Raw genomic sequence first — 114,289 nt, forward strand, 5'->3', positions numbered from 1 at the left:
TAAAGAAATGATTGAATTTGTAATAAATAGCCAGGATCCTGAAATGGCTGAAAAATATAATTTACGCCCCGGAATCGGATTAGCGGCTCCGCAAATCGGTATTTCAAAGAAAATGATTGCGGTTCATGTAACTGATACGAACGGTACGTTATATAGCTACGCATTATTTAACCCAAAAATCATTAGTCATTCTGTTGAACGTACATATTTACAAAATGGTGAAGGCTGTCTATCTGTAGACCGTGAAGTACCTGGTTATGTCCCTCGTTACACAAGAATTACAGTAAAGGCAACAACTATTAACGGTGAAGACGTAAAACTGCGATTAAAAGGTTTACCAGCAATTGTATTCCAACATGAAATCGACCATTTAAACGGTGTTATGTTCTATGACCATATTAATAAAGACAATCCATTTGTGGCTCCCGATGATTCAAAACCTCTAGAGCGATAATAATAAAGTGAAACTTTAATCAGAGGGGATTTTGTCCACCCCTCTGATTATTAGCCCTCACCAATCGGGCTTTTACGGGCAGTTAATGCGGGATAAAAAGGCGGAAGTTAACCTTCCGCCTTTTTATTATATGAAATGGGTTCCACACTTACTTATAACAAGCCAGCCCACTTTAATCCGTGATAAATACCGTCTTCATTAACATCTTTTGTCACATAATTAGCAAGTTTTTTCAAATCCTCATGACCATTCCCCATCACAATGCCTGTTCCAACTGCTTCAATCATTTCTAAATCGTTTAATCCATCTCCAAATGCATACACTTGTTCACGGTTAAATCCTATTTTCTCAATAAACTTCTCAATCCCTTTTGCCTTAGAACCACCATTAGGAATAATATCCATTGAATACGCATGCCAACGAATAAAATGAAAATCTGGGTACTGATTAATAAATTTTTCCTCTTCATTTACTTCACAGAAAAGAAGCGTTTGATAAATATCACGTTTCTCATAAAAATCAGGTTCATATGCCGGATGCTCGAACTGTAAGCTTCCAAAACCTTCTTTTACATAATCATGATATTCCACTGTCGCTCTCATTTCTTGATGGTCAAGATATACAAGTGGATACCCTTCTTGTTTTGCAAACTGAGTAAACTTATGTAGAGCATCCGGATGTAATGGATTATTAAATATTACCTCATCCTCAAACACAACGTACTGCCCGTTAAAACTAACATAGTTATGAATATTAAGTTCCTTTCGAATATCTTCAAACATAAATGGAGCACGTCCTGTAGCGATTGCTACATGTACACCTTTTTCTTGTAAGTGTCGTACTGCATCTCTTGTAGATTGCGGAATTTTTTTATCATGATCTAATAATGTTCCATCAATATCAAAAAAGACAATTTTATCATTCATTTGTCAAAATCCTTTCTGGCACTCTATATTCCTATTTTGATTATCACTTTTCAAATTTCAAAAAAAAGTATAACATATTAAACATCTGTGAAGAAAGCGTTCACTTTCTGACCTTATTTATGAAATATGCATATAATATTAGGAAAAAAATGTGGATACTTGTTCGGATGAATTTTCTTTTCTATTCTTCCTCATACTATATCTATAACTAACGGCTACTAATCGTTACTACAGGATAACTTACACTATACTAAAAGGAACAAGATTCACTATTCACTTCTAATCTTCTTTCTTGTACGGGAGACGGAGTTATCATTAGTAATATGCATGTTTAAAATAAGGAAAGGAAGGAGTAATCATGCTGAAGAAGCTGAAGAAAAAGCTCAAGCGTTATTTAAACGATTTAGTCCGCAAGAAGACAATCGCTTAAATCATGCCCATTTCGGGCTTTTTCTTCATTCTCATTCGAAAAAACATGAAAATCGTGACTGTTTGCTTTATAATAAGTAACAGATAATGCAAAACATAGACAAGGAGAGGTTTTCCCAATGATTTTTAAAGTATTTTATCAAGAAAAATTAACTGAGGTCCCAGTACGTGAAAATACAAAAGTTTTATATTTAGAGGCTACGTCTCAAAAGGATGTTCGTAAAAAATTACAAAAGTTCGCATATAATATCGAGTTCGTTCAGTCTGTTACTGGAGCTCATCTTGAATATGAAAAACAAAACGCTGATTTAATATTAGCGGAGATCGTATAGTCATATGAAATTCCTAAAAAATGATCAAGTTGCCGTTTTTGCTCTTGGTGGTCTTGGTGAAATCGGTAAAAATACATATGCTGTTCAATTTCAAGATGAAATTATTATAATTGACGCTGGAATTAAATTTCCAGAAGACGAACTCCTCGGGATCGATTATGTAATACCAGATTACACTTATTTTGTGCGAAACGAAGATAAAATTAAAGGGTTATTCATTACACATGGTCACGAAGATCATATCGGTGGAATTCCTTATCTATTACGTCAAGTAAACATTCCAATTTACGGCGGGAAATTAGCAATTGCCCTAATAAAAAACAAATTAGAAGAGCACGGATTACTTCGTAAAGCAAAACTTTATGAAATTCAAGAAGATGATGTTATTAAATTTAAAAAGACATCTGTTTCCTTCTTCCGTACAACTCACAGTATTCCGGATTCATACGGAGTTGTTGTGAAAACACCTCAAGGACAAGTCGTTCATACAGGTGATTTCAAATTTGATTTCACACCAGTCGGCGAGCCAGCAGATTTAACAAAAATGGCCGAAATCGGAAAAGACGGTGTACTTTGTCTCTTATCTGATAGTACAAACAGTGAAGTGCCAAACTTTACGATGTCTGAGCGCCGCGTTGGTGATAGTATTCAAGATATATTCCGCAAAGTAGAAGGTCGTATTATATTCGCAACCTTTGCATCGAATATCCATCGCTTACAACAAGTTGTTGAGGCTGCTGTTGAAAACAATCGTAAAGTAGCTGTATTCGGTCGAAGTATGGAAGCAGCTATTGAAATCGGAAAAAACCTTGGTTACATCCGATGTCCAAAGGATACATTCATAGACACATCTCAGCTAAACCGCCTACCAGCTAATAAAGTTGTTATTTTATGTACAGGTAGTCAAGGCGAGCCGATGGCAGCACTTTCACGTATTGCCAATGGTACACATCGTCAAATTCAAATTATCCCTGGCGATACAGTTGTTTTCTCTTCTTCACCAATCCCAGGCAATACAATTAGTGTAAGTCGTACAATTAACATGTTGTACCGCGCTGGCGCTGATGTAATCCATGGTAAACTCTCAAATATTCATACGAGTGGACACGGTGGACAAGAAGAACAAAAGTTAATGCTACGTCTTATTAAGCCGAAATATTTCATGCCAATTCATGGTGAATATCGTATGCAACGTATGCATATGAATATAGCTAATGATTGTGGTATTCCAGAAGAAAATTGTTTCATTATGGATAACGGAGATGTTCTCGCTTTACGTTCTGATGAAGCAAGCGTAGCTGGGAAAATCCCATCTGGCTCTGTCTATATCGATGGAAATGGTATTGGAGATATCGGTAATATCGTATTACGTGATCGTCGCATTCTTTCTGAAGAAGGACTTGTTATTGTAGTTGTAAGCATTGATATGAAAGAATTTAAAGTTGCAGCAGGACCTGATATCATCTCGCGTGGTTTCGTTTATATGCGCGAAAGCAGCGATTTAATCAACGATGCTCAAACATTAATTACAACACATTTAGAAAAAGTAATGGAGCGCAAAACAACACAATGGTCTGAAATTAAAAATGAGATTACAGACACATTAGCACCATTCCTATACGAAAAAACGAAACGTCGTCCAATGATTTTACCAATCATTATGGAAATATAAGAAAAAGGACAATGCCTCCTCGGCATTGTCCTTTTCTCTTATCTTAAAAAATGCTTAAAACGATCTACTTCATCGTCATGGCCAATTACAATTAATATATCTCCCGCCTGAATGTTTTCTGTAGCTCGAGGAGATACGATAACTTCTTTCCCACGTTTAATTGCTACAATGTTCAAACCAAACTTCGCACGAATATCTAATTCAATTAAAGAGTGTCCATCAATTTTTTTATTTGCGATAATCTCTACAATACTATGCTCATCTGAAAGCTCTAGGTAATCTAACACATTACTTGATGCGATATTATTAGCAATCCTTTTTCCCATATCACGCTCTGGATGCACAATGTGATCTGCCCCTATTTTACTTAACACTTTTTCATGATAGTCATTTTGAGCTTTCACAGTAATATTTTTTACACCTAATTCTTTCAAAATTAACGTTGTTAAAATACTTGAATTTAAATTATCTCCAATAGCAACGACTACATGATCAAAATTACGAATACCAAGACTTTTTAATACCATCTCATCTGTTGAATCTGCAATTACAGCATGCGAAGCTATATTTGCAAACTCATTAATTTTATCCTCATCTGAATCAATTGCCATTACTTCCATACCTAATTGAGCTAATTCACGGCAAATACTTCCGCCAAAACGGCCAAGCCCAATAACAGCAAATTCTTTCTCTTTTTCGCCCACAGGAATTCCTCCAATAACATCAAGTACTATGTACTTTTATTGTAACATACTTTAGATTCGCTACAAAAACCTGTATATAATTCTTATTTTTGTTTTTGCATATAAAAATACTGTTGTAAATAAAACGCGATACCGAAAATTAACATACCAAATACAAATATATTTCCAAATGAACTAAATGTTTCAAAAACGAACAATAGCGTTTCTTGTCCGAAAAAAGCAAATAAAAGTTGCGTAAATGCAAATAACAGTGCCCATATGTAATGATGTTGATGGAATAAATAATGTGTTGCGCCTAAAAAAGCTATAAGCGAAACAATGAAGATCCACCAAGTTTCTAAAAACAGTTGCCAATTGGTAAATTGATATCCATTTACTAATAACGCAATAATCCCTATAACTGCCATCGTCGGCACACTCCATAATAATGCACGCCCTCTAAAGAAGCGCGTACCTTTTGCATCTCCTTTTTCATTTGCAATGTATGTTAGCACGACAGTACTTATATACAAAACAGAGAGGATTGTTAAAACAATGATAAGCCAAAAATGTAATTGATAATATTCATGTTCTATATTCGTCACGATCGCAGCTAACATACATGGAATAAACATCCCTGTCCAACCATCTATTTTTCTTTCGTTCCAAAACACCGTATTACCAATACGAATTCCTAATAGCATAAAAATAATGATACCTAGTACAAATAATGTAGTCTTATTCCCTACTAAACTCGTTGAGAAAGCAATTAATCCAATAAATAAAAAAAGAACAAATCCATTCATAATTTCTAGTACAGGTGACAAATATCTTTTCACCCATTTGTATGTTTCTTCATATTCACTATTATTCGCTAAACGATAGGCGTAAAAACTTATCCCAAAATAAACCGCCGCAATAATAACATATGCATATAAGACGAAACATAAAATCGCACTGCTAATTTGCACGTAATTCCCCACCCTTTTTTCTATGTATCACATTGATTTTACACACTTTTCATACTAAAAGTAAACATGTATAAGGTAGTTAAATAATTATCTTACCTATTAGTACTAATTAATAATGAGCAGTGGCTAAAAACCCCTGCTCATTATTAAGACGTCAAATTTAACTCTACTCATTTGTATGAAGATGTCTAACACTAACAAATACGAAAGATGTTTTCGTCTCGGAACTAAGAAGATCCCACTCTAAACTGTTGCACAATTGCCGAGTAAGTTCACTTTCTATTTCCCTTCCACTTCACATATTGATTTAAAAATACAATCGCTTTCTCAATAACCTCTTCGTCTGGTTTTAATTTCGCATGATGTAAACCATATTCTGAATTTACTCCCAGCCAAAACATAAATCCAGGTATCTCTCGAAGCATATAACCAAAATCTTCACCTGTCATTGCCTCCGTACATGTAATTACGTCCATATTCGTTTGTTCACGTGTAAATTGCATAAACTCCCTCGTTAACTCTTCATGGTTATACACTTGATGATACATCGCTCCGTAGTCAATAACAGCTTCACATTGAAAAGAAGCTTCTATTCCCGAAACAATTGCCTCAATTCGGCTTTTAACACGTTTCATTGATTCCACTGATAGTGTTCGAATTGTTCCTTCTAAACGAGACTTTTCTGCGATGATGTTTTGAACTGTACCACCTGTAATTTTCCCTATTGTAATTACCGCACTGTCAAGAGGATTCACATTACGACTAATAACTGATTGAAGTTGTGTAACGAGATGACTCGCTGCAACAATCATATCATTTGCTGTATGCGGATATGCAGCATGTCCACCTTTTCCTTTTAAATCAATGTATAACTCTGATGTATTCGCAAATAATAAACCTTCTTTTGTAGCAATTGTTCCCACAGAGTATTCAGGCGCAATATGAAGTCCAAGAATCATATTAGGCTTCCATTCTTTTAACTCATCGCTTTCTAACATAGGAAGTGCACCACCTGGACCTTCTTCAGCTGGTTGGAATATAAACACAAGATCATCATCTATTCTTTCGCTTACAGCCGCTGTTAGAAGGCCTAAACCGATTGTTGTATGCAAATCATGTCCACATGCATGCATCATTCCTTCATGGACAGAAGAGAATTCATATCCAGTTTCCTCTGTAATTGGTAGACCGTCTATATCTGCACGATAACCTATTATTTTTTCTGGATTTTTTCCATTCACTTTAACAATTACACCTGTTTTCCATGTTTTCACTTCCAAATATTCATTAGGAAGCGTTCCTATATAATCTAAAATATACCGTTGTGTTTTCCACTCTTTAAATCCGATTTCCGGAATTTTATGTAAATCTCTACGAACTTGGACAAATTTGCTTACTGTCATTTTTGCACCTCTATCTATAAAAAGCGTAAGAGCACATTCATGCTCTTACGCTTTTTGTTTTTTATTTCTCTGGGTTTAATTGACGAAGCTCTTGTTTAATTTCAGTTTTTGCCTTTGTCTTCTCATCAATTTCTTTAATTACACGTGCCGGAGTTCCCGCAACAACCGTATATGGAGGCACATCTTCTGTTACAACAGCTCCTGCTGCTACAACTGCACCTTTACCTACTGTAACGCCTTCTAGAACAACTACATTTGCACCAATTACAACATCATCTTCAACGATAACTGGTTTTGCAGAAGGTGGCTCAATAACACCTGCAAGTACAGCACCTGCACCTACGTGACAGTTTTTACCAACCGTTGCACGTCCACCAAGTACTGCGTTCATGTCGATCATAGTACCTTCACCAATTACAGCACCGATGTTAATTGTTGCATTCATCATGATAACAGCGTTGTCACCAATTTCTACATGGTCACGAATAATCGCGCCTGGCTCAATACGAGCTTTAATACCTTTTAAATCAAGCATTGGAATTGCAGAATTACGACGGTCATTCTCAACTACGTAGTCAGCAATGTGCTTATTATTTTCATCAAGAATTGTCTTAATTTCAGACCATTCTCCGAATAATACACCAGATTTTTTATTTACAAATGCTTGTACTGTTTCAGGGAATGTTACTTCTTTTAAATCCCCTTTTATGTATACCTTTACAGGAGTTTTCTTTTCACTGTTTTGAATAAACGAAATAATTTCGTTAGCGTCCATCATTTTCATTCTTGTTGCCTCCTAAATCCATTTATAATGTTACTCTACCAAACGATAGAGCGAGTAGCAAGACAATAATCTTATTTTTCCATTTGAATTTCTTCTATAATTTCTAAAAATGCTTGAACTTGCTTCAACTGCCTTGCCGCTTCACTCGTCAATAACCATGTTTCTCTCGTTAATTGAACAGGTGTTTTATACATATTTTCCTGCACTTCTTTTAAAACAGTCGAGGGTAAAAGAGCATAACCTATTCCATTTAAAACAAGCTGTTTGCACGTTTCAATTTGGTCAACTACAATCGTTCGCTTAGGTGGATTTGAAAATAATCCATACCACCAATTTTGTATTTGTCCATAGTAGGTCGAATCACTTTTAAATTGAATAAATGGTCTATTTGTCTCTTTTAACATCGAAATATCTTTTATTTCTTTATCAACTAAGTATAATTCATCTTCAAATAATTGTTGTTTCTGACCTTTATATTCTTGTGTTCCTCTTAATATGGCGACATGAACGTCTCCTTCATAAAATTGCTTTTGCACTTCACTACTCCAGCCAGTAAACAGAGATATCTTCACAGAAGGATACTTATGCACAAATTTTTTCAAAACAGGTGGAAGCCAATATTGACCAATGACTGATGCAACAGCTATTTTTAGCGTACCATATGTTTCCGTTCTAAAAAGAGCCAGTTCACTTTTAATATCCTCTTCCCGTTGTAATATTTCTTTTGCATAATTTGCAACTTTTTCCCCTTCAGGTGTAATTGTCAATCCTTTTTGTGAGCGAATAAAAAACTTCATTCCCCATTGTTTCTCCATAGATTGTAATCGTTGACTAAGCGCAGGTTGGGAAACAAATAAACGTTCCGCCGCTTTTCTCATATTTGATTCCTGAGCTAACACAACCATCATTTGAAAATCATCAATTTGCAACTTTCTCCCTCTTTCCTTAGCTTCCATACACCTTATTTCAATACGATTTTCATTCCTAATTTAATTAAATGCTTTTATAAAGAAAACACGATTTTTTGTTCAATCTTTTCTTATGCTTTTTATCTTTTTAAATATAATACATACACAACTGATATGCACGAAAAAAAAGTGACTTCTCCGTTTCTATGAAGCCACTTTTTTCATATTATCGATTATGTTGTCTTACTTTTTTATTCAACAATTTTAAAATAGCTCGGCGCGTTAAAATACCCTCAAAATAGCCATCCTCATTGACAGCGCAAATAAAGGGGTGATCAATTGTCATTTCTAAAGCTTTTGCAAATGAATCCTCTAACTTAAGAACCGGAATATCTTCCTTCATCACTTGTTCTACTTTCATATCATCAAGTCTTTCAAACTCAATGCGCTCTAACCCTAACATACCGTCTAAAATCATAGCAGTACTAATCAACCCATGCAATTTATACATTGGGTCTAAAACAGGTATTGCCGAATATCCAGATTTCACAAGAACGAGTAAAGCATGCTCTAAACCATTCCCGATTTGGACATGTGCTACTTTTTCTGATGAAATCATTAAATCCTTCACAAGAATTTGTTGAAACTCATCTTTCGGAATACTTATCATATTACATCCCCCATTCTCCCTTTTTCCTGCTTATATTCACCGACTCTATCCATATTTTATGACAGCGTTTTCATATTATTATTTTGTCCTAACTTTTTTTCACCAAAAATACAATTACACAGCTATTTTAGCATATAACACAAAAAAAAGACTACCATTCCGGTAGCGCTTAATACCCTTTATTTTTTAATCTGTAAAATAATCTTGTGATTTTTTTATATTGCGTCGCATCTGTCTTTTTCAAACCATTCTCGATATCTGTAAGTTCCACAGCTAAAATTTCACTCGCATAATTTTGCTGAAATAAAATATCTAGCAACAAATTTTCTTCTTCTTTCGTTAAAACAAACTCCTTTTGCATATGCCCCTCTCCTTATACTCGCATCGTTACTCTCATTATATAAAATTTCCAGCCCATTTAATAGATGTAATATTCAGTTTTTAATAAAAGACATATAAAAATCGAAAATACAGAGTAATTATTTCGTATATCGATTTGCATAACTAAACGCCGCATAGGCATCCGGCTTAATTTTTGCAGTTAATCCCATCGCTTGAATTTTCGCTGTCATATCTAAAATAAATTCTTTTGTTAAACCATCATTCCCGATGTCTAAATGAATTTCCATTATGAATCCCGCCCCATCTTGAGCATGTGGATGCAATAAATCCCATATCGTTTGTATGTGATTAGGAGTAAATAGGCATGCGATTTCTTGACTAAACTGCGTTTCTAAATATATTTTCTCACGTAAAGTTGCTGGTTTATCTTTTACTGATTTATGGTGCAAGCACCCCCAGGCTCCTTTTCCAACGCGATGAATATGAATTGCCGTAATAAATCTCGTATCCTTTTGATGTGCTTGTGAGTCTGTCCCAATGGATAATCGATATAAATTTCGTGGATCCCTTTCAATGAAACTACAAATACGGTTGAAGACCATATCAAAATTCAAATGTCTCTCTGAAACATTATAAAATGTATGCTCACCGTCCACATAGTCACGTCCTTTCAATTAGACAGACTTTTCGTATTCTCATTGTATGGGACAAAAACAAAAATTATAACTTACTACCCTTTATTCGTTTCAATATTTCGAATTACATAATTACAAAACCTACATGTATAAATTACATTTTGATTAGACTGGGCGGTTAATACATGATTAATTTCAGCATGACTGTGACAATTAGGACAAATAACAATCGGCAAGCGTTCCATCCTTTTCACCTCCTATTAATATTTACTATCATTGTAGGAAAAATGAAAAATTCCTATACATATACATTTGTAAAAACTCTTTTATTTAATCGCGACTTAAATTGCAACTTCTACTACCTGTATAGCCCATTAATTAATATAAGTAAAAAAGGTACTGCCATTTGGCAGTACCTTTTTTATATGTATCAAGAAATGATATCGTAAATCTCAATTGCAACCATATCGATGTTATCGAATTGATACACTTGAGGTTTTTCACCTTGTTGATACACTTCTAACTCATACATTTCACTTTTATCGAAAAATTTCACGCTACATTTGCGCTCACCGTTCACTTCAAAATAGCGTTGTGCTACTTCACCGCTTTCAGCTTGTTCTTGTAGACTAACAAGTCGAGTTAAAATTCCTTGGAGTAGAGACATGAAATCTCTCCTTTCTCTGATCTTCCTACCAATAGGTTTTACAGCTATACTCATTCTATCCGTCATAACAGAAAAAATGTTCCACAGTCTAGGATAAAGGTTCTTGGCCAGAAACTCAACTAAAATTTGTCGAAATACGAAGTAAAAAGATGAAAGAGCATCTTTTTACTTCTTTATTGCGCTTTTTATACTGGCAGAATATAATAAAAAACAGAAAAAGGGAGGAATTACAATGAAAAAAATTGAGGTTTATACACAACCTGATTGTCCGCCTTGTACCATTGTGAAAGAATTTTTAAAACATAATAATGTTGTATATGAAGAATTTGACGTAAAAAAAGACGCTGCCGCTCGCAATCGCCTTTTACATGACTATGACTCCTATTCAACTCCAACAGTTGTAATTGACGGAGAAGTTGTCGCAGGTTTTCAAATCGAAAAATTACAGCAATTATTAAATATAGAATAGGAATAGGGAGACACCTATTCCTATTTTTATAATTGTTGCAGCCTTTTTATTTCAGTTAAAAGTTCCTGACTTTCATGATACCCTGCTAATTTCCATTTCCCGTTATCCTTTTGCAATGTCACAATTTGATATTGTCCACTTTTCGCCCGCTCATATACGTATAAATTTTTATGTTCTTCGTCATAAGACATTTTTGTTTCTGAATTAAAGGAAAAAGGAGCTTCTTTTGCTGGAAGTAAATATTCACCACTTTGTTTTTCATTTCTACTGTTTTCATCTGTAAAAACTTGAAGGAAATTATCTGTAAAATACGGTGCTAACGACTCTATCATTTTATTCATCGTCATATGCTTCCCACGAATTGAAAATTGCGTCTCATACCCTTTTTGTATCGTTGTAAATACTTCTTTCCGATCAACTTTCACTTCCTCTTTTCCTAAAACAGTTGTGACACTATAACCAACTAGAAAGGCAACACATACAAATAGAACAAACCATATTCCATATTTCTTCATTTTTTCACCTTCCCTTTAAAGAGCTTGTCTTTGTAGTATTCATTGTAACAATGATTATGCAAAGAAAGGGATGATTTCGTTCGTAAAATCTTTACAACGATAGACAGCATTTTCATCATCATTTTCACTATTACCAATTTATGATAAAAACAAACAAAAAAAATGCGCGAATCTCTTCGCGCATTAAAATAAAACATCTTCTTCATATAAATACTCATAAGATAAATCTATAAATAAAAAGTTTTCATCATCAATCGGGAAAGAAAATGTTCGTACCATTTCACCAGTTTCGATATCAGCGTATAAATCTGAAAGTCTTGCCTTATTCTCAAAACGCATTTTCATTATATTCTCTAGAAAATAAGGGCGCCAGCTCCAGTTCTTCATATAATACTCTGGCATAACAATCCATTCACCATCTTTTTTCATAATATTACCAGATTGTTGAAAACCATCTTCATTACAAATAAATATCCGAAAACTATATTGTGATATGCTTTGGCTAAATTGTAATAACCAATCATTTATATCTTCATTCTTTTTTTGTTTTGACAGAACATCACCAATTCGATCACGTAACATCTCTGTTAAATTATAAATTTTTTGCAGTTTTTTCTTTTCATGTTGAATAAATTGATGACATTCATTACCAAGTCGCTCTTTTAAAACATTCGTTTCAATAAAATCAGGTAAACATTCTTTCAAATAATTGCCTTGATAATATCTACCACCGTTTTTCCAAGCATATTGTAGTTGATAAAAAGCATCAATTTCTTCATATAACAATGTCGCACCAATTCTTCTAGCAAGTAAAGATAAGGAATATAAAATATCTTGATAAGATTGTAAAAGTGCAGTTTGCCTTAAATTTGTTAAATCTACTTTTAAAATATCTGGTGCTAACACGCTAATACGCTCTAAATTACTTGTACCCGTTCCAACTTTATTAATCGAAATTTGAATACCATATGTACGATAATACATGAGTAAATGATTAAATTGTTCTATATCTTCTTTACATTCATGTTCTGTTATTTCCAGAACAATGCGTTGTAAGTTCAAACCTTGTTCTTCATACATCAGCAAAAGTTGAAGTAAACTTTCATCTTCATCATTCATTAATACATTAGCATTGCGATGTATAAATAATAATAATTTTTGATCCGTTTCTAAATACCTATTTAACGCTTTTTCTACAATGATGTTATCCGCTTCAAGTTGGAATTCACTCGGAATAGAATCATCATGGAAGAAAGATGCTAAACTTTGTATACCCTCTTCTGTTTGAATACGTCCTACAACTTCATATCCAATTACTGTATGCTCATCAGCACTAAAAATAGCTTGATAATAAGGAAGGACTTTATCCAAGTTACTCATTACATCTAATGCGTCTATCAACGTGCTTCCCTCCCTTTACTTTTCAAAAATTATAACACGATATTTACGGAAAAATAATAAAAAATCCCTTCAGTTCTCCTGAAGGGATTAGAGGGGTAAAATGCTAAGGGGAATTAGCAATTCTACTATGAAGAAAAAAGAGGTCTTAAATATAACGTATATATGACCTCTTGTAAATACTTTTCTTTCACATGTCACAATTCCGTCACATTTTACCGTGAAAAATGAATCAAATATTCATTTGGTCATCCCTTTTAAAATGGATATTGATGCAAGTGTTGTCCTCCATCCATTGTCATGCAAGTTCCATTTATATACGCAGCTTCATCTGAACATAAATAATAAGCTAGACCCGCGATTTCTTCTGGCGTACCTAGTCTTCCAAGTGGAACACTTTGTAGTGTACGCTTAGCCATTTCTTCTGAAATCCATAATTTATCGGCACCACCTGTACGTTCAATTGGTCCTGGTGCGATAGCGTTAACTCGTATTCCATATTTACGTCCCCACTCAACAGCAAGAGTTTTTGTCATCGCTAATACACCGGCTTTAGCTGCTGCCGAATGGATAACCCCTGGGCCTGCATCCCATGCATATGTTGCTACCATGTTAATGATATTCCCTTTTATACCTTTTTCAATCCAATATTTTCCGACAGCATGGCTACAGTAAAATGTACCGTTTAACACAATATTAATGACTGAATTCCAGCCATTCACGGATAAATCTTCTGCTGGACAAATAAAGTTTCCAGCTGCATTATTTATTAAAACATCAATTCGACCAAACTTCTCATCAATCTGTTCAATCATTTTTTGAATGTCATCCGTATTTCTTACATCCATTTGTACAGGTAATACTTGCCCTGGAAATTGTTCAATTTCCAACTTTGTTTCTTCTAGTTTTTCCTTTGTACGTCCTGTAATAACAACTCGTGCCCCTTCTTTTGCAAAACGAGTCGCCATCCCTTTTCCCATTCCACTTGATCCACCTGTTATAATAACTACCTTCTCTTTCACATACATCCCCTCCAAAAAATGAATACACATTCATTTTATCACTTTATTTGATAGAAATCTTTATATTTTTCAATTTTTCTGATATTTTAACGTAAAGAGGTTTCTTTTCTTTCATTTTTTTTCGTAATCTATACTACTTTTTTAGTGTGTAAAATATATTTTAAAAAAACTGAAGGGGGATTCGAGTAACCTGTATATGAAGAAAATTACAAGGAGAAATTTTTTAAAGACTGGAATACGTACTTGTCTATATTCATTTATAACCGCTAGCATCGGCTATTATTACGCTAAATATATAGAACCACATTGTCTTTCTTTTACAAAGCACACACTTAAATCATCACTCATACCAGAAAGTTTTCACGGTGTGAAGATCCTTCAATTTAGCGACTTGCACCTAGGATACTATTTCTCACTCCAACACCTATCTCAAATCATTTCCAAAATCAATGCCGAAAAGCCAGATATTGTCTTTTTCACTGGTGATCTCATTGATAATTACCAAACATATACTGAGGCCCCTTTTGTTGCATCCATTTTAAAAAATATACAAGCGCCATTCGGTAAATTTTCTATTTATGGAAATCACGACCACGGCGGATACGGAACTGAGTACTATGATCACATCATGCGTGAATCTGGATTTGAACTTTTACAAAATAGCGAAAAACGAATTCGTTTATTGGACAATAGTGAAATTGCTATTTTTGGAATCGATGACATACTACTAGGCAAACCAAAAATAGAGGAGACATTACAACATGCGAAACAACATATTTATACAATAGTTCTTGTTCACGAACCAGATATCGCGCCACAAATCGCTACATATCCAATCAACCTTCAACTTTCTGGTCACAGCCACGGTGGACAAGTACAACTTCCTTTTTTAGGTGCTATTATTACCCCATCTCTTGCAAAACAATATATTGAAGGTTTCTATAACATTCAAGGTTTGACTCTCTATGTCAATCGAGGTATTGGGAGAACACGTGTCCCATTCCGCTTTATGTCAAAGCCTGAAATTACACTCTTCATCCTACAACATTCGTAATAATTCGCCTATTTTCTTACATATCCTTTCTTGTACGCGCTCATCCACGCTTGGTCCACCATATGATAAGAATGAGTCCAGTAAAGGAGGTTTGTTCATGTATCCATATTATCAACCGATCCCAGTTCGTTCAGCACCTATTGGTCCAGCAGGCGACTCACGCTTCTTTCCATTTTTCGGTGTTCCATTTCTAGCTGGAATTGCTGGAGGATTGCTCGGTGGAGCATTAGCTTTCGGCCCTAGACCGTTTTATCCGCCTTATCCACCACCAGCACCTTATCCTTGTTACGGTGGGCCTTGTCAACAACCATACTATTACTAATTTAAAACAACGATTCTTCCAAATATTATTCTCTCAACGAACCGACGCATCACACGCTTATAATAAAGTGAAACTTTATTCAGTGGGGGCATCCTCACTGATTATTAGCCCTCACCACTCGGGCTTTTACGGGCAGTTGATTTCCCACCTAATCACCTCACATTCGCCGAATTTTGAGGTGAGAGTCTTACTGCCAGTAAATAGCGGGATAAAAACTATTCTCTTTACTCATTCTTCCATTTACGGAACATGTGATTAGGGAAAAAAGTAAAAACCTCTTAATTTCGATTAAGAGGTTTTTACTTTTTCTCTATTATTCAGCGTCTGTATTTTGATACGCCATCTTAAATAAATTCACTTGGCTATCAATTTCTTCTATACTACTATTAATTATATAATAATAGTCACCATCTTTATTTTGTTCACGTGTTTTCACATTATCAGCTAAAATAAGCTGTAAAATGGCCTTTATTCTCGCTTTCATTTCAATGTCTAAAATTGGGAAGGATATTTCTACTCGTTTTTCCATATTTCGCGTCATCAAATCAGCTGAAGATAAGTATATTTTCTCATCTCCATTATGATGGAAATAATAAATACGGCTATGTTCTAAATATCTTCCAACAACACTAACTACACGAATATTTTCACTTACATTCGGAATCCCTGGCCTTAAACAACATGTCCCTCTAACAATGAGCTCTACCCTTACCCCAGCTTGTGATGCTTCATACATTTTTTTTATTAACGGTTTATCTGTTAACGAATTCATTTTAGCGATAATATATCCATTTCCATACTGTCTATGATAACGGATTTCCTCATCTATTAACTCCATAAACTGCTCTCTTATATCAAACGGGGCAACAGACAAATGATGAAAATGCGGTTTTTTTGTATAACCACTCAAATAATTAAAGAAATTTGTTGCATCTACACCAAAGTCTTTTCGCGATGTAATATATCCAAAATCGGTATACAATTTCGCTGTTGCGTCATTATAATTTCCGGTTCCCAGATGTACAAATCTTTCAATTTTTCCGTTTCTTCTTCTTACAACTAACGTAATTTTACTATGCGTTTTCAAGTGACTTACTCCGTAAATAACGTGACATCCGGCCTGTTCCAATTCTTTAGCCCAATGAACATTATTCTCTTCATCAAACCTCGCCTTTAACTCAACCAATACCGTCACTTGTTTCCCTTTTTCAGCAGCTACCTTCAACGCCTGAATTATTGGAGAATCTCCACTTACACGATATAATGTTTGTTTAATCGCAAGTACATTTGAGTCATCTGCCGCATCACGGACAAAATCAACGACTGGCTGAAACGACTCAAAGGGATGGTGTAATAAAATATCATGTTCTATCGCTTTTTCAAATACATCTTCCTCATCACCTAAATCTTGAGGAGGTTGAGGAATAAGAGCTGGATATACAAGATGTTCATATAAAGGCGCTAATTTTTTATATAAGGAGAATAAACATGTTAAATCTAACGGTCCATCCATCATGTACACATCTTCATCTTTTACTTCCAACACCTCATACAATAACGCTAACACTCTTTCATCAATGTGTTCTTTACCAACTTCTAAACGAACGGCAGCTCCCCACTTACGCTTTTTCAATTCTTTTTCAATTACTTTTAATAAATCGCGTGCACCTTCTTCATGAATTGTTAAATCCGCATTACGTGTAATACGGAAACGAGTAACAGGTGATACGTTATATCCTGTGAATAATTTATGAGTAAAACCACTAATTACATCTTCTAATAAAATAAATTTGTGTTTTTGCCCTTCACTCGGTAAAAATATGAACCGCTCCAGTAAAGAAGGTACTTGGACAATTCCTAACTTCGTGCGATTTTCTTCCTCTGCCTGCTTCTCATCGTATAAAATAGTAGCTAAATTCAAGCTTTTATTTAATAACATTGGAAATGGACGATACGCATCAATAGCTACAGGAGTTAACACTGGAAAGATTTGTTCATCAAAATACTCTTCGATAAATCCCCTCTGCTCTTTCGTCAAATCATGGAATGTTAGACGCTCAATCCCCTCTAGTTCAAGCGCTGGCAATACGTAACCTTTAAACGTATCATACTGTACAGTCATTAAGTCATGAGCTTTTATCGCAATCTTATTTAACTGTTTCTTCGGTGTTAAACCTGCTTTATTTTCTGGCTGATTAAATCCGGCACTTACTTGATCTTTCAAACCTGCTACGCGCACCATAAAAAATTCATCTAAATTTGAACTAAAAATACTAATAAACTTTAATCTTTCTAAAAGTGGATTATTTTCATCTTGCGCTTCTTGTAGTACACGTTCATTAAAGGCTAGCCAGCTCAACTCGCGGTTATTATAATACGCTGTATCATTTAAATTTACTAAATTCCCCTTTAGCAATTCCATTCTCTTCACACTTCCCTTTGAAACTTTTTCACTATAATTTAGTTACTTTTATTTTATCAAATTACAATATTCCAAAGTGTTAATTTTTCGTAAAGACATCCGTACAACTTAACATTTTGATTCGAATGATAAGTTAATATTCGTTTTCAATACTCTTTCTAGCTGCTTTTTTTGTTTTTCAGCTTGCACTTTTTCCGCTAATGCCGATTGCTCACATACAATTCTAAATGCTAATCCTTCTTTACTTTCTGTTATAGATATCGTTTCAACAAGCGCTCTTTGTCTCACATTTAAAGCAGCTGAAAATTGCAAAACAGCTCCTAATAACCGGACTTTTTTTTGTTCACTTTTATCAAACCATCCTTCAAATGGGGCTAAATGTTGTTTAAATAACATTTTTGATTTGTACGAAGCAATAAGTGCTAATCTAACTCGATCTTTATGCATCATACCATCAATCGTTTTATTCGCTAGTAAATAAAACGTGTGTAAGCGGCTCGCTTCTTCATCAATGTACTTCCCTATATTAAATACTTTCGCCGCTTGATGGAATATTTCCCAGTCTTTTTCCGACATAGAAATAAGTCCTGCTCCTTCAAGTTGTTTACAGATCAATGTTCCTTGTTTAATAAGTTGAATTACAAATTCCATATCCATTTCGTATTCATATGATAATAAATACAAACTTTCTTCTACTACGTTCGGATAGTACGAAATCCCCAAATCTTTCGTTAATTCTTCATAAAAAACACCTTCTCTTAATCCTTTTTTACTCAATACAAATGCCGGTGCCTCTATAACGTTAACAAGTATATGAAAGACTTCGATCGCTGGAATAATTGTATCTGCTCGATCTTTTGCTAATCCCTCCATCTTTTGAAGCTCTATGAACGACAATTCTTTTAATTCCTCTTTTACATGTTTAATATCTTCTTCTTTCATTTTGTATAAATGTAATCCAGCTATAGGATAACAAATTAAATTTTGATGAATTTTCACCATATTCCTCGCACTCCCCCCAATTGCGATAAGGGGTAATTTTTTATCGATTAACCATGGTAGCGTTCGAAATTGATACCATAAATAGTTTTTCATTTCCTCTAGCTCTTCTGTAGTAGGAATATCACCTTGAATAAATTGTTGCTTTAAAGAAAGTGCTCCAAAAGGAAAGCTATGATATTCTAAAATTTCTCTATTTCGAAAGTATGTAACTTCTGTACTCCCCCCACCTATATCAACTGTAATTCCTTCTGAAAATGAAGTGGAATTCATAACTGCTAAATAACCGTAACGCGCTTCTTCATATTCTGATAAAACTCTAAGAGTAAAATCTGTTTGCCCTTCAACAAGTTTTTTAATTTCATCTTGATTCTCAGCCTGTCTAATTGTTGCCGTTGCAACACAAAGTACATGATGCAGCTTATGGAATCGTGTACTTTCTTGAAATTGAAATAATGTTTGTAATAATACTTCTATTCCTTCTTCACTTAATACACCATTTACTAAATAATTTCTTAACCTAGCGACCACTTTCGTATTTTCAATCTCTTTATAAAAACCCCCGCTTTGTTTTTCATAAATAACTAAGCGCATTGTATTAGAACCAATGTCTATAATGGCATATTGTAGTTTTAATATTTCTTTCAAACTTCTCACTCTTTCATTATTAAATTTCTGAAACATATTCTATCACTATTATACAAAACAGTTGTTTTTTGTAACAATATTGCTTTAATATTGAAAATATATACAATTACTTTTTGCATATAATAAAAACCCATTTTATTTATGCTATAATAAGGAAAACTTGAAAGGAGATTCAATATGAAACCTTCACAACCACAATCTCAATTACATAATCAACATTCTATTAATAGACTAGCTCAATCTATTTTCGTTGTGAATCGTCATGCTAAAGCTGCAACTAACCCTAAGTACTTATATTGGTTAAAAAAGACTGCTTTAGAACGCTTAATTACTGAAAAAAAGGCTATCAAAGAAGGATTACATTTTTCTAGAAATCCACGTTTTAGTCAGCAACAATCCGATGTTCTTATACGTTTGGGTGATTATTTTTTCCATATCCCTCCTACGAAAGATGATTTTCGCACCCTACCGCATCTTGGTCACCTTGAATCCTCCTATCGAAATCCGAAAACAACCTTATCTTTAACAATAGCAAAAAAAACACTTCAAGATTATATTGGTCCTGAAGCATTAAAACAAGAAAAAAAATTAAGCGAACCAGTTCCATGGTATAGCCGCACCTATACAAAAAAATAAAACAGTTTGGCCATATTAGGCCAAACTGTTTTATTTTTTATCTTCCTTAATTTTAATATTCGCTTGTTTATAGAATGCAACTTTTTCTGTATTATATGATTTCGTATATTCATTAAACTTATCTTTCTCTGTCTCAATATCTTTATATGCTTGGTTTACTAACTTTACTTTCTCGCTAATATCTTTTAATTTTGTACCTTTATCTTGTAGCATTGTATATAATTCTTTTTCTTGCTTTAAAGATTTATTATAGCTATCGTACATCTTTTGGAATGAATCATGTCGTTTCTCATAAGTACTCTTTACTTTATCCGCCTGGTCTTTTAATTTATTATCTTCAATTTTCTTCACATGCTTATCAGCTGACTTCACTTCTTCTTGCGCTTTATTTAACGCCTCTTTTTCTTTAATAAGAACTTTTTCTCGTTCATCTGTATTTTTCACCGCTTGGTCAAGCTTATCCTTAACAGCCTGATTATTATCTTTTCCTTCTTGGACAATTTGATTATATAATACTTGACCCTCTTTCTCTAATGACTCTAATTTTTTCGCATCTTCAAACATTGTTTTTTCTTGCTTGGCAGCATTTTCAAATGCAACATACAGCTCCTCTTCTGGTTTCGGGCCGAAACAACCAGCTAGTAAAGTCATTGATAATGCAGTTACAATTGCTAATTTATTATATTTCAACATCTTTTCCTCCTATTAATAAACGATCATCGTGCCAAAAATCCCATGAAAAACATGTAACTTCTATATCTATTTCACGCTCGCATCTTTTTTACGAAGATCATCAATAATTATTTATACTGCTTGTACAATTTTCGTGCTTGAAATTATGTAATGTCTTAAAATATAAAGGTATTCACCTTAATCTTACCTACTGCAAGAAACACTATAATGTTTCACCTGATAAAAGATGATCGTTGACCTCTCACGTCTATCATTCCCTTTCTCACTTTCTATCAAATAACCTCTTTGTCCATTTTACATAGTGCAAAGGTGACCTCGCAACTCTTACAAAGATTCTTTTAATTTCTTAAAAAGGAAAAGTGTAGAGTATGTTTTCCTCTACACTTTTAAACTGAAAACATTGTGCAAAATGCATTGACACATCCACACACAATTATATGCTGATTTCATATATTTTTAAAGACTTTTGTTACAAAAAAAAGTTTTCTTGTAACAAAAGTCAAAAAAATGTTACAAAAAATCTTTATATCATACTTCTTCAAATCAGAGTTTCATTCATGACTTTGCAAGTTTCTATAATTATACAATTGATTTTGTGCCTTTCTAAACAAATCTTCAAAAGTTTTCCCTTCTATCGGATAACTTGCAGCCCCAAATAATAGTGTGACACTTAATAAATCATTCGCTATTTCATTTTGAATATTTTTGATTAATCGATTTGTTATTGTTGATTTTTCATAGCCATTATCAACAGCTACGATAACATATTTATTTTCATCCCACCTCGTAACTACATCTCCTTTTCGAACTGTCTTGACAATTGTACGTTCTACTCTTTGAACTAACTCATCTAACTTTTTTTCTTGCACTGTGTCTTTTAATACATCCCATTCTTTTACGGAAAGAATATACACTGTAATATTACGAGAATCTCTTTCTGATAAAGCAGCTACTTTCCCAAAAAAATCAACAATAAAATCGTTATTCGTCATTCCTCCTACTTCAATATTTACACGCGTATTCGCTCTTTTATCATACCAATGTCCAAAATAATAGCTTAGTATCATTTGCAATATATAAATAATAAAGACGGTAAAAAATGATCGCGAATCTAGCTTAGCAATCACATCCTGAAGTGCAATCCATTCTGTAACCGCAACTGTGTTCCCAAGTAATAATCCACTAATTTTCCCTTTATGTTTCATACTCTCCCCCCTTTTTATACTAATATATGCTTCTATAACAATAATGTTTTTCTACAAAATAAAAAATGTACATATTTAATGTACATTTCTACCTAAGCTTGTATACCTTTTCTATTTTATTTCATATATATACTATATATCGTTTTTAGAAAGGAGTGACCTATATGCCTCAAAAAGAAAATCTATCAGATATTATACGTTTACTAGCTGGCTTTTTGTTATCATTAAAATTATTATTTACCTCTTTCGGAATAAACTTCATTACAAACGATCAAATTGACGCTATAGTAAATGTTATTTCATTTCTATTCATTCTATATTTTGGATACAAAAATAACTATGTTGGAAAAAAAGGAATTGAACAAAAGAAATTACTCAAGAAGCACAATATTCATTAAAGAAGGAACCTTTCGCATGGGTTCCTTCTTATCATTTTCTGACAACCACTTCATTTGTTTGTAGTGGTCCATATGATACTCCTTTATATTGAAATGTATATGTAGCCTGAAATACTGAATTGGGAGGAGCTTTATCTTTATTTGCTTTTATTTTACAAATTAATTCTACCTTTTCACTCGGCGATAAATTATCGATTCGCCACCTTACAAGCTGAAATAAAAACTCACTTATTCCCTTATCTGCTTTTAAAGAGTTTGGGATATACGCGAAATAATCACGAATCATATGACTTACAACTACTCGCGAAATCATTTCAACGCCTTTATTTTCAACTTCAAGTCGAATAATTAGTATGTCATTAACATCATAGATCATCTCATATGAAAATTTTTCTTTATACATACTACGGATTTGTAATGTGACTGCTACATTGGATGCTTCCGTTTCCTTTTTAGAACCATCAATCCACAAAACCGGCTGTAACGGTATAGAATACCTTCCTTGATCCGAAATTTGTTTCCATATTTTCATAATATATTCACCTCATTCCAGATGTATCATCTATACAACTTTATTCTGCCTCTCGATGTAATACACTACACTTAGAAAAAATATTGAGCTTGTTACAAACCATCGTGAATTTTTCTTTTCCTTTTATCCTATTCGACAATATAAAGAAAAAACCATTTTTAATACGTTGACACAGGTTATTCTTTATTAAATATTTTTTTACAATTTCCTTCCTCGACTACATAACAAAATAAATTCTTACTCTCTCTTTTGGTCAATATAATAAAGTGAAACTTTAATCAGTGGGGTTTTGTCCATCCCCCACTGATTATTAGCCTTCACCAATCGGGATAAAATACTTTGGCTTAAGAAAACATTTACCTTTTAGTCAAATTTGACTATAATATAATCTATGATTTCCATTCTTTATATCATGCAGGATCAATTTTTATAAATAAAGAGAGAACGAAACAAACTGTACACAAAGGTTTTTATTCACTACATCTAAAAACTTAAGTTAGTTTAGTTTTTATTAAAGGAGGGCTACTCTTGGAAGCACAACTATCAAAAAACGACTCAAGTAAAACAAAATTTGTTGTTGCCGGTTTACTACTTGGTATTCTAATGGCAGCAATGGATAACACAATCGTCGCAACTGCGATGGCAACGATTGTCGGAGACTTAGGAGGGTTCGACAAGTTCGTTTGGGTCACATCTGCCTACATGGTAGCAACAATGGCCGGAATGCCTATTTTCGGTAAGCTGTCTGATATGTACGGACGGAAACGCTTTTATATTGGCGGATTAATTCTCTTCTTATTTGGTTCTGCACTTTGCGGGACAGCATCAAGTATTGAACAACTAAGTATTTATAGAGCCATTCAAGGAATTGGTGGCGGCGCTCTTATGCCTATCGCATTTACAATTATGTATGATATATTCCCACCTGAAAAACGTGGAAAAATGACCGGACTATTTGGTGCTGTTTTCGGAACATCTAGTGTTTTCGGACCTTTATTAGGTGCTTACATTACAGATTATATAAGTTGGCACTGGGTCTTCTATATTAATATCCCATTAGGACTTATTTCCTTCTTCTTCATTACTAAATACTATAACGAGTCTCTAGAATATCGAAAACAAAAAATTGACTGGGCTGGTGCCATTACACTTGTCATTAGTATCATTTGCTTAATGTTTGCCCTAGAACTTGGCGGTAAGGAATATGCATGGGACTCTAATGTGATTATTGGTTTATTTTCAACTGTTATTATTATGCTTATTATTTTCTTCTTCATAGAAAGAAACGCAACCGAGCCTATTATTTCTTTCCATTTATTTAAAAAACCTTTATTTGCAGCTAGCCAAGGTGTTGCCTTTTTCTATGGCGCAGCTTTTATCATCTGTACAGTTTATATTCCAATCTTCGTTCAAGGTGTTCTCGGTGGTTCAGCCTCAAATGCTGGATTAATTTTGACACCTATGATGGTAGGATCTGTAATTGGAAGTCAAACTGGTGGACAATTAGCTTCACGAACAAGTTATCGTAACATCATGATAGTATCTGGAGTTTTCTTCGTTCTTGGTATTTATTTACTAAGTACTTTAACAATGGAAACACCTCGCACACTCGTAACAATGTTTATGGTGCTTGCTGGACTCGGAGTTGGATTCTCCTTCTCAGTTTTAAGTATGGCATCTATTCACAAACTAGAAATGAGAGATCGCGGTTCTGCTACATCAACGAACTCATTCTTCCGTTCACTTGGAATGACCCTTGGCGTCACGATTTTCGGTACGATTCAAAATCATGTTTTCACTGATAAATTAAAAGCAGTCTTCCCTCCTGAACTAGCAAAAATGGCTCCAAAAGGTGGAGACGCAAGCTTTTTATTATCACCAAATGCTACTGAAAAGCTACCTCCTCAAGTACTGAGCGGAATTAAGGAGGCTCTTGCAACATCTATTGCTAATACATTTTTCTGGGCACTTATCCCAGCTACGCTAAGTATAATTTGTATTTTACTTATGGGAAATGAACGTCTTTTAACAGGACCGAAAACAAAGCAAAAACAAAAACAAGTAAGCTAATATAGAAAAACGAAACGGTATATCCCTTTATGAAAGAGGATATACCGTTTATAATATATATAAAGTTTCTATATACAGGAGTTGAGACAGCATGAGCATGAAGTTAGTCATTCTCGGCTTGTTACTCGAAGGAGATAAACATCCATATGAAGTTCAACATATAATGAAAGAAAGACAAATGGATTGTTATATTAAATATGCCAAAGGATCGCTATACTACGCCTTCGAGCAATTAGAAAAACAAGGTGCGATTAGCGTTACCAATATTGTTCGAGATACAAATAGACCAGATAAGACAATCTTCCATATAACTGAAGAAGGCAAAGAGCTTTTTCACACTTTATTATTAAAACAATTTGAAGCAAAAAATCAAATATATAAACCAATTTATTCAGCACTCTCTTTCGCTCACTTTAGTGACGAACAAGCGTTAGTTCCTATTTTGGAAAAAAAGAGAGATGATACAATGCTATATTTACATACAATGCAAACGATATACGATCATAATAAACAACTAGTTCCTCGTGCTCAACTATATATTTTACAAAGCGTCATTGAGCATATTAATGTTGAATTACGTTGGCTAAACACACTCTTACAAGATGCAACTGCAGGTCGTCTTTCAGAAATAGGTGTAGATAATGATTAAGTTTTTCTAAAAGAGGTGCCTCCTCTTTTAGAAAAACTTAACACTATAATTATTCCTCGCAACTCAAAACACCCTCATTTTAATAATAAATAACCATTAAAAATTCTTAATTTTCTGAATAAAAATAAATAAAAAACTTTAGAATTTTCTTATTTTAAAACAGTGGACAAAATTCCGAAAATTGTGTTAGAATTTGTTTCAATATCATATCGCTTGTTAAATTCCTTTCAAAAGGAAAATAGGTACACGAATATTTCACTTCGTGTTTAAAAGGGAAGTTTGGTGAAACTCCAACACGGTCCCGCCACTGTAAATGCTGAGATTTCTTTTTTGTGCCACTGTGAAAACGGGAAGGTGAAAGAAATTATATGAAGCATAAGTCAGGAGACCTGCCTATTTTAACAACACTGATAGACTCACGGATGATGATGAGGTGTTAAGAACAAAAAGGAAGGCTTATTTTTCTATGCCTTTATGCTTTTTGTTATAGGTATTTCCGAGTAAACGGAAATGCTTACTTTCAATTAGGGAGGAATTTAAAATGGCAATTCAAACAAGTAACTTAGGTTATCCACGTATCGGACTACAACGAGAGTGGAAAAAAACATTGGAAGCTTTTTGGTCCAATAAAATTAATGAAGAACAATTTTTAACGACAATGAAAGAAATTCGCCTTCAACACGTCAAAGTACAGCAAGAAAAAGGAATTGAATTAATTCCAGTTGGCGATTTTACATATTATGACCACGTTCTGGATACGGCTTACATGTTAGGATTCATCCCGTCACGTTTTTCAAAATTTACATCTTACCTTGATGCATATTTTGCAATGGCACGCGGCTCTAAAGATCACGTTGCTTCTGAAATGACAAAATGGTTTAACACAAACTATCATTATATTGTTCCTGAATATGAAGAAGGATTACAAATCTCTTTAAAGGACAACCGTCCTCTTCGTTTATATGAAGAAGCGAAAAAAGAGTTAGGCGTTGATGGAAAACCAGTTATTTTAGGACCTTATACATTCCTAAAACTAGCAAAAGGTTATAACGAAGAGCAATTTGCCACTATTTTAAAAGAGCTAGTTGCACCTTATGTACAATTATTCTCTGAATTACACGCAGCTGGAGCACAAATTATTCAAGTTGACGAACCAATCTTTGCATCTTTAACAAAAGATGAAATGAATCAGGCTAAAGAACTTTACGAAGCTATTCATAAAGAGGTTCCGAATGCTAATCTTCTTCTACAAACATATTTTGATAGTGTAGAAGAGAACTATGAAGAAATCATTACATTCCCTGTTTCTGGTATTGGATTAGACTTTGTTCATGGCAAAGAAGGTAATGTAAATGCTATTTCAAAATATGGATTCCCAGCTGATAAAATTTTAGCTATCGGTTGTATAGATGGCCGTAACATTTGGAGAGCTGATCTTGATGATGTACTTTCTTTATTTACAACATTACAAAATCAAATCACAGCAAAAGGTTTAATTGTTCAACCTTCTTGTAGCTTATTGCATACTCCAATTGATAAAATGGAAGAAACGCACTTAGCAACTGAATTATTTGATGCACTTGCATTTGCTAATCAAAAATTAGAAGAACTAGTCCTTATCCATTCTGCTCTTACTAAAGGTGTAGAAAGCATCAGTAGCGATCTGACAACATATCGTAATGCACATCATGCAATCCGCTCATCAGCTGCACGTAATCGTGAAGATGTAAAAGTGGCACGTACATCACTTAAAGAAGATGATTTCTCACGTCCTCTTCCATTTGAAAAACGATATGAACTACAGCAAGTAGCTTTACAATTACCGTTGTTACCAACAACAACTATCGGTAGCTTCCCGCAAACGTCTGAAGTTCGTCAAACACGTAAACAGTGGCGTAACGGCGATATTACAAATGAACAATATAATCAATTCATTGAACAAGAAACTGCTAAATGGATTCGTTACCAAGAAGATATTGGTCTTGATGTACTAGTACATGGTGAATTCGAAAGAACTGACATGGTGGAATATTTTGGAGAAAGACTTGCTGGTTTCTCCTTTACTAAAAACGGCTGGGTACAATCATACGGTTCTCGCTGCGTAAAACCACCTGTTATTTATGGTGATGTTGCCTTTATAAGTGGAATGACTATTAAAGAAACTGTATATGCACAAAGCTTAACAGAGAAAGTAGTAAAAGGTATGCTAACTGGACCTGTCACTATTTTAAATTGGTCATTCGTTCGAAATGATATTTCAAGAAAAGAAGTTTCATATCAAATTGCATTAGCACTTCGTCATGAAATTGAATTGCTTGAATCTTCCGGAATTAGAGTAATCCAAGTCGATGAGCCTGCACTTCGTGAAGGTATGCCGTTAAAAGAAAAAGATTGGGATGCATACATTACATGGGCAGTTCAATCATTCCTATTAGCAACATCTTCTGTAGAAAATGAAACACAAATTCATACTCATATGTGTTACAGTAACTTCGAAGATATTGTAGATGCAATTCGTGCGTTAGATGCAGATGTTATTTCTATCGAAACATCAAGAAGTCATGGAGAATTTATTCATACATTAAAACATACAACATATGAAAAAGGAATCGGTCTAGGTGTATATGATATTCATAGCCCACGTGTCCCAAGTAAAGATGAAATGTTTGCAATCGTAGAACAATCTTTACAAGTATGTGATCCTAAATACTTCTGGATTAATCCAGACTGTGGTTTAAAAACACGAAGAACTGAGGAAGTTATACCTGCTTTAGAGCACATGGTTCTGGCAGCAAAAGACGCTCGTTCTCTCTTAAAGACAAATGCATAATAAAAAACGTGTTATCCTTCAAAACGGATAACACGTTTTTTTATTATACACTCTCAAAATAGAAGTCGTATTGTACTTTATACAATTCATCGTCTGTTGGCTCTTCAAGAGGAGTTGCCTGCAAGACTATCATATATTCCCCATTCGGAATAGGAATATGCAATTTATTAGAAAGAATACTTGTTATATATACTTCTTCATTCTTGACTGTGAAAGGAACTGATATCGTTCTAACCACTTCTTCTTTCTCAATATGATTTCCGCAAGTAACTTCCACTTCACAAGTATAGTCAGAGATTGCTTCAAAAATAATAGCTCCATCCACCTCAGCATAGCCTCTCTCAAAATCTTCAGGAGTCCAATCTACATAAGGCTGCTGACCATCATAATTCATTATCATTAATTGCGAATATGAAATTGTTAGTTCCATAACTATCCCTCTCCTCCACTATGAAATGTATGCTAGTTACTATTTCACTTCAAATTTCACACGCGTACCATCTGGGTATTTGTCTAGCTTATTCCCTACCCAAGAACCTGCACCGCGGTTATCTGCTGGACTTATATATTCAATATGAGCTCCTTTTCCGCCTTCCTTACACATCGCCATCGGCCATTCATCACGATCATAGCCCTTCTTCGTCGGATATGGCGCTAACGATAATTTCCTTCTATCCGCTGCACCATTACGATCAATTGTACACATTTCTGAATGCCCTTCTTTTATAGCATTCGTAATATGTTTCCCCGTCTCTGGATAACGTTCTTTCGGAAATTCTAGAATTTGATCATATGTAGTTGTTTTTTTAGTACTTGTCTCCTCTGGCACAAGTACTTCATATACCGCTACCAAAAGAGAAAGAATTGCAATAATTGAAATGATAATACCTTTAAATTGCTTCATGTGTACCTCCGCGTTCCTACCAATTTCTTTTCCTCAGCTATTATAACAAACTTCTCCTGTATATGTTTTCAGACATTATTTTAGCGTAGCCCTGCTATTTCGCCAAAAACACTCATTTTTCCTCATCATTTCTCTAATGCTGTAGAAAACTAATAACCTTCCGACATTCTTTTTCAAAGGAAGTCCTCATAAAAGATTGAAATGATATATACGATACTTTTTGGGGAGGAAATCTCATGGAAGCTATTTATAAAACGAAAGATGTTACAAATAAAACAGGCATCCCAAAACATATAGTTCGAAAATATAGCCAACTATTAGAGGAACACGGTTATATCATTTCAAAAACAGCTGACGCTCGTATTTATAAACTGGATGATTTAAAACTATTGAAATCTATACATGAAAGAGCTGCTACATTACAAGAAGATATTTCAGAAACAATACCTATTATTTTAAAAGAAAAAGAAGCTCCACCTGTGCCTATTATTCAAGATAAACAAGAAGTGCAACCTAAAGAAGATGGGCGTAACTTTGAAGAATTCATGTTAAAACTTGAGATGCTCGCCCAATTAAATGAAGCAATTATTCATCAAAATTCTACCCTTATTACACAAAATCGTTTAAAAGACGAGAAGTTAGATGAGCTAATGCAACAAGTTTATGTAAAAGAAGGTTCACAAGAAAAAATGCTACAAGAGCTTGTTGATCATGCCGCTCAAACAGATGCACTCCAAAAAGAAAAGATGGACTTATTAATGAATCATATGTATAAACGTGAATCCAAACAAGAAGAAAAAATGAATAAACTTGTAAGTCAAATTTATAATAAAGACAGCAACCGTGATGCACAACTTATGCAAGTTATTCGCGAAATTCAAGAAACAAAAAGATTAGTCGCCGCCTCAAAAGAGCAAAGCTTCTTTCAATCTTTTAGAAGTTTATTTATTCGAACAAAGCAAGAAAAAACAAATGAATAAAACTCCATATCTTTCTAATACAATATAAAATAAAAAGTTACCTTCTGCCGGTAACTTTTATTCCCTATTCCTTACAGCTGGCAATATAATAATCGCTTCAGTTCCCTTTCCACTTTCACTTTTATATTCCAGTGTACCATTATGCGCTTGTAAAATACTAAATGTTACCATAAGACCTAACCCTGTCCCTTTTTCTTTTAAAGAATAATATGGTTGCCCAAGCCTTGTTAACTGTTCTTTTGTCATTCCAACACCGCTATCTTTAACTTTTATTACGATTATTTCATCTTTTTGAACAGCTGTTACTTTTAAATATCCTTTGTTTCCTTGAATTGCTTCAATACCGTTTTTAACAACATTCATAATAGCTTGCTTCAACTTCGTCTTATCACCGATTGTATAAAGACTCTCGGAAATCTCAACTTGCAAATATACACCTTGCATCGCTGCAAATGATGACATAAGAGTTGTCATTTCAATCAATTGCGCTGATAAACAAATATGTTCTTTTTTTTCAATTTGAGGCCGTGCTAAATTCAAATAATCTGAAATAATTTGTTCAGCACGATCTAATTCAGCTAATACGAGACGCATATAATCTTTATTTTTCACGTCTTCCGTACTCTCTAGTAATTGGATAAACCCCCGTACAACAGTGAGAGGATTTCGAACTTCATGTGCTACACTTGCAGCTAACTCACTTACAATATTAAGTTTTTCTGATTTTTGCATTTCTGTACGTAGTATCGCATTTTCATTTAAATACTCCGTCAAATATACTTGAAATACCATTGTCATAACCATAATAAGCGAAGCAAATATATATCCACTATATAGATAAGATATATACGGTGTAAAACCTGTCTCCAAGAGGACATTAAACATAGCAAATACTAATGAAACAAGAACATAAAATGATGAAATCATAAAAGCTAATATTAGCTTTTTATCTCTTAAAAAAAGAGACCATTTCTTTGACAAGAACAATGGAATTATCGAAAGAAATATTACTTCTACTATAGGAAGCCAACTGATTCCCTTTAAAAACCATTCATATGTAACGAAAATAATGGCAGGGATGAGCCCAACGATCCCACCATATAAAAAACCACTAACAATCGGGATTGGATGGAAATTGTATCCGCAAACGGTATCAAAACAAATAGAGTATGTCATGGAGAGAACAAGTGTAACGCTAGATAAAAACATAATAAAGTAGCGATTAGGCTTCGGAAGCATTTCTTGATAACGATTTAAACGAATCGCTTCATATAAAAATAGCGGCAAAATAATGATGGCAATTTGGATCATTAAATCACGGATAAGCTCCATAGCCTCTCATCCCCTATATGTATTTTGATATGATTATATCATTTTATAGGTCTATTTGTTTTAAAATTTTGATTTTTCTTAACATTTTTGTTAATTATTTGTTAACAACTCATAATAAATGTTACAGATTTCCGAAATGATTGTAAACCCTGTACCAAATTTCCTTCGTGCAGTATACAATGAATACGGATTACAAAGAAAATAAAAAACACTTCATCAGACGGACAACTATCGCAAACTACAGCATATAATCCATACTATCTATGTTTACAAATAAGTGATCATTACTTTAGTAGGAGGAAGATAAATATGGCGGGTACTACGCTTGTTTTAAAAGAAGAGAATTTGGTTGTGCTAGAAAACGTTGAAAAATCAGTATACGAAGAATTGCAACATAAGACGGGAAAAGAAAACTGTACATGTGCTGTAAATGAATCCGTTGTCCATCTTGGCAAAGTATCTTCAGTACTTTGGAACGAAGATGAAATAGATTGGGAATATGGTTATTAAAAAGTCGCTTTCAGCGGCTTTTTTTGTGCACTATACACAACTTTTCTTCTTAAATACAGCGAAACTTAAATCAGTAGGATTTCCCTGCGTAATACTAAAAAATATGATAAAATGAACTTAATTTTCAAACGGAAGAAAGGGAGATACAATGGAACAATTCATTAACCCTAGAGTGAAGGATATCCAAATTTCTGGAATCCGTCAATTCTCTAACATGATTCAAAATTATGATAATCTCATCTCTTTAACAATTGGGCAACCCGATTTCCCTACACCTTCTCTAGTAAAAGAAGCTGCTAAACGGGCCATTACAGAAAATTATACAAGCTATACACATAACGCTGGTTTACTAAAATTACGCGAGGCGGCTTGTAACTTTGTAAAAGATAATTACGATTTACACTATTCACCTGAAAACGAAACCATCGTTACAATCGGTGCTAGTGAAGCGATTGATGTTGCATTCCGAACAATTTTAGAGCCAGGAACGGAAGTGATTTTACCTGCTCCTATTTATCCAGGTTATGAGCCTATTATTCGACAATGCGGTGCAACACCTATCTTTATAGATGTTCGTGAAACTGGATTTCGTTTAACAGCTGAAGCTCTGCAAAATGCAATTTCAGAACGAACAAGATGCGTCGTTTTACCGTATCCATCTAATCCGACTGGCGTTACATTGCCAAAAGAAGAATTAGAAACGATTGTATCTGTTTTAAAAGATAAAAATATTTTCGTTCTTTCTGACGAAATATATAGCGAGCTAGTATATGAAGGACAACATACATCTATCGCTCAATTCCCAGAAATGCGTGACAAAACGATTGTCATTAATGGCTTAGCTAAATCACATTCTATGACAGGGTGGCGAATCGGCTTTTTATTTGCTCCGGATTATTTAGCAAAGCATATTTTAAAAGTTCATCAATATAATGTGACATGTGCGAATTCAATCGCACAACATGCTGCAATTGAAGCATTAACAGCTGCTAAAGATGCACCGAAGATGATGCGCTATCAATACAAAAAACGCCGTGATTATGTATATAATAGACTCATTCAAATGGGCTTAACCGTTGAGAAGCCAACAGGTGCGTTTTACTTATTCCCATATGTCGGAAACTTAACCTCTTCATCATTTGATTTTGCACTTGATCTTGTAAAAGAAGCTGGGCTGGCCGTGGTTCCTGGAACCGCATTTTCCGAATACGGTGAAGGCTACCTTCGCCTTTCCTATGCTTACAGTATAGAAACTTTAAAAGAAGGTTGTGACCGTTTAGAAGCCTTTTTAAAGCAAAAAGCTAAGAGTTAAACTCTTAGCTTTTTTATCCCGCTATTTGCGGACAGTAAAACCCCCACCTCAAAATTCGGCTGGAGCAAAGAAGTTAGGTGGGAGTCGGGCTGCCCGTGGACGCCCGATTGGTGAAGGCTAATAATCAGTGGGGATGAACCCCCCACTGATTAAAGTTTCACTTTATGCGTAATGATCACAAGTTTGACGCTTCAATAATTTATGCGGAATAATAATGCATTTTGAAGTAGATTCAGAATGCTCTACCTTATCGACTAATGCTTTTGCTGCTTCATACCCTAATTGATAAATATTCACATCAACTGTCGAAAGTGGTGGACTAGCTATTTCTGATAATAAGGCATTGTTAAAGCTTACAATAGAAACATCCTTCGGTACAACGAACCCTTTTTTAGAAAGAGCACTTAACACACCAAGTCCAATTAAATCGTCCGTTGCCATAATTGCCGTCGGCGGTTGTTTCAGCCCCATTAATTCCTCAACGGCTTGTTGACCACTTTCCCTTGAAAAATCAAAATGTAAAATATACTCTTTTGGTAATACAATATCTGCTAATTTTAAAGCGTCACTCATACCAGCTAAACGCTCTCTCGTTACAAGTAAATCTGAGCCCCCACCAATGAACGCAATTTGTTTATGGCCTAATGAAATCAAATATTCCGCTACTTCTCTTGCTGCTGTATAATTGTCATTATCTACATATGTAATTTCATCTTTTCGATCATATGGTTTTCCAATCAATACAAACGGGAATTTTTGATTATGCAAATACTGAATAATCCGGTCATTTTCTCTTGAATATAAAAGAATAATTCCACCAATTTGACGCCCTTGTACCATCTTTACAACACCATTAAAAATTTCTTCTTCCGTTTCACCTGTCGACATATAGAGCGCATACCCTTCCATATGTGCAAATGAGCTAATTCCTCTTATAACTTCTGGAAAGAATGGATTTTGAAAAGCTTTACTTGCTGAGCTCGGCATAACGAGCCCAAGCGTTTTCGTTGTTTGATTTGCAAGGTTTCTTGCATTTAAATTTGGGTGATAGCCTAGTTCACTCATCACTTTTCGAACACGGCGTTTTGTCTTTTCACTTATACTTGGATTATCAGCAATTACACGGGAAACTGTCGATGGTGCAACATTTGCCTTCTTCGCCACATCTTTAATTGTAACTGTCATAAAAATCCCCCCTCTCACTTCTCTGTCATATTTCATATATTGTTATCTTGCAATCGGTGCAAGTAATAGGAGAAGTCATAAACTTTCATTTATTTATTCTATCTTTCAAAACTTATCATATTCTCCCTCTTCATGTATTGTAAGGGATATAGCTCTTTTTTCCTATACTATAATATACTATTTATTGCACTTCTTTTCACATGTGATGTCAAATCCCTTTTCATCTCCCTATAAAGCTTTTTATAGGGAGATGAAAAGAAAAATGGGACGCAGTGTCCCATTTTTCATCCTTTCGTACCTCCAGCTGTTAAACCAGAAATAAAGTATTTTTGTAGTGATAGGAATAAAATTGAAATCGGGATTGCAATTAATACAGAACCCGCTGCAAACGTCGTAAATTCATTACCAAATTTCTTCGCTACCATTTCATATAATCCAACTGCTAAAGTGTAATTTTCTGGTGTACGCAAAATAATACTTGCTAAAATGAAATCTGTAAATGGACCGATGAAAGTGAATAATGCTACAACCGCTACGATTGGCTTTGCAAGCGGCATAATGATTTGCCAAAAAATACGGAAATGTCCTGCTCCGTCCATGCGGGCTGACTCATCCAACTCTTTCGGAATCGTATCAAAATACCCTTTCATAAGCCAAGTATTCATCGGGATTGCCCCGCCCACATAAATTAAAATTAATGCAAGATGTGTATCAATTAATCCTGTTAACTGCGCTAATACGTATAGTGCGATTAACGCTGCAAAGTTCGGAATCATTTGTAGAATTAAAAATGTTAATAAACCATTTTTTCTTCCGACAAAACGATATCTCGAAAATGCATAAGCAGTAAAGCTAATTGCTAACACCGAAAAAATCATCGTCATAACACTAACTTTTAATGTATTTTTATACCAAAGTAAGTACTTACTTGAATCAAGATCAAGTAGCTTACGATAATGATCTAACGTTGCATTTTTCGGAATAATGCTAGAACCAGACAAACTATCTCCTGGATTAAACGATGAACCAATAATCCATAGTAATGGATAGAAAATAATCGCACACATTATGAAGATAACCAAATAACTTAATGAAAGACGTAACATCTTTTGTCGTTTAATATTCATTTACATCATATCCTCTTCTTGGAATGATTTTGTTCTCTTAAATTGCCATAACGCAACTGTAATAACGATTAACGATAAAATCATTGTAAGAGCTGCTGCTTTTCCGTACTGCGCTGAAGTCATCGTTAACTTATAAATCCATGAAATTAAAATATCCGTTCCACCTGCATCTTGCCCCGCTACAGCAGGACCTCCGCCGTTAAATAGATAAATGATACTAAAGTTATTAAAGTTAAACGTATATTGTGTAATTAAAATTGGTGCTGTTGCGTATAAAACAAGTGGCAATGTAATTTTGCGGAACTGTTGCCAAGCAGTTGCTCCATCTACTGTAGCCGCTTCATATAATTCTCCTGGAATCGATTGCAATATACCTGTTGTCATTGCAAAGACGAATGGGAAACCGAGCCACGTTTGGATCATAATTAAAGCAATCTTCGCCCAAAACGGATCTGTCATCCAAGCAATCTTTTCAATCCCGAATAAAGCTAATACTTGATTATTAATTGCTCCAAATGTTTCATTAAACATACCCGAGAAAACAAGAATAGATACGAATGCTGGAACAGCCCACGGTAAAATGAAGATTGTTCGAATAATTGCCTTACCTTTAATACCAGGCTGATTTACGATAATCGCTAAGAAAATACCAAGTGCAACTTGTAATGTTGTTGCAACAAATGTCCAAATGACAGTCCAAGAAAATACACTTAAAAATGTCTCTCTCCACATTGGTAATGTGAAAATATCAATAAAGTTTTTAAAGCCCACCCAGTCTACTAATTTAGCTGGAGGAGAGTGATATAAGTCATAGTTCGTAAATCCAATTAAAATTACAAAAATGATTGGAAATACAACTACAAAGATAAGTAATAGAAATCCTGGTGAAACCATTAAATATGGAAAACCTTGATCTAATAAGTTACGGTATTGCTCTTTTACTGAATTTAATGGTGTTCCTATATCACGTTTCTTCCCATTTTGGTATGCATCATATAAGTTAAATCCATATATTCCAAGTCCAAACACTATGACGATAAGTGCCAAAATCCCTTCTACTAATAGAAAGACAGAATGGTCACGTGGAACTTCTGTACCGAGCGTTACAATTCCCCATAATCCCATATTTAACAAATCAGCAAATGCTACAATAAATGAACCTGTTAATACTAGAAAAATAAGACCTTTTACATATTGTTTATTATATAGTTGACCAATACCTGGAATAATAGATAACATGGTCGCCATTTTCCTATGTTTCGAACCGTTCATATCTTTCATTGGTTCCATAGATGTTTGCATGTTCCTTCCCCCTTTTTTCTTCCTACTTGGAAGGGAGAGAATTCGTGCCTCTAATATGAGAGGCACGAATTTCACCTTATTTTTTCTTACTATGATTTGCCTCAATATTTCCTTTAATTTGTTTCACTGCACTATCAAGCGCGGATTTTGGTGCCTCTTTATCTGTAACAACTAACTGAAGAGCGTCTCCAGCTGGTTTCCATACTTCTTGCATTTCCGGAATATTCGGCATTGGAATTCCATTTTCTGATTGAGTTGCAACTGCTTTTGCAGCTTCATTATCTTTAATAATTGGATCTTCCATTACTGATTTTACTGGAGGAATTTCTTTTGTCTTCTCAAATCGAATTTTTGCGTTTTCTTCATTTGTTACCCACTCAGTGAATTTTGTAGCTAAATCATTTTGTTTAGAGAAGCTTGTTACATGCCATCCTTTTACCCCAACAAATGTTTTCATCGGTTGACCATTTGGTAATTTCGGCATTGGAGCAACACCATAATCAATTCCGTTCTTTTCCATCGCTTGGAACGCCCACGGTCCGTTCATAATAGATGCTGCTTTTCCTTCATTGAATAATCCATCAGCAGCAGGTCCACCAGATTCACCGATAATACCTTTCGGGAATAGCTTTTCTTTATACCATTTTTGAAGATATTCAGCGCCTTGTACTGCTCCGCTATTATTTAGCCCAACATCACTTGCATTTGGCTTTCCATCTTTATCACCAAATACATAACCGCCCATACCTGCCATGAATGCATTCGCAAAGTAGAAGTTATCTCCTAATGTTAAAAATCCGTACTTGCCATCCTTCGTAAAGTCTTTAGAGAAGTTAAATAGCTCGTCCATTGTTTCTGGTGCTTTTTGCATAAACTTTTTATTGTAAATAAAGACCGGTGTTTCAATCGCTTTTGGTAACCCATATAACTTACCGTTATATGTTTGTGCTTCTATTGATAAGTCAGTAAATTTACTCTTCACTGCATCATCTGCTTTCACTTCAGAAAGTAAGCCTTCAGTTACTGCGTTTCCGATTTGATCATGTGGCAATGTTACAACATCCGGTCCAGTCCCCGCTGGTCCATCAAGACGTAACTTTTTCACTTGATCTGTCATTTGCATTTCAACAACTTTAACTTTCACTTTATATTTTTCTTCAAAGCTTTTCACTGCTGGTTCTAAACCAACACCTTTTTTATCATCTTCCCAAACGAGAAGATCATAGTCTTTCTTCGCTTTACTTTCCTCTTTTTTTCCTGAATCTTTCGGTCCACATGCAGATAACATGCCGATTGACAATGCTGAAATCGTTAATAGTGATAATGCTTTCTTCATCCCAAAAACCTCCCTAAATTGTCTATGTACCTCTTTAATTGAAAACGTTTGCATTTAATGGTTTAATAGAAGCGCAAACAATATCTAAATCTATGAAAACGTTTGCGCTATTTGTCTATCATTATACATCCTTTTATTCATTTTGCAAATATTAATTTTCAAAATAATCTTATCATACTCTTTATTCATTGACTTTACATAAAATGAATACTACTCTTATAAGCAATATTAAAGTTATGTGGAAGGCAATCGTTTGCAACATAATCTTTATTATTTCGTTTAAGGGAACTATATGTATAGAGATATTAAAGGGGGATTTTCTATATGCTTAAAGAAGCGATTTATCATAGGCCAAAAGATAATTATGCATACGCTTACGACGAAAAAACAATTCACATCCGTATACACACCAAAAGAAATGATGTTCACAGCGCGGCTCTCATCTACGGTGATCCATACGAATGGCAAGATGGGAAATGGATTACAGCGAGTACACCGATGAAAAAAACCGGATCTACTGAGTTATTTGATTATTGGTCGGTTTCAATCAAACCAAAATTTAAACGCTTACGTTATGGATTCGAATTAAAAAACGACGTAGAAACTCTTATTTATACAGAACGAGGATTTTTTTCTAATATTCCAAATGACGATGTCGGTAACTTTTTCTGCTTTCCATTCATTCATGCAAAAGACGTTTTCAGGGCACCATCCTGGATTAAAGACACAGTATGGTATCAAATTTTCCCGGAACGATTCGCTAACGGGGATAGCACATTAAATCCGGCGAACACCCTTCCTTGGGGAAGCGCTGAGCCAACTCCAACTAATTTTTTCGGTGGAGATTTTGCTGGTATTATTCAAAACCTTGATTACCTTGTTAAGCTTGGAATTTCCGGAATATATTTCACTCCTATTTTCAAAGCTCATTCAAACCATAAATATGACACAATTGACTACATGGAAATTGATCCACAATTCGGAACGAAAGAAACTTTTAAAGAACTCGTTGGGGCATGTCATAAACACGGTATAAAAGTAATGCTTGATGCAGTGTTTAATCATAGTGGATACTTTTTCGATAAATTCCAAGACGTACTAGAAAATGGAGAGAAGTCAGCATATAAAGAATGGTTCCATATTCATGAATTTCCGATTATAACTGAGCCACTTCCTAATTATGATACTTTCGCATTTACACCGTATATGCCTAAATTAAATACGGCCCACCCAGATGTAAAAGAATATTTACTCGAAGTAGGGCGTTATTGGGTAAGAGAATTCAATATAGATGGTTGGCGCCTTGATGTAGCAAATGAAGTTGACCACAGCTTTTGGAGAGAATTCCGAAGTGAGATAAAGGCGTTAAATCCGGAAGTATATATTTTAGGCGAAATTTGGCACGATGCACTCCCATGGCTACAAGGAGATCAATTTGATGCTGTAATGAGCTATCCTGTTACAAACGCTCTACTTTCTTACTTTGCTAACGAGTCCATTAATGCAAGTGAATTTATGAAACAAATTACCGATTCTCTACATTCCTACTCTATGAATGTAAATGAAGCGGCATTTCATTTATTAGACAGTCATGACACACCTAGAATTTTAGCAACATGTAACGGGGATAAAAATAAGTTACAGTTACTCTATGTATTTCACCTTTCTTTCATCGGTTCTCCTTGTATTTATTACGGAGATGAAATCGGTATGGATGGTGGCATGGACCCTGGTTGCCGCAAATGTATGATTTGGGATACAAAAGAACAAGACCGTGCATTATTTACACATATACAAACATTACTTTCATTGCGGAAACAACATAAAGCATTTGGAGGAAACGGTACTTTTCAATTCATTGAGGCAAATGATGAACATAATTATATTTCTTATACAAAAACATATGAAGATGAAACTATCTTTTTCGTTTTAAATCCTACTAACAGTGAAGTTACAACTTCACTCCCACTTCATATTACTGGGAAGAAAATAATTAACATTTATACAAACGAAGAATTTTCAGCAGAAGCAAGTGTATTACAACTTACACTTCCTCCATATGGATTCTCAATATTAAAGTGGTAATCGAAAAAGCCTTATGCCAAGGTCGCATAAGGCTTTTTCTTATTTTAATTTAAATACCATTGCTTCATACGGACGTAATGTAATGTTATCTATCGATCCGACTTCCACGTCATAATTGTGTATTAATAACTCTAAGTCACTGTAACTAATATCCTCAGGTAATTCAAATACACATTTATCCGCAGTAAAGTTTGCAATAATAAGAAGTTTTTCTTCCCCATATGTTCTTACATAAGCAAAAATAGACGGATTGTTATCTAGAATCAAATCATACGATCCATACACAACAATCTCATTATTTTTACGTAGCTCAATTAATTTTTTATAGTAATAAAAAATGGAGTTTTCATCTTGGATTGCACGTTCCACATTAATCTCTTTGTAATTAGGGTTTACCGCAATCCATGGCTCACCTGCTGTAAATCCAGCATGTTCTCTATCATCCCACTGCATCGGAGTTCTAGCATTGTCTCGGCCTTTTATATAAATAGATTCCATTACTTTTTCTTTATCTTCACCACGGTCTACTACTTTTTCATTGTACATATTTAAAGTTTCAATATCTCGATATTCATCAATTGATTCGAATCGAACGTTAGTCATTCCGATTTCTTCCCCTTGATAAATATACGGTGTTCCCTTCATCATATGAAGAACTGTTGCTAACATTTTTGCAGATTCAGTACGATACATTCCATCATTACCGAAACGAGATACAACGCGAGGCTGATCATGGTTATTCCAATACAGACTATTCCATCCTGTATGTTCTAATGCTTTTTGCCACTTTGTTAAATTCTCTTTTAAAGTAAGAAGTGAACATGGTTTTACATCCCATTTCCCACCTTCTCCTGAATCTAAATCCATATGTTCAAATTGGAATACCATTTGTAATTCTTTTCTAGCTTCTCCCGTATACATTTTAGCCTCTTCTGTTGTTACACCAGGCATCTCACCAACCGTCATAATATCATAATGAGATAATACTTCTTCATTCATTTCATGTAAGTATTTATGAATGTTTGGGCCATTCATAAAATGCTTATGCCCTGAAACATATCCCTCTTCAGCCGTTTCAACAGTTGGTAAACCTTCTTCTTTAGAAATAAAATTGATTACATCCATACGGAATCCATCAATTCCTTTTTCTAACCAAAACTTCATCATTTCATAAACATCATTTCTTACCTTTTCATTATCCCAGTTTAAATCTGGCTGTTTTTTAGAAAACAGATGTAAATAATATTCATCTGTCATTTCATCATACTGCCATGCAGATCCACTAAAAGCTGCTCCCCAATTATTCGGCTCTTTCCCTTCTTTTCCAGGACGCCATATATAGTAATCTCTATATTTATTATCTTTTGATTTACGTGATTCAATAAACCAATTATGTTCATCAGAAGTATGATTAACAACTAAGTCCATCATAAGTTTCATATTACGTTCATGCATTTCATGTAATAGCTCATCCCAATCTTCCATCGTTCCGAACTCATTCATAATTTTACAATAATCACTTATATCATAACCATTATCATCATTTGGAGATTCATAGACTGGCGATAACCAAATTACATTAATTCCTAATTCTTTTAAGTAATCTAGCTTTGAAATAATACCACGAAGATCTCCTATACCATCACCATTACTATCCATAAAGCTACGAGGATAAATTTGATATACTACACTTTCTTTCCACCATTGTTTTTCCATTATGCTACCCCATTTCATTAATAATTCGATTTCCTCTATTTTTTAAGGCGCAAACGTTTTCATTAATGAATGATAACAGATTCTATCTTAATTTAAAATAGCGCTTACAATTATTATTCTTCTTTTTCTAATAAAATATACGAAAATCACTAGTATTCCTCTAATAAATGAAAACGTTTTATATTTTTATTTATTTTTTGAATCTATTAGTTTATAATGAATTCAAAGAAAACGTTTGCATAATTTTTTCTAGGGGGAAATACCATGGCAGAACTGAAATTAGAAAATATTTATAAAATATATGATAATAACGTAACAGCTGTAACAGATTTTAATTTACACATTCAAGATAAAGAATTTATCGTATTTGTTGGTCCTTCTGGATGCGGAAAATCTACAACATTACGAATGGTAGCTGGACTTGAAGATATTTCAAAAGGAGAATTTTCAATTGATGGTAAGCTAATGAATGATGTTCCTCCAAAAGATCGAGATATCGCAATGGTCTTCCAAAACTATGCTCTTTATCCACATATGAGTGTGTATGATAATATGGCATTTGGATTAAAACTTCGAAAGATAGCAAAAGATGAAATCGATCGTCGTGTGAAAGATGCAGCGCGAATTTTAGGACTTGAACAATATTTAGATAGAAAACCAAAAGCGTTATCAGGTGGACAACGCCAACGTGTTGCGTTAGGTAGAGCAATCGTTCGAGACGCGAAAGTTTTCTTAATGGATGAACCTTTGTCAAACTTAGATGCAAAACTCCGTGTTGCAATGCGCTCAGAAATTTCTAAGTTACACCACCGCCTTGGAACGACAACAATTTATGTAACACATGATCAAACAGAAGCAATGACAATGGCTTCTCGTCTTGTTGTTATGAAAGACGGAAAGATTCAACAAATCGGAACTCCAAAAGAAGTATATGAAACACCTGAAAATATTTTCGTCGGTGGGTTTATCGGCTCCCCAGCGATGAATTTCTTCCGTGGTAAATTAACTGAAACCGATTTCGTTATAGACAGTTCACTAAAGATTAAAGTATCTGAAGGAAAAATGAAGTTATTACGCGAACAAGGCTATGTAAATAAGGAAGTTGTTTTAGGTATTCGTCCAGAAGATATTCATGATGAACTATTATTTTTAGAAGCTTCACAATCTACTAATTTCACAACAAAAATCGAAGTTGCAGAGTTGTTAGGGGCTGAATCCATTTTATATATGAAACTCGGAGATCAAGATTTTGCAGCACGTGTTGATGCAAGACATACCTTTTCACCTGGTGATCAAATTAATCTTGCTTTTGATATGAATAAAGTACATTTCTTTGATAGCCAAACCGAACAACGTATTCGTTAAAAAATAAAGTTTTATTATAGAACATACAAAAAAACCGTCCACATATATACTGAGGGCGGTTTTCCATTATTATACTAGGGCTTCTATTGTATGAAATGATTGTCCTCTCGTGCTAATAATACCGAAAACTGGTAAATCACTGAGCACCACTTCTTCTTGCTGTTTCATAAAAGATGACGTTAATTGTTTTATCTCTATCCAAACGTCATTAATACAAAGTACATTGGAATCGTTCTCTTGTTGGCGAGAAAAAATAGAATCTATTTTATATAAACCAGCATTTTGAAAAAGCATATCAATACGACTATATGCCTCCATAGCAAAACTGATAACACGTTGCCAATCTCCTTGTTTCCCCATATCGTAGGATACAAAAAGTGCCTCTCCGCCTAGATTCGTAATTTCCTCCACTGTTGCTTGTCCACTTTCTTGATCAATGTCCGTCACAATTACTTTTGCGCCTTGCTTAGCCAACAAAAGAGCTGTACTACGTCCAATACCGATGCCACCACCAGTTACAATGGCAACCATTCCTGCAAGCTTCATTTTCATTACCCCTTCTATAAGTCTTACCGTCATTCAGTATACTCTTTTATTAGATTAGTCCGCAAGCAGGAAAAGTTAACTCTACAAATTGTAAGCGATTACTTTTTTACTCCTTCTTTTTTCTTACTATTACGCTGATCAAACACTAAACCAATAAATATTAATATCCCCCAAAAGATTATGCTACCTCCTGTCATTTCAACTTCCCCCTTATTATATAAAGATATTATTTTTAATTATTATATCATTTTCTTAATTTTCAATCTATTAAAATTAAGAAAATGAACTTTTACCTCCCTCCTAACTTCCTCGCATTCATTGAATTTCGAGGTAAGAGTCTTACCGCCCACAAATGACGGGATAAAAAAAGACCTTTTTATTTAGGAATAAAAAGGTCACTGTGTATTATACAAGACTGATCACTTTCGTCTTTGCAATTAAATCATGAAAACCACAATTATCTTTGCGGAACAACATCATGTATACGTTACATAATAATGGAATTCCAAGTAGCAACATGTTCGGTAATAACAATGCAAAAAACCGTATCATTAATGTTTGTAACGTTAGCTTTTCACTCGTCAATGAAATTAATTTTGTTCTCGTTATTTTTTTACCAAGTGTTGTACCGTTCCAAATAAAAGGTAACAATATAAAATATAGGGCCATTAATATGAAAACTACTGTGAGATCATATCTATAGTCTCCAAAACTTATATTAAAACGATTAAAAATAGCACTATAGTTTCCAGTTATCACAGCTACTACTGCACCATACATAACCGAGATTAAAAACATATCAATTAGGGAAGCACCTATGCGATTCATTACAAGCGCCGGACGATGCATCTTTAACTTCATTTTATGTCGACTCCTTCATATCCTTCTTTACCCGTATCATCGTACCACTTCTAAAAAACATTGTAAACTAGCGTTTCTCTTACTTTTCTTGTACAATGTGTTACAACAGCATTGTAAAGGAGGTCCCCATATTGAAAAAATGGATAATCCTATTCATCGCCTTCCTACTATTAACTGCTTGTGCAGGAAATACAAACCATATAACTTATACAATTAACGATGAATACGAACTCATACGTACTTCTGGAAATGCATTTGAACTTTTCCCCTCACAAGATGCTGTATATGCCACACAATACATCCCTGCAAAAATAACAGAAATTGCTTGGGATGATAAATACATTATTGCAAAACAAACTGAGGAAAAGTCAGATCCGAATAATCCTGATGGAGCAATTGCAAATAAAAAAAGTGAACAATATTGGATTATTGACGTAAAGCACAATAAACGTTTTGGTCCCTATAATGAAAAGCAATTTAACGAGCAAAAAGATGCGTTTAAAATTAAGGTACCTTTTCAAAATGTAGATTCATACATAAAAGAAATGAAAAAACAGTCAGCATAATATTTTGAGCGCTGACTGTTTTTTCATTTTTTTACAAACACCTTACTCAGAAAGTGAGATGTTAAAAGTTTGTGACTCTTTAACAACATCTTGTGCCTCTGTATCTCCTGCAACTAAATCATCTGTTGTAAACTTAATATCCTTGATTTTTTCTTTCCCATCATCAAGTATTAAACCAATAATACCATCTCTTGTTTCACCGGGCTTATAGTCTTCTCTTGATACATTTTTTGTACCAACGAGCGTATCTTCATCATATAAAAAGTTTTGAGTCGCTACTTTAAAATGTTGTTTGTCATTAATTGCAATATCATTCATAGAGAAAAATTGCATATTTTTATTTCCGGTATTTTCCACTTTGTATGTAATCTCAACGTAACGAATCGTATCACTAATCTCTGTTCCACTTAGCGATGCATATAATTCTGCATCTTCTTGACTTACTTTATCACCTAATCTACGCTTTACTTCTTCAGGAGTTAATGCTGTATATACTTTCAATGTATTTTTTGCATCTTCACTCATCTGTGATAAAGAGATTACTTTCACATCTTGCACATGAATTTTCATTGGCGCTACTTCAAATGTTTGATTCACAGAATGCATCTGCTCCAACTTGAAAGTACCCCATCCCGTTTCTTTCACTTTTTGCCCTACTTTTTTCAGCTCACGTCCACCATATTCTTTCGTTTCCGGAATAGATTCTTTCTTCTTTGGCTCAGCTTTCTTTTCTTCTTGATGGAAGCAACCACTTAACATAAGAAGAAAACTACATAACACAAAAATACTTTTCCATGCTTTCATCATTTAATTTCTCCTAACACTATCATTCATTAATATAAATTAGTCCCTTGCTTTGTAAACTATAGAGACAATAAGAAGTCCACAAAACAAACTTGTCAATCCAGATACTATTATACCTCCTATTTGGAAAATATGAAAATAGGGATCTACTAACGCATGCACGATAAATATAATAACTGAAGCAACAAGTACTAAAACCCAATATTTCCTTTTTTCCGAAACTACAATACCATCTTTACCCATTTCATCTCTATAGTTCCATAGTACGTATAGTAATAATAGTAAACCAAAGCATGTACTCCCATGCTGCATATATTTATAAGCTGGAATACTATGTAATTCTCGTTGCAACAGCGATATTTTCATAACAAAATAGCCTGTCTTATGAGTAAACGCATCCCAAACAACATGCGTGAGCATACCAAATAATGCAGAATAGCAAAATATAAAGAAATCCTTCCATGTATGAAGCCCCCACCGCTCATCCACTGCATATGTATAGTAGCCTGCAATCGGTTTAGGTAAATGCGTTATAAAAGGCTTTTTTAAAATGTAATGATATATGTATGCTAACAGAAAGACAAGAGGTAAATTTAAATATAAGAAACCAAGCCATGTATGCCCAATAACACCATACGGTCTAAAGTGTAAAAAATATTCAAAGTCAGGCGCCATACTACCTAATATAAGAGCCGTTACTGAAATATAACGAGCCTGCTTCTTAGCAAAAGGAAGAACAGCTGCTGGATGCGCGAATGTAAACGGCATGTATTAACTCCTTTTCATAATTTCAATAGAATACATACTATCATAACGACATGAATAATCTCCATGCAATATTTATTTTCACATTGGAATATGATAGTTTACATGTTATAATCCACCTGGAATATTCAGAAAACAAGGGGAGCACGTGTCATTAACACTTTTCTTTTTTCTTGTTCTGTTTATCTTGTTTTTAAGTACATACATCGTTTTTTTCTTTGGAAACATTTTAAAGTCGCAAAATACATTTCCGCTTTTATCGGTTTCAGTATCACCCTTGTCATCTTCTTATTAAAACGAATAACTTTTAGCTGGGAAGGACTTGGTTTTAGTGCATTACAACATACGATACTATTTGCAAGTCTCCTCACCCTCGTATTCGCTACGTTATTAGAAACAAAATCTTCTATGAATTGAGGTTTATATATTGATTGACGTACCCTTTTTAAAAAATGTCACATTAAAAAAAGAAAATATCCCTAGTTTTTCCGCATATCCTTACTGCTTACCCGCAATTCGAACTTTACAATCACTAGCTTTCCACCCAAATGTAACATTCATTATAGGAGAAAATGGGACAGGTAAATCAACATTACTTGAAGGAATTGCAATTGCTTTAGGTTTTAATGCAGAAGGTGGAACGAAGAATTTCCATTTTAGCACAAACGATTCACACTCATCTTTACATGAATATCTTCGGATTTCCAAAAGTTTCAATACACCAAAAGATGGATTCTTTCTTCGCGCTGAATCATTTTATAACGTTGCTTCTTATATCGATGAAATAGATGCTGATCTGGAAGCACGCGGAAATCCAGTTATTGATTCCTATGGTGGTATCTCATTACACAAACAATCACACGGTGAATCATTCTTCTCATTATTTATGAATCGTTTTTCAGGACAAGGTTTATACATTTTAGATGAGCCTGAGGCCGCTCTATCACCGATGAGACAACTTTCCATGCTCATTCGAATGCATGAACTAGCTAAGCAAGGTTCACAATTTGTTATTGCGACGCATTCTCCTATTTTAATGGCTTATCCTGAATCCACTATATACTCTTTAACACAAGAGGGGATTCACGAATCCACATTAGAAGAAACCGAGCATTACCAAACGACGAAACTTTTCTTTGAAAATCGCGATCGATTATTTCACCACTTATTTGAGTCATAAAAAAAAGGCAGCAATCGCTGCCTCTTTTTTATAATGCTTCTATAAATAAAGCTACTCCAATACCGCCTCCAACGCATAGAGAGGCAATACCTTTCTCTAATCCACGTCTTTTTAATTCGTGAATTAAACTTACCGTAATACGAGCTCCTGTACAACCAATTGGATGTCCAAGTCCTACACCACTACCGTTTACATTCACTTTCTCACGGTCTAAACCTAATTCTTTCTCTACAGCTAGGTATTGTGCAGCGAAAGCTTCATTAATTTCAAGTAAATCTGCATCTTCTAATGACCAATCTACTTTTTCTAATCCTTTGCGAATTGCTGGTGCTGGTCCAATACCCATAATTTTCGGATCCACACCCGCTACTGAATATCCAACAATTCGAGCTAACGGTTGTAAACCTTTTTCTTTCGCCTTTTCTTCACTCATTAATACTAAAACGGCACTTCCGTCATTAAGACCAGATGAATTCCCTGCAGTTACTGATCCATCTTTACGGAAAGCTGGTTTTAATCCAGCTAATTTTTCCGCTGTAATATCTGCACGCGGATGTTCATCCTTCGAAAATACAACTTCTTTTCTACGCTCTTTTATTGTAATAGGAACAATTTGATCGTCAAAATGTCCAGACTCAATCGCTTGTAGTGCTAGTGTGTGACTACGAAGCGCAACTTCATCTTGTTCCTCTCTTGTAATTTCATATTGATCAACTAAATTTTCCGCTGTTTCACCCATCATAATATGATGCAATGGATCTTCTAATATTTCCCACACTGTATCACGGATTTCTCCATGTTGTAGACGTTGTCCCCAGCGGTGTTGTTTTAATGCATAAGGGCTTGAACTCATTGCTTCTACTCCACCTGCAACAACAATATCACTTACACCTAATTGGATTTGCATTGCAGCTGACATAATTGCTTGCATACCTGAAGAACATTGACGTTGAATTGTATAACCAGTAACTGTGTCAGGAAATCCTGCCGCTAATGCAGCTGTTCTTGCAGTATTTGCTTCATCAGTTCTTTGAATACAGTGACCTAAAATTACTTCATCAACTTCATGTGGTTCTACTCCGCCTCGTTTTACAGCTTCCTGAAGTACAGGAACAGCTAATTCTACTGGCGTTACATTTTTTAGTGCTCCCCCAAAAGTCCCAATTGGTGAACGAACTGCAGCTGTAATAACAACATTATGCATTTTGTACTTGCCCCTCTCTTATGTACACTAGTAAGTTTTTAGGTGAAATTCCATAAGATGTATGTCTACAACTATCATACTATAAAGATAGCAAAAAATCAAAATATTTAATATAATAAAAATAGAAGGAATTAACCTTCTATTCTGTCAATGCATATAAAAACTTTTGTAAAATTTTCTCTGTCGTTTCATTTAATTTTGGTAACTTATCTACTGGAAAGTATTGAAGTTGTAACCCTTCATGATCGAGCTTTAATTCTCCGCTTACATGATGCCCCTGATACAGATGAATGACATTAAAGATTTCATCTCCATTTGGATAACGGAAATATACTTCCTTTCCTGATAAGACACCAAGAAATTGCATGATTTTTGCAGTTAGTCCCGTCTCCTCGAATAATTCTCTACGAGCAGTTTCTTCTGTCGTTTCTCCCAGTTCCATTGCCCCGCCAGGCACACCCCAATCATATGTATCTGAACGATATTGAAGCAATACTTCTTGATTATCATTTAATATAATAATTGCTGATCCTACTAAAATAAGCGGTCTCGTACCAACTACTTTGCGTAACTCTTCAATATACCCCAATATGTAAACTCTCCTTTCCTCACCCTCCCTTATCATAACAAAATTTTTCTCATTTTGTTGATGTAAATTTCAAGAAAAAAAGGAAGCTTTCGCTCCCTTTTTTCACTTTATCCCGCATTAACGGGCAGTAAGACCCCTACCTCAAAGTTCAGCGAAAGTAAAGAAATTAGGTGGGGGATCAACTACCCGTAAAAGCCCGATTGGTGCGGGCTAATAATCAGTGGGGGATGGACAAAACCCCCACTGATTAAAGTTTCACTTTATTTCTTAAAACTTTCATATTTTACAGCTTCAAAAGCTTCTTCAATTTCCTCATTGCTATAATGGACATATGTAAAACGCCCTAATTCTACTAATCTAGCTATTTCTTGTAACGCTTTATGCTGATCATATGTTTCTTCAATTGTAATATGTACATAAAACTTCATTAATGGATGTTCATATAAAGGTTCTCCCACCTCTACATATACATCTTCAACCCCTTGCACAACTCTTACATAGCTCGCAAATTGATAAAGAGCTTCTCTGTCTGAAACGATTTTTAATGTATACATATATTCTCCCCCTTTTCTTTACTATATCAAAAAGATGACCATACTACGTTATAGAACTATGAAATTTTTTCGACTTGTAGTCTATATATTCGTGTAACAAACAAGGCGTTTATCCATACATAGGACCTTTTTCCCACATATATTATAGAAAGAATTTTTTCATTTGAGGTGTTCCTTATGGATTCATACGTTAATATATGTGTTTGCATTACTCCAGGCGCCGATATTTCTGACGACCGTATTGCAAAAGATTTAGCAGTTGCAGAATCAATTTGGCATCCCATTACATTTCAAATTAAAGAAGTAATTGTACTAAACGAACTTTTCCGTTTTTCTAATCGGGAAATTAGTTATAAAAACTCCATTCAAAGTCAGGAAAAATTATCATCCTTTTTTCAAACTTGTGTTAACGAAGCTCCTGAATGTGACCTTTATATTTGTTATATTGGCAGTGATTATTTCAAAGAAACCGCAGTAATCGCTTGCGCTTACTCTCTAGTGAAACAACAACAACTTACTGGTTACATCGTTTTAACAAATTCAGCTGCTCCAATGAAAAATATATACACCCTCGCTCACGAAATTGGTCATATTTTATTTACAAGACGTGTTCATGGAAAACTTACTCATGCAGATCCTCATTCTCCAACTGGATCGGAGCACCACCCTTCTCCAACAAATCTTATGTATCCTATAGTCCCTCGCCCTGAAAACGTCCATATTCAGTCCCTAGTAACAAACGAACAAAAAGCCCTTTCTTTACAAAGTCCTTTATTACAAAGAAAAAAACAGTAACAACCTTGTTACTGTTTAAAACAACATATTCCAATCTACAAACCAAATATCGGCTGCAAAGGATAAAAATATACTACTAACCGTAAAGATAATCCCTCTAAAAATCACAATATAATATTTCTTTGGAAATAATTTTTTTCATATCCAGAGCAGCCGCTTTCCAATTAAACCAAAGAACAAAATATAACCTGTTGTGCCATCTATTAAAGTATCGAAGTAGTCATCATGTACCTTTTTCGAAAAGGTAGTATATAGCCCAAAAATCGTTAAACCTAAAAACATAATAGACAATATATCTAGAAATATACTTTGCACATTTATTCCCCTCTTAATAAAAAATTCAGTTCGCTCACTATTAGCATAAAACTAGTTTACAGTTTTTTGCTCTTCATTTTTTAAAGACCATCGCATTAATACATATAAACTTCCATACAGAAGTAAAGGCTCTAGTATTATCAAATATGGGTTCTGCTTTCCTAATTCTTTAAATACAAACATAATTAATAGCGGTATGATAACAACTAAAATTCCAATCCATCCAAGTATATATGCTTCAGCAACTAACAGTACAATTAAGATAATTCCAGCTAATATATAACTTTGCATAGTAGAAAGGTGCAACATAGGTGTCCCATACCATTTATTCATAAACATTAATAATACTAGTAATAAAATTGGTATCATCGAAGCTAAGTAAAGAATACTAAATTCTTTTAGTTTACTTTTAAATGATGACATTTTAAACGCAAAAATTGTTCCTGCAACAGTAATCATTAATACAATCGGATATCCAATCAACTGCACATTCGTTAATATAAATTCATGATCGGGACTTTCAAATAAAATATTTGTAAGTAACCAATATCCACCAATACCAATAATCATTCCTAAAATACTTTTTATACTCCCACTTTTATCCTTCTCCATCTCCTTCGCCAATTCTTCAGCATATGCTTTTGGCGAATCACCAAATATATCACTTACCGTCTTTCCTTTTTTCTCACCTTCTATTAAATGCAGCTCTGCATCTTCTAGAAAAGCGTCCACATCTTCTTCTTTAATCCCTTTTGTTATTAAATATACTTTCGTATCTATTAAAAACTTTTCGCCTTCTTTAGAAACCTTCATTATAACCCCTCCCTTATTTAACCGTTTCTCTTCTATTCGTCTTCATCATAATTTCAAGGAAGATTAAAATAAATAAAATTCCGTATAAACATATAACTTGAAATAACATTGGGACGATATCTTCCGATGTAAATGTTTTAAACACTAACATAATAGAAAGCGGAATGATTAAATATAAATTTTTAAACCATCCTTCAAAATACATATTTATAGCTACTGTGATAATAAAAACCTCACCAGCTAATATATAACTTTGGACTAGAGTCAATGTAAACATCTTTGTAGGATATACTACATCTAATATCGTAACAGCTCCTAATAAAAACATTGGCGCTATCATGACTAAAGACCACATAGAAAACCACGTTTTTGTAAAGCTCGTGACAAAGGTCATTTTACGAAGTAGAAAATTAGGACTCATAACAGATAAAACCAATGTAAAACTATAACCAATACACTGAATAAGTGAAATTTGTAACATCCCATTATTCACTATTAAAATAGAAGCAATAATCCAAAACGAAACGATATTCATTACTGTAAAACCGATTTGCTTCCACGTTTCCTGCCTATCTCTTTCCATCACTTTTACAAGTTCATTGGCATATTCTTTCGGTGAGCTTCCGAAAATTTCTTCTACACTTTTCCCATCACTCTCACCTTCTATTAAATGCAACTCTGCATCTTCTATAAAGCTTTCAATGTCGCTTTCTTTCATACCCTTTGCTGTCAAAAACAATCTCATATCTAATAAGAACTGTCTTGCTTCATTAGATAGCATTATTTTTTCCTCCCCTTTCCTTCAAGCAGACGTTCTACACTACTTTGCATCGCTTCCCAACGATCCATAAATTCGTCTAGTGCATCTTTTCCCTTACCTGTTAACGTATAATACTTCCGTTTTGGACCAGATGGAGATTCCTTCATTACACTTGTTATTAGCTCTTCTTTTTGCATTCGTATTAATAACGGATAAATACTTCCCTCACTTGCCATTGTAAAACCATACTTCCCTAGTTTTTCGCTCATTTCATAACCGTATATTTCACCTTCAGAAATAATAGCAAGTAAGCATCCTTCTAAAATTCCTTTTAGCATTTGACTTGTCGACATATTTCAAATCCTCCTGCTAAAGATTTTTTTCCAAATGTTTGCAGGAATTTCATTATCTCCTCTCTAAATAGAGCAATAAGAGAACTTTTATTATGAAGGAGTGTTTTTCATCATGGTTACAAATCGAGTTGTCTTTTTAACAGGTGCTGCGAGCGGTATTGGTTATGAAATGGGAAGTGCTTTCGCAAAAGAAGGTGCTAAAGTTATCATTAGTGATCGTCTTGAAGATCGTGCAAAAGAAGCTGCTGAACAATTGCAAAAAGAAGGCTATCAAGCTATCGGTTTAAAATGTGACGTTACAGCTGAAGAAGAAATTGCAGCAGCAATTTCTCAAACAGTTACTCACTTCGGTTCATTAGACGTATTAATTAACAACGCAGGCATGCAACACGTCTCACCAATTGAAGATTTTCCAACGGATAAGTTCGAACTTCTTATTAAAATTATGCAAATTGCTCCATTTATTGCAACCAAGCTTGCCTTTCCTATTATGAAGAAACAACAGTATGGACGAATTATTAATATCGCTTCTATTAACGGCCTTGTCGGATTTGCTGGAAAAGCTGCTTATAATAGTGCGAAACATGGCGTAATCGGATTAACAAAAGTGGCTGCTTTAGAGGGAGCAACTCATGGAATTACTGTAAACGCTCTTTGTCCCGGATATGTTGATACTCCCCTTGTACGAAATCAACTACAAGATTTAGCAACTACACGAAATGTACCACTTGAAAATGTTTTAGAAGATGTTATTTATCCTCTTGTACCGCAGAAGCGCTTGTTGCAAGTACAAGAAATTGCAGATTATGCTATGTTTTTAGCAAGTGAAAAGGCAAAAGGCATAACTGGTCAAGCTGTTGTTATCGATGGTGGATATACTGCTCAATAAAGTGAAACTTTAATCAGTGGAGGTTTTGTTCATCCCCCACTGATTATTAGCCTTCACCAATCGGGCTTTTACGGGCAGTTAATGCGGGATAAAAAATAAAGTTTGCTCACGAAGAGCAAACCTTATTTTACTTTCTATCGCGAAGATCTTCCTACTTTAGTAATTGTTTAGGGAGTTTCTCAATTGCAACAATCACTCCGTCTAATTTACTTTCAATGCGATGTAGTAAATATAACGTTACAACAATTGGAAATCCCACATTACCTATCATCCCGATCCACTCTTCCATCTTTCTCTCCTCCCTTCATTACATAAATAAGAGGAAAAGAGAATCTTAGGCATAAAAAAACAAGCTCTTTGTGATTAGCTTGTTTTTTCAAATAATGACGTAATTTTTTGCTTATAATCTCCACGTAAAATACCTTTCTCAGTTATAATTCCTGTAATTAATCCATGCGGTGTTACGTCAAATGCAGGGTTAAATACAGGCGTTCCAAGTGGCGCCACTTGTTTCCCAAAAATTTTCGTAACTTCTGTTTCATCTCTTTCTTCAATGACAATTTCAGCACCTGTTTGTTTCGTAGTATCAAATGTAGATAAAGGTGCTGCAACGTAAAATGGGATACCGAAATACTTTGCTAATATAGCTAAATTTAATGTTCCTATTTTATTAGCAGTATCACCGTTTTCAACGATTCGATCTGCTCCTACAATAATCGCATTAATTTCTTTCGTTCGAATTGCATGTGCTGCAGTATTATCCGTAATAAGCGTTACATCAATGTCTGCTTGCTTCAATTCCCATGTCGTTAAACGACCACCTTGTAAAACCGGTCTCGTTTCACACGCGTATGCATGTAAACGCACACCTTTCTCTTTTCCGATATAAAAAGGGGCTAATGCAGTACCATATCGTGCAGTTGCAATACTCCCAGCGTTACAAATTGTTAAAATGTTATCACCGTCTTTAAAGCATGTTAACGCATGCTCTCCAATACTCCGGCACACCTCTTCATCTTCCTGCTGAATGCGAAGCGCTTCTTCTTCTAATATTTTTTGCGCTTCTTTTATTGTAGTAATCTCTCGAATTGATTCTCTCATGCGATCAATTGCCCAAAATAAATTCACTGCCGTCGGACGTGATGTCCCTAAATAATTACAATCTCTATTAAACTTCTTTTGAAACTCCTCAATATGTACAGTATTATATTTCTTTGCCGCAAGCGCCAAACCAAACGCAGCTACAATTCCAATTGCAGGCGCTCCGCGTACTTCTAACATTATGATACTTTTCCATACCTCTTCAATAGTCGTCAACGTTTTATATTCTGTACTATGAGGCAACTTTGTTTGATTTAATACCGCAATTGTATCACCTTTCCAACTTACAGATCTCGGCACAGTAACAATCATGCTCATGCTTTTATGCCCCCCGAAACTGTTTGTTGAAATAATGTTCGAAACAGTTGAATATCAGCACTCTTAGATTCATATTTTATTAGTTCTTTTCCTAAGTTTAGGGCTTGTTTCTTAGCTTGAATTCTTTTTTCTTTATTTGCTATTTCATCTAAATCAGCTACATGAGCTAAACCAATTGTTCTTCGAATTAATTCACATCCTGCAAATCCGACAGCATCAGTAAAGATATTTTGCAAAATAATTGGTAACCATTGTTTTTCTTTCGTATATGCTTCTACACCTTCTCCAATCCATAACTTCGTAAAAGTTTCTACAAAATGACTCCATGTTTTTTCTATATGGAAAAATAGTACATTTCTCTGTTCTTCTTCTCTAGATAATGCATTTAATAATAAATTTGCAATAAATTGACCAAGATCAAATCCAAATGGACCGTACGTTGCAAATTCTGGATCAATTACTTTCGTTTCAGAAGGCGATGAAAATATACTACCAGTATGTAAATCCCCATGAATGAGCGCTTCTTTTCTCGTTAAAAACTTATACTTATACTGTGCTACTTTTAATTTTAAAGTTTTGTCACTCCACAGTTCATCAACCGCTAGTTGTAACTCTGGCTCATAATCATTCGTATCGTAATGCCCAAACGGATCTGTAAACACTAAATCTTCTGTTATTTTACAAAGGTCTGGATTTACAAATGTACCCTCTAGTACCCTTTTCTCTTCTGACTGTAGACCGAAATCTGAAGTATAAAATAAAACATTTGCTAGAAAACGACCGATATGCTGAGATAAAAGTGGATACTCCTCTCCGTCTATTAACCCTCTTCTTGTAATTGTTAGTCTTGATAGGTCTTCTATTACCGTCACTGCCAACTTCTCATCATGACTGTATACTTCCGGAACGTATTCTGGTACATACTTCGCAAAAATTTGTAATGCCTTACTTTCAATCGTTGCTCTTTTTATAGACAACGGCCAGCTCTCACCAACTACTTTCGCATATGGAAGTGCTTGTTTTATTATAATCGACTTCTCTCCATCATCTAATTTGAACACGTAATTTAAGTTTCCATCTCCAATTTCATGACAGATGACATTTGATTTCTTTTCAAAATAGCCATGTTCTTTCGCATATTGTACAGCCGTTACTTCTGTTAATGAATAATATCCCATCGTCTTCTCCCCCTTTTTTTAATTCAGAGGTTTTTCTGACGCAGAAAAACCTCTTTCCACAAAGAAAGAGGTTTGAAGTTAATCTTCTCCCCTCTTATCTGCCAGAAAGTATACTTTCTGCTGGAATTAGCACCGTGCCTTTTGGCGTAAATACACGCCCCATTTCACAATGGTATTACGGTCGGTTGCTGGGCTTCATCGGGCCAAATCCCTCCACCTGCTCTTGATAAGAGTTGTATAATTTTTTGAATTTTTAACTTTATGTTGAAGACTATACCAAGAATAAAAATCACTTGTCAATATTTTATTTGTATAATTCTGGACGACGATCTGCAAAAACTGGAATCCCTTTACGAACCTCTTGAATTTTCTCGAATTTAAGTTCGCCAAACAAAATGGATTCCTCTTCATTTGCCTCTACCACCATTTCACCCCAAGGATCGACAATTAAAGAATGACCTGCAAATTCATTATTTGGGTCCTTCCCTGCCCTATTACAGGCAACAACATAACACTGATTTTCAACTGCTCTCGCCTGCAGAAGCAAGCGCCAATGTGCTAGACGAACTAATGGCCATTCTGCTACAACAAATAAAACTTTTGCACCTTTAGCAGTATGAACACGCATCCACTCCGGAAAGCGAATATCATAACAAATTGTGCCAGCACACTCTACATCATCTAGCTTAAATTCACCTGTCTCATTACCCGCTACTAAATATTTATGTTCATCCATCAGCTGAAATAAATGCACTTTACTATATTCATTGACTAGCTCTCCTTCCTTGTTTACAACATACATTGTATTGGTAACACCTTGCTCTGTTTGCTTTGCTATGGAACCACCAACAATATGTACACCATATTGCTTCGACCATTCTTTCAACTTTTCTTTCGTTTCTAATCCATTCCTATCTGCAATTTCAGAAAGTCTCGTTAAATCATATCCTGTTGTCCATAGTTCTGGTAAGACGATAACATCTGGTCTTTCCTTCATCGCTTCACTAATTTTATTTTTAGCGTTCTCAATATTTTTTTCTACATCTCCAAAGACAATATCCATTTGAATACATGCGACTTTCATTTTGTCAGCCCCATTCTTATTTTTTTCTTTACAAAATACTGGAAAGATTATATCATTTGTCACTAGAATTGTAACAACTTTCAAAAGAGGTGGAAAGTATGAAATTATTTCAACCTTCTGAGATAGTAACATCATTGCCAACACAATTTTTTGCTTCACTTGTTGCAAAAGTTAACAAAGTCGTTGCAGCTGGTCACGATGTTATTAATCTAGGTCAAGGTAATCCAGATCAACCAACACCGCAGCATATCGTAAAAGCTTTACAAGATGCTGCCGAAAAGACCATTCATCATAAATATCCGCCATTTCGCGGACATGAAAGTTTAAAAGAAGCCGTGGCAACATTCTATCAACGTGAATATGATGTAGTAGTAAATCCCGAAACTGAAGTTGCTATTTTGTTTGGTGGAAAAGCTGGATTAGTAGAATTGCCAATTTGTTTTACAAACCCTGGTGATACTATTCTCGTTCCAGATCCAGGCTATCCAGATTATTTATCCGGGGTTGCTTTAGCAAAAGCAAAATTTGAAACAATGCCGCTTATTGCAGAAAATAACTTTTTACCGGATTATACGAAGATTGATGACTCTATCGCCGAGCACGCAAAGTTAATGTTTTTAAACTATCCAAACAATCCTACTGGCGCTACTGCATCAAAAGATTTTTTTGATGAAACCATTCATTTTGCTAATAAACATAATATATTAGTTGTTCATGATTTTGCTTACGGTGCTATCGGATTTGATGGTCAAAAACCCGTTAGTTTCTTGCAAGCAGATGGGGCCAAAGATACAGGAATTGAAATTTACACATTATCAAAAACTTTCAATATGGCTGGGTGGCGTATTGCTTTTGCAGTCGGGAATGAAAGTGTCATCGAAACAATTAACCTATTGCAAGATCATATGTATGTTAGTATTTTTGGTGCAGTTCAAGACGCAGCCCGCGAAGCGCTATTAAGTTCACAGTCTTGTGTAACAGATCTTGTAAATAGTTACGAATCTAGGAGAAATGCTCTTATTTCAGCTTGTCACTCAATTGGTTGGAATGTAGATATTCCAACAGGGTCATTCTTCGCATGGCTTCCTGTACCAGAAGGATATACATCTGAGCAATTTTCTGATATTTTACTAGAAAAAGCACACGTTGCAGTTGCTCCTGGTATTGGATTTGGTGAGCACGGCGAAGGGTACGTCCGTGTTGGTCTCTTGCATACAGAAGAACGATTAAGAGAAGCTATTCATCGAATTGATAAATTAAATTTTTTCAAAAAATCGTTGACAACATAAAAAATATCTGACAAAATTCAGTTATCTTAAAAATTTAAACATTTCTAAATACTTCTTATCAAGAGCAGGTGGAGGGACGAGCCCGACGAAACCCGGCAACCGATCTACAATCGTAGACACGGTGCTAATTCTCGCAGCATTACGCTGACAGATAAGGAGCTGGTTGTAAAAAAACCTCTCCTTAGCTGAGAGGTTTTTTTATTTAACTAGGAGGTTATAACAATGAGCGGAATTATAGCGACGTATTTAATCCATGACGATTCACATAACTTAGAAAAAAAAGCTGAGCAAATTGCACTCGGTTTAACAATTGGCTCTTGGACTCATTTGCCACACTTATTGCAAGAACAATTAAAACAACATAAAGGCAATGTCATTCATATTGAGGAATTAGATGAGCAAGAACATATCAATTCGTATCTACGTAAAAAAGTTAAACGCGGGATTATTAAAATCGAATACCCATTATTAAATTTCAGTCCAGATTTACCAGCAATTTTAACAACTACATTTGGAAAGCTATCACTTGATGGTGAAGTAAAATTAATTGATTTAACCTTTTCAGATGAGTTAAAAAAGCATTTTCCTGGTCCGAAGTTTGGTGTAGATGGTATTCGAAACTTTTTACAAGTGTATGACCGCCCCCTTTTAATGAGCATTTTTAAAGGAATGATTGGACGAAACATTGGGTATTTAAAAACGCAATTACGCGATCAAGCGATTGGTGGCGTGGATATCGTAAAAGATGATGAAATTTTATTTGAGAATGCATTAACACCACTTACGAAGCGAATTGTTTCTGGCAAAGAAGTTCTACAATCCGTATATGAAACATACGGTCATAAAACGTTATATGCCGTAAATTTAACAGGACGAACTTTCGACTTAAAAGAAAATGCGAAACGCGCAGTGCAAGCTGGGGCTGATATTCTATTATTTAACGCATTTGCTTATGGACTAGATGTATTACAATCACTTGCAGAAGATGATGAAATCCCAGTTCCTATCATGGCACACCCTGCTGTAAGTGGTGCTTATTCAGCATCCAAGTTATATGGTGTCTCGTCTCCACTATTACTTGGAAAGCTACTACGTTATGCTGGTGCTGATTTTTCTTTATTCCCGTCTCCATATGGCAGCGTTGCGTTAGAAAAAGAAGAGGCTCTTACCATCTCAAAATATTTAACTGAAGACGATGCATTTTTCAAGAAAAGTTTTTCTGTTCCATCTGCTGGTATTCACCCTGGTTTCGTTCCCTTTATCTTGCGAGATTTCGGTAAAGATGTTGTTATTAATGCCGGTGGTGGGATTCATGGGCATCCGAATGGGGCGCAGGGCGGTGGCAAAGCATTCCGTGCTGCAATTGAAGCTACTTTGCAAGGAAAACCACTCCATGAAGTAGATGAAATAAATTTGCATCGCGCACTACAAATATGGGGAAATCCCTCACATGGGGTGAAATTATGAGTATTCAAGTGTTTTGTGATTTCGATGGTACGATTACAAATAACGATAACATTATGTCCATTATGGAAAAATTCGCACCACCAGAAGCAGAGGAAGTAAAGCAAAGAATTTTATCACAAGAGCTTTCTATTCAAGAAGGTGTTTCTCAATTATTTCAATTGCTACCTACTAATTTGCATGTTGATATTATTCAATTTTTAAAAGAAACTGCCGAAATCCGTACTGGCTTTCATGAATTTATACAATTTGTAAATGAAAATAATATTTCTTTTTACGTTATATCAGGTGGGATGGATTTCTTCGTCTATCCACTCTTACAAGGGATCCTTCCAAAAGAGCAAATTTACTGTAATGAAACAGACTTTTCAAACGAATACATTACAGTTAAGTGGCCTCACCCTTGTGATCATCACTGCCAAAATCATTGTGGATTATGCAAATCATCTTTAATCCGTAAATTAAGTGATACAAATGATTTTCATATTGTGATTGGAGATTCTATTACTGATTTACAAGCTGCAAAACAAGCAAATAAAGTTTTCGCTCGCGACTTCCTTATTACAAAGTGTGAAGAAAATCATATTGCTTATACACCCTTTGAAACATTTCATGATGTTCAAGCTGAATTAAAACATTTGTTGGAGGTGAAATTATGAAGCAACTTTTTCGTCAATGGTATGACTTAAGCGAGATAAAAAAAGAATTAACAACACGGAATTGGTTTCCAGCAACAAGTGGCAATATTTCTATAAAAGTTAGTCATGAGCCACTTACTTTTCTTATTACAGCAAGCGGTAAAGATAAGACAAAAACTACTCCAGATGATTTTTTATTAGTAGATCATCTAGGAGTTCCCGTTTTAGAGACTGAATTACGTCCTTCAGCAGAAACAATATTGCATTCACATATTTATAACAATACGAATGCCGGGTGCGTACTTCATGTTCATACAACTGATAACAATGTCATCACAAATTTGTATAGTGATAACGTTACCCTTCAAAATCAAGAAATTATTAAAGCTCTTGATATTTGGGACGAAGGTGCAACGATTAACATTCCCATTATCGAAAACCATGCTCATATCCCAACGCTTGGAGAGAACTTCCGAAAACATATAAAAGGAGATTCGGGGGCAGTATTAATTCGAAACCATGGCATTACCGTATGGGGCCGAGATAGCTTTGATGCAAAGAAGAGATTAGAAGCTTATGAGTTTTTATTCCAATTTCATATAAAACTATTATCAATTCAAGGAGGCGTTTCTAATGGCGCAAATTCGTATTCATGAAGTAAATACTCGCATTGAAAATGAGGTGGAAGTATCAAAATTTCTACAGGAAGAAGGCGTTTTATATGAGAAATGGAACATTTCTAAGCTTCCTACTCATTTAACAGAAAATTATTCCTTAACAGATGAAAACAAAGCTGATATATTAACGTTGTTTTCAAAAGAAATTGCTGACGTTTCAGAGCGCAGAGGTTATAAAGCATATGATGTGATTTCACTTTCAAATAGCACACCTAACCTTGACGAGTTATTAATTAATTTCCAAAAAGAACACCATCATACTGACGATGAAGTTCGCTTTATTGTCAGCGGTCATGGCATCTTCGCTATTGAAGGAAAAGATGGGCGATTCTTTGACGTTGAACTTGAACCTGGTGATCTTATATCTGTACCTGAAAATGCAAGACATTATTTTACCTTACAAGATGATCGTCAAGTTGTAGCTATTCGTATTTTTGTTACAACAGAAGGTTGGATTCCAATTTATTAAGGTAGCTAGTTGAATAAAAGAAATTGGAACCCCTTTTCCAATCTTTTATTCACTCTACATATATACATCCTCCTATGGAACAGACTTATTTCATTTTCTGAAATAAGTCTGATTTTTTATTTACTCAAAAACTTCTTCGCTTCCTTTTTAAAGGAGAATTACCCTCTTCGATTTTTCAACACTTTTTGAACATTTATTGAACTTTTTTTGAACTTTTTCTGAAAATTCTGTTTTATGTATGATATACTACAACTAATAAGAAGGAAAAGAATATTGCAAACAGAGGGGGATAATCATGAGTTTACTTATCGCACTTATACTAGGAGTTACATGCGGAGCTATTCCTGTCATTTTAGGAGCTATTATGGAAGAATTAGAAGTTGGTGTTTTAGGTTTTGCTGCATCATGTGTAAGCGCTTTATTTTTTGGTTTATATGGTGCTATTCCTGTTGCTATTCTGTGCGCATTTTATATAATACGCCATGCTCGAGCGAAACAGTTTGGTCCTAATCACACTGCACAAATTATTCCATTCCCAATTGAACGGTGCCGCCAGGCTTCCAGCCTATAAAGTGAAACTTTAATCAGTGGGGTTTTGTTCATCCCCACTGATTATTAGCCTTCACCAATCGGGCGTTTACGGGCAGCCCGACTCCCACCTAACTTCTCTGCTCCAGCTGAATTTTGAGGTGGGAGTTTTACTGCCCGTTAATGCGAGATAAATTATCCAACTTAAATATTATGCCTGCCTAAATAAATAAAAGTCCTCAAATGAGGACTTTTTATTTATTTTCTTCTAGAAATTGAAACAATTCTTGCAAATGAAGTGCATCTTCACTATAGCTAACGGATACATGACATGTCCCTTCAATCTCAGCATGCATATAAAGGGCAATTCCATCCCGATCATATTTCAACGCTAAATAAAACTCCATTTCCTCTAACATCTTTTTCGAGGTTCGGATAACATAATGTCCTTTCTCATCTCTTCCATATTCAAAATCTGGTCCAAAATCATATTTTTGTTTAAAAGCTTCTTTTTGCTTATCATTAATCTGTACACAAGTTGCTCGCTGTACAGCATCAATCATCTCGTCAAACTTTTGGAGATCCATCTCATTTACCCCCTTATATACTTTTTGTATAATACTTGTGTTCCGCTATTCTCTTTTCCATCTGCGATTAGCTCTTCATACAATTCCTTCGCTAAGGTTAAACCTGGTACTGGTAATTGTAATTTTTCAGCTTCATCTAAAGCAATCTTCATATCTTTCATAAAATGCTTTACATAAAAACCAGGTTCAAAATCTCCTTTTAACATTCGAGGAGCTAAATTACTTAATGACCAGCTACCTGCTGCACCTGTCGAAATACTCTCTAATACTTTATCTGCATTAAGTCCAGCCTTCTTCGCATACGCTACCGCTTCACATACTCCTATCATGTTAGAAGCAATTGCAATTTGATTGCACATTTTTGTATGTTGTCCACTCCCAGCAGGGCCTTGCAACTGAATATTTGTTCCTAGTCTTTCAAATAGAGGTAAACAAATATCATATATTCTGTTCTCTCCACCGACCATAATTGCTAGTCTAGCTTCTTTAGCCCCGACATCTCCTCCAGATACAGGTGCATCTAATGTATATATATTCTTGCTTTTCGCAAATTCATTAATACGTTTTGCCAATGTTGGTGTAGATGTTGTAAAGTCAATTGCAATCGTACCTTCATTTGCATGTTCTAAAATTCCATTTATCCCAAAGTACACTTCTTCTACATCGTGAGGATAACCAACCATCGTCATAACAACATCAACTTGCTTTACTAACGCTTTCGGTGTATCACACCAAGTCGCACCCTCTTGTACTAAAGAATCCGCTTTTTCCTTCGTTCTATTATATACATATACTTTATAACCACTTTGCATTAAATGGTTAACCATACTTTTTCCCATCACACCAATACCAATGAAACCTATTGATAAATTTTTATTCTCCATCTTCTCATCCCCTTTGTTCTAATAAATCATTTACCATCTTCCGAAATTCCTTATTAAAATCATCATCCAAACCATTCTTCACATTTGAGAATAAAATAACAAACGTTCCTTTTTCTTTATTGAAATTATTAAACGTATTCCAACCAGATAGTACACCATGGTTATGGAAAAAATCAGGATATATGTAAAAGCTAAATGCATATTTTCTTTCTTGTGAAGGTGTAAACATCGCTTGTATACTTTGTTCAGAAAGAAGCTTTCCATTTATAATCGCTTCATCTAATTTCTTCATATCTCCTACTGTCGTATACATCTCACCAGAGCCATATAACCAGTCCATCCCTAATTTTTGCGCTGGTACAAGTTCTTGATCTTTCTTCACATAACCCTTCGTGAAGTTTTTATCTCCAGGCACCATATTTCCCATACCTGATTCATGCATCTCTGCCTTTGTAAATATATTTTCTTTTATATAATCTCCTAAAGGCTTTTTCGTTATATTTTCTATAATATAAGCGAGCACCATATAATTATAATCCGTATACTTCCAACCTGTTCCTGGTGGAAAATCCAACTTTTGACTTCCAATCCAATTTATTAAATTTATACGTGAAGCTACATTAACCTTTCCCTTCCCATTTTCCGGTAAACCAGATGTATGCGTTAATAAGTGATATAACGTGATGTTTTTATCTGCTGGAAATGAAGGAATGTATTTATTTACATTATCTTGGATATTTAACTTCCCTTGTTCTTGTAACTGTAAAATGGATGTAGCAACAACTGTTTTCGTAATAGAACCGATACGATATTTTGTTTGAGGTGTATTTTCTATTTTATTTTGAACATCAGCATATCCATATCCTTTATTCAATATAACATGCTCTTTATCTGTCACCAAAACTGTCCCATTAAATTGCTTTCCTACTAAATACTGATCTAACTTTTGAGATATACTAGCATAATCAATTTTTTCTACTTCTTCTATATTATCCTGTACCTCTGACTCAATAGCAGGAGTTACCTTTGTTGTTAATACTGCTTGTTCCTTTGGATCGGGACTATCGAGAAAATAGTATACTCCGCCGCAAACTATAGCAGACAGTGAAGCCATAATCATTATTTTTTTCTTCATATTGTTCCTCCATAATTACTTCGTGAAAAATGGTCCCCATATTCTATTATCAGGCAATAAAAAAAAATCGCAACAATTTGTTGCGAAAAATCACATTTTTTCCTTTCTATATATACACACTTGATTTTTTCCATTTTTTTTTGCTTCATATAATGCAATATCCGCTCTTTGCATTAATTCTTCTTTAGTAATTCCTTGCTCATATAAAGCAACTCCAAAACTCGCTGTTAATTTCGAAATTCCAGAAAACTGCTTTGTTTCAATAAAAAACCTTAACGATTCCGCAACTTGAAACGCTTCTTTTTCTACCGTATCTGTCACTAATATTATAAATTCTTCTCCTCCCCACCTTGCAAATATATGTTGATGTTCAACTTTAGCTTTCATAAGATCTGCAAGTTGTACTAATGCTAAATCACCAAAATCATGACCATATGTGTCATTTACTGATTTAAAATTATCTATATCAAACAAAATAAGTGCTATTTTTTCATCATTACGTATTACATTCTCCCACTCTTTCTCCAATACTTGCTGGAATCTCAAACGATTATATATTTCTGTCAATGAATCTATCATAGCCAGTCTTTCTTGCTCTTGATAGATTTCATCTAATTCTGTAATCTCTGTGCATTTTACTATAAATCGCGATAAGTCTTCTGGCAATGGTGTCGCACGTAATAAAAAGGTAGAAGCTTCCCCTTCATAATTGTGCATCTTAATTCTTCTTCCATTTGATAAAGTATCATCCAACCATGTTATATCGTGAGTCGTCGAATAATACCCTGTCTCTCTTATAAGATGTTCTGCAAATACTAAATGTTGTTCGCGATACATAAATAAATTATCATATCCGAAAAACTCTAAAAAATTTGTATTACAATCAACAATCTCATCATCTTCTACTATAAATAATAAATCATTTTGAAAATCAAACATCGTTTGAAGTAATTCCTGTTGTAAACTTACTTGTCGCACTAAAGAAAGCTGATATAAACTCTTATTCACTTCCTCTAGTACCACTTGTGGGGTTACTGGTGCTATAACAATATTACGTATTCCTAACATTAGTAAATCTGCAAACTCATTGTTTATCTGTTGATCCCAAATGATAATGAATGTACTCCGTGAATCATATATATTCTTTATATATTTTATTTGAGCAAAATCTGTTACATACATAATTACAATATGCGGTCTAGTTCTATGAAACAATATTTCTCCTTCTTCAAAACTATTTGCTATAAACATACATTTTGGATGGACATTTTCTATCGTTTGTTGATGTGTACATCCATCTTCTATATAAAGGACATTCAACTGAAGATCTTGTAATACATTTTGGAAAACAGTATTCTCTAATAAAAAATGTAGTATGTTCATCACTAGTCTTCACTCACTTCATATATCTTGTTTTACTGAATTCCTCACAATCATTTTATAAAAGATTGTTCTCAAAAAAATCCGATTAGTAAGGGATACATATTAACAAGCTAATTGAGAATGTTATCTTCGCTTATCTACTCTAGAAATTCCTTTTTTAGTGTATGATTATATGAATTGTATCGTTTGTATGAATGCCCTCCTTATCACTTAAAACTTGACAATTAAAATAAAGTTATTATATTCTTAAATTCAATAACTTACAAAATGTAAGTATAATATATTAAATGTATTTTAAATTAAGTTGATATGTAATTTGGAGGATATATAATGACAAACAGTGACTTTTTTAACGTTTTATATGAACGTACATCTACACGTGCATTCAACCCTGAAAAAGAAATTTCATCTACAGAATTACACGAAATTTTAAAAGCAGCTGCTCAAGCACCTTCTGCTTGGAACTTGCAACACTGGAAATTCCTTGTTTTCCAAGGCGAAGACGTACAAAAACGATTACAGCCAATTGCTTATAACCAACAACAAATTCTTGATGCTTCTGCCGTAGTCGCTATTTTAGGTGATTTAGAAGCATATAAAAATGTTGAACCTGTTTACGGTCCAATTGTAGAACAAGGATTTATGAAAGAAGAAGCGAAAGAACGCTTAGCTAAAAATATTGAATCTGCATATACTCGTGAACAATACCCACGAGATGCTGCCTTTTCAAATGCTGCTTTAGCAGCAATGCAACTTATGCTTGCTGCTAAAGCAACTGGTTGGGATACTTGCGCAATTGGTGGTTTCAACCCACAAGCACTAATGGAAGAATTTAATGTTTCATCGCGTTACGTACCAATTATGCTTATTACAATTGGTGAATCAACTTTAAAAGGTCACCCTGCACCGCGCATGAGCGTAGAACAAGTGAGTGAATGGGCGAAATAATAAAAAAACGAAGGTAATTTCATTACCTTCGTTTTTTTATATTCTGTCACACATCCGTAATATTACAATGTATTATTCGACATCTATACATAGAGAAATCGTAATTTTCATGCTATCCCCATAAACAAATATGGCGTTTTGTGTCGAATTTTGTTAAAGCATCGAAATATAACCGTGTATTTTTGTTACAATTGTGATACAATGATAACAAATAGATAACAAGAGAGGGATTTTCATTGAGTTCATACGGAAGCTTTATCGCACTTTTAAGTTACATAGTAACTGTACTGCTGCTATATTTTATTGGCGATGCTGCAAACATATCAGTGTTACAATTCCCAAAAGAAGAAGCGTTACAATTAGAAGCAGAAAAACATACTGTACGATCCATTGCACCACTACTCTTAGCTCTTCCTGTATATATCATCGTTTTATATAAAAGCAAAAAAGTGTAAAGGCTACCTATTTCATTCATTTCGGTGGTCTTTACATTTTTTTGTGATATTTCCCCTATTTTAAACATCATTCCATACTAAACACCCATCTAGTCATTTAAAATGAGAAAATCCCCTAGAAAAATTTCCATTATCTGTCCAGTCACCGAATGCCAAACTTACATAGATTATAAGTGTGAAGGGGGTGATGAGGATTATGTTTGGATCATTTGGATGCTGTGATAACTTTAGAGACTGTCATCATCGTGAAAGAGAGTGTGACCATCGCGACCATCGCGAGAAAGAGAAAGAGGTAAAACCACAACAAACAGCTGTATGTAACGTACTTGCTAGCATTTCAGTTGGAACAGAGCTTTCTCTTTTAAGCATTAGAGGTAACGGAACATTCAACAATGTAATTTTTGAAGGTTTCGCTAACGGCGTTGCTCTTTTCTCTGCTTTAGCTCGTAATAACAAAGACGACAAAGATAACGATAAAGACGATAAGAACAATCAAAATCGAAATACTTTTACTGGCATTTTACGTGTTTGCCCAACTGATATCGTTGCAATCGCTATCTAATTCTGTTCTTTATCCTCAATAGCCGCAAAATAAGATTTACTTTTTTCATAAAAAAAACCTGAGACCGATTTCAAATCGACTCAGGTTTTTTACTATTATATGCTTTTAACTAATTCAACAACTTCTTCAGCAGTTGACATTGTTAACGCTTTTTCTGCCAATGTTTCCATTTCTGCTTTTGACAACTTGCTTAGTTGTGTTCTTGCAGGAAGAATTGATGTTGCACTCATACTGAACTCATCTAAACCTAATCCTAATAATAATGGGATAGCAAGTGAATCTCCTGCCATCTCACCACACATACCAGCCCATTTGCCCTCTTTATGAGCAGCATCGATAACCATTTTTACAAGACGTAAAATAGATGGGTTATATGGTTGGTATAAGTAAGCTACTTGTTCGTTCATACGGTCTGCAGCCATCGTGTATTGGATTAAGTCATTTGTTCCGATAGAGAAGAAATCAACTTCTTTTGCGAATTGATCTGCTAATACTGCTGAAGCTGGAATTTCAACCATCATCCCCACTTCAATAGAATCAGAAACAGTTGTACCCGCTTCTACAAGTCTTTCTTTCTCTTCTAATAAGATTGCTTTCGCTTGACGGAACTCATCAAGAGTTGCAATCATCGGGAACATAATTTTTAAGTTACCGTATACGCTAGCACGAAGTAATGCACGAAGTTGTGTACGGAACACATCTTGCTCATCAAGACATAAGCGAATTGCACGGTATCCTAAGAATGGGTTCATTTCTTTTGGTAAATGTAAGTATGGAAGCTCTTTATCTCCACCGATGTCAAGTGTACGAACAACGACAGGTTGACCTTCTTTTACACCTTCAAGAACTGCTTTATACGCTTCGAACTGCTCTTCTTCTGTTGGAAGATTGTCACGGCCCATGTATAAGAATTCTGTACGGTATAAACCAACGCCTTCTCCGCCATTATCGATAATACCTTGTACATCATTTGGTGTTCCGATATTAGCAACAAGCTCAACATGATGTCCATCACTTGTTACAGTAGCTTGATCTTTTAATTTTGCCCATACAGCTTTTTGCTCTTCAAATTTCGCTTTCTTTTCCTCAAAAGCACGAAGAGTTTCTTGAGATGGGTTTACAATTACTTCTCCATCTAAACCGTCAATGATTACGATATCGCCGTTTTGAATTTTTTCCATAACAACCTTCGTACCAACAACAGCTGGAATTTCCATAGAACGAGCCATAATTGCAGAGTGAGATGTACGTCCACCGATATCAGTTGTGAAACCTTTTGCATACTTACGGTTTAACTGAGCTGTATCAGATGGTGTTAAATCTTCAGCAATGATGATTACTTCTTCCGAAATTGTACCAGGGTTTGAGAAGTTAATTCCTAGTAAATGTGCAAGAACACGTTTTGTTACGTCGCGAATATCCGCAGCACGTTCTTTCATGTATTCGTTATCCATGTTTTCAAACATAGAAATAAACATTGATGCAACTTCATCCATTGCAAATTCAGCATTTACTTTTTCGCTATTTACTTTATCTTTTACTGGATTTACTAATTCCGGATCATTTAATACTAATAAATGTGCTTCAAAGATAGCAGCTTTATCAGCACCTAGCTCAGCAAAAGCGTGGTCCTTAATAGCTTCTAGTTCAGATTTTGCTTTCTCAAGCGCAGCGTCTAAGCGTGCAATTTCAGCAGCTTCGTTTGTAATCGATTTCTTTTCAATGTTAAATTCAGGATTTTCAAGTCTGAAAGCCTTCGCAATAGCAATCCCACTTGATGCAGCAATCCCTTGGATGTTAAGAGTCATTATTCTCCTAATCCTTCGTTTTTCATAGTTTCTTCGATAGCTGCTAGTGCTTGAGCTGCATCATCACCATTTGCAGTGACCTTAATTTCCGCGCCTTGTTGAATTCCTAAAGACATAACACCCATGATTGATTTTAAGTTAACGTTTTTTCCGTTATACTCTAAGTTAATGTCAGAACCGAATTTGCTTGCAGTGTTTACAAGTAGAGTTGCTGGACGAGCATGAATTCCTGAGTCGCTAGTTACTTTAAAGATTTTTTCCATGATAATTTATCTCCTTTAAATTACGTATTTTTTCAGTTGTATAGACGTGAGTACTACATCATCTATTGTATATAATAGGCGATGTTCGGTCAACCACATCGCCTATTATAATTATAAACATTTTGCGTCAAATTCCTACTGAATGTCAATAATAGCGTTTTCGCCCTTCTTAACATTTCCATCTTTTTTCAATTCGACTTGTTGCCCTTGTTGTAAATTCGTAAAGACGATTGGTGTAATAATAGATGGTGCATTTTCTTTTACAAATGCAAGATCTACTTTTAATAATGGTTGCCCTTGCTTCACTTTATCACCTTGTGCTACAAGTGCTTCAAAGCCTTCACCATTTAATTTTACGGTATCAATACCGAAGTGGATTAAAATTTCTTTTCCACCTTCAGACTGAATACCAATCGCATGTTTTGTAGGGAATACATTTACAATCTCACCATTAACCGGAGAAACTACTGTTCCTTCTGTTGGCTCAATCGCAAATCCATCTCCCATCATTTTCCCTGAGAATACTTGGTCAGGTACTTCTGTAATCGGTAAGATTTTCCCTTCAATTGGTGAAACGATTGTTTCATTTTCATCAACCTGTTGAGGAGCTTCTTCTACTTTTACAGGCTCTTCTTTTTCAACATGAGGTGTACGACCTGACATAATATCATGAATTTGTGATTTTAATGTGTCAGACTTCGGTCCGAAAATCGCTTGAATGTTATTTCCAACTTCAAGTACACCAGCTGCTCCAAGCTCTTTTAAGCGGTCTTTATTTACATTTTTTTGTTCGTTAACTTGAACGCGTAAACGAGTAATACAAGCATCTAAAGAAGCAATGTTTTCTTTACCACCAAGTGCTACTAATACTTCACGAGGAAGCTCGCCTGCTTCTGTTTTTCCTGCGCCGTCATTAGCATTTGCCACTTCACGACCAGGTGTTTTTAAGTTCCATTTACGGATTGCAAAACGGAATCCGAAGTAGTAAATAACTGCTAGTACAAGACCAACAATAATTACCCACCACCATGCCGTACGGCCTGGTAGTACACCGAATAAGATAAAGTCGATTAAACCACCAGAGAATGTCATACCAATTTTAACACCTAAAATTTGCATTGTCATAAATGATAGACCAGCGAATACAGCGTGAATTCCGAATAATACTGGTGCTACGAATAAGAATGAAAATTCAAGTGGTTCTGTAATACCTGTTAAGAATGATGTTAATGCAGCAGATCCTAAAATACCAGCTGCTAATTTTTTATTTTCCGGACGTGCTTCATGGTACATCGCTAAAGCTGCTGCTGGAAGACCGAACATCATGAACGGATACTTACCTGTTGTAAATGTACCAGCTGTTAATTCTACGCCGTCTTTTAACTGTGCCATAAAGATTTTTTGGTCACCACGGATTAATTCGCCAGCTGCATTTGTATACTGACCGAATTCGAACCAGAACGGTGAATAGAAAATGTGATGTAATCCAAATGGAATTAATGAACGTTCGATTAAACCGAATATAAATGCTGCTAACGTTCTATTTGCATCAATCATTTGATGTGAGAACGTATTTAAGCCACCTTGAATGTATGGCCAAACGAAGCACATGATAATACCTACTACTAAAGAGAATGTTGCAGTTGCGATCGGTACGAAACGCTTACCTGCAAAGAAACCTAAGTATGATGGTAATTCAATGTTGAAGTATTTATTATAGCAATATGCCGCTACTATCCCGACGATAATACCACCAAATACTCCTGTTTGCAGTGTCGGAATTCCTAATACGTTTGCATATGCTGGATCTGAAAATCCAATTTTCACTGGATCTGTTCCAGTGCTTGTTACTTTCACTAACTTATCTACTTCTAAGAACACACTCATCGTCTTGTTCATAATTAAGTAGCCGACGAACGCTGCTAAACCAGCTACTCCATCTCCACCAGCTAAACCGATTGCTACCCCAACTGCGAATAATAGCGCAAGGTTAGCGAAAATAATATCACCCGATTGTTCCATAATTTTTGCAACCATTACGAACCAATCTGCTTTTAAAGCAGGAATAACATTTGTTAGTTGTGGATTTTGAAATGCATTACCAAATCCAAGTAAAATACCTGCTGCCGGTAAAATCGCTACTGGAAGCATAAGCGCTTTTCCGACTTTTTGAAGAACACCAAAGATCTTCTTAAACATGGAAACCCTTCCTCTCTTATCTATATTGATACTTTTCGACAAACGCCAAAAAGGCATGAGGAAAAAAAGATAGAACGATAGCTATACAAAGGGTAGTATGTCCCTTTCTTTAGCTTACATTCCCAGCTTTTCTCCACTCATGCCTGATCGAATCAGTAACACGTGTCAAAAATAGGATTACGTATAAGTTCACTATAATTAAGGCAAACGTTTTCGTTATTTACCTTAATGTGTTTGTCGAATTTTGTATAACTTTGCAATAGTTATTATACATAACTATTGTAAGCGATTCAATCATTTTTTTTAACGTTTTCATTTTAGACAAAAATATATGTCTTTTTACACATTTTCTGCTTTCACTAATCGTTGTAAATGCATCGTTAAATAAATACTCTCCGCTTCATAAACAGGCAGTTGTAATTCGTTCTGCATTACTTTGACTAACTTCCACGCCAAATTGTAACAAACTGGATATTCTAATTTTAATAAATCAGCAAAACTTTGTGCTTCTTCTACTTTTTCTCCTTTTTTCACCCGTTCAATAGCATATTGCAAATGACGAATAAGGCGTAAATAATGAATGCTTTCTTGGTCTAATGTAATTTGTAGGCTTGTCTCAATTAAAGAAACAAGTTGTGCAATAAGACGGGAATTTTGATTAACAGAAGATAAATCAGAGTTTGTAAGCGAGCTGTAAATATGGAGTGCGATAAAGCCAACTTCTCCTTCTGGCAATGTAATTTGCAAACGAGAATTTAAAAGTTGCACAACTCCTTCAGCAATTTCATATTCCTCTGGATATAGCATTTTCGTTTCAACTAAAAAAGGATTATCTATTGTAAGTCCTTGTTTCAGCCTTTTAATTGCAAAAGAAATATGATCTGTTAAAGCGATATGAATATGTTCATTTAATGGAGACTTCGCTTTTTCTTGAATGTATAACATAATATCATTCATCAATTCAATTAGCTTTTCACTCACATGTGGCACTAAAAGTTTGTATTGTTCTCGATCACGTTCATTTTTTAAAACAAACATTTTCTCAATTTGTTCTTGCTCCAACACATCTTCAGCCTTTTTTCCAAATCCAATTCCTTTACCGATCACTACTACTTCCTCGTGTTCAGGATGGCTAGCAATGATGACATTATTATTTAAAACTTTTTTAATTTCCAGATAATTACTCATATAACACCACCCTCGTACTTAAATAGCCTGCTTTTATGTTACAGAACATTCTTCTTTGTCGTCAATGTAAAACATCTACCATTTGATAAAAATTCATTTTTTAGACATGTTTGCATATGATGCGTATAATGTAAGAGCAACTGTACATAGAAAGGAGATAGCAACATGATTAAAATGTTTGTAAGTGATATTGACGGTACAATGATGCAACATGGAGGTCTAATTGATGAGCAAGATATTGTAGCACTTCGCAGTCTTGCTGAGCAAAATGTTATTCTTTGTTTCGCTTCCGGGCGACTTGACAATGAAATCGCAGACTTAATGAAGGCTGTAAATACAAATTTTCATCGCATTAGTGTGAACGGTGTTTTCGTATATACACATGAAAATAAACAACTATTATCTGCAACATTCGATTCCAGTATTCTACCTGATTTGTTAGCAATGACAAATGAAGACCCTTATTTCCGTTATGTAAGTGATGAGCATAATTACTATATTGAAGAAAAGACACCTTTTATTCATGAACTCGAAAAACAAGTAACAATGACTTCTGTTGAAGAACCAAATTTATTAAAGAAAATCGATGATACAATTTTTCCAAATAAAATTTCTATCGGTGGTACAAAGGAAAACTTACAACTCCTTCAAAAAAAGATTGATGAAAAGTTCCATGGAAAAGTTAGTACTTTCATTTCAGCTGAACAATGTTTAGATGTGATGCCACCAAATATTAGTAAAGGTTCTGCTATCTCTATTTTATTACAAGAGTTCCAAATACAACCAGATGAAGTTGCGTGCATAGGGGATTCTTACAATGATATTCCAATGTTTTCTTTAACTCCTCATAGTTTTGCTATGTCTCAAGCTGATGACGCGGTAAAAGAGCACGCTCACTATGTAGTAGATGCTGTCAAAGATGCCGTTAACCAAGTACTTGTTTATAATGAAGAAGCAAATAAAAATACGACTCGATCCTTATAAGGATGAGTCGTATTTTTATTTCTTTACATGTTAAAAACATCAAAGTTCACTGTACTTCACAAGCTGAAATGTATTACTTGTTACGTGCGATGTTCGTAATAAACTTGTAACGATCACCACGATAAATACATTTCACATACTCTAACGGTAACTCACCTTCTGAATATGACCATTGACGCATTACAAGTACAGGCGCCTTTTTAGGAATATGCAGATGTTCAGCTTCATTATCCGTTGCAATTGAAGCTTCAATTGATTGAGTAGCGCGAACAAGCTTAAAGCCCAGTTTTTTCTCTAAATGTTCATATAAAGATTGTTGCAATATTTCTTCGTTAATATCTTTCACAAGAGTTGGCGACAAATATGTCGTCTCAAACGCAATCGGTTCGTCATCAGCTAAGCGAGTACGCCTCACTTCATAAACCGACTCTCCCTCTTGTATTCTCAGCCGGTCTGCTATTTTAGCAGTAGCTGGAACTAGGCGGAAACTTAATAACTGGCTGCTCGGTTTCATACCACGAGAAATCATATCTTCTGTGAATCCCGTCATTCCTTGCAACTTTTGCTCCACTTTCGGAAGTTGGACGAACGTTCCAATCCCACGTTTCCGGTATAAATAACCTTGTTCCACTAAGTTATTAATCGCCTGTCTGATTGTCATACGACTCACTTCGAACTTATCACAAAGTTCATTCTCAGATGGAATTTTATCTCCCGGCTTCCATTCACCTTCCTCAATTAGCTGTTTCACCCACTCTTGAATCTGATAATAGATCGGAAATGGTGAATACTTGTCGATGTTCATCAGCAATCGCCTCACTGCATAAAGATAGAGCTTCTGGATCTGCAATTACGGTTACATTCGGATGACGTTGTAAAACTGTAGCAGGACACGCCTCACTATATTCACCTTGCAATAATTCTTTAATAGCTTCTGCCTTTTTAGATCCCATAGCAACAAGTAGAATTTGTTTCGCTTTCATAATACTTCCAATTCCCATTGTAATCGCATGAGTCGGCACATCTTCTTCATTTTCAAAGAAGCGAAGATTTGCTTGGCGTGTAGATTCTGTTAATTCCACAATGTTAGTTGGAGAATTAAATGGTGTTCCTGGCTCATTAAATCCGATGTGACCGTTTTCACCGATTCCAAGAATCTGTAAGTCAACTGGGTTAGCTACTAGAATGCCTTCATAACGCTTGCACTCTTCCTCTAAATCACTTGCCATCCCGTTTGGTACATAAGTTTGTTTAAATGGAAGATGATCAAACAACTGTTCTTGCATGAAATAGTGATAGCTGTTTTTATCTTCGTGTGGTAAATTTACGTACTCATCTAAGTTTACAGTGGTTGCATGACTTGTATCAAGTTTATTTTTTCGCATTTCTGCATAAATACCTAATGGAGAGCTTCCTGTAGCCATTCCTAATGTTGGATTTTCTTTTGATTTTACAACCTCTTCAATTAACTTATAACCTGCTTCTGCTAATTCTTCTGGAGTTTTTACAACAAGAATATTCATTTAATTACTTCCCTTCCTTCATATGAATTCCTAAACGAACCGTATCATATACATGTAATTCTTCAGTCATAACAACAAAGTCTGCATCTTTACCTACCACTAACGCGCCTTTATTATTTAATCCAAACTCTTCTGCTTGGTTAACTGATGTCATCAACACTGCGTCCTCGATTGAACATCCTGTAAATTCAATTACATTTCGGAAAGCTTGATCCATTTTCAAAATACTACCAGCTAACGTTCCATCTTCTAATCGGGCACTGCCATCCTTTACATGTACTGGCTGTCCGCCAAGCTCATATAATCCTTCTTCAAGACCTTTTGCACGCATTGCATCTGTAATGACACTTACTTTTTTCGGTCCTTTTAATTTATATGCTAATTTCACCATATCAGGGTGAATGTGAATACCATCTGTAATTACTTCAACCATTACATCTGGATTTAATAACACATGACCAACGACTCCTGGTTCACGATGATGTAATCCACGCATTTGATTGTATAAATGTGTTGCATGTGTAATTTTTCTATTTTTCAGTTGTGCATCAATCGCATCTGTATGCCCCATTGTGCCAACAACACCTGTTTCAGCAAGATACTGTTCAAACTCTAACGCACCTTCTTCTTCCGGTGCATATGTTACTAATTTAATTAGATTACCGCTTGCTTCCTGCCATTGTTTAAATTGCTCGATACTCGCAGGAACAATATGTTCAAGTGGCTGTGCACCCGCACGTTTTTTTGAAACATATGGTCCTTCTAAGTGAATATATTCGAAATGTGCTCCTTTATCTTTCGCTTCCTTCGCAGCACTTAGCGCCGCTTCAATCGCTTCTGGAGCTTGTGTCATTGTTGTTGGGAAGTAAGTTGTAACTCCTTCTTTTAACATTTCTTTACCAAGAGTTACTAATCCATCGCTATTTGCATCCATCGCATCAATATCGTATCCACCATGAATATGAACATCAATCATACCTGGAATCACAATCTTTCCTGCCACATCTAACACAGTTTCATTTTCTTGTGATACATATTGAGCCATCAAACCAATTTCTTTAACTGTTTCTGCGTAACGAATAAATCCGTTTTCCACTACTTCTTTACCTGTATAAATTTTGGCATTGATGACAACTTGCGTTTTCATTTTCATCGATCCTTTCCCATGAAATACCTACTTATTATTATTACCTTATTCGCCTAATTCCATCTTAATATACACACAAGTAGTTGTCTATACATTCTAATGAAATTTCCTCTTCGTTCAGCGAAAAAAGGAAATTGATTTCTTTTTCATTATAATATATATTATTCATTTTTTCCAAAATGGAAAATACCCTCTTATATAATTAGTTACTTAAGTAATGGCATAAGACCACTCGTCCCCATAGTAATATGTTCACCATCTGTTTCGATTTCTACAGTACGCTTGTTTGTTCCGTATATCATTATACCACGCTGTTTTAATCGTTTTACTACACTTTGATGAGGATGCCCATACGGATTTCTACTCCCGTACGAAAGAATAGCGAATTGTGGATCTACTTTTTTTAAGAATGTTTCACTCGTTGAAGTATACGAGCCATGATGCCCAACTTTTAATACATCTGCATGTACATCAAATTGCTTTAATATTTCATTTTCCGTCCGTATATCAGCATCACCCATTAATAAAAAGTCCGCTTTACCATATCGAATCTTTAACACAATTGAGGACTCATTATTCTCGTCTTTCGATTTACCATTGTTCAATACTTGTATAGAAACATGTGGATCTAGCGGTATGTATTGTCCTTCCTTCACTGAAATGAAAGGTATGCCCCTTTTTTTAATATTATTCCGATATGTATGATAAGTAAGTGAACTATATGTTTTTCCACTATCTAATACGAGTGAAACCGGCATTTGTTCTACAATTGGAATAAGCCCCCCTATATGGTCCATATCAGGATGAGTACTTACAATCACATCTAAGTGATTAATTCCTTTTTCAATTAATTTTTGAATAATAACCTCTCCTGCTTCATAAGGGCCCCCATCTATTAACATCGTTTGACCATTTGGCAATGTAATAAGTGTCGCATCACCTTGCCCAACTTTTAAAAAACTCACTTTCATTTTACCAAAATGTTGCCGCTGCATATGTATAGAAGACGTAGTATGAATAGACATCATATATCTTTTAGCCGATGCGCTGTTTAACGAAAAACATAATAAAACAGAAACCAACAATAGAATACTCCGTACACCTTTCATAACTCGTCTCCTTTTTTCATTTAGTATGGCACGCTCTGTAATTGATATACAAAAAAAGCTTAGCAAAATGCTAAGCTTTTATTTTGATAATTCCTGTAAAGAACCAAAGAATAAATCTGCTTCATTCATTTGTTCATTTTCTTCTGAAAGAGGTGGTAAATCATCTAATGTTTTCAATCCAAACGTATCTAAAAATTCTTTCGTCGTTCCATATAAAATAGGACGCCCCGGCCCTTCCGCTCTTCCCGTTTCTTTTATAAGTAAGTGTGAAACTAACGTTTGTAATGCTTTGTCTGTTTTCACTCCTCGAATCTCTTCCATTTCTGTCCTTGTAATCGGTTGACGGTACGCAACGATTGCCAATGTTTCAAGAGCTGCTTGAGACAGTGAAGCCGTTGTTGGGGTATTTATTAATTTTTGATAGTATGCAGCATGTTCTTTCTTTGTTGCAAAACGATACACTTTTGCATATTGTACAATTTGCAGACCTCGATTCGATCCTTCACATTCTTTTTGCATTTCCTCTATACTGTTTATTACTTCTTCCACTTCAACTTCCAGAACTTTAGCTATCTGTTCCGGATAAATCCCTTCGTCACCTGCAACAAATAAAAGCCCTTCAATAATCGCTTTTTGTTCTTTTCTATCCATTTTACGAACTCCTTCCTTCTATTTTCCATAAAAATACACATAAAAAAACCGAATCACAGTAAATGCGTTCGGTTCAATATTTCTTCTCTCGTTCCAAACGATACATTAAAACCTAACTTAAGATAAAATGTTTCTATCCCATCTTCACATGCTGGCTCTATACGGATTTATTAGAGCTTAACACGAAAATTTCATCAAAATTCTGTTCTTGTTCAATTATGATTTGTTGATTTTTCATTAGCTCAAGAACCGCTAAAAATGTTACAACCATTATTTCACGTTCTTCATCAGCAAACAAATCATAAAAGCTTTGACGACCGCCTTTTACTTCTAACTGTTGTAGAATATCAGTCATTCGCTGTTCAATTGGTATTTCTTGGCGCGTAATTCGCGTTGTTACGGGGGTCTTTGCTTTTTTACGACGCATTAGCTTTTGAAATGCCGCTAACATATCATATAACGTAACATCAAGAGGTAAGCTTGTCTCCTCTTCTTGTTGAAATGATGTAAAATCAATTGGCGGACGTGTATATAGCTGTGCTCTTTCTTGTTCTCTTTCTTTTAACTCAGTAGCAACTTGCTTATATTTCTTATATTCAATTAACCTCTCCATCAATTCTTGACGAGGGTCATCTATAAAGTCTTCACCGTTATCAGGTACATCTTCTTCTTGTTTCGGTAACAACATTTTACTTTTAATTTGTAATAACGTTGCAGCCATTACTAAATACTCACTGGCAACATCTAATTGTAATTCTTTCATCGTATGGACATAAGATAGATATTGCTCTGTAATTTCCGCTACAGGAATATTATATATATCAATTTCGTAACGATGTATTAAATGTAACAATAGATCTAAAGGCCCTTCAAAAGCCTCTACTTTAAAATTATACTGCACAAAGCATCCCACCACATTTTTTCTATAACAACATAAGTATAGAGCATACTCATGTTCTATCCAACCTTTTTAAGAAATTTAATTAAAAATAGACCTATGCCCATGTCATAATGCCCACGGCTTCATATGATAACAATGTAGTAAGAACAATGTAGGAGGTCAAAAAACTATGGGTCACGTTGATTGCGGTTTTAGCGGTGGGTTCGCATTACTTGTTGTACTGTTCATTTTACTAATCATTGTAGGAGCAGCTTGCTTCTGCTAACATGAAGCAATAAAGCGACTAGGGATATTTCCCTAGTCGCTTATTGTTAATATTTCTATGATACACTGTACATATAACCGTTAGACAGGAGCGAAAAAAATGTATCCTACCGAGTACATACAATTTTTAATTCATTTTCACGGAGACTATGATTATTTTGAATGTCATGAAATATTAGAAGAGTATTGGAAATTAAAACCTAGAGGAGAACGCGACAATTACTTAGTCGGTCTCATTCAAATTGCTGTTTCCTTATACCATCACAGACGATCCAACTGGAATGGTGCAGAGAAGATGATAAAAAGCGCAATAGCACTTTTAGAAAAGAACAGTGCGCCCTTACATCAATTAGGAATAGATCATAAACAACTTATATTCTTATTAAATGAAAGGTTACAATCTATCCACAAAAAGGAAATTTTCGCGCCGTTATTTTTACCCTTACTAGACGCATCGTTAGAAAAACAATGCATACAGTTATGTAAGAAACAAAACCTCTCTTGGAAAGATGTGAACGTCATTCCTGGTGAATACATCATAAATAAGCACACGTTACGTGATCGAACAGAAGTCATTTCTGAACGACACGAACAACTACAAAAAAGAAAGCAGAGATAATAAACTACTTATCCCTGCTTTCATGAATGTATATTTTGTTCAAGCTCTTTACACTTTTTGCAAAAACTTGCTGTTTGCTCATTTCCGCAAATTGTAAACTCAAGAAATTTACTCTTAAGCTCTTGAACCATCTTCGTCCCAATCCCCATATGACGGTGAGACGGATTCACGCTCAAATGCTGAATTTCCAATACCTGATCTTCTTTTTTTATAATCCCCATTATCCCAACAAAATCTTCATTTTGTTTCCACAAATACAATTGCCAATCCTCTTTCGCTTCATACTCTTTCATTGTCAATTGTAATGTTTTTACATCTTTTTCAGTTGGCATAAATGAAAGAAGCCCCATTGCAATTTTTTCATAACTTTTTTTAAAACGAATTAACATAACCCTTATCCCTTCTTACAAAAGTTACAAACTATTTATCCCATCAATCACTCTTTTCATATCACATTCATTCTACAATATTTTTACCAGAGTGAGAAGAGGCTGAAACAACTTGATAATCATACAAAGCGTTAAGAAGAAAGTCAAATATATGTTTCCACGCTATTTCTTTCTATTACACCGCTCAAAAAAGAGACAATACTGTATAGGAACTAAAAGGAGAATCCTTGCTTATCACATTTCATTTATTAACCATTTTTGAACAAAATAGTTCTACCAAAAGCAATATGTTAAGAGAAATCCATTTATTGAAGCATATAATTCGTACTCCATCCTATGTATTTTGTTAAAAGTGTGTTCTCATGAACAATATAATTTAACGTTAGTAGCCGTCCTATTTGTGTCATATACTTTAAAATATATACCAATTCCTGTTTATAGGAAATAAAAAAAGAGAGCAAAATCGCTCTCTTTTTCCCATAACTTATTCTTCCCAAACTTTAACTTCTTTCATTACATCACCTTGACGCATGTTTAATACCGTTTCAATACCGCTTGTTGCTTTACCGAATACAGTATGTACGCCATCTAAATGCGGTTGTGGCTCATGAACAACAAAGAATTGGCTACCACCTGTATTACGACCAGCATGTGCCATAGAAAGTGATCCAACAAGGTGTCTATGAGGATTCCCATCAGTCTCACATGGAATAGAGTAACCTGGGCCACCTGCACCTGTACCTGTTGGGTCTCCACCTTGGCTTACGAAGCCAGGAATAACGCGGTGGAATGTCACGCCATCATAAAATCCTTGCTCTGCTAATTTTTTAAAGTTTTCTACTGTTTTTGGTGCCTCTTCTGGGAAAAATTCTAAATCGATTTTTTCGCCATTTTCCATTAATATGTATCCTAAAGTTTTCATATGTATATGTCTCCTTTCAACTATCTCAGCACTATATTACCATATTCATGACGAGAAACAAAAAGAATCCGACAATCTGCATACTTCTTTTTTGAAATGTGGAAAAAGCTAGGTGACAAATTTTAAAAATATACTATAATAACTGTGTTGCCCGAAAATTTTAGAAAGAGAAAGGGAGCGATTTTTCGTGAAAGCGAAATTACTAGCTCTGCTATTAGCTGTAACGGTATTTATAATGCCAACAGCTTCATTTGCAGACATCATTGAAGGAGAATCAATTGTTACACTAGGAGAAAATTTATCTGAACAACAAAAACAAGATCTGTTAAAAGAAATGAAAGCGCCAAAAGATGCTACAATCATTACTGTGTCTAATGCGGAAGAACATAAATTTCTAGATGGAATTGTTCCAAAAGCACAAATTGGTACGAGAGCAATTTCCTCTTCTATGATTACATACACAAAGCCAGGATCTGGTCTCATTGTACGTTCGAAAAACATTAATTCCATAACAGATGCAATGTACACAAATGCACTTATTACAGCAGGTGTGAAAGATGCAGAAATTCAAATTACTGCGCCATTCAAAGTTTCAGGAACTGCTGCTTTAACAGGTTTAATGAAGGCCTATGAAACAACATCGAACAAAGAAATTCCTGAAGAAGTAAAAAAAGTAGCCAATGAAGAAATGGTGCAAACAGCCCAGCTCGGCGATAAAATTGGTGAAGAAAAAGCAGTTCAACTTGTGGCAAAAATTAAAGAAGAAATTGCAAAAGAACAGCCAAAAACAACAGAAGATTTACGTTCATTAATTCAAAAAATTGCTGATCAACTCGGCATTACATTAACAGATGAACAGCTAGATAACTTAGTAGCGTTATTTGATAAAATGAAAAATCTTAATATCGATTGGGATCAAGTTGGCAGTCAATTAAATAAAGCAAAAGAACACGTTTCTGCCTTTTTAGGATCTGAAGAAGGTCAAGGTTTCTTAGATAAAGTTAAAGATTTCTTCTCTAGTATCATTGATTTTGTTAAATCTTTATTCCAGTAAAAAAGAAGCTCGTCAGTGACGAGCTTCTTTTTATACAAGTAATGGTAATTTCATAACAGCTTCTTCAACCGAACGAACAACATGATTTGCTTTCTCCTTCACATACGGATGAGCATGATGGAGGGTGAAGGAGTGCGGGGTTACTTCAAACATAGAAATATCATTGAAAGAATCTCCAATACATGCAACTTCATTTGCTTCAATTTGTAAATGTTCCATTAATCGCTTCAGAGCGCTTCCTTTACTTACACCTCTTGGCATAATATCAACATAGCGCTTACCCGATATAAAAACTTCCGCTTCGCTATGAAATGTATCTCGCAACTCTTGATCTAATGCTACAATTTTTTCTTCTTCTCCAAAAACAAACAATTTCGCAGGATGTACAGTCTTCCCAAATTCCTCTTCTAGTTCTTCGATTTCAGCAATATGCACTCCCATATACTCTTCAAAAGTATGATGATGTTCATTCTTCCTTTTTGTATATCGCTGCTCATTTGCACAAACAATATCTGCTAGTCCCTTTTTATGTATATATCGATATATTCCCTGGGCAACCCCATCTTCAAAACTCGATTCATGAAATACTTTTCCATCCGGTAGTATCATTGTCGCTCCATTTAAACTAGTTGTGTAATACGGGAACGAAAACCTTTTTACCGCCTCATCAATTCGGTGAGTAAAACGGCCAGAGGCAAAACAAATATTTGTCCCTTTTTCAGCTAGCCAACAAAGCGCTCGTTCATCTTCTTTTTGCATATCATTCACATTGTAAACGAGCGTGTCATCTAAATCACTTACAAATAATTTAATCATGTCCTCTTCCCCTTTCATACACAATATCTACTCTAAGTGTACACAAAAAATGTTTGGTTTTTGTTAAAAAAACAATAAATTTTCAATAAAAAAATAAACGGGAGCATAATCCCGTTTATTTTTGTCTTCTTACATTTTGAGGTCGTACAATACTAGGACGCACTTTTAAACTAGACATAGTTGGACGGAGTAAAATTTTCGTTAACGCGCCCCAATCAAACGGTAAAAATGGCCATAAATACGGTGTTTGTAAACTTTTAATAGAAGCTAAAAATAAAATCAATATCGTCATTCCGATGACAAATCCCATCTCATGAAATATACCCGTCAAAATAATAACAAATAATTTTCCAATCTTATTCCCAAGCCCTAACTCATAACTTGGCGTAGCATATGCTCCAATCATAGAAACTGCTACGTACAAAATAACTTCTGGTACAAACAAACCTACATCAATTGCAATTTGACCAATTAATATAGCTGAAATTAATCCTGCTGCCGACGACAATGATGTCGGTGTATGAATGGCAGCCATCCTTAAAAATTCGAGTCCGATTTCCGCCATCAAAATTTGTAATAAAATCGGTAAATGCGTCATTTTATTCGGTCCAATGAAAGCTAGACTTTCCGGTAAAAGAGTTGGATCAAAAACAAAAACTAACCAAAATGGCAGTAAAAACAGCGAAAATATAACACCTAAAAAACGTACCCAACGTAAAAATGTACCTACAGCTGGATTTTGTCTAAACTCTTCTGCATGCTGTAAATGGTGAAAATATGTTGTTGGAGTGATCATAGCACTTGGCGATGTATCAACGAGTACTAACACATGTCCTTCTAACAGATGATTTGCTGCTACATCTGGTCTTTCTGTGTATCGGATAAGCGGGAATGGATTATAACCTTGTTTGACTACAAATTCTTCTACCGTTTTATCCGCCATCGTAATCCCATCTACTTCAATGTTATTTAATTCTTGTTTTATAATCTTCACTAAATCCGGATTTGCAACATCTTGTACATATGTAATACAAATATCCGTTTGCGATCTATCCCCTACTCGAATCATTTCATTTCGCAGACGTGGGTCGCGTATCCTTCTACGAATTAACGCTGTATTTACAACGATATTTTCAACAAAGCCATCCCTTGCACCACGCACTACCTTTTCTGTATCTGGTTCTGTCGGTGTCCGGCCCGGATAACTACGAACATCTATTGCGAACGCTTCTGTTTCACCTTCCACAAATATAACAATGAGTCCTGATAATACTTGGAGCATTACATCATCCATCGTTTTTACTTTACTTACTTGTTGATGAATTAGACGATTCTCTAAAAGCTTTACTGTATCTTCTTCTACATCCCTTATTTCATTTGTATCCACCGCTTCTTCTAAAATAGGGATAATATAATTCGTATCACAAAGTCCATTTACAAATAACACACCAATTTCTTTATTTAAAATTTGAAATTTACGAATACCAACATCGTATGTAACACCTAATCCAACCGTCTGCTTTAAATAATTTTCATTATCGCTTATGAAAGTTGAGATAGGTATATTCACTTTTTTAGGCTTCGTCATAAAACCCACTCCTTTCCAAAATTAATTGAATTGCTTTTTTAGTAATAGGTGATCCTCTCTCCCATTCATCATTTCCGCACATCTTGCCAATATCACCGACTCCCACAATGACAGGAACATTCAGATCATCTAAACAATAAATCGTATCCCCACTAATCCTGCCAATTTCACCATCTGGGAGTCCAAATTTATCAACGCCGTATTCTGTCAAATTCCCATTCCGATCTACACTTACATCTACACGCGCCCATTCCCAATGATGTGTATTAGATGCTACTGCTAAAATACCCAGTACATCAACTTGTTTATGTGTTGCGACATACTTTAACGCCTTTTCACCAGATCCTTCTCCTATAAATCCGCTGTCATCAAACATGACAAATACAGGGTCATATGGCGTTTGCATAATAAGCTCAACAACTTTCTTCCCTGTCAATTTGGTCGGATTACTTTGCGATGTTGAAATACACCTTCCCCCAAATTCCTTTGTTAACAGCTCAATTGTCCGCTTTGCATATTCATCTCCATCTGTGACTAAAACAACCCTTCGTCTCATTTGATTTATCCTTTCGGTTTACATATAAGTGCAACAAAAAATGAAAATAATATCGCTGCGGAAATCCCCGCAGACGTTAAACTAAACATGCCAATGCCAATTCCTATATATCCATGTTTTTCTGCCGCATGCATTGCTCCGTGCAATAGTGAATGTCCAAAACTTGTAATAGGGACTGTTGCCCCAGCACCTGCAAACTTTATAAGCTTATCGTACAATCCGAATCCATCTAAAATTGCTCCGATAACTACAAAAGTTGCCATTAAATGAGCTGGTGTTAACTTTGCGAAATCTAACAAGATTTGTCCAATTACACAAATAGCTCCGCCTACAAGAAATGCATATATAAAATCCACAATTCACTCTCCTTTAGCTCTCTCAAATACGACACCATGCGCAATCGTCGGAATCGTTTCTTTCTGTTGCATCATCATCGGGCTTAATAATGCACCAGTAGCAACGACAAAAATTCGTTGTAAATTCCCTTTTTGCATCTCGCGTAATAAATGACCATATGTGACAACAGCTGAACAAGCACAGCCACTACCACCTGCAAACACTTCTTCTTGACCGGAATCGTAAATCATTAATCCACAATCATTATATATATGCCCAAGATCGTAACCTTCCTCAAGTAAAAGTTGTTTCGCGATTGGTGTCCCAACAGCTGATAAATCACCAGTAACAATAAGATCATAATCAGCTGCACTTCTTCTCAAATCTTCAAAATGCTGTTGAATTGTATGAGCAGCAGCTGGTGCCATCGCTGATCCCATATCTAAAGGATTAGCAATTCCTAAATCCTGTACTTTGCCGATTGTTGCTGCTGTTATTTTAATTGCACTCTCCTCATTGCTAATCAATATTGACCCTGCTCCAGTAACAGTTGAGTTTGCTGTCCCTGGCTTTTGACCTCCATATTCTGTTGGGTAACGAAATTGTCTTTCAGCCGTCGCATTATGACTACTTACTGTAGCTAAAATACGATTTGCAAATCCCCCATCTATAAAAGCTGATCCAATCGCCAAAGTTTCCATTGACGTCGCACAAGCGCTGAACATCCCTAAAAAAGGAATACCATACTCACGCGCAACGTAATTTGCTGTCACTGTTTGGTTTAATAAATCTCCCGCTAAAAAGAAATCAATTTGTGATTTTTTTATATTCCCTTTTTGCATCGCTTGTTGAATCGAGTCTGACATTAACCTTCGTTCAGCAAGTTCCCAGTTTTCCTCTCCGCAATGTAAGTCAGAATATGAAATATCAAAATCCTTTCCAAGAGGGCCTTCAGCTTCTTTCGGACCGACAGCAGTACCAGTTGCATTCACGAAGATATCATTTTGAAATACCCACGTTTGTTTTCCTGTCAATCTCATACCTATCCCTCCTTTAAGACATTAAAATTTGAAATGTATATCTTATTAAGCCGATAATGTATGCACCGACGACTCCAAATACAATGACACTTCCTGCAAGCTTAAACATGTTAGTAGCGATTCCTAGAACAACCCCTTCACTCCTATGTTCTAGCGCGGCACTCGCCATAGAATTCGCAAATCCAGTAACTGGTACTGCTGATCCCGCTCCAGAAAACTGCCCGATTTTATCATATACACCACACCCTGTTAAAATCGCTGATAGTAAAACGAGAGTTGCAACTGTAGGGTTTCCTGCCTCTTGCTCACTAAAGTGAAAGTAATGTATATAAAATTTCATCAACACTTCTCCGATGGTACAAATGAATCCACCAACAAGAAATGCCTTCACACAATTTATGAAATAGTTCGGTTTTGGATGGTACTCCTTCACTTTATTTATGTAATCATCTTTCAATTTTCGCCCTACCATATATATTGCCTCCTACTTTACGAAATAAATCCAGTGAAACAATGAGCCTATTACTTTTCCAAGTACAAGAGCAACGAGCAAAATAACAATTTTCCCCTCTACCCCTACCCGTTTCGCTAAAATAGGTAAAACGTTTAACACTTCTGTTAATGCCGCCGCAAGCATTCCAATGAATGTTCCACAAAATAACCCTAATATTACGAGCCAATATTGTGATGTTTGAAATGTAATGTTTTTCAAACTACACCAAGCCCCTGTTAAAGTACCTGCAATGACTGCCCACTCAAAATATTGAATATGCTTTCCACTTCTCGTTAATTGAGCTAAACGTGGAATTATACCGAGAACAGCTAAAAATGCAACATATCCACTCCCTACAGCAATTCCTCCAGCTAAACCAATTAATACAACAAATGCAAACTCAATCATCAGCAATCTGTTTCGTATTATCCTTATTTTCATGAACGATTACGTATTGATCGAGTGACTGCTGATATTGAAACATCTCAACTTCTAATGGGCTTGGCTCTTCATTAATGCGTTTTTGAAATACATGATTAAAAAACAGGATCATGCCTAACCCAAGACCTAGTGAATATGGAATTTGAAATAAAAGCGGTTGCTCCTTAAACTCTCCAGTAATCATGTAATATAACCGTTGATGTACTTGTTGCATACTTACATCCTCATGGAAATAAATGATCGCAAGGGCCGCTCCAATGAAAAGTAACAACCATACAAGTCCGAAGAAAATCGGGTGCACTTTCTTTTTTTCATATATAATTTCAACAAGAGTTTGTCCAGAACCGAGTAAATTAATTTGTATGTGCGCTGCTTTTTGTTGAATAATCTCAATCACTTTCATAACATCAATTACAACATGCGTTTTATCAAGCTTTGTTATTTTATAAACTATTTCATTTTGTAACGACTCAACTACTAAAGAATCTCCGGCAAGTTGAGCCACATCACTCAGCTTTACTTCATATGTAGGAGAAACTTTTAATCGATTTCGCATTTTAATATAAATTGTTCGTTCCAATTTTCATTCACCTCTTCACTCTTCCTCGTAGTTGTAGTATGGTTATTGAATTTTTTTCTAATACAATTTTTTCATAAAAAAACATCTGTACCGTTTCGGTACAGATGTTTTTCAGCTACGCCTTTTTCTTAAATAAATTTGCAATACTTAATGCAAGTCCTCCCCAAATGACTACCATACCTATAACCATCATCATAATCGCTGATCCGCTCATCATGAAACACCTCGGTCCTTCCATTCTTTTTCAAGCTTGGCAGAGTCTGAATGTATTTGTGCATTCCATTTTTTCAGACTAATAACTTGTGCGACTATAAGAAACGCTGCCGCTATCGACCAACCATACGTTACAACAAAAAAAATCGAATAGATAGCTATTCATCTATTCGATCTTTCATCTGTTTTAATATTTTCTTTTCAAGTCTTGAAACTTGTACTTGCGAAATACCTATGCGCTCCGCAACTTCTGATTGGGTTTGGTCTTTATAATAGCGCAAATATACAATTAGCCGTTCTCGTTCATCCAGTTCTCTAATTGCTTCTTTTAAAGCAATTTTATCAAACCATTTCGTTTCCGATTGATCTGCAATTTGATCTAAAATAGTAATTGGATCTCCATCATTTTCATACACAGTTTCATGTATCGACGAAGGAGCACGACTCGCTTCTTGCGCCAGAACAACTTCTTCCGGCGTTAGTTCAAGAGCCTCTGCTACCTCATTAATCGTTGGAGCCCTTCCAAATTCTTTCGAAAGCTCGTCTCTCATCTTTCTGACTTTGTTTCCTGTTTCTTTTAAAGATCTACTTACTTTAATTGATCCATCGTCACGTAAAAATCGTTGTATTTCACCGATAATCATTGGAACTGCATATGTTGAAAATTTCACGTCGAAAGACAAATCAAATTTATCTACCGATTTTAAGAGTCCAATACATCCAATTTGAAATAAATCGTCTGGTTCGTATCCTCGATTAAGAAATCGCTGCACAACCGACCATACGAGACGCATATTACTTTGAACGATTGTATCTCTTGCTTGTTGATCTCCATCTTGACTTTTTTGAATTAACGCTTTTAGCTCGTGGTCCTTTAACTGAGGTTTCTTCTTCTCATTTCTGACCTCTATGTCCATTGGCTATTCTCCTTAATTGCATAGAGCGTTACTATTTGATAAGTATTTTGTCAAATGGATTGTTGTCCCGAAAGATTCGTTTGAAATAACTTCTACTTCATCCATAAAATTTTCCATGATAGTAAATCCCATTCCGGAACGCTCTAATTCAGGTTTAGTTGTAAAAAGGGGTTGTCTTGCTTCATCTAAATTAAAGATACCAATCCCTTCATCTCGAATCGTGAGTTTCACCATTGCTTCTTCCAAAATCACTGAAATATAAACAACACCTTCTGCATTTCCTTCATACCCATGAATAATTGCATTTGTAACCGCTTCTGACACAACTGTTTTAATCTCTGTTAGTTCTTCCATCGTCGGGTCTAATTGCGCAATAAAAGCAGCTACCGTAACACGAGCGAATGATTCATTCTGACTTAACGCTGAAAATTGAAGGTTCATTTCATTTCTCATTTATGCCACCCCCAACGTCGCGAGCGCATGCGCTTCACTTTCTTCTAAACGAACAATTTTGAATAGACCTGACATTTCAAATAAACGTTTAACAGGCGGTGAAATTGCACAGACAACCATTTCTCCACCTAATCCCTTTACATGTTTATATCGGCCTAATATAACGCCTAAACCAGAACTATCCATAAATGTTAAGTTCTCTAGGCTCAAAACAATATGATGAACACCATGTGTCTCAATCATATCTGTTACTTTCGTTCGCAACTCTTCAGCAGTATGATGATCTAATTCACCCTCTAGCCTCACACATAAGACGTCACGTTTTACTTCTAAATGCATGGAAAGACTCACACGATTTCCTCCTTATGCTCAAACTTTACTCATTAACATAAGATTTTCGTGATATAAAACAAGAATCCTTCCTACTGACAAAAGAAGAACTATTTCGTCATAAAGTGAAACTTTTCAGCAATTATCCCAGTAAATACGAACAGAAAAGCGGCAAAATTCTCACCGCTATTTTGATGTTGAAAACATCCCAAAACTTCGTTTAAATAACTCCCACCAGCTAGCTGCCTCAACATCTTCTTTCGCTACAATTGTTTGTTTTAATAAAACATCTTTATCTCTTTTAATAACAAGTGTGCCGAGTGCATCACCTTTTTTAATCGGTGCCTTCACTTTCTTTTCTGCAATCACTTCTTGTTTTACTTTGTCCATGTTTTCGCCCTTCTTCATAAGAAGAGACACATTGTCTGACGCAACTAAATCTACTTTTTCTTCCTTACCTTTTCCTACTTGTACAGTCTTAATTTTTTCGCCACGTGTATACAATTTTTTTGTCATATATTGACCAAATGCATAATCAAGCAGCTTCGTTACTTGATTGTTCCGTTCTTTTGAAGTAGGTGCTCCCATAACAACTGAAATGACACGCATTCCATTTTTTTCAGCTGATGCTGTTAAACAATATTTTGCTTCCGTCGTAAAGCCCGTTTTCACTCCATCTACTCCAGGATAAAAACGTACTAGCTTATTCGTATTAACGAGCCAAAATTTCTTATCCGTATTTTCACGTAAATAGTCTTCATATTTACCTGTATATTTTCGAATAAGTGGATACTTCATCAATTCTTTCGCCATAATAGCCATATCATTCGCTGTGGAATAATGATCTTTCGCTGGGAGACCTGTCGGATTTTGAAAATGTGTATTTTTCAGTCCTAAATCTTTCGCTTTTTTGTTCATCATATTTACGAACCCTTCTTCTGAACCAGCGATATGCTCGGCCACTGCAACAGATGCATCATTTCCAGATGCAATTGCAATGCCCTTTAACATTTCATTTACAGTCATCTCTTCCCCAGGTTCTAGAAAGATTTGTGATCCGCCCATTGAAGCTGCGTGTTCACTCGCTCTCACTTTATCTGTCAGTTTTAATTTTCCTTTTTCAACTTGTTCCATAATTAAAAGCATTGTCATAATCTTTGTCATACTAGCAGGGGGTAACTTTTCATTCGGATTTTTATCAAATAAAACTTTACCTGTATCTTGCTCAATTACGATCGCTGACGACGCTTGTTCCGCTAACTTCGGCGTGGCTTCTTCTGTTTTCTCCTGCTTCGTTTTCTCAGATTGCGCAAAACTAACTGAAGTACCAGAAAGCAATAACATGAAACAAACAAGTATTCCAAAAACTCGCTTCATGACTAACCCTCCATTCTATATCAAACCTATTTTTTCCAATTTATTCATTTTTAATACCATATTTTTCTATCATTTTCAGTTGACAAATAAATTCATTGCTTATATTGTATTAAGTGTATTATTCATAGTAGTACACTTAATACTCATCAGGAAGGAGACATTGCTCTTGCACATTCAACTTGATCCAAGAAGCAACACTCCGATATGGGAACAAATTGTTCAAAATATAAAAGAGCTCGTACTAAAAAATATGTTAGCTCCAAGTGATAAGCTTCCTTCTGTACGCGAGCTTGCTTCTTTGCTCGTTATAAATCCAAATACAGTAAGTAAAGCTTATCAGGAATTAGAGCGACAAGGGATTATTGAAACATTACGAGGAAAAGGAACATTTGTAGCCCAATCGATTACCCCAACATTAGACGAAAGGAAAATCGCTATGGTTGAAAAGCAGTTTCATCAATTATTACTAGAAGCCTCTTATCTTGGGATTACGAAAGATAAAATTCACGATTGGATAGATTCATACTATAAAGAGATTGGAGGAAATACAGATGTTGAAAGTAACAAACCTGAAGAAAACAATTGATAATCAAACGATTTTAGACGATGTTTCTTTCACATTACAAAAAGGTAGTATCGTCGGATTACTCGGAAGAAATGGTGCGGGGAAAACAACTTTATTGCGAACGATGGTCGGCATTTTAGACCCCGATAAAGGAACTGTTACATATGAGGATACAGATGTTCATCAACATCCTGAAATTAAACAAAAGGTTGCTTATGTTCCGGATTCTACTAACATACTGAACGGATATACAGTAAAGGAAATTGTGAAGTTTTATAAAGCCGTTTATACAGCATTTAATGAACAATATTTTTATGAAATATTAGAACGTTTTAATTTACCAAACAAACGAATTCGTAGTTATTCAAAAGGAATGAAAGCATTACTTGCAATCATTTTAGCTTTCGCTGCGAAAGTGGAATATATCATTTTAGATGAACCAACAAACGGACTTGATCCTATCGTTAAAAGACAGATTCTACAATTTCTTGTTGAAGAAGTAGCAGAGAAAGAAATTACGATTTTCATATCTACTCACCATTTAGATGAAGTTGAAAAAATAGCAGATACAATTATTATTTTAAAAGGGCATACAGTAGATTCTATTACATCACTAGACGATGCAAAATCACGGTTTGCAAAAATACAAGTTGCTTATGAACGTTCATTACCTCAAAAACTAGAAAACTTAAACAATATAAAAATCTTAAATCAAACAGGAAAAGTATATACGATTTTAATCGAAGGAAATGTTGCTGCAACACTTGAAAAGTTTTATAAAGAGCAGCCACTACTCATTGAAGAGTTAGCAATGTCACTTGAAGATGTCTTCGTTACGACACTTGGGGGGGGATGAGTATGTTTCATAAGGCGCTGTGGATGTGGAATTGGAAGCGCGGGAAATATGCTGTGGTACCCTTTTTCTTTAGTTCACTTTATCTTTTATCTTTCGGATACTATAGAGCAGCCGAGCGACAACTTGCTGAATATCACGATTTGCAAGAAAAGGGAACGTACTATTATTTCTATTCTTTTGGATTTGGGGAAAGTAATAGCGTTTGGTTAACTGTTCTTATCATTGCTTTAGCTTGTTTATTGATGGGATGGGAACGTAGTAATCAGTCTAATACTTTACTTATGACGATGCCATTTAAAAGAAAAGATGTTTTTTTATCTAAATGGGCTTTTGGTTCATTTTGTATTGTAGGCTCATTACTTATAAATTGGATCCTTATGTATGTTATTTATAGAACAACAATTCATTTTGATTATCAATCATTTGGACCATTTCATCGATACTTTCTTTATGCAATTGTCTCTTATGTTGCAGTATATACAGCTGCATCATGTATCGGTACTTTTACTGGAAGCGTTGTTTCGCAAGTCGTTTTTTGTATTCCATGGCTTCTAATGGGGCTTACATTTATTCCATTAGTGTACACTTTTACAATAAACCATTTACATGCTACAGATACTAGAAATAACAACTTGTATGAACAACTTCATGAAATCAATCAAAAAACAAATATAGTTGCACCAATATATAATTATACGATTCGTTACCACTATGATCCAAAATCAAGTAAGAAAGAAAACGATCTAACCACTTTAAGAGATCCGGCAAATCATACGTATTATTCAGCTAAGTCAGTGCTAGTTCCTATTTTATATACGATTTTCTATTTACTACTTGGCACATATTTATATACACGATCGCCAAATGAAAACGCTCAAAAAATATTTATTTCCCAAAAACATTTACGAATATGGATATGGGGGACAACCATTTATTTTGCATTACTAGGTGGCTATAAAATAAATCAATTTAATTTCTTACTTAACTACTATATCAGTTTGCTTCTCGCTGGAATCATTACTTATTTTGTACTATCACGTCTAACAAATTATAAAGTTTTTTAAAGGAGGGGGCCTATGTTTCAAAAAGCACTATGGCTAAGAACGTATCAACAAAGTAAATATGTTGTGTGGTTGTTTTGGTTCGTTAGCTTCTATACTTTATCATATAAATACTATATGGCTTCTATTCAACAGCTATACTTTCTAAATGACAATAAAAAGTGGAACTATGTATATCATTACTCCTTTGATTTAAGACTTATAGACCCTGTCATACTGTTAGGTGGTGTACTTATCGTTCTAGCTTGTACATTAATTGGTTGGGAAAGACAAAATAACTCTAGTGACTTGCTATGGTCTATGCCCTTTAAACGTTCGCACCTCTATATAACAAAGTGGTTGTTTGGAATCTGCAACATTGCAGCAATCATTCTATTAAACTGGGGACTATTCGCCATTATGAAAAAAACAACTTTTCATAATAAATATCAAATATTTTCACCATTTCATACTTATTTTCTATACATGTTAATTGTGTTAATCGCTATTTATACGCTTGCATTATGTATAGGAACAATTACTGGGAATATTCTCTCGCAGGGACTTCTTACTGCAGCTATATTCATATTTCCATTGTTATTTCCATCCCTTATCTCAGCGGTCATCGCTGTTCACTCGAATACTGACTTTCATGAGGACAATGGCAATATGCATCGTGTTATGGAAAACATACGCATTTCGGGTCCAGCAGAAAATTTTCATATTAGATTTGATTATAATCCACAAAGTGCTTATACCGATCCTGATGGAGTGCGTCATAATGAACCAAACTTTACAGAAATCCCTTCAGCAAAAACATTGATTGGACCTATTGTAAATATAATTATTCTATTACCACTCGGTACATATTTATATGTTCGTTCAGTCAATGAGCGGAATGGTAGTTTCTTACTATATCCAAAGCTTCAAAAAATATTTATGGTCTGCGCTATTTTCTGTATTGGAATTAGCGGTGGTTTAATAATTGGCGGAACCCATTCATTGCTTAATTTTTACGTTGGTTTGTTCGGAACAAGCATAATTAGCTATTTTCTTCTATCTAAAATATTGAGATTGAAGGTCTCTTGGAATTTCAAATGAAATAACCTCCTCACTAAGAGGAGGTTATTTCACACTCTCTCTCCTATCCCCATATACAATCTCTTCTTTCATCCCAAATCCATCACCGTTTTGTACAATTTGTTCTGTCGGTGCGACTACACTTTCAGCAATTTTCCATTCCCCGCGCTCTTTCATAAATACTTGTAGAAAATAGTTCATTCCATTTAATTGATACGCATTTTCTTTTTTCACATTATAGTGCACCGCAATGTAGTACACTTGAATATTTTCTTTTCCTGCTTTTGATACGTATTGCGATAATCTCGGAATATACAGGGATGCTTTCTGAAAAGACAGTTGCTTCGCTTTAACGAGCGATGAACTTGTTACATTACGTAATGTGTCCTGATTACGAATATTATCACTATGATGAAATAATACTGCATTTTGCATAGAACGAACCCATAATTTCGAATACAAGACCGTATTATCATTTTCAATATACTTCACTTCTTTTTGCACCACTTGAATAGGGGTATCGGCGTACATGAATGTATTAAAGCAGAAAAAGCTTCCAAGTAAAACGGTAAGTGCCGCAATATATTTCATAATCTTTCCTCCGATCTTTTTAATTAAAGTATCGGAGTTTCAAAATATTTTTATTCAAAAGAAAAAGGATAGGAAAGCTCTTGCTTCCTATCCTCATTTATTATAAGACGCGGCCAAATAGTTCTAAAACCATTTCTATCTCTTGGTCGCTCCAACCTTTAAATCTCTCTTTATAATATTCTTTACGCACAGCTTCAAGTTTTTCAGTTACTTCTCGTCCGTTTTCTGTAATTTCTAAGTATACGATACGACGGTCTGAATTTGATCTCTTTCTTTCAACAAACCCTTTTCGCACGAGACGATCTGTTACAGCTGTAATATGACTGGAGGTTACGTTTACTTCACTCGCAATTTGCGAAGCCATCTGTGGACTTTTTAAAAATAATGCACGTAATACAGAGAATTCATTATATGGCATATGCTCTGAAAAACGTGTATTAATATCATTTTGTAATAAACGTATCATCTTTCGAAATGATGCAGATAAATCTAAAATCAGTGTTTCTCTATTTTCGTTCACTAGCCTCGTCCCTTTTTTATCATATTTACACATATTATAATCTATAAATACCTATGTTGTATATGCTTTCTTCCCTTAACATTCTCATTTATGTAACTTTTTTCATACGATTTTCTTTTTTGTTCACACATATACATGTAAAAAAGGATGGTGAACATAAATGCAAAGTGGAATGAATCCGTATTTACATAATATCCGTACAACAAATACTGGTAAAGAAGCTACTATTACTGTACAAGGAGAAGGCATTATAAAAGCCAAACCAAATATTGTCATATTAACACTAGGCATTCGAACAGATAGTAAAAATGTAAAACAAGCGCAAGAAGAAAATGCAGTGCAATCGAAACAATTGCTTGATGCACTCAAACAGCTAGGTATTGCCGATAAAGATATAGAAACTATTTCTTATACGATTACCCCTCAATACGAATATGTAAATGATAAAGCCTTACTACAAGGCTACCGTGTGGAGCATTTGTATGAAATTACCGTTTTAAATGTGCAAAAAGCAGGGGAAGTATATGATATAGCCGTTACGAATGGGGCAAACGTAGCAAAAGGGTTACGTTTTCGAATCTCTCATCCAAATAAATATTATGAGCAAGCTCTCATTCAGGCTCTGCACCAAGCAGTAGAAAAAGCTCGTGCTATTGCGAGTACCTACAATTTAAACATTAATCCTGTTCCCCTCTCACTCGTTGAAGAATCTGCCCAATTACCACGGGAGGTTGCATCCTATGCTACTTTACATGCACAAGCAGCCCCGCCCATTCAATCTGGAGAACTAGAAATTATTTCAACCATACGAGCCATTTTTACGTATTTATAAATAATTTCGTTTATAAGTAAACGTTATCATTTTCGTTGTTGTAAAAACATGATGTTCTGATATAATAAAGGACGGTGAGCTCTTACAAAAGAGATATCACGGGTGGGAGAGGGATATGAAAAAGAAGGTTTAACATGAAAGGAATACTTGAAAGAACATTTAAATTAGACTTACACCAAACATCACCAAAACAAGAAGTTTTAGCTGGAGTCACGTCATTTTTCACGATCGTTTATATTATGATTGTAAATGCGTCAATCTTATCAGATGCCGGCATTCCTCTTGAAGCTGGAATTTTAGCAACTGTTTTTAGTTCATTTGTCGGATGTCTACTTATGGCATTTTGGGCAAATGCACCTGCTATTCTTGTCCCAGGTATGGGTGTAAATGCATTCTTCACGTACACTGCTGTGCACACGCTCGGTCTAGCTTGGCAAGAAGCATTAGCAGCTGTTTTTATCGCCGGTATTATTTTTGCAATTGCTGCTTTTACACCGATTGCTCGCGTGCTTTCGGTATCGATTCCAAAGTCATTAAAGGAAGCTATCACTGTCGGTATCGGGTTATTTTTAGCTTTCATCGGCTTGCAAAAAGGTGGTTTAGTCGTTTCGCATCCTAATACTGCTGTTGCAATGGGGAAATTAAGTAGTCCTGTCGTTCTTGCCACACTACTTACTCTTATTGTGGCACTTGTGCTATTTGTGCGTAACGTACGTGGAAACTTTTTATGGACGATTGCAATTGGAACTGGTATTGCATGGCTATTTGGCCTTGTTGATACGAGTCAAGTGGGAAATAGTTCGTTTTCATTCGCTAATTACGGCGATGTGTTTGGAGCTATGTCATTCGGGAAACTTTCTTCCTTACCATTTTGGATTGCAACATTCTCCTTAAGCATGGTGCTTATTTTTGAGAACATGGGACTTCTGCACGGTTTATTAGAAGATGACCGTAAATTCCCACGTGCTTACCAAGCCAATGCAATTTCAGCAATGACATGTGGTCTATTTGGCACAAGCCCTACCGTATCAACAGTAGAGAGTGCCGCGGGTATTACTGCAGGCGGAAAGACAGGTCTGACGTCTATCGTTACAGGGTTGTTATTCTTTGCATCACTGTTTGCACTTCCGTTTGTCAAACTAATTCCTGATAGTGCCATTGCACCAATCTTAATTATTATTGGCGGCCTGATGATTACAAGCATTCAACAAATTCCTCTGAACGATTTTTCAGAAGGATTTCCAGCGTTCTTAATTATCATTATGATTCCGCTCACATATAGTATCGCTGATGGCATTGCGTTCGGATTTATTGCTTATCCTATCTTAAAAATTGCTCTTGGAAAGCGTAAAGAAGTCGCACCGTCTATGTATATCGTTACATGCTTATTCTTAGCCATGTTTGTATTACATGCTATTGGTTAAGTAAAAACACCGAGGAATTTTCCTCGGTGTTTTTTTTACTTAAACCAACCTTTTTTATAAAACCAAGCCATCATTCCGCCGCCAATTAACGCCATAATTAATAGACAAATAAAGTAACTATACTTCCCGCCAAGCTCTGGCATATGCGCAAAGTTCATGCCGTATACCCCTGCAATAAATGTTAACGGCATGAAAATAGTCGAGAAAACAGTTAATGTTTTCATAATGTTATTCATATGGTGGGAATTCAATGAAAAGTAACTATCTCGAATATCTGCTGTTAATTCACGACTCGCTTCAATCATCTCTGTCAGTTTAAGCAAATGATCATGTATATCTTTAAAATAAATTTCATGGTCGCTTATACCGTAAAAACGAGTTGAATTTAAAATACGATACAATAAATCACGCATCGGAATAATCGTACGCCTTAGCTTAGATAAATCTGCACGAATATCAAATACCTCTTCTAGCACGCTTCCCGCTGTCTCACCCGTTAAATTATCATCAATTGCATTTAAATGGTCTTCAATGTAATACACAGGTGCGAAATAATCATCTACAATTTGGTCAATAATGGTATGCGCTACATTTAAAGGACTCTTCTTAATACGTTTCTTCTCACCGAGCGTTTTCCATACTCTTTCAATCGCATTGTTATGAGAGAAGTGGAAAGAGACTATATATCGATCACTAACAAATAAATCGATTTCATGCGGTTCTAATCCATCTTCTCCGAATGCATGGAGCACTAAAAAGTTATATCCATCATAAAAATCTACCTTTGGTCTCTGCACATACTCTACACAATCTTCAATTGCAAGGGGATGGAACTTGAAGTGATCTTGTAAAATATATGTATACTCTTCTTTCGTCGGCTTATATAAATCAAGCCAATACCATACGATGTTTTCTTTTTGCGTTTCTTCTAGCGAAACATCATATAAAACTTCATTTTTTTTCGTTACTGCACAAATTCTAATCATAATTTCACCCATTATTATTATAAACAAAAAATAGTAAAAAAAGCCAAGGAGAAATCTCCTCAGCTTTTTTTATTACTTCGTTACGATACCGTGTACTAAAGTTGGTGCATCTACGTGGTCTTTAGCGATTTTCATGTTCTCATAAATTTTCGCTTTTACGTCTTCAACATTTTCGCGGTTTGCGTAAATTGTAACAAGAGAGTCGCCTTTTTTCACGCTATCGCCTACTTTTTTGCGAAGCATTAGACCAACTGCTAAATCAATTTCAGACTCTTTCGTTGCACGCCCTGCTCCTAAAAGCATTGCTGCTGTTCCGATTTCATCTGCAACGATTTCCGATACATAACCGTCTTCTTTTGCTTCCACTTCAATTTTATATTGCGCTTGTGGCAATTTAGAAGGATCATCAACAACAGATGCATCGCCGCCCTGCGCCGATAAGAACGTTTTAAATGATTCTAGCGCTTTACCGTTGTTCATTACTTCAATTAACTTTTCACGAGCATCTTCTAAAGATGAAGCTTGTCCAGCAAGGTATACCATTTGACTTCCAAGCGTTAAACATAACTCTTCTAAATCTTTTGGTCCTTTACCTTGTAATGTATCAATTGCTTCTTGTACTTCTAATGCGTTACCAATAGCCTCACCAAGCGGCTGGCTCATATCAGAAATAACTGCCATCGTATTACGACCAACGTTATTACCGATGCGTACCATTGCTTCTGCTAAACGTTTTGCATCTTCATCCGTTTTCATAAATGCTCCTGCTCCAGTTTTTACATCAAGAACAATTGCATCTGCACCAGCAGCAATTTTTTTACTCATAATCGAGCTTGCAATAAGCGGAATTGAGTTTACTGTTGCCGTTACATCACGAAGTGCATACAATTTTTTATCAGCAGGTGTTAAGTTTCCACTTTGACCGATAACGGCAATTTTATTTTCATTCACAAGACGCATGAATTCATCATTTTCAATTTCCACATGGAATCCTGGAACTGCTTCTAATTTATCAATTGTACCACCAGTATGTCCTAAACCGCGTCCAGACATTTTCGCTACTGGTACACCTAAAGCAGCTACTAATGGACCTAATACAAGTGTCGTTGTATCACCAACACCACCTGTTGAATGCTTATCTACTTTTACCCCTTCAATGGCTGATAAGTCAATTGTATCACCGCTATTTACCATTGCCATCGTTAAATCCGCACGTTCTTGATCATTCATATCTTGGAAGAAAATTGCCATTGCAAGTGAACTTACTTGATAATCAGGAATATCACCATTTGTATATCCTTCAACAATAAAGTTAATTTCTTCTGTCGTTAATGCTTGTCCATCACGTTTTTTTGCAATTAGGTCCACCATTCTCATTGTGAAGTCACCCCTTCATTTGTTTTACGATTGCTTTTACTAATGCTAAGAAGTTAGCTTTAACACGTTCTGTCGTTTCAATTACTTCATCATGGTGAAGTGGCTGATCTAAAATACCAGCTGCCATATTTGAAATACAAGAAATACCAAGTACTTTCATACCAGCATGACGAGCTACAATTACTTCAGGTACTGTTGACATACCAACTGCATCTCCGCCAAGTGTACGAAGCATACGAATTTCAGCAGGTGTTTCATATACAGGACCTGTCATTCCAACGTACACACCTTCTTGTACTTTAATGTTTAAGTCTGCTGCAACTTGTTTCGCCATTTCGCGAAGTTCTGTCGTATATGATGTAGACATATCAGGGAAACGTACACCCATTTCAGAATCATTTGGTCCGATTAATGGATTCGTACCCATGAAGTTGATGTGGTCTGAAATTAACATAAGGTCGCCTGGCTCGAATGATGTATTTACACCACCAGCTGCGTTTGTTACAACAACAGTTTCTACACCTAGTTCTTTCATAACACGAACTGGGAATGTTACTTTTTGCATGTCATATCCTTCGTAGAAATGGAAACGTCCTTGCATTGCTACTACAGTTACACCTTGAAGTGTACCGAATACTAGTTGACCCGCATGTCCTTCTACAGTTGATACTGGGAATTCAGGAATTTCGCTGTAAGGCACTGTTACCGCATTTTCGATTTCATCTGCTAATACACCTAGTCCAGATCCAAGGATTAGTCCTACTTGTGGTGTTTCTTGAAATTTCTCTTTTAAGTATGAAGCTGATTTTGTAATAAGTTCACGATTCATTTGTTTATCCCCCTATTTCTTTAGCTCGTTTAAGAAGCTTGTTCCGTATTCTGGCATTTTCACACCGAAGTTTTCTGCTACAGTTGCACCAATATCAGCAAATGTTTGACGAAGTGCTAATTCTTGTCCGCCTTCTTTCATGCTTGGGCTATATGCTAATAACGGTACATATTCACGTGTATGATCAGTACCAGGATGTACTGGATCATTACCATGGTCTGCTGTAATTAATAATAAATCATCTTCTTTTAGTTTTTCGAACACTTCTGGAAGACGTGCATCATATTCTTGCAGAGCTTCTCCATATCCTTGTGGATCACGACGGTGACCGAATAATGCATCAAAGTCAACTAAGTTTAAGAAGCTAAGACCTGTAAAGTCCATGTTTAATGTATCTACAAGCTTATCCATTCCATCCATGTTAGACTTCGTACGAAGTGATTCCGTTACCCCTTCGCCATCATAAATATCAGAAATTTTACCGATAGCAATTACATCGTAGTCACTATCTTTTAATTCATTCATTACTGTGCGACCAAATGGTTTTAATGCATAGTCATGACGATTTGGTGTACGTGTGAATTTTCCTGGTTCTCCAACGAATGGACGAGCGATAACACGTCCTACCATGTACTTCTCATCTAATGTTAGTTCACGGGCAATTTTACAAATTTTATATAACTCATCAAGTGGCACTACTTCTTCGTGTGCTGCAATTTGTAATACACTATCAGCAGAAGTGTAAACGATTAAAGAGCCTGTTTCCATTTGCTCTTGACCAAGCTCATCAAGAATTTCTGTTCCAGAAGCTGGCTTATTACCGATAATTTTACGGCCTGTTTTTTCTTCTAATTCATCAAGTAATTCTTTCGGGAATCCTTCAGGGAATACTTGGAATGGTGTATCAATGTAAAGGCCCATAATTTCCCAGTGACCTGTCATTGTATCTTTACCGGTAGATTTCTCTTGCATTTTTGTATAATATCCAAGCGGTTTCTCTACTTTAGAGATCCCTTTCATTTCACGAATATTACCAAGACCTAATTTCACCATGTTTGGCATGTTTAATCCATTCATATGTTCAGCGATATGACCAATTGTATCAGAACCTAAATCACCAAACTGCTCAGCATCAGGTGCCTCACCGATTCCCACAGAGTCCATCACGACTAGGAAAATACGTTTATATTTATTCATAACTGCAACCTCCTATATGTTCAGTTCTACTTCTTGTAGTATGTTCAAAACGCTATAAAGTGAAACTGTTATAAATGGGAATTATCTTTCGTCCTCATTATCAAACAGTACTGCTTTAAATCATTCTCTAACTTTTTCGTTTTACTTTCAAACGAATCAAAAAAATTTCTAGTTTTTTCTAAGTCAGATGTCAGACATCTGATATTGATATCATAACATGTTTACGCTTTCTTTTTAATACATTTTCGTAGAATTTCTTATTTTATTCACACTTCTATTGTAATCCATTCTGCGAAGAAGTGCTAATTATTTTATAACATATTTCCTAATATAAAAATAAAAAGCAGCTCTAAAGAGCTGCTTTTTATTTTACTTCTACTGTTTCTTCTTTGTGTTCATGTAATTCGCCTTTTCTTACATGAACTTTCACTTTATAAGCACCATTCTCTTTGAAAGTATGTTTACTTTCATACTCCCCTTTATTCCCCTCTTTCGCTGGAATAAATTCGTGTTTTTCAACGCCGTCTTTCCAAATTTCAAGTTGTACTTCAGCACCAGTTAACGCTTCTTCTTTTTGTTTTAAATGAACTTTCATTGTTGACTCAGCATTTGCTTTAATATCACCAGCCATAAGATGAATCATCGTATCACTTTTATGATCCCCATGACCTTCTTCTTTTTTCGCATCTTCAACTTTTGCATTTCCCACAGCCACTTTTACTTCTGGCATAACATGCATTTCACGTGCATTTGTATGAGCAATAACATGATATACTCCATCCGTTTCGAATGTTTTTTCTACAGCATAAACACCTTTTCCTTTATGCTTACCATTTAACATCTCGTGCTTTTCGTCGCCATCTTTCCAAATTTCAAACTTTACATCATCAGCATCTGTTACTTTTTCTTTTCCTTGTGTAACAAGTGCTTGTACTTCTGTTTTTTCACCTGGTTTAATTTCTTTCGGATTCGTTTGAACTGCCACTTTTACAGCTTCCAGTTTTTGTTCTTTTTTCGGTTCTTCTTTGTTTGTATTACAGCCAGCCAACGCTAGCATCGCGATAAATAACGTCACAATAAGTTTTTTCATCATCATTTCCTCCTTCGTACTTTATTTAGTATAGAGGAAATACATTGTAATATTCCAGTCTTCAGCTGAAAACAATGTACGAAATGTTTGTGAAGTTTCTGTGAAACGGTTCCCTCTTCTTAATCTATGAAAAAAGAGCATAGTGACTATGCTCTCGGGTGAAACTGTTTATATACATCTTTTAATCTAGTTTTTGAAACGTGCGTATAGATTTGCGTTGTTGAAATATCTGCATGTCCAAGCATTTCTTGAACAGCACGTAAATCTGCCCCATTTTCTAATAAATGCGTAGCAAAAGAATGGCGTAACGTATGTGGTGTAAGCTCTTTTTCAATATTTGCTTCTTTCGCTAATCGTTTTAAAATTTTCCAAAATCCTTGTCTCGATAATCGATTCCCATGATGGTTTAAAAAGAGTGCATCTACTGCTTTTTTACCCATCAATTCTCTTCTTCCTTTTTCAATATACTTTTGAATCGCTTCTGTCGCTAAGCTTCCTAATGGAATAATTCTTTCTTTATTCCCTTTCCCAATGCAACGAACAAACCCCATCGTTAAGTGTACATCTTCTAAATTTAATGCAATTAATTCTGAAACACGAAGTCCTGTTGCGTACAACAACTCTAACATTGCCTTATCACGAATCCCAAAAGCACTTGCCGTTTTCGGTGTTTGAAGCAATGCTTCCACTTCGTCGATCGATAATACTTTTGGTAATTTCCGTTCCCCTTGTGGCGTTTCAATATGTACCGATGGGTCATGCTCCACCGCTCGTTCACGAAGTAAAAATTGATGAAACGAACGAATCGATGCAATATGACGCGCCAATGTTTTTGAAGATTTCCCGTTTTCTTTTAAATACTGCAAAAAGTTAACAATATGCAAGCGTGTCACTTCATGAAACGTCTTCGTTTGTTCTACATTTTGCAAATACTTCACATAGCTTTTCAAATCACGTTCATAAGATACAACTGTATTTTTCGCTAAACCTTTTTCAACAATCATATAATGAATAAAATCTTTTAATTGATCTTCCAATCTACACTACTCCCCATTTTCATAGAAAAACATCATTCTATTTACGAAAGCATCCTTTTCCGGCTCCTCATTCCCTGATACTTTTTCTACAGTCTCTTCTTTTGGCTTTTCATAACGATGGTAACTTTCATATTCTTCATTTATCCATAGTATAGCGAAATAAAACAAAATCGTACAACTTGTAAACAATAAAAATACTTTCATCCCATCAAAAGTTAATTTTAAAGCTCGGCGCATTGTAAATTCCTCCAAAATATAAGTTATTACAACATATGCCAAGCTTTCACCAATTTATACCTTATTCAAATAAAAAACCTCTTCCTAGTTAAATAGGAAAAGGTTATTTTTCATCCGTTTCATTTTCTTGACAATTTTTACAAATCCCATGGAATGTTAAACGATGATCTTTCACCTTAAAGCTCCAGTCTCGTTCCACTTTATTCTCCACTTCACCAAGTAAATCTTCTTGTATTTCTTGTACAGCACCGCATTGTGTACAGATTAAATGATGATGGAAACGCTGTGCACCTTCTTGGCGTAAGTCATAACGCGAAACACCGTCTCCAAAGTTAATCTTATCGACAACTTTCAACTCAGACAATAACTCTAAAGTTCGATAGACGGTTGCTAATCCGATCTCTGGCGACTTTTCTTTTACAAGGAGGTATACATCTTCTGCGCTTAAATGATCTTCTTCATTTTCTAGCAGCACACGAACTGTTGCTTCACGTTGTGGTGTCAATTTATAGCTCGCTGCATGTAATTGCTTCTTAATTCGTTCAATTCTTTCTTCCATTCGGTACTACTCCCTCCTCGCCACTCTTACACCATTATATCAGAAGAAGGGCTCCTGTCAAAAGAAAAACAATAAAAACAAATTGATAATTATTCTCAAAAAATATTTATTGTTTGTTAATAGCCTCCACAACTTCTTTCATTAAAACTGGTGATGCATACGCTTCGACACTAGAAGCAATAGCTAGTACCGCTCCAATCACGAGAAAAAAGCATGTATAGCGAATTAATAACGGTAATAGTGGCTCAGTTATTTTCCGTATAAATTGATGCCTAATCATGCGTAAGGAAAAGCTTGCAGCAATTGTTGTCATAACGAGAAATACAGGAATTATAATTAAGTTTTGTGGCAATACAGATACAAATGCTAATAATAATCCATTCCATCCGTGCTGACTTACTAAAAAACCTACTGTAAATCCAACAACTACCCCTTTTAAAAATAGTAAGATAAAAATGAGCGGCAACCCAATAATTGAAATCCCCAAAATCCAAATAAAGCCGATATATTTTAATTGCGAAAAGTAACTTTCTCGAAACATTTCGCCCGCGACAGCAAATTCTCCTTTAGAAACTTGTCCAAAAAAACGCTGTAAATAAAATGATAAATCTTGCTTTTGGTTTATTTGTAAACTATTCACAAGAATCGCTCCAAATATTACTCCCATCAGTAATAAAACCGCATTAAATATATATAGTGAAGAATTTTCCTGTATGTGAGACATTACACGGTCTTGCCAAGTTTTTCGCCACATTTTCCTTCCCTCCGTTCACACTCTTACTAAAAATGTATGAAAGAAAGAAAAAAAGTATGACGAATTAACATTGAAATTCCGCTCTACTTTGCTAAACTAAAAAGTAGAGAATAGGAGGGATTTCTCTTGAAACCATTATTATTAGATTTTCCAACATTATTTCAAACTGAGCGCTTGCAAGTACGTAAGCCGTTTCCAGGTGACGGTACAGAAGTATATGAAGCAATCCAAACTTCTCTAGAAGACTTATTACCATGGATGCCAATTACAGCTGAAACAGAAGAACGTGCTGAAGAAATTGTTCGCGAAGCTCACGGACAGTTTTTACTTCGTGAAACACTTGATTTCCACTTATACGATAAAGTATCTGGTACATTCATCGGAGCTATTACTCTCAAGCCTGAAAACTGGGATATTCCAAAGTTTTCACTTCACTTCTGGCTACATAGCGCTTATACAAAGCAAGGCTATATGACAGAAGCCATTAAAGGTGCGATTCAATTTGCATTTGATAAACTAGGTGCTAGAAGAATTGAAATTCGTACTGATGCAACAAATATAAACGCATGTAACTTAGCAGAACGTCTAGAATTTATTTTAGAAGGTACAATGGAAAATGATTTCCTAGCACCCGATGGCAGCTTACGCGATGCACGTGTATATGCAAAAATCAACTAAAAACACTCGCCTTAGGCGAGTGTTTATTTTTGTAATTGTAAATATTGTACTGCAAACATCGTCTTAGCATCATGAATGCGAAGGTCTTTCATAAGATCAATCGCTTCTTCTAATGACACTTCCATTAATTCCACAAATTCATCTTCATCTAAAGCTGCTTTATTTTCTTTTTGTTTTAACCCTGTCGCTTTATATACATATAAAATCTCATCTGCAAAACCAGGTGATGTATAGAAAGATGTAATAAGTTCCATATTTTCACATACATATCCTGTTTCTTCTTCTAATTCACGAACTGCTGTTACCTCGGGCTTTTCCCCAGCTTCTAACTTCCCAGCAGGAATTTCCACAATTGCCTTTTCGAGAGCTTTACGATACTGCTCAACGAGTACGATTTTCCCCTCATCAGTAATAGCAATAATAGCAACTGCCCCAGGGTGATTTACGATTTCACGTTTACTCATTTCTCCATTTGGTAATACTACATCATCAACACGAACTTTTATAACTCTACCATCAAAAATCGGTTCAGTTTTTACTGTTCTTTCTGCAAGATTACTCATACTACTTCATCTCCCTGTTCTATTTCCTAATCGTTCTTCATACATTTTACCACATTGAAAGGAGCGTGATAGAAATGAAAGTTTACATTTTACCAAATCGCGTCACTTTAGTCGGAAAAGCATGGCAAATTCGTCATAAGCTAAAACAATATGGAAAAGAGTATACAACTGTGCAAGAGTGGATTACAGCAAATAAAGTGAAACTTTAATCAGAGGGGGTTTTGTCCATCCCCTCTGATTATTAACCCACACCAATCGGGCTTTTACGGGCAGTTAATCTCCCACCTAACTTCCTCGTATGAGCCGACTTTTAAAGTGGGGGTCTTACTGCCCGTTAAAGCGGGGTAAAAAGTAAACGTTTGTCAACCTCCTTTCCCTTTCGTACAATAAAGGTAAGGAGGTTGACCTATGAAAAAACGTCAATTAGGAAACTCAGATTTATATGTTACGGAAATTGGATTTGGCTGTATGTCTCTTGGTACATCTGAAGTAGAAGCTATGCGTATTATCGATGAGGCAATCGATTTAGGAATTAACTTTTTTGATACAGCGGATTTATACGACTATGGATTAAATGAAGAATTTGTTGGCAAAGCTCTGAAAGGAAAACGTGACCAAATTGTTCTTACAACAAAGGTTGGAAATCGATGGACAGAAGAAAAAAACGGCTGGTCTTGGGATCCTTCTAAAGCTTATATAAAGGCCGAAGTAAAAGAAAGTTTACGTAGACTCCAAACAGATTATATTGATTTATATCAACTGCATGGCGGGACGACTGAAGATCCTATAGATGAAACAATTGAAGCCTTTGAAGAATTGAAAAAAGAAGGTCTTATTCGTCATTACGGTATCTCTTCTATACGTCCAAATGTCATTCGTGAGTATGCAAAACGTTCAAATATCGTTAGTGTATTAATGGAATACAGCCTTTTAAATCGTCGTCCTGAAGAATGGTTCCAGATGCTTAATGAACATCAAATTAGTGTCATCGCACGTGGACCACTTGCGAAGGGCATTTTAACTAACAACAATGCAAGCAAGATAGAAAGAGTAAAGGAAAAAGATTACCTCTCCTATTCTTTTGATGAATTAAATACAACAATCGCGAGTGTAAAAGAAATTATAGGCGAAAGATCTTTAACTGGATCGGCCATTCAATACTGCTTACATAATGAAGCTGTCGCATCTGTTATACCTGGTGCAAGCTCTATTCAACAGTTGCAAGCAAATGTACATGCTGGGAAACAAACGTCGTTAACAAAAGAAGAATATACACAACTTCAGCAAATTGTTAAATTTGATACATATGCTTTACATCGTTAAAAAAACGCTACCGTTGCAGGTAGCGTCTTTTTATAACGTATCATATTTATCAGGATTCGTTCCTACATGTAAATTACGATTTAACGTATTAATTTGATCCATCTCTTCTTCAGTTAATGAGAAATCAAAAATAGTAAAATTCTCCTGAATGCGAGATGGTGTAACAGATTTAGGAATTGTAACAATTCCACTTTGAATATCCCATCTTAATATAACTTGCGCAGGTGTTTTTTCATATTTATTAGCAATCGTTTGAATGATTGGGTGCTGGAACACTTCGCCGCCTCTCATTAAAGGACTCCATGCTTCCATTTGAATTTGCTCACCTTGACAGAAATCACGCAATTCAAATTGTGCTAACATTGGATGAAGTTCCACTTGGTTTACCATCGGCTTCACTTTGCAATTTGGTAATAACAGTTCTAAATGATGTTTATGAAAATTAGAAACACCAATGGCACGCACTTTACCTTCTTCATATAGCTTTTCTAAAGCACGGTACGTATAAACATACTTCCCTCTAATTGGCCAGTGGATTAAATATAAATCTACATAGTCCATTTGTAATTTCTTTAAACTTTTTTCAAACGCCTCGAGCGTCTCCTCGTACCCTTGATCGTCGTTCCAAACTTTTGTTGTAATAAACAAGTCTTCTCGCGAGATTCCAGATTCACGAATCGCTTCTCCGACACCGCTTTCATTTTCATATACAGTTGCTGTATCAATTGAACGGTATCCAACTTCTAACGCTGTTTTTACTGCCTGTTTAACTTCGTCGCCTTCTTTCGCTTTATAAACGCCTAGACCAATCATCGGCATTTTCACACCATTATGAAGTGTAGTAGTTGGAATATGCACAGTCGTCTCCCTTTCATTCTTACATTTTTTATAAACCACAACTTTATTTCAACAAGATTCATTCAAAATGTCAAAACATACGTACAGTTTACATAATAATTTTATACCCTTTTAGAAAGTAACATGAACTCAGTCGTTCACGTTACTTTCTATCCATTCTTTCGCTTTTTCATCAACATTACGTACAAACTCATTTTTCCCTTCTGTATACAACGTGCCATCATATGTATATTTTTCAGCTAGTTCTTTCTTTAAAGTCGCATACGCCTCTGCTTCTTCACAATGAGCCATCATATAATCACGAAATGCTAAATGCCTTGTAATCTCAGAATTTCCTTTTTCAAATACATGCAAATGATACGAGCGTTTCTCCTCAGTTCCATGAATAAAAAAACGACGACCTGAAATACCATTTTCCCCCTTCACAATGTAACCAAGCTCATCAAATTTTTCATTCCAATGATCTACTCTTTCAATATTATCTACTTCCATTATCATATCAATGATAGGCTTTGCCGCAAGTCCTGGCACTGATGTACTACCAATATGATGGATTTTCACCGTTTCTGGCATCGCCAATTTTAATCTTTCGGCCTCCATTTGAAATTTTTCACCCCAATGATTTTCATGCGGAACGACTACAATTTTTCTCATTTAAACTCCCCTTTTCTTACAAGCTCGTCAAAAAAATGATCAGCGGTATTTCACTGATCATTTTCGTTATTATTTAAAGTCTTTCCAAGTAAGATTACTTTCACTTAACAGTTCTTCAAATGATTTATTCTTTTCACGTTCTTTTTGTTCTTTACGCTTTCTTTCTTGTTCTGCTGCCTCTTTTTTCTCTTCTCTCACTTGCAACTCTTTTTTCTTATTCTTTAATTGTTGCATTAACGAATCGTTCAATTGATCACCTAGTGTAAGCGATTCTTTCTCTGGTTGATTCATTTGAGAGTGTCTTTGCATTTGTCTTTGCTTCTTTTTCTTCATACTACTCACCTTTTACTTTTTTCTCCATTATAGAGGATACACGGCAAAATCGACAATAAAAAAGGTACATTACTCTCGCATTCTCTATTATTCATTTCTTGTAAATATGTTAATTTTTCGAAAAAACTAAATTTTACTGTAGATATAATCCTATTAATCTATTAAAATTATGTCGTATGATGTCAGATTATAAAAAAGGAGAAATGAATTATGTGGAAAAAAATTATTCCTGCTGTCGCTGTTTTAAGCACCATTACTTTTTCGAGCGTATTCGCCGCTCCCCCTTCCCAGACTCCAGCTGAACAAAACCGTTACATAGACGTACAAATGCTCGGTATTAATGATTTCCATGGACAACTAGATACTGTTAAAAAAATTAATAACAAAGAAGCTGGTGGCGCTGATTACTTAGCTACATATTTAAAAGAGCGTAAAAAACAAAACCCTAATACACTTCTCGTGCATGCTGGCGATGTTGTCGGAGCTAGTCCACCGGTTTCAGCATTATTACAAGATGAGCCAACGATTGAATTTTTAAATGACTTAAAATTTGATGTTGGTACAATCGGAAACCATGAATTTGATGAAGGTATCGATGAAATGAAACGCCTCATTTACGGTGGATATCACGAAAAAACAGGAAATTTCAAGGGAGCAAACTTCCCTTATGTCGCTGCAAACTTCTATAACAAATCAACTGGGCGCTTATTTTTACCACCATTTACTGTAAAAATGGTAAATGGTGTTCCTGTAGGATTCATTGGCGTTGTTACAACGGATACACCGAATGTCGTTATGCCAACCATGCTAAAGAATGTACAAATTACTGATGAAGTAGAAGCTATTAATAAATCTACTCAGCAATTAAAACGTCTCGGTGTTAAATCTATCGTAGTCCTTGCACATGTTGGTGGAACTACTGATGAGTCTGGTGTAACAAATGGCGACCTTAGTCGAATTGCAAATGAAACTGATCCAGAAGTTGATGTTATTTTCGGCGGACATAGTCATACGTACGTAAATGGTACAGTAAATAATAAACTGATCGTCCAAGCGAACTCTTACGGAATGGCTTTCTCTGATGTAGATGTAACGATTGATAGAAAAACAAAAGATATTGTGAAGAAAAAAGCTGAAGTTGTTACAACATACCATGAAG

Annotated in this window: 129 protein-coding genes, 2 pseudogenes and 3 riboswitches (2 of these 134 running past the window's edge); of the genes and pseudogenes, 44 read left to right on the forward strand and 87 right to left on the reverse strand. The window is 35.2% G+C overall.

Translation table 11 applies throughout. The annotated features are described in order from the left end of the window. Positions 1–454 carry the 3' portion of a peptide deformylase gene (def, locus tag QUF93_RS21050; protein WP_105584704.1) on the forward strand. Its footprint begins 101 nt before the window's first position, so the window shows 454 of its 555 coding nt (coding positions 102–555); its start codon lies off the left edge, out of view; it ends in the stop codon at positions 452–454. A gap of 152 nt (positions 455–606) precedes the next feature. Here def and QUF93_RS21055 read toward each other — a convergent pair whose 3' ends face one another. Further along, entirely contained in the window at positions 607–1,380 is a 774-nt protein-coding gene (locus QUF93_RS21055; RefSeq protein WP_289360081.1) for a Cof-type HAD-IIB family hydrolase, read from the reverse strand. Between the two features lie 548 nt (positions 1,381–1,928). Here QUF93_RS21055 and QUF93_RS21060 point away from each other — a divergent pair. Both QUF93_RS21060 and rnjA read left to right on the forward strand, forming a co-directional pair. Next, entirely contained in the window at positions 1,929–2,141 is a 213-nt protein-coding gene (locus QUF93_RS21060) for a DNA-directed RNA polymerase subunit epsilon (protein WP_000576437.1), read from the forward strand. Positions 2,142–2,145: 4 nt separating this feature from the next. Continuing rightward, positions 2,146–3,813, forward strand: a complete 1,668-nt coding sequence (rnjA, locus tag QUF93_RS21065; protein WP_289360082.1) for a ribonuclease J1 — start codon at positions 2,146–2,148, stop codon at positions 3,811–3,813. A 38-nt stretch (positions 3,814–3,851) separates the two neighbouring features. On the opposite strand, the gene QUF93_RS21070 is transcribed toward rnjA, so the two are convergent. From QUF93_RS21070 to QUF93_RS21115, 10 genes are all read right to left on the reverse strand, one after another. Next, positions 3,852–4,517, reverse strand: a complete 666-nt coding sequence (locus QUF93_RS21070; RefSeq protein WP_000504032.1) for a potassium channel family protein — start codon at positions 4,515–4,517, stop codon at positions 3,852–3,854. 83 nt (positions 4,518–4,600) lie between these two features. After that, entirely contained in the window at positions 4,601–5,467 is an 867-nt protein-coding gene (locus QUF93_RS21075) for a cytochrome C oxidase assembly protein (protein ID WP_289360083.1), read from the reverse strand. Positions 5,468–5,739: 272 nt separating this feature from the next. Beyond that, positions 5,740–6,870: an N-acetyldiaminopimelate deacetylase gene (locus QUF93_RS21080; protein WP_289360084.1), complete on the reverse strand. Its 1,131-nt coding sequence runs from the start codon at positions 6,868–6,870 to the stop codon at positions 5,740–5,742. Positions 6,871–6,931: 61 nt separating this feature from the next. Further along, positions 6,932–7,654, reverse strand: a complete 723-nt coding sequence (gene dapD / locus QUF93_RS21085; protein WP_002122040.1) for a 2,3,4,5-tetrahydropyridine-2,6-dicarboxylate N-acetyltransferase — start codon at positions 7,652–7,654, stop codon at positions 6,932–6,934. Between the two features lie 71 nt (positions 7,655–7,725). Continuing rightward, positions 7,726–8,610 (reverse strand): transcriptional regulator CcpC, encoded by an 885-nt coding sequence (ccpC, locus tag QUF93_RS21090; RefSeq protein ID WP_289360085.1) that lies wholly within the window; start codon positions 8,608–8,610, stop codon positions 7,726–7,728. A gap of 178 nt (positions 8,611–8,788) precedes the next feature. Further along, positions 8,789–9,232: a cyclic-di-AMP-binding protein CbpB gene (cbpB, locus tag QUF93_RS21095; protein ID WP_000623574.1), complete on the reverse strand. Its 444-nt coding sequence runs from the start codon at positions 9,230–9,232 to the stop codon at positions 8,789–8,791. Positions 9,233–9,401: 169 nt separating this feature from the next. Further along, positions 9,402–9,593 (reverse strand): antirepressor AbbA, encoded by a 192-nt coding sequence (gene abbA, locus QUF93_RS21100; protein ID WP_002122046.1) that lies wholly within the window; start codon positions 9,591–9,593, stop codon positions 9,402–9,404. 118 nt (positions 9,594–9,711) lie between these two features. Further along, positions 9,712–10,230: a ribonuclease H-like YkuK family protein gene (locus QUF93_RS21105; protein WP_000348523.1), complete on the reverse strand. Its 519-nt coding sequence runs from the start codon at positions 10,228–10,230 to the stop codon at positions 9,712–9,714. A gap of 74 nt (positions 10,231–10,304) precedes the next feature. Beyond that, positions 10,305–10,454 carry a hypothetical protein gene (locus tag QUF93_RS21110; RefSeq protein ID WP_002033828.1) on the reverse strand — a complete coding sequence of 50 codons (150 nt, stop codon included), beginning with the start codon at positions 10,452–10,454 and terminating at the stop codon, positions 10,305–10,307. Between the two features lie 185 nt (positions 10,455–10,639). Next, a complete protein-coding gene (locus QUF93_RS21115) occupies positions 10,640–10,876 on the reverse strand; it encodes a YkuJ family protein (RefSeq protein WP_000055151.1) in 237 nt (78 codons plus the stop codon). Between the two features lie 232 nt (positions 10,877–11,108). Here QUF93_RS21115 and QUF93_RS21120 point away from each other — a divergent pair, with 232 nt between their 5' ends. Then, positions 11,109–11,345, forward strand: a complete 237-nt coding sequence (locus QUF93_RS21120; protein WP_002122053.1) for a glutaredoxin family protein — start codon at positions 11,109–11,111, stop codon at positions 11,343–11,345. Between the two features lie 26 nt (positions 11,346–11,371). Here the strand turns inward: QUF93_RS21120 and QUF93_RS21125 are convergent, their stop codons facing one another. The 3 genes from QUF93_RS21125 to fadH form a co-directional block, all read right to left on the reverse strand. Then, positions 11,372–11,860: a DUF3993 domain-containing protein gene (locus QUF93_RS21125; protein ID WP_002122056.1), complete on the reverse strand. Its 489-nt coding sequence runs from the start codon at positions 11,858–11,860 to the stop codon at positions 11,372–11,374. A gap of 183 nt (positions 11,861–12,043) precedes the next feature. Further along, on the reverse strand, positions 12,044–13,261 hold the full coding sequence (locus QUF93_RS21130; RefSeq protein WP_289360086.1) for an EAL domain-containing protein: 1,218 nt from the start codon (positions 13,259–13,261) through the stop codon (positions 12,044–12,046). A 254-nt stretch (positions 13,262–13,515) separates the two neighbouring features. Further along, positions 13,516–14,280, reverse strand: a complete 765-nt coding sequence (fadH, locus tag QUF93_RS21135; protein WP_212936170.1) for a 2,4-dienoyl-CoA reductase — start codon at positions 14,278–14,280, stop codon at positions 13,516–13,518. Positions 14,281–14,476: 196 nt separating this feature from the next. Here fadH and QUF93_RS21140 point away from each other — a divergent pair, with 196 nt between their 5' ends. Beyond that, positions 14,477–15,334, forward strand: a complete 858-nt coding sequence (locus QUF93_RS21140; RefSeq protein WP_289360087.1) for a metallophosphoesterase — start codon at positions 14,477–14,479, stop codon at positions 15,332–15,334. A 97-nt stretch (positions 15,335–15,431) separates the two neighbouring features. Then, positions 15,432–15,656: a hypothetical protein gene (locus tag QUF93_RS21145; protein ID WP_071746892.1), complete on the forward strand. Its 225-nt coding sequence runs from the start codon at positions 15,432–15,434 to the stop codon at positions 15,654–15,656. Positions 15,657–15,969: 313 nt separating this feature from the next. Here QUF93_RS21145 and QUF93_RS21150 read toward each other — a convergent pair whose 3' ends face one another. Then, positions 15,970–18,078: a polyphosphate kinase gene (locus QUF93_RS21150; protein WP_289360088.1), complete on the reverse strand. Its 2,109-nt coding sequence runs from the start codon at positions 18,076–18,078 to the stop codon at positions 15,970–15,972. 108 nt (positions 18,079–18,186) lie between these two features. After that, positions 18,187–19,761, reverse strand: coding sequence for a Ppx/GppA family phosphatase (locus tag QUF93_RS21155; RefSeq protein ID WP_289360089.1), 1,575 nt, complete (start codon positions 19,759–19,761; stop codon positions 18,187–18,189). Between the two features lie 141 nt (positions 19,762–19,902). Here QUF93_RS21155 and QUF93_RS21160 point away from each other — a divergent pair, with 141 nt between their 5' ends. Beyond that, positions 19,903–20,361 (forward strand): YkyB family protein, encoded by a 459-nt coding sequence (locus QUF93_RS21160; protein ID WP_000804854.1) that lies wholly within the window; start codon positions 19,903–19,905, stop codon positions 20,359–20,361. A 30-nt stretch (positions 20,362–20,391) separates the two neighbouring features. Here the strand turns inward: QUF93_RS21160 and QUF93_RS21165 are convergent, their stop codons facing one another. Beyond that, the gene (locus QUF93_RS21165; RefSeq protein ID WP_289360090.1) at positions 20,392–21,054 is read right to left on the reverse strand and encodes a YkyA family protein; all 663 of its coding nucleotides are present in this window, start codon (positions 21,052–21,054) and stop codon (positions 20,392–20,394) included. Positions 21,055–21,605: 551 nt separating this feature from the next. Further along, a complete protein-coding gene (locus QUF93_RS21170; RefSeq protein ID WP_289360091.1) occupies positions 21,606–22,259 on the reverse strand; it encodes a diguanylate cyclase domain-containing protein in 654 nt (217 codons plus the stop codon). A gap of 164 nt (positions 22,260–22,423) precedes the next feature. Between QUF93_RS21170 and QUF93_RS21175 the strand changes: the two genes are divergently transcribed. After that, a complete protein-coding gene (locus QUF93_RS21175) occupies positions 22,424–22,657 on the forward strand; it encodes an SPP1 phage holin family protein (RefSeq protein ID WP_289360092.1) in 234 nt (77 codons plus the stop codon). 31 nt (positions 22,658–22,688) lie between these two features. Here the strand turns inward: QUF93_RS21175 and QUF93_RS21180 are convergent, their stop codons facing one another. After that, positions 22,689–23,189 carry a hypothetical protein gene (locus tag QUF93_RS21180; RefSeq protein WP_212936974.1) on the reverse strand — a complete coding sequence of 167 codons (501 nt, stop codon included), beginning with the start codon at positions 23,187–23,189 and terminating at the stop codon, positions 22,689–22,691. Between the two features lie 528 nt (positions 23,190–23,717). Between QUF93_RS21180 and QUF93_RS21185 the strand changes: the two genes are divergently transcribed. The 3 genes from QUF93_RS21185 to metE all read left to right on the forward strand — a co-directional run bounded on the left by QUF93_RS21185 (position 23,718) and on the right by metE (position 28,738). Then, positions 23,718–25,259, forward strand: a complete 1,542-nt coding sequence (locus QUF93_RS21185) for an MDR family MFS transporter (protein WP_289360093.1) — start codon at positions 23,718–23,720, stop codon at positions 25,257–25,259. Positions 25,260–25,350: 91 nt separating this feature from the next. Further along, positions 25,351–25,908 carry a PadR family transcriptional regulator gene (locus QUF93_RS21190; protein ID WP_289360094.1) on the forward strand — a complete coding sequence of 186 codons (558 nt, stop codon included), beginning with the start codon at positions 25,351–25,353 and terminating at the stop codon, positions 25,906–25,908. Between the two features lie 223 nt (positions 25,909–26,131). Further along, a riboswitch (cobalamin riboswitch) is annotated at positions 26,132–26,319 on the forward strand. Between the two features lie 130 nt (positions 26,320–26,449). Continuing rightward, positions 26,450–28,738 (forward strand): 5-methyltetrahydropteroyltriglutamate--homocysteine S-methyltransferase, encoded by a 2,289-nt coding sequence (metE, locus tag QUF93_RS21195; RefSeq protein ID WP_289360095.1) that lies wholly within the window; start codon positions 26,450–26,452, stop codon positions 28,736–28,738. Positions 28,739–28,781: 43 nt separating this feature from the next. Here metE and comJ read toward each other — a convergent pair whose 3' ends face one another. Continuing rightward, the gene (gene comJ, locus QUF93_RS21200) at positions 28,782–29,168 is read right to left on the reverse strand and encodes a competence protein ComJ (protein ID WP_289360096.1); all 387 of its coding nucleotides are present in this window, start codon (positions 29,166–29,168) and stop codon (positions 28,782–28,784) included. 39 nt (positions 29,169–29,207) lie between these two features. Beyond that, positions 29,208–29,642, reverse strand: a complete 435-nt coding sequence (nucA, locus tag QUF93_RS21205) for a DNA-entry nuclease (protein ID WP_105584684.1) — start codon at positions 29,640–29,642, stop codon at positions 29,208–29,210. A gap of 236 nt (positions 29,643–29,878) precedes the next feature. Here nucA and QUF93_RS21210 point away from each other — a divergent pair, with 236 nt between their 5' ends. Continuing rightward, complete coding sequence (locus QUF93_RS21210) at positions 29,879–30,622, forward strand: DUF3967 domain-containing protein (protein ID WP_289360097.1); 744 nt, start codon at positions 29,879–29,881, stop codon at positions 30,620–30,622. A 57-nt stretch (positions 30,623–30,679) separates the two neighbouring features. On the opposite strand, the gene kinB is transcribed toward QUF93_RS21210, so the two are convergent. After that, positions 30,680–31,954 (reverse strand): sporulation sensor histidine kinase KinB, encoded by a 1,275-nt coding sequence (kinB, locus tag QUF93_RS21215; RefSeq protein ID WP_289360098.1) that lies wholly within the window; start codon positions 31,952–31,954, stop codon positions 30,680–30,682. Positions 31,955–32,263: 309 nt separating this feature from the next. Between kinB and QUF93_RS21220 the strand changes: the two genes are divergently transcribed. Both QUF93_RS21220 and QUF93_RS21225 read left to right on the forward strand, forming a co-directional pair. After that, positions 32,264–32,464, forward strand: a complete 201-nt coding sequence (locus QUF93_RS21220; protein ID WP_002122085.1) for a protein YkzT — start codon at positions 32,264–32,266, stop codon at positions 32,462–32,464. A 148-nt stretch (positions 32,465–32,612) separates the two neighbouring features. After that, positions 32,613–33,776, forward strand: a complete 1,164-nt coding sequence (locus tag QUF93_RS21225; RefSeq protein WP_128281103.1) for an aminotransferase A — start codon at positions 32,613–32,615, stop codon at positions 33,774–33,776. A gap of 162 nt (positions 33,777–33,938) precedes the next feature. Here QUF93_RS21225 and malR read toward each other — a convergent pair whose 3' ends face one another. From malR to QUF93_RS21245, 4 genes are all read right to left on the reverse strand, one after another. Continuing rightward, positions 33,939–34,961 (reverse strand): maltose operon transcriptional repressor MalR, encoded by a 1,023-nt coding sequence (gene malR, locus QUF93_RS21230; RefSeq protein ID WP_002122089.1) that lies wholly within the window; start codon positions 34,959–34,961, stop codon positions 33,939–33,941. Positions 34,962–35,245: 284 nt separating this feature from the next. Next, on the reverse strand, positions 35,246–36,088 hold the full coding sequence (malD, locus tag QUF93_RS21235) for a maltosaccharide ABC transporter permease MalD (RefSeq protein ID WP_002160656.1): 843 nt from the start codon (positions 36,086–36,088) through the stop codon (positions 35,246–35,248). Beyond that, positions 36,089–37,390, reverse strand: coding sequence for a maltosaccharide ABC transporter permease MalC (gene malC, locus QUF93_RS21240; protein WP_070144701.1), 1,302 nt, complete (start codon positions 37,388–37,390; stop codon positions 36,089–36,091). It lies immediately after the preceding gene. A 76-nt stretch (positions 37,391–37,466) separates the two neighbouring features. Continuing rightward, positions 37,467–38,726: an extracellular solute-binding protein gene (locus QUF93_RS21245; protein ID WP_289360099.1), complete on the reverse strand. Its 1,260-nt coding sequence runs from the start codon at positions 38,724–38,726 to the stop codon at positions 37,467–37,469. Positions 38,727–39,050: 324 nt separating this feature from the next. Between QUF93_RS21245 and QUF93_RS21250 the strand changes: the two genes are divergently transcribed. Further along, the gene (locus QUF93_RS21250; RefSeq protein ID WP_289360100.1) at positions 39,051–40,811 is read left to right on the forward strand and encodes an alpha-glycosidase; all 1,761 of its coding nucleotides are present in this window, start codon (positions 39,051–39,053) and stop codon (positions 40,809–40,811) included. A 39-nt stretch (positions 40,812–40,850) separates the two neighbouring features. Here the strand turns inward: QUF93_RS21250 and malL are convergent, their stop codons facing one another. Next, complete coding sequence (malL, locus tag QUF93_RS21255) at positions 40,851–42,527, reverse strand: oligo-1,6-glucosidase (RefSeq protein WP_289360101.1); 1,677 nt, start codon at positions 42,525–42,527, stop codon at positions 40,851–40,853. Between the two features lie 264 nt (positions 42,528–42,791). Here malL and QUF93_RS21260 point away from each other — a divergent pair, with 264 nt between their 5' ends. Further along, positions 42,792–43,892: an oligosaccharide ABC transporter ATP-binding protein MsmX gene (locus QUF93_RS21260; RefSeq protein WP_289360102.1), complete on the forward strand. Its 1,101-nt coding sequence runs from the start codon at positions 42,792–42,794 to the stop codon at positions 43,890–43,892. Between the two features lie 69 nt (positions 43,893–43,961). Here QUF93_RS21260 and QUF93_RS21265 read toward each other — a convergent pair whose 3' ends face one another. The 3 genes from QUF93_RS21265 to QUF93_RS21275 all read right to left on the reverse strand — a co-directional run bounded on the left by QUF93_RS21265 (position 43,962) and on the right by QUF93_RS21275 (position 45,299). Further along, complete coding sequence (locus QUF93_RS21265; protein WP_289360103.1) at positions 43,962–44,471, reverse strand: SDR family NAD(P)-dependent oxidoreductase; 510 nt, start codon at positions 44,469–44,471, stop codon at positions 43,962–43,964. A gap of 65 nt (positions 44,472–44,536) precedes the next feature. Beyond that, positions 44,537–44,635: a flagellar motor protein gene (locus QUF93_RS21270; protein WP_097904514.1), complete on the reverse strand. Its 99-nt coding sequence runs from the start codon at positions 44,633–44,635 to the stop codon at positions 44,537–44,539. 208 nt (positions 44,636–44,843) lie between these two features. Beyond that, positions 44,844–45,299, reverse strand: coding sequence for an RDD family protein (locus QUF93_RS21275; protein WP_289360104.1), 456 nt, complete (start codon positions 45,297–45,299; stop codon positions 44,844–44,846). Positions 45,300–45,430: 131 nt separating this feature from the next. Between QUF93_RS21275 and QUF93_RS21280 the strand changes: the two genes are divergently transcribed. Then, positions 45,431–45,865 (forward strand): DUF3997 domain-containing protein, encoded by a 435-nt coding sequence (locus tag QUF93_RS21280; RefSeq protein WP_002122110.1) that lies wholly within the window; start codon positions 45,431–45,433, stop codon positions 45,863–45,865. A gap of 42 nt (positions 45,866–45,907) precedes the next feature. On the opposite strand, the gene QUF93_RS21285 is transcribed toward QUF93_RS21280, so the two are convergent. Further along, a complete protein-coding gene (locus tag QUF93_RS21285; RefSeq protein ID WP_002122112.1) occupies positions 45,908–46,672 on the reverse strand; it encodes a hypothetical protein in 765 nt (254 codons plus the stop codon). Between the two features lie 36 nt (positions 46,673–46,708). Continuing rightward, entirely contained in the window at positions 46,709–47,437 is a 729-nt protein-coding gene (locus QUF93_RS21290) for a DUF4184 family protein (protein ID WP_289360105.1), read from the reverse strand. Positions 47,438–47,582: 145 nt separating this feature from the next. Here QUF93_RS21290 and QUF93_RS28930 point away from each other — a divergent pair. Together QUF93_RS28930 and QUF93_RS21295 are read left to right on the forward strand one after the other, a co-directional pair. Next, positions 47,583–47,851, forward strand: a pseudogene (locus QUF93_RS28930) (hypothetical protein). Positions 47,852–47,861: 10 nt separating this feature from the next. Then, positions 47,862–48,614 carry an AAA family ATPase gene (locus QUF93_RS21295; RefSeq protein WP_289360106.1) on the forward strand — a complete coding sequence of 251 codons (753 nt, stop codon included), beginning with the start codon at positions 47,862–47,864 and terminating at the stop codon, positions 48,612–48,614. A gap of 28 nt (positions 48,615–48,642) precedes the next feature. On the opposite strand, the gene QUF93_RS21300 is transcribed toward QUF93_RS21295, so the two are convergent. The 3 genes from QUF93_RS21300 to QUF93_RS21310 form a co-directional block, all read right to left on the reverse strand. Next, on the reverse strand, positions 48,643–49,818 hold the full coding sequence (locus QUF93_RS21300; protein ID WP_002122118.1) for an acetyl-CoA C-acetyltransferase: 1,176 nt from the start codon (positions 49,816–49,818) through the stop codon (positions 48,643–48,645). Between the two features lie 139 nt (positions 49,819–49,957). Next, entirely contained in the window at positions 49,958–50,407 is a 450-nt protein-coding gene (locus QUF93_RS21305; RefSeq protein WP_002122121.1) for an NUDIX hydrolase, read from the reverse strand. Between the two features lie 260 nt (positions 50,408–50,667). After that, on the reverse strand, positions 50,668–50,961 hold the full coding sequence (locus QUF93_RS21310) for a DUF3928 family protein (RefSeq protein ID WP_000288333.1): 294 nt from the start codon (positions 50,959–50,961) through the stop codon (positions 50,668–50,670). 177 nt (positions 50,962–51,138) lie between these two features. Between QUF93_RS21310 and QUF93_RS21315 the strand changes: the two genes are divergently transcribed. Then, positions 51,139–51,756 (forward strand): ImmA/IrrE family metallo-endopeptidase, encoded by a 618-nt coding sequence (locus tag QUF93_RS21315; protein WP_289360107.1) that lies wholly within the window; start codon positions 51,139–51,141, stop codon positions 51,754–51,756. 15 nt (positions 51,757–51,771) lie between these two features. Here the strand turns inward: QUF93_RS21315 and QUF93_RS21320 are convergent. The 4 genes and pseudogenes from QUF93_RS21320 to QUF93_RS21335 form a co-directional block, all read right to left on the reverse strand. Then, positions 51,772–52,071, reverse strand: a pseudogene (locus QUF93_RS21320) (DNA-binding protein). A 51-nt stretch (positions 52,072–52,122) separates the two neighbouring features. Continuing rightward, on the reverse strand, positions 52,123–52,884 hold the full coding sequence (locus QUF93_RS21325; RefSeq protein ID WP_289360108.1) for a DUF1129 domain-containing protein: 762 nt from the start codon (positions 52,882–52,884) through the stop codon (positions 52,123–52,125). Positions 52,885–52,897: 13 nt separating this feature from the next. Beyond that, on the reverse strand, positions 52,898–53,665 hold the full coding sequence (locus QUF93_RS21330; RefSeq protein WP_289360109.1) for a DUF1129 domain-containing protein: 768 nt from the start codon (positions 53,663–53,665) through the stop codon (positions 52,898–52,900). Next, the gene (locus QUF93_RS21335) at positions 53,665–53,997 is read right to left on the reverse strand and encodes a PadR family transcriptional regulator (protein WP_289360110.1); all 333 of its coding nucleotides are present in this window, start codon (positions 53,995–53,997) and stop codon (positions 53,665–53,667) included. The genes QUF93_RS21330 and QUF93_RS21335 overlap by 1 nt, the downstream gene beginning before the upstream one ends. Positions 53,998–54,109: 112 nt before the next feature. On the opposite strand from QUF93_RS21335, the gene QUF93_RS21340 reads away from it, so the two are divergent. Beyond that, positions 54,110–54,886, forward strand: coding sequence for a 3-hydroxybutyrate dehydrogenase (locus QUF93_RS21340; RefSeq protein ID WP_289360111.1), 777 nt, complete (start codon positions 54,110–54,112; stop codon positions 54,884–54,886). Positions 54,887–55,037: 151 nt separating this feature from the next. Here QUF93_RS21340 and QUF93_RS21345 read toward each other — a convergent pair whose 3' ends face one another. The 4 genes from QUF93_RS21345 to QUF93_RS21360 all read right to left on the reverse strand — a co-directional run bounded on the left by QUF93_RS21345 (position 55,038) and on the right by QUF93_RS21360 (position 58,651). Further along, positions 55,038–55,175 carry a YvrJ family protein gene (locus QUF93_RS21345; protein WP_002014881.1) on the reverse strand — a complete coding sequence of 46 codons (138 nt, stop codon included), beginning with the start codon at positions 55,173–55,175 and terminating at the stop codon, positions 55,038–55,040. Positions 55,176–55,249: 74 nt separating this feature from the next. Further along, the gene (gene mtnA, locus QUF93_RS21350; RefSeq protein WP_289360112.1) at positions 55,250–56,305 is read right to left on the reverse strand and encodes an S-methyl-5-thioribose-1-phosphate isomerase; all 1,056 of its coding nucleotides are present in this window, start codon (positions 56,303–56,305) and stop codon (positions 55,250–55,252) included. Continuing rightward, positions 56,302–57,483, reverse strand: a complete 1,182-nt coding sequence (gene mtnK, locus QUF93_RS21355) for an S-methyl-5-thioribose kinase (protein ID WP_289360113.1) — start codon at positions 57,481–57,483, stop codon at positions 56,302–56,304. Before mtnK ends, mtnA begins: the two co-directional genes overlap by 4 nt. A gap of 91 nt (positions 57,484–57,574) precedes the next feature. Next, positions 57,575–57,716, reverse strand: a riboswitch (SAM riboswitch). Between the two features lie 71 nt (positions 57,717–57,787). Continuing rightward, complete coding sequence (locus QUF93_RS21360) at positions 57,788–58,651, reverse strand: carbon-nitrogen family hydrolase (protein WP_289361007.1); 864 nt, start codon at positions 58,649–58,651, stop codon at positions 57,788–57,790. A 14-nt stretch (positions 58,652–58,665) separates the two neighbouring features. On the opposite strand from QUF93_RS21360, the gene QUF93_RS21365 reads away from it, so the two are divergent. The 6 genes from QUF93_RS21365 to QUF93_RS21390 all read left to right on the forward strand — a co-directional run bounded on the left by QUF93_RS21365 (position 58,666) and on the right by QUF93_RS21390 (position 63,675). Then, positions 58,666–59,856: a pyridoxal phosphate-dependent aminotransferase gene (locus QUF93_RS21365; RefSeq protein ID WP_098989258.1), complete on the forward strand. Its 1,191-nt coding sequence runs from the start codon at positions 58,666–58,668 to the stop codon at positions 59,854–59,856. Positions 59,857–59,908: 52 nt separating this feature from the next. Continuing rightward, positions 59,909–60,014: riboswitch (SAM riboswitch) on the forward strand. Positions 60,015–60,078: 64 nt separating this feature from the next. Beyond that, on the forward strand, positions 60,079–61,323 hold the full coding sequence (mtnW, locus tag QUF93_RS21370; RefSeq protein ID WP_289360114.1) for a 2,3-diketo-5-methylthiopentyl-1-phosphate enolase: 1,245 nt from the start codon (positions 60,079–60,081) through the stop codon (positions 61,321–61,323). Next, complete coding sequence (locus QUF93_RS21375) at positions 61,320–61,979, forward strand: 2-hydroxy-3-keto-5-methylthiopentenyl-1-phosphate phosphatase (protein WP_289360115.1); 660 nt, start codon at positions 61,320–61,322, stop codon at positions 61,977–61,979. The genes mtnW and QUF93_RS21375 overlap by 4 nt, the downstream gene beginning before the upstream one ends. Next, positions 61,976–62,614: a methylthioribulose 1-phosphate dehydratase gene (locus QUF93_RS21380; RefSeq protein WP_289360116.1), complete on the forward strand. Its 639-nt coding sequence runs from the start codon at positions 61,976–61,978 to the stop codon at positions 62,612–62,614. The genes QUF93_RS21375 and QUF93_RS21380 overlap by 4 nt, the downstream gene beginning before the upstream one ends. Continuing rightward, on the forward strand, positions 62,592–63,104 hold the full coding sequence (locus QUF93_RS21385; protein WP_002122154.1) for an acireductone dioxygenase: 513 nt from the start codon (positions 62,592–62,594) through the stop codon (positions 63,102–63,104). Before QUF93_RS21380 ends, QUF93_RS21385 begins: the two co-directional genes overlap by 23 nt. Positions 63,105–63,399: 295 nt before the next feature. Further along, on the forward strand, positions 63,400–63,675 hold the full coding sequence (locus QUF93_RS21390) for a hypothetical protein (protein ID WP_289360117.1): 276 nt from the start codon (positions 63,400–63,402) through the stop codon (positions 63,673–63,675). A gap of 211 nt (positions 63,676–63,886) precedes the next feature. On the opposite strand, the gene QUF93_RS21395 is transcribed toward QUF93_RS21390, so the two are convergent. The 4 genes from QUF93_RS21395 to QUF93_RS21410 form a co-directional block, all read right to left on the reverse strand. Continuing rightward, positions 63,887–64,219 (reverse strand): DUF3909 family protein, encoded by a 333-nt coding sequence (locus tag QUF93_RS21395; protein ID WP_002122159.1) that lies wholly within the window; start codon positions 64,217–64,219, stop codon positions 63,887–63,889. A gap of 5 nt (positions 64,220–64,224) precedes the next feature. After that, positions 64,225–65,103 carry an NAD(P)-dependent oxidoreductase gene (locus tag QUF93_RS21400; protein ID WP_289360118.1) on the reverse strand — a complete coding sequence of 293 codons (879 nt, stop codon included), beginning with the start codon at positions 65,101–65,103 and terminating at the stop codon, positions 64,225–64,227. A 4-nt stretch (positions 65,104–65,107) separates the two neighbouring features. Beyond that, a complete protein-coding gene (locus tag QUF93_RS21405) occupies positions 65,108–66,238 on the reverse strand; it encodes a serine hydrolase domain-containing protein (RefSeq protein ID WP_289360119.1) in 1,131 nt (376 codons plus the stop codon). 90 nt (positions 66,239–66,328) lie between these two features. Continuing rightward, on the reverse strand, positions 66,329–67,621 hold the full coding sequence (locus tag QUF93_RS21410; protein WP_289360120.1) for a GGDEF domain-containing protein: 1,293 nt from the start codon (positions 67,619–67,621) through the stop codon (positions 66,329–66,331). A gap of 330 nt (positions 67,622–67,951) precedes the next feature. Between QUF93_RS21410 and QUF93_RS21415 the strand changes: the two genes are divergently transcribed. The 3 genes from QUF93_RS21415 to QUF93_RS21425 all read left to right on the forward strand — a co-directional run bounded on the left by QUF93_RS21415 (position 67,952) and on the right by QUF93_RS21425 (position 69,586). Further along, entirely contained in the window at positions 67,952–68,569 is a 618-nt protein-coding gene (locus QUF93_RS21415; protein WP_289360121.1) for a nitroreductase family protein, read from the forward strand. A gap of 236 nt (positions 68,570–68,805) precedes the next feature. Beyond that, positions 68,806–69,024, forward strand: a complete 219-nt coding sequence (locus tag QUF93_RS21420; protein ID WP_002160628.1) for a hypothetical protein — start codon at positions 68,806–68,808, stop codon at positions 69,022–69,024. Positions 69,025–69,220: 196 nt separating this feature from the next. Next, a complete protein-coding gene (locus QUF93_RS21425; RefSeq protein ID WP_002033917.1) occupies positions 69,221–69,586 on the forward strand; it encodes a DUF3915 domain-containing protein in 366 nt (121 codons plus the stop codon). Positions 69,587–69,681: 95 nt separating this feature from the next. Here the strand turns inward: QUF93_RS21425 and ptsP are convergent, their stop codons facing one another. The 4 genes from ptsP to glcT all read right to left on the reverse strand — a co-directional run bounded on the left by ptsP (position 69,682) and on the right by glcT (position 75,044). Further along, complete coding sequence (ptsP, locus tag QUF93_RS21430; RefSeq protein WP_289360123.1) at positions 69,682–71,394, reverse strand: phosphoenolpyruvate--protein phosphotransferase; 1,713 nt, start codon at positions 71,392–71,394, stop codon at positions 69,682–69,684. Further along, positions 71,394–71,657, reverse strand: coding sequence for a phosphocarrier protein HPr (gene ptsH / locus QUF93_RS21435; RefSeq protein WP_002033915.1), 264 nt, complete (start codon positions 71,655–71,657; stop codon positions 71,394–71,396). The genes ptsP and ptsH overlap by 1 nt, the downstream gene beginning before the upstream one ends. A 135-nt stretch (positions 71,658–71,792) precedes the next feature. Further along, positions 71,793–73,856, reverse strand: a complete 2,064-nt coding sequence (gene ptsG / locus QUF93_RS21440; protein WP_289360124.1) for a PTS glucose transporter subunit IIABC — start codon at positions 73,854–73,856, stop codon at positions 71,793–71,795. Positions 73,857–74,195: 339 nt separating this feature from the next. Further along, a complete protein-coding gene (gene glcT, locus QUF93_RS21445; protein WP_289360125.1) occupies positions 74,196–75,044 on the reverse strand; it encodes a glucose PTS transporter transcription antiterminator GlcT in 849 nt (282 codons plus the stop codon). Between the two features lie 165 nt (positions 75,045–75,209). Here glcT and QUF93_RS21450 point away from each other — a divergent pair, with 165 nt between their 5' ends. Continuing rightward, on the forward strand, positions 75,210–76,028 hold the full coding sequence (locus tag QUF93_RS21450; RefSeq protein ID WP_002122177.1) for a Cof-type HAD-IIB family hydrolase: 819 nt from the start codon (positions 75,210–75,212) through the stop codon (positions 76,026–76,028). 73 nt (positions 76,029–76,101) lie between these two features. On the opposite strand, the gene phnF is transcribed toward QUF93_RS21450, so the two are convergent. The 6 genes from phnF to QUF93_RS21480 all read right to left on the reverse strand — a co-directional run bounded on the left by phnF (position 76,102) and on the right by QUF93_RS21480 (position 81,359). Beyond that, the gene (gene phnF / locus QUF93_RS21455; RefSeq protein WP_078172874.1) at positions 76,102–76,833 is read right to left on the reverse strand and encodes a phosphonate metabolism transcriptional regulator PhnF; all 732 of its coding nucleotides are present in this window, start codon (positions 76,831–76,833) and stop codon (positions 76,102–76,104) included. Next, positions 76,763–77,551: a glucosamine-6-phosphate deaminase gene (gene nagB, locus QUF93_RS21460; protein WP_289360126.1), complete on the reverse strand. Its 789-nt coding sequence runs from the start codon at positions 77,549–77,551 to the stop codon at positions 76,763–76,765. The genes phnF and nagB overlap by 71 nt, the downstream gene beginning before the upstream one ends. Before the next feature lie 4 nt (positions 77,552–77,555). Continuing rightward, complete coding sequence (nagA, locus tag QUF93_RS21465; protein WP_289375983.1) at positions 77,556–78,698, reverse strand: N-acetylglucosamine-6-phosphate deacetylase; 1,143 nt, start codon at positions 78,696–78,698, stop codon at positions 77,556–77,558. A gap of 206 nt (positions 78,699–78,904) precedes the next feature. Beyond that, positions 78,905–79,807: a ComEC/Rec2 family competence protein gene (locus QUF93_RS21470; RefSeq protein WP_002122184.1), complete on the reverse strand. Its 903-nt coding sequence runs from the start codon at positions 79,805–79,807 to the stop codon at positions 78,905–78,907. 78 nt (positions 79,808–79,885) lie between these two features. After that, complete coding sequence (gene scpB, locus QUF93_RS21475) at positions 79,886–80,458, reverse strand: SMC-Scp complex subunit ScpB (protein ID WP_002088435.1); 573 nt, start codon at positions 80,456–80,458, stop codon at positions 79,886–79,888. A gap of 157 nt (positions 80,459–80,615) precedes the next feature. Next, a complete protein-coding gene (locus QUF93_RS21480) occupies positions 80,616–81,359 on the reverse strand; it encodes a segregation/condensation protein A (protein WP_289360128.1) in 744 nt (247 codons plus the stop codon). Positions 81,360–81,528: 169 nt separating this feature from the next. On the opposite strand from QUF93_RS21480, the gene QUF93_RS21485 reads away from it, so the two are divergent. Both QUF93_RS21485 and QUF93_RS21490 read left to right on the forward strand, forming a co-directional pair. After that, a complete protein-coding gene (locus QUF93_RS21485) occupies positions 81,529–81,624 on the forward strand; it encodes a YjcZ family sporulation protein (protein ID WP_000510194.1) in 96 nt (31 codons plus the stop codon). A gap of 99 nt (positions 81,625–81,723) precedes the next feature. Next, complete coding sequence (locus tag QUF93_RS21490; protein WP_289360129.1) at positions 81,724–82,242, forward strand: DUF309 domain-containing protein; 519 nt, start codon at positions 81,724–81,726, stop codon at positions 82,240–82,242. A gap of 20 nt (positions 82,243–82,262) precedes the next feature. Here QUF93_RS21490 and ribT read toward each other — a convergent pair whose 3' ends face one another. After that, a complete protein-coding gene (gene ribT / locus QUF93_RS21495; RefSeq protein ID WP_000908403.1) occupies positions 82,263–82,631 on the reverse strand; it encodes a GNAT family N-acetyltransferase RibT in 369 nt (122 codons plus the stop codon). 484 nt (positions 82,632–83,115) lie between these two features. Further along, positions 83,116–83,553, reverse strand: a complete 438-nt coding sequence (locus tag QUF93_RS21500) for a peptidylprolyl isomerase (RefSeq protein ID WP_000853785.1) — start codon at positions 83,551–83,553, stop codon at positions 83,116–83,118. Positions 83,554–83,740: 187 nt separating this feature from the next. On the opposite strand from QUF93_RS21500, the gene QUF93_RS21505 reads away from it, so the two are divergent. Next, on the forward strand, positions 83,741–84,607 hold the full coding sequence (locus QUF93_RS21505; RefSeq protein WP_289360130.1) for a DUF1002 domain-containing protein: 867 nt from the start codon (positions 83,741–83,743) through the stop codon (positions 84,605–84,607). A gap of 30 nt (positions 84,608–84,637) precedes the next feature. Here the strand turns inward: QUF93_RS21505 and QUF93_RS21510 are convergent, their stop codons facing one another. From QUF93_RS21510 to dacF, 13 genes are all read right to left on the reverse strand, one after another. Further along, complete coding sequence (locus QUF93_RS21510) at positions 84,638–85,441, reverse strand: Cof-type HAD-IIB family hydrolase (RefSeq protein WP_289360131.1); 804 nt, start codon at positions 85,439–85,441, stop codon at positions 84,638–84,640. A gap of 97 nt (positions 85,442–85,538) precedes the next feature. Next, positions 85,539–87,011 (reverse strand): spore germination protein SpoVAF, encoded by a 1,473-nt coding sequence (gene spoVAF, locus QUF93_RS21515; RefSeq protein WP_289360132.1) that lies wholly within the window; start codon positions 87,009–87,011, stop codon positions 85,539–85,541. After that, entirely contained in the window at positions 86,998–87,567 is a 570-nt protein-coding gene (gene spoVAEA, locus QUF93_RS21520; protein ID WP_128281060.1) for a stage V sporulation protein SpoVABEA, read from the reverse strand. Before spoVAEA ends, spoVAF begins: the two co-directional genes overlap by 14 nt. A gap of 5 nt (positions 87,568–87,572) precedes the next feature. Further along, positions 87,573–87,923, reverse strand: a complete 351-nt coding sequence (gene spoVAE / locus QUF93_RS21525) for a stage V sporulation protein AE (protein WP_002122198.1) — start codon at positions 87,921–87,923, stop codon at positions 87,573–87,575. A gap of 3 nt (positions 87,924–87,926) precedes the next feature. Continuing rightward, the gene (gene spoVAD, locus QUF93_RS21530) at positions 87,927–88,943 is read right to left on the reverse strand and encodes a stage V sporulation protein AD (protein ID WP_289360133.1); all 1,017 of its coding nucleotides are present in this window, start codon (positions 88,941–88,943) and stop codon (positions 87,927–87,929) included. A 13-nt stretch (positions 88,944–88,956) separates the two neighbouring features. Further along, complete coding sequence (gene spoVAC / locus QUF93_RS21535) at positions 88,957–89,415, reverse strand: stage V sporulation protein AC (RefSeq protein WP_002122202.1); 459 nt, start codon at positions 89,413–89,415, stop codon at positions 88,957–88,959. A 12-nt stretch (positions 89,416–89,427) separates the two neighbouring features. Continuing rightward, positions 89,428–89,844 (reverse strand): stage V sporulation protein SpoVAB, encoded by a 417-nt coding sequence (spoVAB, locus tag QUF93_RS21540; RefSeq protein ID WP_289360134.1) that lies wholly within the window; start codon positions 89,842–89,844, stop codon positions 89,428–89,430. Then, the gene (locus QUF93_RS21545) at positions 89,837–90,457 is read right to left on the reverse strand and encodes a stage V sporulation protein AA (protein ID WP_289360135.1); all 621 of its coding nucleotides are present in this window, start codon (positions 90,455–90,457) and stop codon (positions 89,837–89,839) included. The genes spoVAB and QUF93_RS21545 overlap by 8 nt, the downstream gene beginning before the upstream one ends. 115 nt (positions 90,458–90,572) lie before the next feature. After that, positions 90,573–90,671, reverse strand: coding sequence for a methionine/alanine import family NSS transporter small subunit (locus QUF93_RS21550; protein ID WP_000016829.1), 99 nt, complete (start codon positions 90,669–90,671; stop codon positions 90,573–90,575). Between the two features lie 157 nt (positions 90,672–90,828). Continuing rightward, on the reverse strand, positions 90,829–91,587 hold the full coding sequence (gene sigF / locus QUF93_RS21555; protein WP_002122210.1) for an RNA polymerase sporulation sigma factor SigF: 759 nt from the start codon (positions 91,585–91,587) through the stop codon (positions 90,829–90,831). A gap of 12 nt (positions 91,588–91,599) precedes the next feature. Further along, on the reverse strand, positions 91,600–92,040 hold the full coding sequence (spoIIAB, locus tag QUF93_RS21560; RefSeq protein WP_001243400.1) for an anti-sigma F factor: 441 nt from the start codon (positions 92,038–92,040) through the stop codon (positions 91,600–91,602). Further along, the gene (spoIIAA, locus tag QUF93_RS21565; RefSeq protein ID WP_002088460.1) at positions 92,041–92,391 is read right to left on the reverse strand and encodes an anti-sigma F factor antagonist; all 351 of its coding nucleotides are present in this window, start codon (positions 92,389–92,391) and stop codon (positions 92,041–92,043) included. Between the two features lie 165 nt (positions 92,392–92,556). Beyond that, complete coding sequence (gene dacF, locus QUF93_RS21570) at positions 92,557–93,747, reverse strand: serine-type D-Ala-D-Ala carboxypeptidase DacF (protein WP_078180755.1); 1,191 nt, start codon at positions 93,745–93,747, stop codon at positions 92,557–92,559. 166 nt (positions 93,748–93,913) lie between these two features. Between dacF and QUF93_RS21575 the strand changes: the two genes are divergently transcribed. Genes QUF93_RS21575 through QUF93_RS21590 form a run of 4 tightly spaced genes read left to right on the forward strand, consistent with a single transcriptional unit; the run spans position 93,914 to position 97,309 of the window. Then, positions 93,914–94,333 carry a GntR family transcriptional regulator gene (locus QUF93_RS21575; RefSeq protein ID WP_000548023.1) on the forward strand — a complete coding sequence of 140 codons (420 nt, stop codon included), beginning with the start codon at positions 93,914–93,916 and terminating at the stop codon, positions 94,331–94,333. Continuing rightward, a complete protein-coding gene (locus QUF93_RS21580) occupies positions 94,299–95,168 on the forward strand; it encodes an ABC transporter ATP-binding protein (RefSeq protein WP_289360137.1) in 870 nt (289 codons plus the stop codon). The genes QUF93_RS21575 and QUF93_RS21580 overlap by 35 nt, the downstream gene beginning before the upstream one ends. A gap of 2 nt (positions 95,169–95,170) precedes the next feature. After that, complete coding sequence (locus QUF93_RS21585; RefSeq protein WP_289360138.1) at positions 95,171–96,232, forward strand: ABC transporter permease subunit; 1,062 nt, start codon at positions 95,171–95,173, stop codon at positions 96,230–96,232. Positions 96,233–96,244: 12 nt separating this feature from the next. Then, entirely contained in the window at positions 96,245–97,309 is a 1,065-nt protein-coding gene (locus tag QUF93_RS21590; protein WP_289375808.1) for an ABC transporter permease subunit, read from the forward strand. 24 nt (positions 97,310–97,333) lie between these two features. Here QUF93_RS21590 and QUF93_RS21595 read toward each other — a convergent pair whose 3' ends face one another. Then, positions 97,334–97,879: a hypothetical protein gene (locus tag QUF93_RS21595; protein ID WP_289360140.1), complete on the reverse strand. Its 546-nt coding sequence runs from the start codon at positions 97,877–97,879 to the stop codon at positions 97,334–97,336. A 100-nt stretch (positions 97,880–97,979) separates the two neighbouring features. Continuing rightward, positions 97,980–98,399 (reverse strand): MarR family winged helix-turn-helix transcriptional regulator, encoded by a 420-nt coding sequence (locus tag QUF93_RS21600; protein WP_001004995.1) that lies wholly within the window; start codon positions 98,397–98,399, stop codon positions 97,980–97,982. A 160-nt stretch (positions 98,400–98,559) separates the two neighbouring features. On the opposite strand from QUF93_RS21600, the gene QUF93_RS21605 reads away from it, so the two are divergent. Together QUF93_RS21605 and QUF93_RS21610 are read left to right on the forward strand one after the other, a co-directional pair. Continuing rightward, a complete protein-coding gene (locus QUF93_RS21605) occupies positions 98,560–99,231 on the forward strand; it encodes an SIMPL domain-containing protein (protein WP_289360141.1) in 672 nt (223 codons plus the stop codon). A 134-nt stretch (positions 99,232–99,365) separates the two neighbouring features. Further along, positions 99,366–100,655: an NCS2 family permease gene (locus QUF93_RS21610; protein WP_289360142.1), complete on the forward strand. Its 1,290-nt coding sequence runs from the start codon at positions 99,366–99,368 to the stop codon at positions 100,653–100,655. Between the two features lie 35 nt (positions 100,656–100,690). On the opposite strand, the gene corA is transcribed toward QUF93_RS21610, so the two are convergent. From corA to spoIIM, 9 genes are all read right to left on the reverse strand, one after another. After that, a complete protein-coding gene (gene corA, locus QUF93_RS21615) occupies positions 100,691–101,653 on the reverse strand; it encodes a magnesium/cobalt transporter CorA (protein WP_289360143.1) in 963 nt (320 codons plus the stop codon). Positions 101,654–101,713: 60 nt separating this feature from the next. Then, positions 101,714–103,018 (reverse strand): pyrimidine-nucleoside phosphorylase, encoded by a 1,305-nt coding sequence (locus QUF93_RS21620; protein WP_289360144.1) that lies wholly within the window; start codon positions 103,016–103,018, stop codon positions 101,714–101,716. Between the two features lie 7 nt (positions 103,019–103,025). Next, positions 103,026–103,847 (reverse strand): purine-nucleoside phosphorylase, encoded by an 822-nt coding sequence (locus QUF93_RS21625; RefSeq protein WP_001078444.1) that lies wholly within the window; start codon positions 103,845–103,847, stop codon positions 103,026–103,028. 12 nt (positions 103,848–103,859) lie between these two features. Next, positions 103,860–105,044 carry a phosphopentomutase gene (deoB, locus tag QUF93_RS21630; protein WP_071746973.1) on the reverse strand — a complete coding sequence of 395 codons (1,185 nt, stop codon included), beginning with the start codon at positions 105,042–105,044 and terminating at the stop codon, positions 103,860–103,862. A gap of 364 nt (positions 105,045–105,408) precedes the next feature. Next, positions 105,409–106,137, reverse strand: coding sequence for a FixH family protein (locus QUF93_RS21635; RefSeq protein WP_289360145.1), 729 nt, complete (start codon positions 106,135–106,137; stop codon positions 105,409–105,411). A 143-nt stretch (positions 106,138–106,280) separates the two neighbouring features. Continuing rightward, complete coding sequence (gene xerD / locus QUF93_RS21640) at positions 106,281–107,171, reverse strand: site-specific tyrosine recombinase XerD (RefSeq protein ID WP_002122242.1); 891 nt, start codon at positions 107,169–107,171, stop codon at positions 106,281–106,283. A 6-nt stretch (positions 107,172–107,177) separates the two neighbouring features. Next, complete coding sequence (locus QUF93_RS21645; protein ID WP_002088473.1) at positions 107,178–107,408, reverse strand: YqzK family protein; 231 nt, start codon at positions 107,406–107,408, stop codon at positions 107,178–107,180. A gap of 103 nt (positions 107,409–107,511) precedes the next feature. Then, positions 107,512–107,967 carry a ferric iron uptake transcriptional regulator gene (gene fur / locus QUF93_RS21650; RefSeq protein WP_000392654.1) on the reverse strand — a complete coding sequence of 152 codons (456 nt, stop codon included), beginning with the start codon at positions 107,965–107,967 and terminating at the stop codon, positions 107,512–107,514. A 106-nt stretch (positions 107,968–108,073) separates the two neighbouring features. Beyond that, the gene (gene spoIIM, locus QUF93_RS21655; RefSeq protein ID WP_002111637.1) at positions 108,074–108,721 is read right to left on the reverse strand and encodes a stage II sporulation protein M; all 648 of its coding nucleotides are present in this window, start codon (positions 108,719–108,721) and stop codon (positions 108,074–108,076) included. Positions 108,722–108,847: 126 nt separating this feature from the next. Between spoIIM and QUF93_RS21660 the strand changes: the two genes are divergently transcribed. Then, positions 108,848–109,399 (forward strand): GNAT family N-acetyltransferase, encoded by a 552-nt coding sequence (locus tag QUF93_RS21660; RefSeq protein WP_002122245.1) that lies wholly within the window; start codon positions 108,848–108,850, stop codon positions 109,397–109,399. A 23-nt stretch (positions 109,400–109,422) separates the two neighbouring features. On the opposite strand, the gene QUF93_RS21665 is transcribed toward QUF93_RS21660, so the two are convergent. Continuing rightward, a complete protein-coding gene (locus tag QUF93_RS21665) occupies positions 109,423–109,962 on the reverse strand; it encodes an NUDIX domain-containing protein (protein WP_289360147.1) in 540 nt (179 codons plus the stop codon). Positions 109,963–110,036: 74 nt separating this feature from the next. Here QUF93_RS21665 and mciZ point away from each other — a divergent pair, with 74 nt between their 5' ends. Next, positions 110,037–110,171, forward strand: a complete 135-nt coding sequence (gene mciZ / locus QUF93_RS21670; protein WP_000870297.1) for a Z-ring formation inhibitor MciZ — start codon at positions 110,037–110,039, stop codon at positions 110,169–110,171. 199 nt (positions 110,172–110,370) lie between these two features. Next, on the forward strand, positions 110,371–111,285 hold the full coding sequence (locus QUF93_RS21675) for an aldo/keto reductase (protein WP_289360148.1): 915 nt from the start codon (positions 110,371–110,373) through the stop codon (positions 111,283–111,285). 30 nt (positions 111,286–111,315) lie between these two features. Here the strand turns inward: QUF93_RS21675 and QUF93_RS21680 are convergent, their stop codons facing one another. From QUF93_RS21680 to QUF93_RS21690, 3 genes are all read right to left on the reverse strand, one after another. Beyond that, positions 111,316–112,143: an aldo/keto reductase gene (locus tag QUF93_RS21680; protein WP_289360149.1), complete on the reverse strand. Its 828-nt coding sequence runs from the start codon at positions 112,141–112,143 to the stop codon at positions 111,316–111,318. 129 nt (positions 112,144–112,272) lie between these two features. Then, complete coding sequence (locus QUF93_RS21685) at positions 112,273–112,797, reverse strand: GrpB family protein (protein WP_289360150.1); 525 nt, start codon at positions 112,795–112,797, stop codon at positions 112,273–112,275. Positions 112,798–112,866: 69 nt separating this feature from the next. Next, on the reverse strand, positions 112,867–113,130 hold the full coding sequence (locus QUF93_RS21690; protein ID WP_002122262.1) for a YqkE family protein: 264 nt from the start codon (positions 113,128–113,130) through the stop codon (positions 112,867–112,869). Positions 113,131–113,340: 210 nt separating this feature from the next. Here QUF93_RS21690 and QUF93_RS21695 point away from each other — a divergent pair, with 210 nt between their 5' ends. Continuing rightward, positions 113,341–114,289, forward strand: the 5' portion of a protein-coding gene (locus QUF93_RS21695; RefSeq protein WP_289360151.1) for a bifunctional metallophosphatase/5'-nucleotidase. 641 nt of this gene lie beyond the right edge of the window; 949 of the gene's 1,590 nt are visible here — the first part of the coding sequence; the start codon lies at positions 113,341–113,343; the stop codon falls past the right edge of the window.

This window comes from Bacillus hominis (assembly GCF_030348325.1).
Classification (GTDB): domain Bacteria; phylum Bacillota; class Bacilli; order Bacillales; family Bacillaceae_G; genus Bacillus_A; species Bacillus_A hominis.

What these genes read in the sequence shown, in the direction of transcription:
- QUF93_RS21055 (WP_289360081.1), bottom strand. Translation starts at nt 1,380, where the DNA reads ATGAATGATAAAATTGTCTTTTTTGATATTGATGGAACATTATTAGAT.
- QUF93_RS21060 (WP_000576437.1), top strand. Translation starts at nt 1,929, where the DNA reads ATGATTTTTAAAGTATTTTATCAAGAAAAATTAACTGAGGTCCCAGTA.
- rnjA (WP_289360082.1), top strand. Translation starts at nt 2,146, where the DNA reads ATGAAATTCCTAAAAAATGATCAAGTTGCCGTTTTTGCTCTTGGTGGT.
- QUF93_RS21080 (WP_289360084.1), bottom strand. Translation starts at nt 6,870, where the DNA reads ATGACAGTAAGCAAATTTGTCCAAGTTCGTAGAGATTTACATAAAATT.
- dapD (WP_002122040.1), bottom strand. Translation starts at nt 7,654, where the DNA reads ATGAAAATGATGGACGCTAACGAAATTATTTCGTTTATTCAAAACAGT.
- ccpC (WP_289360085.1), bottom strand. Translation starts at nt 8,610, where the DNA reads ATGGAAGCTAAGGAAAGAGGGAGAAAGTTGCAAATTGATGATTTTCAA.
- cbpB (WP_000623574.1), bottom strand. Translation starts at nt 9,232, where the DNA reads ATGATAAGTATTCCGAAAGATGAGTTTCAACAAATTCTTGTGAAGGAT.
- abbA (WP_002122046.1), bottom strand. Translation starts at nt 9,593, where the DNA reads ATGCAAAAGGAGTTTGTTTTAACGAAAGAAGAAGAAAATTTGTTGCTA.
- QUF93_RS21110 (WP_002033828.1), bottom strand. Translation starts at nt 10,454, where the DNA reads ATGGAACGCTTGCCGATTGTTATTTGTCCTAATTGTCACAGTCATGCT.
- QUF93_RS21115 (WP_000055151.1), bottom strand. Translation starts at nt 10,876, where the DNA reads ATGTCTCTACTCCAAGGAATTTTAACTCGACTTGTTAGTCTACAAGAA.
- QUF93_RS21120 (WP_002122053.1), top strand. Translation starts at nt 11,109, where the DNA reads ATGAAAAAAATTGAGGTTTATACACAACCTGATTGTCCGCCTTGTACC.
- QUF93_RS21125 (WP_002122056.1), bottom strand. Translation starts at nt 11,860, where the DNA reads ATGAAGAAATATGGAATATGGTTTGTTCTATTTGTATGTGTTGCCTTT.
- QUF93_RS21140 (WP_289360087.1), top strand. Translation starts at nt 14,477, where the DNA reads ATGAAGAAAATTACAAGGAGAAATTTTTTAAAGACTGGAATACGTACT.
- QUF93_RS21145 (WP_071746892.1), top strand. Translation starts at nt 15,432, where the DNA reads ATGTATCCATATTATCAACCGATCCCAGTTCGTTCAGCACCTATTGGT.
- QUF93_RS21150 (WP_289360088.1), bottom strand. Translation starts at nt 18,078, where the DNA reads ATGGAATTGCTAAAGGGGAATTTAGTAAATTTAAATGATACAGCGTAT.
- QUF93_RS21155 (WP_289360089.1), bottom strand. Translation starts at nt 19,761, where the DNA reads ATGTTTCAGAAATTTAATAATGAAAGAGTGAGAAGTTTGAAAGAAATA.
- QUF93_RS21160 (WP_000804854.1), top strand. Translation starts at nt 19,903, where the DNA reads ATGAAACCTTCACAACCACAATCTCAATTACATAATCAACATTCTATT.
- QUF93_RS21165 (WP_289360090.1), bottom strand. Translation starts at nt 21,054, where the DNA reads ATGTTGAAATATAATAAATTAGCAATTGTAACTGCATTATCAATGACT.
- QUF93_RS21170 (WP_289360091.1), bottom strand. Translation starts at nt 22,259, where the DNA reads ATGAAACATAAAGGGAAAATTAGTGGATTATTACTTGGGAACACAGTT.
- QUF93_RS21175 (WP_289360092.1), top strand. Translation starts at nt 22,424, where the DNA reads ATGCCTCAAAAAGAAAATCTATCAGATATTATACGTTTACTAGCTGGC.
- QUF93_RS21180 (WP_212936974.1), bottom strand. Translation starts at nt 23,189, where the DNA reads ATGAAAATATGGAAACAAATTTCGGATCAAGGAAGGTATTCTATACCG.
- QUF93_RS21190 (WP_289360094.1), top strand. Translation starts at nt 25,351, where the DNA reads ATGAGCATGAAGTTAGTCATTCTCGGCTTGTTACTCGAAGGAGATAAA.
- metE (WP_289360095.1), top strand. Translation starts at nt 26,450, where the DNA reads ATGGCAATTCAAACAAGTAACTTAGGTTATCCACGTATCGGACTACAA.
- comJ (WP_289360096.1), bottom strand. Translation starts at nt 29,168, where the DNA reads ATGGAACTAACAATTTCATATTCGCAATTAATGATAATGAATTATGAT.
- nucA (WP_105584684.1), bottom strand. Translation starts at nt 29,642, where the DNA reads ATGAAGCAATTTAAAGGTATTATCATTTCAATTATTGCAATTCTTTCT.
- QUF93_RS21210 (WP_289360097.1), top strand. Translation starts at nt 29,879, where the DNA reads ATGGAAGCTATTTATAAAACGAAAGATGTTACAAATAAAACAGGCATC.
- kinB (WP_289360098.1), bottom strand. Translation starts at nt 31,954, where the DNA reads ATGGAGCTTATCCGTGATTTAATGATCCAAATTGCCATCATTATTTTG.
- QUF93_RS21220 (WP_002122085.1), top strand. Translation starts at nt 32,264, where the DNA reads ATGGCGGGTACTACGCTTGTTTTAAAAGAAGAGAATTTGGTTGTGCTA.
- QUF93_RS21225 (WP_128281103.1), top strand. Translation starts at nt 32,613, where the DNA reads ATGGAACAATTCATTAACCCTAGAGTGAAGGATATCCAAATTTCTGGA.
- malR (WP_002122089.1), bottom strand. Translation starts at nt 34,961, where the DNA reads ATGACAGTTACAATTAAAGATGTGGCGAAGAAGGCAAATGTTGCACCA.
- malD (WP_002160656.1), bottom strand. Translation starts at nt 36,088, where the DNA reads ATGAATATTAAACGACAAAAGATGTTACGTCTTTCATTAAGTTATTTG.
- malC (WP_070144701.1), bottom strand. Translation starts at nt 37,390, where the DNA reads ATGCAAACATCTATGGAACCAATGAAAGATATGAACGGTTCGAAACAT.
- QUF93_RS21245 (WP_289360099.1), bottom strand. Translation starts at nt 38,726, where the DNA reads ATGAAGAAAGCATTATCACTATTAACGATTTCAGCATTGTCAATCGGC.
- QUF93_RS21250 (WP_289360100.1), top strand. Translation starts at nt 39,051, where the DNA reads ATGCTTAAAGAAGCGATTTATCATAGGCCAAAAGATAATTATGCATAC.
- malL (WP_289360101.1), bottom strand. Translation starts at nt 42,527, where the DNA reads ATGGAAAAACAATGGTGGAAAGAAAGTGTAGTATATCAAATTTATCCT.
- QUF93_RS21260 (WP_289360102.1), top strand. Translation starts at nt 42,792, where the DNA reads ATGGCAGAACTGAAATTAGAAAATATTTATAAAATATATGATAATAAC.
- QUF93_RS21265 (WP_289360103.1), bottom strand. Translation starts at nt 44,471, where the DNA reads ATGACGGTAAGACTTATAGAAGGGGTAATGAAAATGAAGCTTGCAGGA.
- QUF93_RS21270 (WP_097904514.1), bottom strand. Translation starts at nt 44,635, where the DNA reads ATGACAGGAGGTAGCATAATCTTTTGGGGGATATTAATATTTATTGGT.
- QUF93_RS21275 (WP_289360104.1), bottom strand. Translation starts at nt 45,299, where the DNA reads ATGAAGTTAAAGATGCATCGTCCGGCGCTTGTAATGAATCGCATAGGT.
- QUF93_RS21285 (WP_002122112.1), bottom strand. Translation starts at nt 46,672, where the DNA reads ATGATGAAAGCATGGAAAAGTATTTTTGTGTTATGTAGTTTTCTTCTT.
- QUF93_RS21290 (WP_289360105.1), bottom strand. Translation starts at nt 47,437, where the DNA reads ATGCCGTTTACATTCGCGCATCCAGCAGCTGTTCTTCCTTTTGCTAAG.
- QUF93_RS21300 (WP_002122118.1), bottom strand. Translation starts at nt 49,818, where the DNA reads ATGCATAATGTTGTTATTACAGCTGCAGTTCGTTCACCAATTGGGACT.
- QUF93_RS21310 (WP_000288333.1), bottom strand. Translation starts at nt 50,961, where the DNA reads ATGTATACATTAAAAATCGTTTCAGACAGAGAAGCTCTTTATCAATTT.
- QUF93_RS21315 (WP_289360107.1), top strand. Translation starts at nt 51,139, where the DNA reads ATGGATTCATACGTTAATATATGTGTTTGCATTACTCCAGGCGCCGAT.
- QUF93_RS21325 (WP_289360108.1), bottom strand. Translation starts at nt 52,884, where the DNA reads ATGAAGGTTTCTAAAGAAGGCGAAAAGTTTTTAATAGATACGAAAGTA.
- QUF93_RS21330 (WP_289360109.1), bottom strand. Translation starts at nt 53,665, where the DNA reads ATGCTATCTAATGAAGCAAGACAGTTCTTATTAGATATGAGATTGTTT.
- QUF93_RS21335 (WP_289360110.1), bottom strand. Translation starts at nt 53,997, where the DNA reads ATGTCGACAAGTCAAATGCTAAAAGGAATTTTAGAAGGATGCTTACTT.
- QUF93_RS21340 (WP_289360111.1), top strand. Translation starts at nt 54,110, where the DNA reads ATGGTTACAAATCGAGTTGTCTTTTTAACAGGTGCTGCGAGCGGTATT.
- QUF93_RS21345 (WP_002014881.1), bottom strand. Translation starts at nt 55,175, where the DNA reads ATGGAAGAGTGGATCGGGATGATAGGTAATGTGGGATTTCCAATTGTT.
- mtnA (WP_289360112.1), bottom strand. Translation starts at nt 56,305, where the DNA reads ATGAGCATGATTGTTACTGTGCCGAGATCTGTAAGTTGGAAAGGTGAT.
- mtnK (WP_289360113.1), bottom strand. Translation starts at nt 57,483, where the DNA reads ATGGGATATTATTCATTAACAGAAGTAACGGCTGTACAATATGCGAAA.
- QUF93_RS21365 (WP_098989258.1), top strand. Translation starts at nt 58,666, where the DNA reads ATGAAATTATTTCAACCTTCTGAGATAGTAACATCATTGCCAACACAA.
- mtnW (WP_289360114.1), top strand. Translation starts at nt 60,079, where the DNA reads ATGAGCGGAATTATAGCGACGTATTTAATCCATGACGATTCACATAAC.
- QUF93_RS21375 (WP_289360115.1), top strand. Translation starts at nt 61,320, where the DNA reads ATGAGTATTCAAGTGTTTTGTGATTTCGATGGTACGATTACAAATAAC.
- QUF93_RS21380 (WP_289360116.1), top strand. Translation starts at nt 61,976, where the DNA reads ATGAAGCAACTTTTTCGTCAATGGTATGACTTAAGCGAGATAAAAAAA.
- QUF93_RS21385 (WP_002122154.1), top strand. Translation starts at nt 62,592, where the DNA reads ATGGCGCAAATTCGTATTCATGAAGTAAATACTCGCATTGAAAATGAG.
- QUF93_RS21390 (WP_289360117.1), top strand. Translation starts at nt 63,400, where the DNA reads ATGAGTTTACTTATCGCACTTATACTAGGAGTTACATGCGGAGCTATT.
- QUF93_RS21395 (WP_002122159.1), bottom strand. Translation starts at nt 64,219, where the DNA reads ATGGATCTCCAAAAGTTTGACGAGATGATTGATGCTGTACAGCGAGCA.
- QUF93_RS21400 (WP_289360118.1), bottom strand. Translation starts at nt 65,103, where the DNA reads ATGGAGAATAAAAATTTATCAATAGGTTTCATTGGTATTGGTGTGATG.
- QUF93_RS21405 (WP_289360119.1), bottom strand. Translation starts at nt 66,238, where the DNA reads ATGAAGAAAAAAATAATGATTATGGCTTCACTGTCTGCTATAGTTTGC.
- QUF93_RS21410 (WP_289360120.1), bottom strand. Translation starts at nt 67,621, where the DNA reads ATGAACATACTACATTTTTTATTAGAGAATACTGTTTTCCAAAATGTA.
- QUF93_RS21415 (WP_289360121.1), top strand. Translation starts at nt 67,952, where the DNA reads ATGACAAACAGTGACTTTTTTAACGTTTTATATGAACGTACATCTACA.
- QUF93_RS21425 (WP_002033917.1), top strand. Translation starts at nt 69,221, where the DNA reads ATGTTTGGATCATTTGGATGCTGTGATAACTTTAGAGACTGTCATCAT.
- ptsP (WP_289360123.1), bottom strand. Translation starts at nt 71,394, where the DNA reads ATGACTCTTAACATCCAAGGGATTGCTGCATCAAGTGGGATTGCTATT.
- ptsH (WP_002033915.1), bottom strand. Translation starts at nt 71,657, where the DNA reads ATGGAAAAAATCTTTAAAGTAACTAGCGACTCAGGAATTCATGCTCGT.
- ptsG (WP_289360124.1), bottom strand. Translation starts at nt 73,856, where the DNA reads ATGTTTAAGAAGATCTTTGGTGTTCTTCAAAAAGTCGGAAAAGCGCTT.
- glcT (WP_289360125.1), bottom strand. Translation starts at nt 75,044, where the DNA reads ATGAGTAATTATCTGGAAATTAAAAAAGTTTTAAATAATAATGTCATC.
- QUF93_RS21450 (WP_002122177.1), top strand. Translation starts at nt 75,210, where the DNA reads ATGATTAAAATGTTTGTAAGTGATATTGACGGTACAATGATGCAACAT.
- phnF (WP_078172874.1), bottom strand. Translation starts at nt 76,833, where the DNA reads ATGAACATCGACAAGTATTCACCATTTCCGATCTATTATCAGATTCAA.
- nagB (WP_289360126.1), bottom strand. Translation starts at nt 77,551, where the DNA reads ATGAATATTCTTGTTGTAAAAACTCCAGAAGAATTAGCAGAAGCAGGT.
- nagA (WP_289375983.1), bottom strand. Translation starts at nt 78,698, where the DNA reads ATGAAAACGCAAGTTGTCATCAATGCCAAAATTTATACAGGTAAAGAA.
- QUF93_RS21470 (WP_002122184.1), bottom strand. Translation starts at nt 79,807, where the DNA reads ATGAAAGGTGTACGGAGTATTCTATTGTTGGTTTCTGTTTTATTATGT.
- scpB (WP_002088435.1), bottom strand. Translation starts at nt 80,458, where the DNA reads ATGGATAGAAAAGAACAAAAAGCGATTATTGAAGGGCTTTTATTTGTT.
- QUF93_RS21485 (WP_000510194.1), top strand. Translation starts at nt 81,529, where the DNA reads ATGGGTCACGTTGATTGCGGTTTTAGCGGTGGGTTCGCATTACTTGTT.
- QUF93_RS21490 (WP_289360129.1), top strand. Translation starts at nt 81,724, where the DNA reads ATGTATCCTACCGAGTACATACAATTTTTAATTCATTTTCACGGAGAC.
- ribT (WP_000908403.1), bottom strand. Translation starts at nt 82,631, where the DNA reads ATGTTAATTCGTTTTAAAAAAAGTTATGAAAAAATTGCAATGGGGCTT.
- QUF93_RS21500 (WP_000853785.1), bottom strand. Translation starts at nt 83,553, where the DNA reads ATGAAAACTTTAGGATACATATTAATGGAAAATGGCGAAAAAATCGAT.
- QUF93_RS21510 (WP_289360131.1), bottom strand. Translation starts at nt 85,441, where the DNA reads ATGAAAGGGGAAGAGGACATGATTAAATTATTTGTAAGTGATTTAGAT.
- spoVAF (WP_289360132.1), bottom strand. Translation starts at nt 87,011, where the DNA reads ATGACGAAGCCTAAAAAAGTGAATATACCTATCTCAACTTTCATAAGC.
- spoVAEA (WP_128281060.1), bottom strand. Translation starts at nt 87,567, where the DNA reads ATGAGACGAAGGGTTGTTTTAGTCACAGATGGAGATGAATATGCAAAG.
- spoVAD (WP_289360133.1), bottom strand. Translation starts at nt 88,943, where the DNA reads ATGAGATTGACAGGAAAACAAACGTGGGTATTTCAAAATGATATCTTC.
- spoVAC (WP_002122202.1), bottom strand. Translation starts at nt 89,415, where the DNA reads ATGGTAGGGCGAAAATTGAAAGATGATTACATAAATAAAGTGAAGGAG.
- spoVAB (WP_289360134.1), bottom strand. Translation starts at nt 89,844, where the DNA reads ATGATTGAGTTTGCATTTGTTGTATTAATTGGTTTAGCTGGAGGAATT.
- QUF93_RS21550 (WP_000016829.1), bottom strand. Translation starts at nt 90,671, where the DNA reads ATGAGCGGATCAGCGATTATGATGATGGTTATAGGTATGGTAGTCATT.
- sigF (WP_002122210.1), bottom strand. Translation starts at nt 91,587, where the DNA reads ATGGACATAGAGGTCAGAAATGAGAAGAAGAAACCTCAGTTAAAGGAC.
- spoIIAB (WP_001243400.1), bottom strand. Translation starts at nt 92,040, where the DNA reads ATGAGAAATGAAATGAACCTTCAATTTTCAGCGTTAAGTCAGAATGAA.
- dacF (WP_078180755.1), bottom strand. Translation starts at nt 93,747, where the DNA reads ATGAAGCGAGTTTTTGGAATACTTGTTTGTTTCATGTTATTGCTTTCT.
- QUF93_RS21580 (WP_289360137.1), top strand. Translation starts at nt 94,299, where the DNA reads ATGTTGAAAGTAACAAACCTGAAGAAAACAATTGATAATCAAACGATT.
- QUF93_RS21585 (WP_289360138.1), top strand. Translation starts at nt 95,171, where the DNA reads ATGTTTCATAAGGCGCTGTGGATGTGGAATTGGAAGCGCGGGAAATAT.
- QUF93_RS21590 (WP_289375808.1), top strand. Translation starts at nt 96,245, where the DNA reads ATGTTTCAAAAAGCACTATGGCTAAGAACGTATCAACAAAGTAAATAT.
- QUF93_RS21595 (WP_289360140.1), bottom strand. Translation starts at nt 97,879, where the DNA reads ATGAAATATATTGCGGCACTTACCGTTTTACTTGGAAGCTTTTTCTGC.
- QUF93_RS21605 (WP_289360141.1), top strand. Translation starts at nt 98,560, where the DNA reads ATGCAAAGTGGAATGAATCCGTATTTACATAATATCCGTACAACAAAT.
- QUF93_RS21610 (WP_289360142.1), top strand. Translation starts at nt 99,366, where the DNA reads ATGAAAGGAATACTTGAAAGAACATTTAAATTAGACTTACACCAAACA.
- corA (WP_289360143.1), bottom strand. Translation starts at nt 101,653, where the DNA reads ATGGGTGAAATTATGATTAGAATTTGTGCAGTAACGAAAAAAAATGAA.
- QUF93_RS21620 (WP_289360144.1), bottom strand. Translation starts at nt 103,018, where the DNA reads ATGAGAATGGTGGACCTAATTGCAAAAAAACGTGATGGACAAGCATTA.
- QUF93_RS21625 (WP_001078444.1), bottom strand. Translation starts at nt 103,847, where the DNA reads ATGAATCGTGAACTTATTACAAAATCAGCTTCATACTTAAAAGAGAAA.
- deoB (WP_071746973.1), bottom strand. Translation starts at nt 105,044, where the DNA reads ATGAATAAATATAAACGTATTTTCCTAGTCGTGATGGACTCTGTGGGA.
- QUF93_RS21635 (WP_289360145.1), bottom strand. Translation starts at nt 106,137, where the DNA reads ATGATGAAAAAACTTATTGTGACGTTATTTATCGCGATGCTAGCGTTG.
- QUF93_RS21645 (WP_002088473.1), bottom strand. Translation starts at nt 107,408, where the DNA reads ATGCGCCGAGCTTTAAAATTAACTTTTGATGGGATGAAAGTATTTTTA.
- fur (WP_000392654.1), bottom strand. Translation starts at nt 107,967, where the DNA reads ATGGAAGAAAGAATTGAACGAATTAAGAAGCAATTACATGCAGCGAGC.
- spoIIM (WP_002111637.1), bottom strand. Translation starts at nt 108,721, where the DNA reads ATGTGGCGAAAAACTTGGCAAGACCGTGTAATGTCTCACATACAGGAA.
- QUF93_RS21665 (WP_289360147.1), bottom strand. Translation starts at nt 109,962, where the DNA reads ATGAGTAATCTTGCAGAAAGAACAGTAAAAACTGAACCGATTTTTGAT.
- mciZ (WP_000870297.1), top strand. Translation starts at nt 110,037, where the DNA reads ATGAAAGTTTACATTTTACCAAATCGCGTCACTTTAGTCGGAAAAGCA.
- QUF93_RS21675 (WP_289360148.1), top strand. Translation starts at nt 110,371, where the DNA reads ATGAAAAAACGTCAATTAGGAAACTCAGATTTATATGTTACGGAAATT.
- QUF93_RS21685 (WP_289360150.1), bottom strand. Translation starts at nt 112,797, where the DNA reads ATGAGAAAAATTGTAGTCGTTCCGCATGAAAATCATTGGGGTGAAAAA.
- QUF93_RS21690 (WP_002122262.1), bottom strand. Translation starts at nt 113,130, where the DNA reads ATGAAGAAAAAGAAGCAAAGACAAATGCAAAGACACTCTCAAATGAAT.